The following is a 92004-nucleotide window of genomic DNA, read 5'->3' as shown; positions in this document are numbered from 1 at the left end:
AGATGTGTATAAGAGACAGGGGGTGGCGGCGCAGGCGGCGCCGCCGGCGCCTCGGGTGCCGGATTGGCCGGCGGGGCCCCGTTGTCCGCCGGCGGCGGTGCCTGCTGGGCGGGCGCCTGCTGGGCGGGCGCCTGCTGGGCGGGTGCCTGCTGGGGTTGCTGAGCCGGCTGCTGTCCGGGCAGGTGCTGGTTGTTGGGCGGGATCTCCGGGGCCGAGCCCGTGCCGGCACTCGAGCCGGACTGGCTGGACGGCGACTGCGCCGGGGCCTGCAGGGGGATCGGCGGCATGGTGAGCCGCTCTTCGGGAATGTCGGGCGGCGCCACCGGCGGCTGGCCGTTGATCAGCAGCTGACCCTTGGCGCTGTTCAGCAGGGTGGCCCAGCCGCCGTTGCCCAGCGTCGCGCCGATGCTGCAGGCCACCTCACGGCTGCCCGCGGTCCAACTGGCCAGCGGCACCGTCGGGTAGATCAGCGTCAGGGTGGTGGTGCGCAGCTTGACCGGCGCCAGGTACGCGTCGGTCATCTTGGTGCACGAGTCCTTGATGAAGCCGTCCTGGTCGGGCTCGGCGGGCAGGGCGCCGGGGAACTTCTCGGCAAGGTTGACCGTGCCGGTGACCTCCATCGCGTGCGGCGCCGCGCAGTCGACCGGCGCATCGGTCGGCTGGTTGGTCGCCGGATCGATGCCCAGGCACGTGCCGGCCGGCCACACCTTGGACTGGTCGACGTCGGCGACCTTGCCCTTGAACGCCTGCTGCTGGTTGTTCATGCCGGGCAGCTGCAGGCCGCACAGCATGCGGCGATCGCCGGACTGGCGCCAGGCCCGGTCACCGGGCCACAACAGGCTGACGGTGAACCGGCTGTTCGGATCGAACTTGGCGCCGAGGTAAGTGCGGACGGCGGCCTCGCACTGCTCCTGGGTGATTTGTTGAATGCGCGCGGGGGTCGGGGGTGCGGCGTTGGGCCCGTACTCCGAGCCCGGGAACGTCCGCATGTCAATGGATTCGGCGACCTCGAACTTGTGCTCGTCGCCGCAGTTGACGATCCTGGCCGACTCCGGGGTGGTGTCCGGCCACATCAGGCACTCGCCGGGGGAGGCGCGGTTGAAGGCCGCGTCGCTCTTGGTGCCGGTGCTACGCACCGGGCTGCTGTCGAGGAACCGCCCCGACCCGGCACCACCGACCGGGATCGCGGTGACCAGCCCGGCGATCAACAGTCCGCCGAGCGCGGTCAGCAGCAGCGCGCGCCGGGTCGCCCGGGCCTGCAGGCTGCGCGGCCAACCGAAGGCGGACGGCTGCTGGCCGGACGACTCATCGGTCGAGGCGGCGGACGACTCGACCACCCGGCCTTCCCGGGCTTCCGAAAGTTCCTTCTCGGGCGCGTGCGACATCCGCTCCATTCTGACAGCAGCACCTGAGACGCGTGACAAAAGTTACTGATGTGAGTCCTGCGGTCAGCGGGGGCGGGTGCTCCGCCAGCCGGCCGGAACCGGTGAAAGTAGTCTCAGGGCCGTGATCGACCTGAAGCAGCTCCGGGAAAACCCCGACGTCGTGCGCCGCTCCCAACTCAGTCGCGGCGAGGACCCGTCGTTGGTGGACGCCCTGCTGACCGCCGACGCCGCCCGCCGGGCCGCGATTTCGTCGGCCGACTCCCTGCGGGCCGAGCAGAAGGCCGCCAGCAAGAGCGTGGGGGCGGCGTCCCCCGAGGAGCGCCCGGCCAAGCTGGCACGCGCGAAGGAACTGGCCGAGCAGGTGAAGGCCGCCGAAATCGCCCAGGCCGACGCGGCGACGGCGTTCACCGCGGCGCACATGGCCATCTCCAACGTTGTCATCGACGGGGTGCCCGCCGGTGGCGAGGACGACTTCGCCGTCCTCGACATGGTCGGCGAGCCCGCGGCGATCGACAACCCGAAGGACCACCTGGAGCTCGGCGAATCGCTCGGGCTCATCGACATGCAGCGTGGGGCGAAGGTGTCCGGGTCGCGGTTCTACTTCCTGACCGGCAAGGGTGCGCTGCTCCAGCTGGGCCTGTTGCAGCTGGCGTTGCGGCTGGCCGTCGAGAACGGCTTCATCCCGATGATTCCGCCGGTGCTGGTGCGCCCGGAGGTGATGGCCGGCACCGGATTCCTGGGCGCGCACACCGAGGAGGTCTACCGGGTGGAGGCCGACGACCTGTACCTGGTGGGCACCTCGGAGGTGCCGCTGGCCGGCTATCACTCCGACGAGATCCTGGACCTGTCCGGCGGGCCGCTGCGATACGCGGGATGGTCGTCATGCTTCCGCCGCGAGGCCGGCAGCTACGGCAAGGACACCCGGGGCATCATCCGGGTGCATCAGTTCGACAAGGTCGAGGGCTTCGTCTACTGCACACCCGCCGACGCCGAGGCGGAACACCAGCGGCTGCTGGGTTGGCAACGGGAGATGCTGGCCCGCATCGAGGTGCCGTACCGGGTGATCGACGTCGCCGCGGGCGATCTCGGCTCGTCGGCCGCGCGCAAATTCGATTGTGAGGCTTGGGTTCCCACCCAGGGGGCCTATCGCGAGCTGACGTCGACGTCGAACTGCACCACGTTCCAGGCCCGCCGGCTGGCCACCCGGTATCGCGACGAGGCCGGCAAACCGCAGACCGCCGCGACGCTGAACGGCACGCTGGGCACCACGCGGTGGCTGGTGGCGATCCTGGAGAACCACCAGCAGCCCGACGGCAGCGTGCGGGTGCCCGAGGCGCTGGTGCCGTTCGTCGGCGCCGAAGTGCTGGAGCCCACCGGCTAGCGCCTAGAACGCCTTACCGGCCAGCTGGCCGGGAGTGTGCCCGAACGCTCGCCGGTAGCTGTCGATGAAGGCACTCGGTGTGGCCCAACCGCATTCGGCCGCCACCGAGGTGACATCGCGCCGTTCGGCGAGCAGCACCAGGGCGTGTTGCAGCCGGACCTGGGTGCGCCACTGCGGGAACGTCATGGCCAGCTCGTCGCTGAACAGGCGGCTCAGCGTGCGCTGGCCGACGCCGACCCGGTCGCCAATCTGCTGCAGCGTCAACGGCTCTCGCAGGTTGTCGGCGATCAACGCGCAGGCTTGACGCAGCCGGCTGTCGACGGGGGTGGGGATCCACAGCGGCTCTCCGACGCTGGTCGCCGGTAACTGATCGTGCAGCACGGCCAGCATCCGGTGATGCTCGTCGGTGTCGGTGCCATCGGTTTGCGAACACGCGATGATCAGTTCGCGCATCAATGGAGTGACCGCCAGCACGGCGGGCGCCGCGGGGCCGTGATAGCGGCCGGGGTCCAGCGCCACGCCGTGAAATTGCGTGGTGCCGTGGAACTTGTGTTCGTGCCAGCAACCCGCCGGTATCCAGATGGCACGATTCGCCGGCGTGATCCACGTGCCCGCCGGGGTGGTCACCGAGACCGCGCCCGACGACGGGTAGACGATCTGGTGCAGGGCATGCCGGTGCCGTTCGATCTGCGCTCCCGGCGGCAACGTCTGCGTCGACGTCGCCGGGCCGTGGTGGCTGAATTCCGACATATCCAGGCAGGATATCGGAAGCCCGCAGCACGGGTGATCACATAGCGTTCGGGTTGACCGACAGAAAGGGGATCACGATGGCGATGAATCTCCTGCACCGACGCCGGTGCAGCTCAGCGGGCTGGGAAAAGGCGGTGGCCGATCAGCTGTTGCCCTGGGCGCTGCGGGGCGTCGAATTGGGCACGCGCACTTTGGAAATCGGCCCCGGGTACGGGGCGACGCTGCGCGCACTGCTCGAGCGCGCGGCGTCGCTCACCGCGGTCGAAGTGGACTCCGCGATGGCCGATCGCCTGCAGCGCCTTTATGGCGACCGGGCGCGCGTCATCCACGGCGACGGCGGCGAGACCGGATTGCCCGCAGACCATTTCACCTCGGTGGTGTGCTTCACGATGCTGCACCACGTTCCGCGCCCCGAGTTGCAGGACCGCCTGTTCGCCGAGGCGTTCCGGGTGCTACAACCCGGAGGCGTCTTCGCCGGCACCGATGGCGTTCCGTCGTGGGCGTTCCGTTTGATTCACGTCGCCGACACCTACAACCCGATCGCGCCGAGCGAGTTGCCCGGCCGGCTTCGAGCCGCGGGATTCAGCGACGTCCACACCGACGTCAAGGGTGGCCGGCAGAAGTGGCGGACTACCAAACCGGTCGGCTAGGCGTCGACCGTCGCGCGGTCCTGTTCGTGCCGGCGCTGGCGTTCCATGGTCGCGAAGTAGAACGCGAATGCGAACGCGAAGCTGGTGAACAGGCTGGACACGAAGTACAGCCACGGGTGGCGCAGGCCGCGGCGGTAGCCGTCCACGATCGTAAAGATCGGCAGCAGAACAACATTGGCGATCGTGTAGTCCTGGCTGGCCGAGCTGGCGGCCGGGTTGGTGAACATCAGCTTGATGTATTCGACCCAGCTGCCGTGTTCGCCCCAGAGCGGGTTGGTGGATCCGTGCGCGTACTGGTGCACGAAGGTGATGTTGAAATACCAGCCGAGGGCGACCGATGCGATGCCGACGACGTAGTACACGACTTCCATCGGCGAGAAGAGCGGGCCGTTGGCCGGCCGGGCGAAAACCTTCGAGTTGGCCGTGACGATCCAGCTGATGACCGCCAGGCCGAGTACCGCGTGAGTGAGTAGCGAGACCATGGGCGCAGTCTCACCCCCGCCGCAAAGTTTTGTCAATATTGACACAACAAACGCGATGGCAACTCCGCCGGCTTGGTACCTTCTTCCCATGGTCAGGCCCGCGCAGACGGCACGCAGCGAGCGCACTCGCGAAGCGTTGCGGCAGGCCGCCCTGGTGCGATTCCTGGCCCAAGGGGTGGAGGACACGTCGGCCGAGCAGATCGCCGCCGACGCCGGGGTGTCGCTGCGGACGTTCTACCGCCACTTCAGCTCCAAGCACGATCTGCTGTTCGCCGACTACACCGGTCTGCACTGGTTTCGCTCCGCCCTGGATGCCAGGCCGGCCGAGGAACCCATCATCGACTCGGTGCAGGCGGCCATCTTCTCGTTCCCGTATGACGTCGACGCCGTCACCAAGATCGCCGCCCTGCGGCAAGACGAGCTGGACCCCGGCCGCATCGTCCGCCACATCCGGGAGGTCCAGGCCGACTTCGCCGATGCCATTGGCGCGCAGCTGCAACGGCGCAGCCGCGGGGCCAACGGCGCCGCGGATCCGACGGCGGACCGACGGGTGCGTACAGCGGTCACCGCGAGATGCATTGCGGCCGCGGTGTTCGGCGCGATGGAGGTTTGGATGGACAGCGACGAGCGGTCGCTTGGCGAACTCGCGCGGCTGTGCCACGCGGCGCTGGAGGCGCTGCGGGCGGGGATCACCGACACCTGGGTCACGGCGACCGCCCGCCAAGTTTCGTCATAATTGACAAAACTTTGGCGTCGTGCGAGCCTCCATTCCGGAGGGCAGGACATGACTGATTACGACGCGATAGTTATCGGCGCGGGCCACAACGGGCTGACCGCGGCCGCGCTGCTGCAGAAGGCCGGGCTGCGGACCGTGTGCCTGGATCCCAAGCTCTACGCGGGCGGCATGGCCTCCACCGTCGAGCTCTTCGACGGGTACCAGTTCGAGATCGCCGGCTCGGTGCAATTCCCGACGTCCCAGGTGGTGGTCGACGAGCTGGGCCTGGACACCATTCCGACGATCGACCTGGACGTGATGTCGGTGGCCGTGCGCGGCGTCGGCGACGATCCGCTGGTGCAGTACAGCGACCCCATCAAGCTGTTCACCCATCTCAATGAGGTGCACGGCGCGGACGCCGTCAACGGCATGGCGGGGCTGATGGCCTGGAGTCAGGGGCCGACCCGCGCGCTGGGCCGGTTCGAAGCCGGCACACCACCCAAGAGCATCGACGAGATGTATGCCTGTGCGACAAACGAATTCGAGCGCTCGGCGATCGACGACATGTTGTTCGGCTCGGTCACCGACGTGTTGGACCGCTACCTGCCGGACCGCGAGAAGTTCGGCGCGATCCGCGGCTCGATGACCGTGCTGGCCGTCAACACGCTCTACCGGGGGCCGTCCACGCCCGGCAGCGCCGCCGCGCTCGCCTTCGGCCTCGGCGTGCCCGACGGCGACACCATGCAGATGAAGAAGCTGCGCGGTGGCATCGGCGCACTGACCTCGCACCTGTGCGACGTGCTGCAAAGCCGTGGCGGCGAACTCCGGTTGCGCACCAAGGTGACCGAGATCCTGGTCGCCGACGGACGGGTGAGCGGGGTGCGTACCGAGGCGGGCGAGACGTTGAACGCCCCGATCGTGGTCTCTGGCATCGCCCCGGACGTCACGCTCAACGAGATGATCGAACACGGTGAGCTGCCCGCCGACATCCGGGAACGCTATGCGCGCATCGATCACCGCGGCAGCTACCTGCAGATGCATTTCGCGCTCGAGGAGGCGCCCGTCTTCGCCGCGCCCTACGAGGCCCTCAACGAGCCGGCCATGCAGGCCTCGATCGGCCTGTTCTGCACGCCGGAGGAAGTCCAGCAGCAATGGGAGGACGCGCGGCGCGGAATCGTTCCGGCCGATCCGACCGTCGTGTTGCAGATCCCGTCGCAGAACGACCCGGGCCTGGCGCCGAAGGGAAAGCACGCCGCGTCGGCGTTCGCGCTGTTCTTCCCGATCGAGGGCGACGTGGATTACGGGCAGGCCAAGGTCGAAATGGGCCAGCGGGTGATCGACAAGATCACCCGGCTCGCCCCGAATTTCGAACGCAGCATCATCCGCCACACCACCTTCACGCCCAAGCACATGGGCGTGATGTTCGGCGCGCCCGGCGGCGACTACTGCCATGGGCTGTTGAACGCCAACCAGATCGGGCCCAACCGGCCCGGCCCGCGGGGATTCCTCGGCCAGCCGATCCCGATCGAGGGCCTGTATCTGGGCAGCGCGGGCTGTCACGGCGGCCCGGGGATCACCTTCATCCCCGGCTACAACGCGGCGCGCCAAGCGCTCACCGACCGGGGCCGGTAGAGCGCGCGTCCTAGCCGCGCCGGGGGAGCAGCTCGTCCAACAGCGCGGTGAACTCGTCGGGACGCGCCGGCGTGAACGCGGGGGCGGGCCGCGTGCCCGGCACGTCCAGCGTGATCAGCTTCGACCTGAAGGGCCTGCTGATGTCCAGCGGCAGCCAGCGGCGAAAGTCCGAGCTGCCCCATATCCGAAACCGGTGGGTGAAGAGCCCCAGGTCTTCGGTTTTGTACCCGCGGATCGTATCGAGGGTGATCACCTTCGCCGTGCCCGAAGGAAAGTGGTAGCGGCGCAACGTGATCGCCGCACGGTCCAGCTGGACCAGGCCATCATCGTAGGAGTCGTTCACGCCCGTGAACTCCGCAGCTGGTGCCCTTTCGCGGTCAGGCAGCGCCCGTCGTCCAGTCGCCACTGCCAGCCATGCAGGTTGCAGGTCAACGTGTTTCCCTCGACCACACCGAATTTCGACAGGTCGGCCTTGAGGTGCGGGCAGCGGCGCTGAATCTCCCAGCCGTCCAGCGTGACCGAGGCCGAGTCGTCGTGGGTCTCGGCGAACCAGCCGTCGGCGTAGGCGATCCGCTCGTCGGTCAGGCACTTGAAGAACGTGTAGAGGTACTCGTTGTAGCCGCCGACTCGCCAGGCCCTGAACCGGGTCGACAGGAAGATGGTGTTGACCCAGTCCGGCTCGCCGTCACGCAGCACGGTGCGGACCAACTCCGGTGCAATCGCGAACCCGTAGCGAACCTTCTCATCCGGAATCCGTTCCCGCACGGCCCGTTTCGGGAAGTCCAGGATCACGGTCTCCGGTCCGAGCGCAAGCTCGACGGGATAGCCGATCCCGTCGCAGATCTCGTCGCTTTGCGACATGATCGGCTCGAACAGGGCGCGCAGCGGTTCCAGCAGCGGCTCCCCGGCGGCCGGCGCCCAGCTGGCCCGCTGCGCGGCGACGACCGGTGCCATGCGTTCGGCGTACTCGGCGATGTAGTCGGCCTTGCCCGTGGTGAAGATGGCCTCGACCTCGTCCGTGGGCAGCGGATGTGTCAGCGAATTCAGGGTGGAGCCGGTGAAGTCGGCGGTCGACCCGGGGATCATCAGCAGCCCGCCGTCGTTACCGTGCCTGCGCATCTGGTCCAGGAAGACCATCTGGTCGGGGAAGATGTTGGCCGGATCCGCGTGGTCGTCGTTGAGGTCGCGCAGCTCCGGGTCCAGGAAGCAGGGCGGGCCCGCGGACGGGACCACCCACGTCGCGCCCACCTGGGCGAGATACTGGCGGGCGCGGTCCATCTGGCGTTGCCGCTTCTGGACGCCGAAGGACTCCTTGGCGCGGTCCGGCATGTCATAGACCATCGGGTACCAGATGGCCCCCGAGTACTGCAGCATGTGCACGTCGATGTGCCCGAACTCGGACGCCAGCACGTCCAGGTCCACGGGCCGTGCGTCGTTCATGTTGAAAACCGTTGTCGCGCCGTCGGAAACCAACAGCGCCGAATCACCGATCGGGCCGTCGGCCGGTGCCCGCAAGGCGATGATCATGACGTCGAGGTCGCCCTTGGGGCCGCTGATCCGGTGCTTGACCGAGTTGCTGGTCTCGAAGAACCGGTGAAAACCCAGCTTCTCCAACTCATTTCGCAGATCGGGCACCGGGAAGTCCGGCAGCAACACCACCGCGTCCTTGTTGACGTGCTCGGCCAGATTCTTCGCGTCGAAGTGATCCTTGTGCAGGTGCGACACATACAGGTAGTCGCAGTCACCCAGGTCGTCCCAGTCCAGCGTGCTGTTGTCCGGGAACGGGAACCACGAGGCGAAGTAGGCGGGATTGACCCATGGGTCGCAAAGGATGCTGCCCGCTTGGGTCTGGATCAGAAATCCGGCGTGGCCGACGCTGGTGACCTGCACTGATACCTTCCTGGGGCCGGTTTGAAAGCTGCTGCGGCCTCGGCCGGGGATGACGGCTTTTCAGCCCCCGAGCTTAGCGCGAGCCGGCACCATCGGCCTGCCACCGCCGTCGGGTGACGGCGCCCCCGCACCCGGTCCGTCCACCTGGGGTTTCCGGCTGTTAGGGCGGCCCGGGGGCGGGAGCATTAGGCTGAACTGCTGTGGAACCGGTTTACGGGACTGTCATTCAGGTCGCCCGCCTGGTGTGGCGCGCCCAAGGTCTGAAGATCACCATCACGGGTGTCGAGAACCTGCCGAAAAGCGGCGGTGCGGTGATCGCGATCAACCACACCGGCTACCTGGACTTCACCTTCGCGGGACTGCCGGCCTACAAGCAGGGCCTGGGTCGCAAGGTGCGGTTCATGGCCAAGCAGGAGGTTTTCGACCACAAGGTCACCGGGCCGATCATGCGCAGCCTGCGGCACATCTCGGTGAATCGCCAAGACGGCGCCGCCTCCTTCGAGGCCGCCGTCCGGCATCTGAAGGACGGCGAGCTGGTCGGCGTCTACCCTGAGGCCACGATCAGCCGCAGCTTCGAGATCAAGGAATTCAAATCGGGGGCCGCGCGCATGGCCGTCGAGGCCGGGGTGCCGATCGTTCCGCACATCGTGTGGGGTGCCCAGCGGATCTGGACCAAGGACCACCCGAAGAAGCTGTGGCGTCCGAAGGTTCCGATCACGGTACTGGTCGGCGAACCGATCGAGCCGACGCTGGGCATCGAGGAACTGAGGGGGCTGCTGCATTCGCGCATGCAGCATCTGCTGGAGCGCGCTCAGGAGATGTACGGGCCGCACCCGGCCGGCGAGTTCTGGGTGCCCCACCGGTTGGGCGGAGGCGCTCCGTCGCTGGCGCAAGCGGCCCAGTTGGAGGCCGAGGAGGCGGCCGCCCGGGCGGCCCGCCGGGGCCGGTCCGCAGGGGCGTCGGAGTAGTGATCGACGGTGGAGCCGACCTTCCGCGCCTTGGAGCTTCTGGCTCAACTGGCGGTCAAGGCCACCGGCACCGAGATCACCTACCGGGGTGAGGAGCACGTCCCCGAGCGGGGCGGCGCCGTGGTCGCGATCAACCACACCAGCTATGTCGACTTCCTCCCCGCCGCGCTCGCCGTACATCGCCGGGGACGTCGGCTGAGGTTCATGATCAAAGCCGAGATGCAGCAGGTCAAGCCGGTCAATTTCCTGATCAAGCACACCCGGACCATCCCGGTGGACCGCGGCTCCGGGGCGGGCGCCTATGCCATCGCGGTGCAGCGGCTGCGCGAAGGCGAACTGGTCGGGGTGTATCCGGAAGCCACGATCAGCCGCAGCTTCGAGCTCAAGGAGTTCAAGACCGGCGCGACCCGGATGGCCATCGAAGCGGGCGTCCCGATCGTGCCGGTGATCGTCTGGGGAGCGCAGCGAATTTGGACCAAGGATCACCCGCGGAATGTGGGCCGCGCCAAAATACCTATTACTGTGCAGGTAGGCGCGCCGCTATGGGCGCGCGAAGACATCGCGCAGACCGACGCTGCCCTGCGCGATTCGATGACCACCTTGCTGCACCGGGCGCAACAGCACTATCCGGGCGAGCCCGGGGCGTACTGGATGCCGCACCGGCTGGGCGGCGGAGCGCCAACCCTGGCGGAAGCCGCTCGCATTGAGGCCACCGAGGCCGCGGCCCGCGCGGCCAAAAGGACCGAGCGTCCGTCGCAGTAGGCGAAGGAGATGACATGCCCGAGGGGTTCTACCGGTTGGCGGAGTGGATCGTCCCGCCGATGGTCGCGATGCAGGGGACCAAGTTCACCTACCACGGCCTGGAGAACATTCCGGCACGCGGCGGCGCCCTGCTGGCCCAGAACCACACCAGCTACCTGGACTGGCTCCCGACGCTGATGGCCGTCCGCGAGCGCAAGCGGCGTGCGTACTTCATGATCAAGGCCGAGATGGCCGACGTGAAGGCGGTCAACTACGTCATCAACCACGCCCGGCTCATCCCGGTGGATCGCAGGTCGGGACACGACGCCCTCGATATGGCCGTGCAGCGCATGCGCGAGGGCGAGCTGATCGGGATGCACCCAGAGGCCACCATCAGCCGCAGTTTCGAACTGCGCGAGTTCAAGACCGGGGCGGCGCGCATGGCGCTGGACGCCCAGGTGCCGATCGTCCCGATCGTCGTGTGGGGCGCTCACCGGATCTGGCCCAAGGACCATCCGAAGAAGGTGTTTCGCAATAAGGTTCCGATCACCGTGGCGGCCGGGCAGCCGTTGCCCCCGCGGGGCACGCCCGAGGAACTCAACCTGCTGTTGCGTTCGGCGATGAACGACCTGCTGTATTCGGTGCAGGAGGAATATCCGCACCCGAAAGACGAATACTGGGTGCCGCGCCGGCTGGGTGGCAGCGCGCCCACCCAGGAGGATTCCCGGGCGCTCCGGTTGTCGGAGTTGCAGGAGCGGTTGCAGAAGTACGGAACCGACGGCGTGACGCGACCCGGGCAGAGTCAGAGCGGGCGGCATTGAGCGGTCCGGCCAGCCGCCGCGGCGGGCGGTTCCGATGACCCTGCCGGCGCTCATCGCCTGCGACGTCGACGGCACCCTGTTCGACGACGACGAGAAGGTCTCTCCCCGCACCCGCGACGCGATCCGCGCCGCGGTGGCCGCCGGTGCGCAGTTCGTGGTGGCGACCGGCCGTCCGCCGCGCTGGATCCGGCCGGTCGTCGATGCGCTGGGTTTCGCGCCAATCTCGGTGTGCGCCAACGGCGCCGTCATCTATGACGCCGCGACCGACCGGGTGTTGTCGACCCGCACCCTGGCCGTCGACACCCTGGCCGAGCTGGCCGAGCTGGCGACCCGCGTCATCCCCGGCTCGGGCCTGGCCGTCGAGCGCATCGGCGAAAGCGCCCATGACACGGCGACTCCCCAGTTCGTCAGCTCGCCGGGTTACGAGCATGCCTGGCTCAACCCGGACAACACCGAGGTGTCGATCCAGGATCTGCTCAGCGCCCCGGCCATCAAGCTGCTCATCCGCCGATCCGGAGCCCGCAGCGCCGACATGGCGGCTGAACTGGCCAAGCACGTCGGCATCGAGGGCGACATCACCTACTCCACCAACAACGGCCTGATCGAGATCGTGCCGCTGGGCACCAGCAAGGCCACCGGCATCGACGAGATCGCCCGGCCGCTGGAGATCGCCCGCGAGGAGGTGGTGGCGTTCGGCGACATGCCCAACGACCTGCCGATGCTGCGCTGGGCGGGGTACGGCGTGGCGATGGGCAACGCCCATCCGGACGTGCAGGCGGCCGCCGACGAGGTCACCACCGCCAACAACGACGACGGGGTGGGCCGGGTGCTGGAACGCTGGTGGCTCTAGCGGTCGGTCACGTGGGCGTGGGGTGCGACGGCAGCGAGAAGTGCTCGGCCGGAACCGTTGGGCCGCTTGGGGCTTCGGTCGTCAGCGGAACGGTGATCCCGTCCACGACCTCGGTGACGTTTCCGGTCAGCCGCTCGTAGTTCAGCGTGCCGTGCTGAAAGTTCTGCGTAATCTGCAGCGGCTCTTGGATTTCCGCGCTGGTCGGTAGGCCGAGCGGGCCGCGCTCGTAGCTCTCCGAACCCCAGGCGTCGTAGATGGCGCCGGTGACCGGCTGGGCGCCGGTCTCGGGTGACCAGTACATCGCGCCCCGGGCGAACGTGACGAAGCGGGCGTCGCCTTCCGCGCTGTCCTCCGGGGAGGTCGGGGAGCCCAGCACGCTGTTCGTCCCGCCGATCGCCTGCCAGTGGTCATAGATCGCACCGCCCTGCAACGCCCTGAGCAATTCTTCCGGCGGATCGTTGACATGCGATGCAATGTCCCGCATTTCGTCCATCAGCGCGTAGGCGGCGTTGCCCGGGCAATCGGTGTTCCCGACGTCGCGGTGGGTGAAGATGGTCGGCAGCGTCGCGATGGAGCCGGCCGGAAAGGTGGTGTAGTGGCTGCCGGCCGACTCCAGTTGCACCGTGCCCTTGGGGTCGACGTTGTCCAGGCCCAGCCGCCAGCCGAGCAGCCGTCCCATGGTTCGGAGCTGGATCGGCGTGGGGGGCACGTCGTCGAAGTTGCCGATCATCGCCACACCCCAGGTGTTGCGGTTGAACCCGCCGGTGTGGAAGGCCTCGACCGCCTTCGTGAGACCGCCTGCGCTGCCCTCGAATACCTGGCCGTACTTGTCGACCAGCGCGTTGTAGGCGATGTCGCACCAGCCCAGCGTCTTGCTGTGGTAGGTGTAAATGGCCTTGACGATGCCGGCCGATTCCAGCGGCGAATAGTCATTGCTGCCCGCGGTGTGGTGCACGACCGCCGCGCGAATCCCGTTGTCGTACTGCGGGCTACCGCAGCGCAGCGACTCGTCGGCGCCCCACTGCGCGCGGCCGATGATGGGCGGAGCCTGGCCGGGCATCAGCACCCCGGCCGGTGGAGTCCAATGCGTTTCGACGGGCGCTTGCGGTGGGGAGATGAGGATGGCCGAGATGTTCTGGCCGAAGGGCTGTTCCCTGGACGCCGGCTTGTAGCCCAGGTCGGCCTTCTCGCTCGGCGGCGCCGGCGGCGGTTGGGTCACCGCCGCGTCGAGCGGGCGGGTGACCGCGATCTGGACGGTCGTGGTGGTGCCGACGAACACCGGATCGGTGCCGCGTGGCCCCTCCGTCGCCGCGCCGGGATGGTCGGGCCCCGAGGACTCTTCGCCGCCGGCTCGGGCCGGATCGGGTGCCGCGGTTTCGTACTCGGTCTGATACCAGGGGCCCCACGAGCCGTCGGGGCGCTTCGCGCGCACGCGGGTCGACGTGCCGGCCAGGTCGCCGGTCAGGGCGACCAGAGAAAACGGGGTGGCCTGACTGATTTCGCGAACCGTGACGCCCGCGCCCAGCCCGACCAGCGGCTGCTCGACGAGTTGGGTGCCGCGTGACGGCGGCGCGCCGGCGGCGCCGCGGTCGCGTGTCGTGCCCGCCACCCAGGAGACGAGGACGACGGTCGCCGCCATGGCGGTGAGCAACATCGTCGGCGCACGGCTGCGAGACACCAGCTGATGTTACGTGTGTTTCTAATGTTATCTATGGGACGACACGAACTCAGCGTCGGCGAATCTGCACAAAATCGACGGCACCGCAGATGATTCTGCGGTGCCGTCTTGTGGAGGGTTTGTAAAGGACTAGACCGGGGGCAGTGCCGGCAACGCGCCGGCGGCCGCCGGCAACGCACCGGCCGCACCCGCGGCGGCGGGAAGAGCGCCCGCGGCGGCACCCGGGAGGGCACCAGCGGCACCCGGCAGGGCACCGGCGGCACCCGGCAGCGCGCCGGCGGCACCTGGCAGGGCACCGGCCGCACCCGGCAGGGCGCCCGCGGCACCGGCGCCGCCATGCATGCCCTGCGTGATGGCCGGCATGACCAGGCCCTTGAGCAGGTCGATCGCCTGGCCCGCACCCAGCTGGTTGGCGGCTTGCATCACGTCGTTGACCAGACCGCCACTGGCACCACCGGTGCCCGAACCGCCGCCCAGGCCGGTACCGCCGCCGCCGATCGGCGAAGCGTTACCGAAGGTCGACGGGTCGCCCAGGATCGGGTAGGTGCCACCGGCGCCCGGGTCCAACCCGGCTCCGGAGTCGATCGGCACCTCACTCGGCGACATCGCCGGACCACCCAGGCCCGGAGTGACCCCGGCCGGGCTGGTCAGCCCGGGGTTGGACAGCGCCGGGTTGAGCCCGGCCCCCGGGGTCGCGACACCGCCACCAGGGGTGGTCGGCAACGCGCCGGGTGCGGTGAGCCCGGGCGTCATCGGCGCCATACCGGGGCTCGTCAGGCCCGGGCTCGTCAAGCCGGGACTGGCCACGCCTGGCGTCAAACCGGGGCTGGTCAGACCGGGGCTGGTCATGCCCGGATTGGTCAGGCCCGTCGTCCCCAGTCCGGGGGTTCCGAGGCCCGGAGTGCCCAGGCCGGGGCTGGCGAGACCCGGCGTGCCGGCCGTACCCCCGCTCAAGGCGGGCACCGGGGGCATGTTGATCCCGAACTGCGACAACCCCTGCGACAGCGCGCCCATCAGCTCACCGGGCAGGTCGCTCATCAGCGCGGCCTGCTTGAACTCGTGATGCTCGGGCGCTTTGTCGCCGGCAGTCGATTCGTAGACAAGGAAGTACGCGCAAGGACTCGCCACTGCCAGGGCGGCAACCGCGCTCATGGCTGTTGAGAGCTTGCGTCGGCGTCGGTTCGGCACGGAAGTCTCCTCTATCTGACTATGTGTTGTGTCGGCGCGTCCCACCGGTCCTATCTGGTGGGAATCACACAAAGTCGATGGTACGAGTGGTGAGCCTGTTACTAGAGTGGTGATATTGAATCGTGAGGCAATTGCGACCTCGACTGTGATCGCGGATTCCCGGGCGCCGTAACAGCCGTTGTCACATGGCGAACGCCGCCGCATGGCCTCGCCAAATGGGTTAGGGCCACGCGGTCGGATACCCTAAGCAACCGATGACCGCTCGTTTCGATCTTTTCGTCGTCGGCTCTGGATTCTTCGGACTGACCATTGCCGAGCGCGTGGCTACCCAGCTCGGGAAGCGCGTCCTCGTCGTGGACCGCCGACCGCACATCGGTGGCAACGCCTACTCAGAAGCCGAGCCGCACACCGGCATCGAGGTGCACAAGTACGGCGCCCACCTGTTCCACACCTCCAACAAGAGGGTCTGGGACTACGTGCAGCAGTTCACCGACTTCACCGACTACCGGCACCGCGTCTTCGCGATGCACAACGGGCAGGCCTACCAGTTCCCGATGGGGCTGGGCCTGGTGTCGCAGTTCTTCGGCAGGTACTTCACCCCGGACGAAGCCCGCAAGCTCATCGCCGAGCAGGCCGCCGAGATCGACACGGCCGACGCGCAGAACCTCGAGGAGAAGGCGATCTCGCTGATCGGCCGGCCGCTCTACGAGGCCTTCGTCAAGGGATACACGGCCAAGCAGTGGCAGACCGACCCCAAGGAGCTGCCGGCCGCGAACATCACCCGGCTGCCGGTGCGCTACACCTTTGACAACCGCTACTTCAGCGACACCTACGAGGGCCTGCCCGTCGACGGCTACACGGCCTGGCTGCGCAACATGGCCGCCGACGAACGCATCGAGGTCAGGCTGGACACGGACTGGTTCGACGTGCGGGACCAACTGCGCGCGGACAGCCCCGACGCGCCGGTCGTCTACACCGGGCCGCTGGACCGCTACTTCGACTACGCCGAGGGCCGGCTGGGCTGGCGCACCCTCGATTTCGAGCTGGAAGTGCTGCCCACCGGCGACTTCCAGGGCACTCCGGTGATGAACTACAACGACCCCGATGTGCCCTACACCCGCATCCACGAGTTCCGTCACTTCCACACCGAGCGCGACTATCCCGCCGACAAGACCGTGATCATGCGGGAGTACTCGCGGTTCGCCGAAGACGACGACGAGCCCTACTATCCGATCAACACCGAAGCCGACCGCGCCCTGTTGGCCGCCTACCGGGCCAGGGCGAAGTCCGAGACGGCGTCGTCGAAGGTACTGTTCGGCGGCCGGCTGGGCACCTACCAATACCTGGATATGCACATGGCCATCGCCAGCGCCCTGAACATGTACGACAACGTGCTCGCGCCGCACCTGCGGGACGGCGCATCCCTGATAGAAGCCCAGAACAAAGAGGAAGGCGCGCGCAAGTGACTGCCGTGAGCCTGCTGTCCCGGATCATCCTGCCGCGTCCCGGCGAACCGCTCGACGTCCGCAAGCTTTATCTCGAGGAGTCGACGACCAACGCGCGGCGTGCCCACGCCACCAGCCGCACCTCGCTGGAGATCGGCAAAGAGTCCGAGGTGTCGTTCGCCACCTACTTCAACGCGTTCCCGGCCAGCTACTGGCGGCGCTGGTCCATCTGTCAGTCGGTGGCTCTGCGGGTCGAGCTGACCGGAACCGGGCGCGTCGACGTGTACCGGACCAAGGCGACCGGGGTGCGAATCTCGGTGGAGGGCCGCCAATTCGTCGGCACCGACGACCAGCCGGCCGTCGTCGAGATCGAGGTACCGCTCAAGCCGTTCGAGGACGGCGGCTGGATCTGGTTCGACATCACCACCGACACCGCGGTCAACCTCATCAGCGGCGGCTGGTACGCCACCGAGCCCGCCCCGGGCACGGCCAACATCGCGGTCGGCATCCCCACGTTCAACCGCCCCGCCGACTGCGTCAACGCGCTGGCCGACCTCACCGCGGATCCGTTGGTGGACAAGGTGATCGGTGCGGTCATCGTGCCGGACCAGGGTGTGCGCAAGGTGCGCGACCACCCGGACTTCGCGGCGGCGGCCGCGGGGCTGGGCAGCCGGCTGTCCATCCATGACCAGCCCAACCTCGGCGGTTCCGGCGGCTACAGCCGGGTGATGTATGAAGCGCTGAAAAACACCGACTGCCAACAGATCCTGTTCATGGACGACGACATCCGCATCGAGCCGGACACGATCCTGCGGGTGCTGGCGCTCAACCGCTTCGCCAAGAAGCCGACGCTCATCGGCGGGCAGATGCTCAACCTGCAGGAGCCGTCGCACCTGCACATCATGGGCGAGGTCGTCAACCAGGCGAACTTCATGTGGACCGCCGCACCGCACGCCGAGTACGACCACAACTTCGCCGAATTCCCGTTGAACGACAAGAGCGATCGGAGCGCACTGCTGCACCGGCGCATCGACGTCGACTTCAACGGCTGGTGGACGTGCATGATCCCGCGGCAGGTCGCCGAGGAACTGGGTCAACCGCTGCCGCTGTTCATCAAATGGGACGACGCCGAATACGGCCTGCGCGCCGGCGAACACGGCTATCCGACGGTCACGCTGCCCGGCGCCGCGATCTGGCACATGGCCTGGAGCGACAAGGACGACGCCATCGACTGGCAGGCCTACTTCCACCTGCGCAACCGCTTAGTGGTGGCGGCACTGCACTGGGACGGCGACATCACCGGACTGGTCCGTAGCCACCTCAAGGCGACACTGAAACACCTTGCCTGCCTTGAGTATTCGACGGTAGCGATTCAGAACCGGGCCATCGACGACTTCCTCGCCGGCCCGGAGCACATCTTCTCGATCCTGGAATCGGGTCTGCCAGAAGTGCACCGGCTGCGCAAGGAATACCCGGACGCCGTCGTGCTGCCGGCGGCCAGCGAGCTGCCGGCGCCGCGAAACAAGACCAAGGCGATGAAGCCGCCGGTGAACCCGGTGTCGATCAGCTACCGGCTGGCCCGCGGCATCCTGCACAACATGACCAAGGCCGACACCGAATCCCACACCCGGCCCGAGTTCAACGTGCCGACCCAGGACGCGCGCTGGTTCCGGCTGTGCACGGTCGACGGCGTGACGGTCACCACCGCCGACGGTTGCGGCGTGGTCTACCGGCAGCGCGACCGGCGAAAGATGTTCTCCCTGTTGTTCGCATCGCTGCGCCGTCAGCGCCAGCTGCTCAGCCGGTTCGACGAGATGCGCCGGGTGTATCGCGATGCGCTGCCCGTGTTGTCCAGCAAGCAGAAGTGGGAGACGGCATTGCTGCCCGCTGCAGAACATGCATGAGGCCGCCGCTGCACAGGCGCCCCGCGGGGAGGTGGCCGCGCTGGTCGCCGTCCAGGCGGCACTGAGCGATCGTCCCGGGGCGCTGCCGGTGGCACGCGCCCTGTCCCACTTCGGCGAGCACAGTATCGGCTGGGTCGCCATCGCCGCGCTGGGCGCGGTGCTGTCGCCCAAGCACCGCCGGGAGTGGCTGGTGGCCGGGGCCGGTGCGTTCGCCGCGCACGCCGCCGCCGTCATCGTCAAGCGGATCGTGCGCCGCAAAAGGCCGCACGATCCCGCCGTCGCGGTCAACGTGGGCACGCCCAGTCAACTGAGTTTCCCGTCGGCACATGCCACTTCGACCACCGCCGCGGCGATGCTGATGGGCCGGACCACGGGTTTGCCGCTGCCCGCTGTCCTGGTGCCCCCAATGGCGTTGTCGCGGATGCTGCTGGGAGTGCACTACCCCAGCGACGTGGCCTTCGGCATCGCCCTGGGTGCCGTCGTCGCGGCGATCGCGCGCCGCGCAGGAGAGGTCGCAAGAGGTGAAGCCGCATGAGTGAGGACGTCGTGACCCGCCCGCCCGCCAACCTGGTCTCCGGGGTGATCAAGGCGATCCGCCCCCGGCAGTGGGTGAAGAACGTACTGGTGCTGGCCGCGCCGGTGGCCGGGCTGGGCAGCGGTATCCGCTATGACTACGCGCAGATGCTCACGCAGGTGGGCTTGGCGTTCGTGGTGTTCAGCCTCGCGGCGTCGTCGGTCTATCTGGTCAATGACGTGCGCGATGTCGAGGCCGACCGCGAGCACCCGACCAAACGGTTCCGGCCGATCGCGGCGGGCATCGTCCCCGAGTGGCTGGCGTACTTCTTGGCGCTGCTGCTGGGACTGGCCTCGCTGGGCATCGCGTGGGCGGTGACGCCCAACCTGACGCTGGTGATGGCCGTCTACCTCGTCATGCAGCTGGCGTACTGCTTCGGCCTCAAACATCAAGCCGTGCTTGACATCTGCATCGTGTCGTCGGCGTATCTGCTGCGGGCCATCGCCGGTGGTGTGGCCGCCGATATCCCGCTGTCGCAGTGGTTCCTGCTGTCGGCCGCGTTCGCTTCGCTGTTCATGGTGGCCGGCAAGCGCTACGCCGAGCTGCAGCTGGCCGAGCGCACCGGCGCGGCGATCCGCAAGTCGCTGGAGAGTTACACCAGCACCTACCTGCGATTCGTCTGGACGCTGTCGGCCACCGCGGTGGTGATCTGCTACGGCCTGTGGGCGTTCGAGCGCGACCGCCATTCGGGGTCCTGGTTCGCGGTGTCCATGGTTCCGTTCACCATCGCGATCCTGCGCTATGCGGTCGACGTGGACGGCGGGCTGGCCGGCGAACCCGAAGACATCGCGCTGCGGGACCGGGTACTGCAGCTGCTGTTCCTGGCGTGGATCGCGACAGTCGGAGCCGCCGTTGCCTTCGGTTAGCCCCGAACTGCAGGCTCTCAAAGCGCGCATGATGCGGAGCCGGCCGGTGATCAGGCGGCCCGGCTGGCCGGTGTTTCCGTACACCACGATGGTGCGGGTCAGCCTGTGGATCAGCGTGGCGCTGGTCGCCATCCTGTTCGGCTGGGGGAGTTGGCAGCGGCGGTGGATCGCCGACGACGGGCTGATCGTGCTGCGCACCGTGCGCAATCTGCTCGCCGGCAACGGACCGGTGTTCAACCAGGGTGAACGGGTGGAGGCCAACACCTCCACGGCCTGGACCTACCTCATGTACGTCGGCAGCTGGGTCGGCGGCCCGCTGCGCATGGAATATGTCGCGCTCGCGCTCGCGCTGGTGCTCTCGGTGGTGGGGGTGGCGCTGCTGATGCTGGGCGCCGCGCGGCTGTACGCCCCGAGCTTGCGGGGCCGCAGGGCGATCATGTTGCCCGCCGGCGCACTGGTCTACATCGCGCTGCCGCCGGCGCGGGACTTTGCCACCTCCGGGCTGGAAAGCGGTTTGGCGCTGGCCTATCTCGGGCTGCTGTGGTGGATGATGGTCTGCTGGGCGCAGCCGGTGCGCAACCGCACCGATAACAAGGTGTTCGCCGGCCTGCTGGCGTTCGTCGCCGGGTTCAGCGTGCTGGTCCGGCCGGAGCTGGCGCTCATGGGCGGGCTGGCGCTGATCATGATGCTGGTCGCGGCCCGGACCTGGCGCCGCCGGGTGCTGATCGTGGTGGCCGGGGGTTTCCTGCCGGTCGCCTACGAGATTTTCCGGATGGGCTACTACGGCCTGCTGGTGCCGGGCACCGCCCTGGCCAAGGACGCGGCCGGGGACAAGTGGTCCCAGGGCATGATCTACCTCTCCAACTTCAACGCGCCGTATGCGGTGTGGATCCCGCTGGTGCTCCTCGTGCCGCTGGGCGTGCTGCTGTTCGCCGCCCGCCGGCGGCCGTCGTTCCTGCGCCCCTTGCTGGCGCCCAACTACGGGCGGGTGGCCCGCGCCGTGCACAGCCCGCCGGCGGTGGTGGCGTGGGTGCTGATCAGCGGCCTGTTGCAGGCCCTCTACTGGACCCGGCAAGGCGGCGACTTCATGCACGCCCGGGTGCTGCTGGCCCCGCTGTTCTGCTTGCTCGCTCCGGTCGCCGTCATCCCGATCGCCATCCCCGACGGCCAGGACTATTCGCGGGAGACCGGTAACTGGGTCGCCGGCGCGGCCGGTGCGTTGTGGCTGGGGTTGGCCGGATGGGCACTGTGGGCGGCGAATTCACCCGGGATGGGCGACGACGCCACCCACGTCACCTACTCCGGGATCGTGGACGAACGCCGGTTCTACTCCCAGGCCACCGGCAATGCGCATCCGGTGACCGCCGCGGACTACCTGGGCTATCCGCGGATGGCGGCCATCCTGACCGCCCTCAACAACACTCCCGAAGGCGCGCTGCTGCTGCCGTCGGGCAATTACATCCAGTGGGACCTGGTGCCGCAGGCCCAGCCGGCGCCGGGCGACAAGTCCGCGCAAAAACCCCAGCATGCAGTGTTTTTCACCAACCTCGGCATGGTCGGCATGAACGTCGGGCTCGATGTCAGGGTGATCGATCAGATCGGTTTGGCGAATCCGCTTGCGCAACACACCGAACGGCTCAAGCACGGCCGCATCGGGCACGACAAGAACCTCTTTCCGGACTGGGTGATCGCCGATGGTCCCTGGGTGAAGCTGCCCCCGGGGATACCGGGCTACCTGGATGCGCAGTGGGTTGCAGAGGCCGTCGCGGCGCTGCAATGTCCTGAGACGAAGGCGATGCTCAGCTCGGTGCGCGCGCCGATGACCCCGCATCGATTCGTGTCCAACCTGGTGAACTCCTTCCAGTTCACTGGGTACCGGATCGACCGGGTGCCGCGCTACGAACTGGCCCGGTGTGGGCTGCCGATGCCTCCGGAGCTACCGCCCCCACCTCGCGAGTAAGCGTCGCGCAGAAGAATTTTCGGCACGCGCCGAACAAATCACAGTGCGTCGGTCTCGAAAAAATGGCAGCAACATCACGATTGGCCTCTCACCAGCTCGCAATGACCGTCAGGCACACGTGAAAATGGCGCCTTTTAGACACATGTTTAAATTGAAATGCGCTGGGTAGGAGGGCTGCTCGACTGTTGGCGGCCGCGCCTCGATGCGACCGAATGGCACAACGTGTGGTTGACTACACGAGCACTGCCGCGCCCGCGCGCAGGCAGTTCGACCCAATCAAGAAAGTGGCCGGTCGGTGAAATGCGCCGAGGGCTGCAAGAAGGATGAGGAAGCAAGGATGACGCTTGTCGACAGATTGCGCGGCGCCGTGGCGGGTATGCCGCGTCGGCTCGTGGTGGCGGCCGCTGGTGCGGCATTGCTCTCGGGCCTGATTGGTGCCGTCGGAGGCTCGGCAACCGCCGGGGCCTTCTCGCGCCCGGGTCTGCCGGTGGAGTACCTGCAGGTTCCTTCCGCCGGAATGGGCCGCGACATCAAGGTCCAGTTCCAAAGCGGTGGCGCCAACTCGCCCGCGTTGTACCTGCTCGACGGTATGCGCGCGCAAGATGACTTCAACGGCTGGGACATCAACACCCCGGCGTTCGAGTGGTACAACCAGTCCGGCATCTCGGTTGCCATGCCGGTCGGTGGCCAGTCCAGCTTCTACTCCGACTGGTACAAGCCCGCCTGCGGTAAGGCCGGCTGCACCACGTACAAGTGGGAGACCTTCCTGACCAGCGAGCTGCCGGCGTACCTGCAGAGCGAGAAGCAGGTCAAACCGACCGGCAGCGCTGTCGTCGGTCTGTCGATGGCCGGTTCGTCGGCGCTGATCCTGGCTGCCTACCACCCCCAACAGTTCGTCTACGCCGGCTCGCTGTCGGCGCTGCTGGACCCGTCGCAGGGCATGGGGCCGTCGTTGCTCGGCCTGTCCATGGGCGACGCGGGCGGCTACAAGCCCGCCGACATGTGGGGACCCAAGGAGGACCCGGCGTGGGCGCGCAACGACCCGTCGCTGCAGGTCGGCAAGCTGGTCGCCAACAACACCCGCATCTGGGTGTACTGCGGTAACGGCAAGCCGTCGGACCTCGGTGGCGACAACCTGCCCGCGAAGTTCCTCGAGGGCTTCGTGCGGACCAGCAACCTGAAGTTCCAGGACGCTTACAAGGCCGCGGGCGGCCAGAACGCCGTGTTCAACTTCGACGCCAACGGCACCCACGACTGGCCCTACTGGGGCGCACAGCTGCAGGCGATGAAGCCTGAGCTGCAGTCGGTGCTGGGCGCCACCCCGGGTGCGGGTCCGGCCACGGCCGCCACCACCAACGCCGGTAACGGTCAGGGCACCTAAACACGCCAAGCATTACGACGAGCGGCGGGAACCCTTCGGGGTTTCCGCCGCTCGTCGTTTGCGGTGTGTGTGACTTGTTTCACTACCCGGCGCGCGGGGGAACTATGGCCCTGGCTAATGTGCTTTCAGCGACTACACGATGGAGGGTGCACATGACGGTCGTGCGGGGTATGTCGGCGCTTTTCCGGGTGTTCTGCGTAACCGTGCTGGCCGTCGGGTTGGCCTTCGCGCTGCAGACCGCCGCAACCGTTGGCAAAGCCAGGGCGGCGGGCTACGAAAGCCTGATGGTTCCGTCGGCGGCGATGGGCCGCGACATCCCGGTGGCCTTCATGGCCGGTGGTCCGCACGCGGTCTATCTGCTCGACGCCTTCAACGCGGCCCCCGACGTGAGCAACTGGGTCACCGCCGGTAACGCGATGAACACGCTCGGCGGCAAGGGCGTCTCGGTGGTGGCCCCGGCCGGCGGCGCGTGGAGCATGTACACCAACTGGGAGCAGGACGGCAGCAAGCAGTGGGACACCTTCCTGTCCAGCGAGCTGCCCGACTGGCTGGCCGCCAACAAGGGCCTGGCGCCCGGCGGCCACGCCGCCGTCGGTGCCTCGCAGGGTGGCTACGGCGCGATGGCGCTGGCCGCCTTCCACCCCGACCGCTTCGGTTTCGCCGGATCGCTGTCCGGCTTCCTCTACCCGTCGAGCACGAACTACAACGGCGCGATCCTGGCCGGCCTGCAGCAGTTCGGCGGCGTCGACGGCAACGGGATGTGGGGAGCCCCGCAGCTGGGCCGGTGGAAGTGGCACGACCCCTACGTGCACGCCTCGCTGCTGGCGCAGAACAACACCCGCGTCTGGGTCTACAGCCCGACCAACATGGGTGGCGACGACGCCGCGATGATCGGGCAGGCCGGCGCGGCGATGGGCAGTTCGCGCGAGTTCTATCAGCAGTACCGCAGCAACGGCGGACACAACGGTCACTTCGACTTCCCCGGCGGCGGCGACAACGGCTGGGGCTCGTGGTCGGGGCAGCTCGGCGCGATGTCGGGCGACATCGTCGGCGCCATTCGCTAGCGGCGATCGCAAGCGCGGCGCAGCCGGGCGCCGCGGGTCGGCGCCATTCGCTGGCGGGCCGCTGCCCGACTGGCCCGCTCGGCCGAGCCGGTACCGTGTAGGGGGTGCAGCAGGGGTCGGGAGGACCGCGTAGCTGCGATCCACCGACTCTGCTGGCAGGAGAACATGGCTAAAAGCGCGCGGCGTAAGCGCCAACGCACCCTCGCGTGGATCGCCGCATTGTCGGTCGCCGCCGTCGTCTTTCTGGGCATCCTGGCCGCGGTGACATTGCTGCGCGGCCACCAGTCGGAGCCCAGCGCGGTGCCGCCCGGGGTCCTGCCGCCGCCGTCGACGTCGACGCACCCGCACAAGCCGCGACCCGCCTCGCAGGACGCGTCGTGCCCCGACGTGTTCCTGGTCAACGTTCCCGGGACGTGGGAGTCCGCCGTGCAGGACGACCCCGCCAGCCCCCTCCAATTCCCCAACGCGCTGCTGCACAAGGCGACCGCGACCCTCACCCAGCAGTTCCCGTCGTCGCGGGTGCAGGCGTACACCACCCCATACACCGCGCAGTTCCACAATCCGCTGAGCGGCGACACGCAGATGTCCTACAACGCCAGCCGGGCCGAGGGCACCCGCGCGACGGTGCAGGCGATGACCGACATGAACACCAAGTGCCCGCTGACCAGTTACGTGCTGATGGGCTTCTCGCAGGGCGCGGTGATCGCGGGCGACATCGCCAGCGATATCGGTAACGGCCGCGGACCCGTCGACGACGACCTGGTGCTCGGTGTGACATTGATCGCGGACGGTCGTCGCCAGACGGGGGTCGGCAACGACATCGGACCCAACCCGCCGGGGCAGGGCGCCGAGGTCACATTGCACGAGGTGCCCATCCTGTCCGGGATGGGTCTGACCATGACCGGCGCGCGCCCCGGCGGCTTCGGGGACCTCAACGGCAAGACCAACGAGATCTGCGCGCCGGGCGACCTGATCTGCGCCGCTCCGGAGGAGGCGTTCAGCATCGCCAACCTGCCGGCCACGCTGAACACCTTGGCCAGCGGCGCCGGCCAGCCGGTCCACGCGCTGTACGCCACGACGCAGTGCTGGAGCATCGACGGGGCACCCGCGACCGACTGGACGCTCAACTGGGCTCACGGTCTGATCGCAAATGCGCCACAACCGAAACACGGATGACCGGGGCGGTGGGACACAAGGGTTAGGTGGCGGTTGCCGATGGCGATCAGCGGTACCTTGTGATTTGGTCTGCCGTAGGCAGCCCCGTAACATTAAGAGGAATTTAAGAGCTATCGGGCCTTTGTCGCACACCCGGTCGGGGTCGATGCCGGCTGGCGCTGGCACGTCACCGGCGTTCCCAACCGGGTGCGGTGCGAGGTTCGGTGTGCGCGTAGACATGTAACCGTCGGCCGAGCCGACTTGCAGGACGAAGCCGTCGGCGGAGCCGACCTAGGAACAATGTGTCGGCCGAGCCGACCGAAAACAGGTGCGACAGGAGAGCGGCATGGTGTACCACAACCCGTTCATCGTGAATGGAAAGATCAAGTTCCCGGACAACACGAACTTGGTCAAGCACGTTGAGAAATGGGCGAAGGTTCGCGGCGACAAGCTCGCCTATCGGTTCCTGGACTTCTCCACCGAGCGCGACGGCGTCGCCTGCGACATCTCCTGGTCGGAGTTCAGCGCCCGCAACCGCGCCGTGGGCGCCCGGCTGCAGCAAGTCACGCAGCCCGAAGACCGCATCGCCGTGCTCTGCCCGCAGAACCTGAACTACCTCGTCGCCCTCTTCGGCGCGCTGTACGCCGGCCGGATCGCGGTGCCGCTGTTCGACCCGAGCGAGCCGGGCCACGTCGGCCGCCTGCACGCCGTGCTCGACGACTGCACCCCGTCGACGATCCTGACCACCACCGAGGCCGCCGAGGGCGTCCGCAAGTTCATCCGCGCCCGTTCCGCCAAGGAGCGCCCCCGCGTCATCGCCGTCGACGCGGTACCCAACGAGGTCGCATCGACCTGGGAGCCGCCGGAGGCCACCGAGAACACCATCGCCTACCTGCAGTACACCTCCGGCTCCACCCGCACCCCGACCGGTGTGGCGATCACCCACCTGAACCTGCCCACCAATGTGCTGCAGGTGCTCAACGGCCTGGAAGGCAAGGAGGCCGACCGCGGACTGTCCTGGCTGCCGTTCTTCCACGACATGGGGCTGATCACCGCGCTGCTGTCGCCGGTGATCGGTCACAACTTCACCTTCATGACCCCGGCCGCCTTCGTGCGCCGGCCCGGCCGGTGGATCCGCGAGATGGCGCGCAAGCCGGAGGACGCCCCGGACTGCGAGGTAATCACCGTCGCGCCGAACTTCGCGTTCGAGCACGCCGCCGTGCGCGGGGTGCCCAAGGACGGCGAGCCGCCGCTGGACCTGAGCAACGTCAAGGCGATCCTGAACGGCAGCGAGCCGGTGTCCCCGGCGTCGATGCGCAAGTTCTACGACGCGTTCTCGCCCTACGGTCTGCGCGAGACCGCGATCAAGCCGTCCTACGGACTGGCCGAGGCGACGCTGTTCGTCTCCACCACGCCGATGGACGAGGCGCCCAGGGTCATCCACGTCGATCGTGACGAGCTGAACAAGCAGCGCTTCGTCGAGGTGCCCGCCGATTCGCCGAAGGCCGTTCCGCAGGTTTCCGCCGGCATCATCGGCGTGGACGAGTGGGCGGTCATCGTCGACCCGGAGACCGCCAGCGAGCTGCCCGACGGTCAGATCGGCGAGATCTGGCTGCACGGCAACAACCTGGGCATCGGCTACTGGGGCAAGGAAGAAGAGACCAACGAGACCTTCCGCAACATCCTCAAGTCGCGGATCAGCCAGTCCCACGCCGAGGGCGCGCCCGACGACGGCATGTGGGTCAAGACCGGCGACTACGGCACCTACCACAACGGCCACCTCTACATCGCGGGCCGCATCAAGGACCTGGTCATCATCGACGGCCGCAACCACTACCCGCAGGACCTCGAATACTCGGCGCAGGAAGCCAGCAAGGCGCTGCGCACCGGTTACGTCGCCGCCTTCTCGGTGCCGGCCAACCAGCTGCCGCAAGAAGTGTTCGACAACCCGCACGCCGGCATCAAGTACGACCCGGACGACGGGTCCGAGCAGCTGGTGATCGTGGCCGAGCGCGCCGCCGGCTCGCACAAGCTGGACTACCAGCCCATCGCCGACGACATCCGGGCCGCGATCGCCGTGCGCCACGGCGTCACGGTCCGCGACCTGCTGCTGGTGCAGTCGGGAACGATCCCGCGTACCTCCAGCGGCAAGATCGGGCACCGCGCCTGCCGCGCGGCTTACCTCGACGGCAGTCTGCGAAGCGGCGTCGGTTCTCCGACGGCCTTCGCCAGCTCCACTGACTGAATCCCTTAGGACCATGGCTGACACTGAGCACCCCGAAAACCACACCCCGGGCCCTGGCGGGGAGGTGCCCGCCACACCGCCCGCCAAAAAAGCCGACATGACCGTCCCCGAGATGCGCCAGTGGCTGCGCAATTGGGTGGGCCGCGCCGTCGGGAAGTCACCCGACGACATCGACGAGTCGGTCCCGATGGTCGAGCTGGGCCTGGCGTCGCGCGATGCCGTGGCGATGGCCGCCGACATCGAGGACATGACCGGTGTCACCCTGTCCGTCGCGGTGGCCTTCCAGCATCCGACGATTGAATCGCTGGCCACCCGCATCATCGAGGGTGAGCCCGAGGTCTCCGACGACGAGCTGGACGGCGCCGACTGGACCCGCACCGGCCCGGCCGAGCGCGTCGACATCGCGATCGTGGGCTTGTCGACCCGGCTGCCCGGCGACATGAACTCCCCGGACGAGACCTGGGCGGCGCTCATGGAGGGCCGCGACGCCATCACCGATCTGCCCGAGGGTCGCTGGTCGGAGTTCCTGGAAGAGCCGCGCATTGCGGCGCGCGTCGCCACCGCCCGCACCCGGGGCGGCTACCTCAAGGACGTCAAGGGTTTCGACTCCGAATTCTTCGCGGTCGCCAAGACCGAGGCCGACAACATCGACCCGCAGCAGCGGATGGCGCTGGAGCTCACCTGGGAGGCGCTCGAGCACGCCCGGATTCCGGCGTCGAGCCTGCGCGGTGAGGCCGTCGGCGTGTACGTCGGCTTCTCGAACAACGACTACCAATTCCTGGCGGTGTCCGATCCGACGGTCGCGCACCCCTACGCGATCACCGGAACCGCCAGCTCGATCATCGCCAACCGGGTGTCCTACTTCTACGACTTCCGCGGCCCCTCGGTGGCGCTGGACACCGCCTGCTCGAGCTCGCTGGTGGCGACACATCAGGCGGTGCAGGCGCTGCGCAACGGTGAATGCGACGTCGCGGTCGCCGGCGGCGTCAACGCGCTGCTCACGCCGCTGGTGACGCTCGGTTTCGACGAGATCGGCGCGGTGCTGGCCCCCGACGGCCGGATCAAGTCGTTCTCGTCGGACGCCGACGGCTACACCCGTTCCGAGGGCGGCGGCATGTTCGTGCTGAAGCGGGTCGACGACGCCCGCCGCGACGGCGACCAGATCCTGGCCGTCATCGCCGGCAGTGCGGTCAACCACGACGGCCGGTCCAACGGCCTGATCGCCCCCAACCAGGACGCCCAGGCCGAGGTGCTGCGCCGGGCCTACAAGGACGCGGGCATCGATCCGCGCACCGTCGACTACATCGAGGCGCACGGCACCGGGACCGTCCTGGGTGACCCGATCGAGGCCGAGGCGCTGGGCCGCATCGTCGGGCGGGGCCGCCCCGCCGACCGTCCGGCGCTGCTGGGCGCGGTGAAAACCAATGTGGGACACCTGGAGTCGGCCGCCGGCGCGGCGAGCCTGGCCAAGGTAGTGCTGGCGTTGCAGCACGACAAGCTGCCGCCGTCGATCAACTTCGCCGGCCCCAGCCCCTACATCGACTTCGACGGCATGCACCTGAAAGTCATTGACAACGCCAGTGATTGGCCGCGCTACGGCGGCTACGCGCTGGCCGGGGTGTCCAGCTTCGGCTTCGGTGGCGCCAATGCGCACCTGGTGGTGCGCGAGGTGCTGCCCCGCGACGTCATCGAGCGCGAAGCCGAGCCGCAGCCCGTCGCCGCTGCGCCGGCCGCCGACGCGGCCGAGGCGCCCACGCTGGAGAGCCACTCGCTGCGGTTCGACGACTTCGGCAACATCATCCCCGACGCCTCCGAGGCCGAAGAGCCGGAGTACGAGCTTCCGGGTGTGACCGACGAGGCACTGCGTCTCAAAGAGATTGCGCTGGAAGAGCTTGCCGCACAAGAGGAGTCGGAGCCGACCAAGCCGCTGATCCCGCTCGCGGTGTCAGCGTTTCTGACGTCGCGCAAGAAGTCCGCGGCCACCGAGCTCGCGGACTGGATGGAAAGCCCGGAGGGGCAGGCGTCGTCGCTGGAAGCCATCGGCCGGGCGCTGTCGCGGCGCAACCACGGTCGCTCCCGTGCGGTGGTGCTGGCCCACGACCACGAGGAGGCCATCAAGGGCCTGCGCGCGGTCGCCGAGGGCAAGCAACGGCCCAACGTGTTCAGCACCGACGGGCCGGTGACCAGCGGCCCGGTGTGGGCGATGGCCGGTTTCGGTGCGCAGCACCGCAAGATGGGCAAGAGCCTGTACCTGCGCAACGAGGTCTTCGCCGAGTGGATCGAGAAGGTCGACGCGCTGATCCAGGACGAGCGCGGCTACTCGGTGCTCGAGATGATCCTCGACGACTCGGTCGACTACGGCATCGAAACCAGCAACGTCGTCATCTTCGCGATCCAGATCGCGCTGGGCGAGTTGCTCAAGCACCACGGCGCCAAACCCGCTGCGGTGGTGGGCCAGTCGCTCGGCGAGCCCGCGTCGGCGTACTTCGCCGGCGGCCTGTCGCTGGCGGACGCCGCGCGCGTGATCGCGTCGCGCTCGCACCTGATGGGCGAGGGCGAGTCGATGCTGTTCGGCGAGTACATCCGGTTCATGGCGCTCGTCGAGTACTCCGCCGACGAGCTCAAGACGGTGTTCGGCGACTTCCCCGGCCTGGAGGTGTGTGTCTACGCCGCGCCCAGCCAGACCGTGATCGGTGGCCCGCCGGACCAGATCGACGCGATCGTCGCCCGCGCGGAGACCGAGGGCCGCTTCGCCCGCAAGCTGCAGACCAAGGGCGCGGGCCACACCTCGCAGATGGACCCGCTGCTCGGTGAGTTCTCCGCCGAGCTGCAGGGGATTCACCCGCTGAGCCCGACGGTCGGGATCTTCTCGACGGTGCACGAGGGCAGCTACATCAAGCCCGGCGGCGAGCCGGTGCACGATGTCGACTACTGGGTCAAGGGCATGCGGCACTCGGTGTACTTCACCCACGGCGTGCGCAACGCCGTCGACAGCGGCCACACCACCTTCCTGGAGCTCGCACCCAACCCGGTGGCGCTGATGCAGATCGGCCTGACCACCGCTGCCGCGGGTCTGCATGACGCCCAACTGATTCCGACGCTGGCCCGCAAGCAGGACGACGTCGAGTCGATGATCTCGGCCATGGCCCAGCTCTACGTTCACGGCCACGACCTGGACATCCGCACGCTGTTCAGCCGCGCGCAGGGACCCGAGGATTACGCGAATATCCCGCCGACCCGGTTCAAGCGCAAAGAGCACTGGCTCGACGTGCACTTCTCCGGCGACGGCTCGGTGATCATGCCGGGGACCCACGTCGCGCTGCCGGACGGCCGCCACGTCTGGGAGTACGCGCCCCGCAACGGCGAGACGGATCTGGCCGCGCTGGTGAGATCGGCTGCGACACAGGTCCTTTCGGATGCGCAGTTGGTGGCCTCCGAGCAGCGCGCGGTGCCCGGCGCGGGCGCCCGGCTGGTGACGACGATGACCCGGCACCCCGGCGGCGCCGCTGTGCAGGTGCACGCCCGCATCGACGAGTCCTTCACGCTGGTCTACGACGCGCTGGTGTCGCGGGCCGGTCAGAGCGTGGCCGCATTGCCCACCGCGGCGGGCGCCGGCGCGGCCATCGCCGCGCCGACCACGACCGCCGCGGACGAGGCGCCCGCCGCGCCCGCCGAGGAGCCCGACGCCGAGACGCTGTCGGACAGCCTGACCAACCGCTACCTGCCGGCCGGCGTGGGCCGGTGGACGCCGGATTCCGGCGAGACCATCGGCGAGCGGCTGGGCCTGATCGTCTCGGCGGCCATGGGTTACGAGCCCGAGGACCTGCCCTGGGAGGTGCCGCTGATCGAGCTCGGCCTGGACTCGCTGATGGCGGTGCGGATCAAGAACCGCGTCGAATACGACTTCGACCTGCCGCCAATCCAATTGACGGCCGTGCGCGACGCCAACCTCTATGCCATCGAGAAGCTGATCGAGTACGCGGTCGAGCACCGCGACGAGGTCGAGCAGCTACACGAGCACCAGAAGACGCTTACGCCCGAGGAGATCGCCAAAGAGCAGGCCCAGCTCCTCAGCGGGGCAACGCCGGCGTCGGCCGGCGCACCCGCACCGGATCCGCAGGCGGAGCCCGAGACTCAGCCGGCACCGCCGGCGCCGGACGCGACGATCCCGCCGCCGCCGACGGATCCGTCCGGCCCGAAGGGCGCGGCGACCAACGGCGCGAAGCCGGATCTCGCGGGGGCGCTCAGCCAGGAGGCGGTGTCCAAAGCGCTGAATTCCGATGTGCCGCCGCGTGATGCCGCCGAGCGGGTCACCTTCGCCACCTGGGCGATCGTCACGGGCAAGTCGCCGGGCGGCATCTTCAACCCGCTGCCCAAGCTCGACGAGGACACCGCGGCCAAGATGGCGCAGCGCCTCTCGGAGCGCGCCGAGGGCGCCATCACCGCCGAGGACGTCCTGACGTCGGACACCATCGAGGCGCTGGCCGAGAAGGTCCGCCAGTACCTGGAGGCCGGGCAGATCGACGGCTTCGTCCGCACCTTGCGGGCGCGCCCCGAGGGCAGCTCGAAACCCCCGGTGTTCGTGTTCCATCCGGCCGGCGGTTCGACCGTGGTCTATGAGCCGCTGCTGAACCGGTTGCCCGCGGACACGCCGATGTACGGGTTCGAGCGTGTGGAGGGCACCGTTCAGGAACGGGCCGCCCAGTACGTGCCGAAACTGTTGGAGATGAACGCTGGCAAGCCGTTCATCCTGGCCGGGTGGTCGCTCGGCGGCGCGCTGGCGTACGCCTGCGCGATCGGTTTGAAGCGCGCGGGCGAGGATGTGCGCTTCGTCGGAATGATCGACACGGTGCGCGCCGGCGAGGAGATCCCCCAGACGCAGGAGGAGACCCGCAAGCGCTGGGACCGGTACGCGAAGTTCGCCGAGCGCACCTTCAACGTCGAGATCCCCGCGATCCCCTACGAGCAGCTCGAAGAGCTCGACGACGAGGGCCAGGTCAAGTTCGTGCTGGACATCGTCCAGCAGAGCGGCGTGCAGATCCCGGGCGGCATCGTCGAACACCAGCGGACGTCCTACCTGGACAACCGGGCGCTCGAGACCGTCCAGATCGAGCCGTACGAAGGCCACGTGACCCTGTACATGGCCGATCGCTACCACGACGACGTCATCGAGTTCGAGCCGCGCTATGCGGTCCGCAAGCCCGACGGCGGCTGGGGCGAGTACGTGGCCGACCTCGAGGTGGTGCCGATCGGCGGCGAGCACATCCAGGCCATCGACGAACCGACCATCGGCAAGGTCGGTGCTCACCTCTCCGACGTCCTGAATAAGGTGGAGGCCGAAACCAGTCAGACGAGTGAGGTGGGCAAGTAATGACGGAGATGGCGCCGGCTCCCATTCAGCACACCACCGCCGAGAAGCTGGCCGAGCTCTACGCTCGCCTGGAACTGGCCAAAGAGCCCGGCGGTGAGAAGGCCGTCGCCAAGCGCGACAAGAAGGGCATCCCCAGCGCCCGCGCCCGCATCCACGCGCTGGTGGACCCGGGCACCTTCCTGGAGACCGGCGCGCTGGCCAAGACGCCGAACGACCCGAACGCGCTCTACGGCGACGGCTGCGTCACCGGGCACGCCATGATCGACGGCCGGCCGGTCGGGGTGTTCTCCCACGACCAGACGGTGTTCCAGGGCACGGTGGGCGAGATGTTCGGCCGCAAGGTGGCCAGGCTGATGGAGTGGTGCGCGATGGTCGGCTGCCCGATCGTCGGCATCCAGGACTCGGGCGGCGCGCGTATTCAGGACGCCGTCACCTCGCTGGCGTGGTACGCCGAGCTGGGCCGCCGCCACGAGGCGCTGTCCGGGCTGGTGCCGCAGATCTCCCTAATCTTCGGCAAATGCGCTGGGGGAGCGGTGTATTCGCCGATCCAGGACGACCTGCTGGTGTCGGTGCGCGACCAGGGCTACTTCTTCGTCACCGGGCCGGATGTGATCCGGGAGGTCACCGGCGAAGACGTCACGCTCGACGAGCTCGGTGGCTCCGACGCGCAGGCCCGCAACGGCAACATCCACCAGGTGGTGGACTCCGAGGAAGCCGCATTCCAGTACGTGCGCGACTTCCTGTCCTTCCTGCCGTCGAGCGCCGTCAGCGAGCCGCCGATCGTCAACCCCGGCCTGGAGCCGGAGACGACCCCGACCGATCTGGAGCTCGACTCGATCGTGCCGGACTCGGACAACATGGCCTATGACATGCACGAGATCCTGCTGCGGATCTTCGATGACGGTGACTTCCTCGACGTGGCCGCGCAGCACGGGCCGGCCATCATCACCGGCTTCGCCCGCGTCGACGGGCATCCGGTGGGCGTGATCGCCAACCAGCCCATGTACCTGTCCGGGTCGATCGACAACGAGGCCTCCGACAAGGCGGCGCGATTCATCCGGTTCTGCGACGCGTTCAACGTCCCGCTGGTGTTCGTGGTGGACACGCCGGGCTTCCTGCCGGGCGCCGAGCAGGAGAAGAACGGCATCATCAAGCGCGGCGGCCGGTTCCTGTACTCGGTCGTCGAGGCCGACGTGCCGAAGGTGACCATCACGGTCCGCAAGTCCTACGGCGGCGCCTACGCCGTGATGGGGTCCAGGCAGCTGACCGCGGACTTCAACTTCGCCTGGCCGACCGCGCGCATCGCGGTGATCGGCGCCGAGGGGGCCGCGCAGCTGCTGATGAAGCGCTTCCCCGACCCCACCACGCCCGAGGCGCAGCAGATCAAGAAAGACTTCATCGAGGGCTACAACCTCAACATGGCGATCCCGTGGACCGCCGCCGAGCGCGGCTTCATCGACGCGGTCATCGACCCGCACGAGACCAGGCTGCTGCTGCGCAAGTCGATGAAGCTGCTGCGGGAGAAGCAACTGTGGTTCCGCACGGCGCGTAAGCACGGGCTCATTCCGATCTAGTCCGCCCTTCGATGCCGCGATCGCGCCTGTCTGGGCAAATGGGCGATTGCGGAATGTGCTAGCGCATCCGCTATCGCTTTCGGGGACACCACATTTGCCTAGAGCCGCAGCGCGCCGTCGAGCAGTTCGTCGAAGCGCTCCAGCGCCTCGTCGGAGTCGGCGTCGATACCGCGCAGCGTCCCGCGATCGGCGAGATAGCGCTGCGCGTGGAGCCCCGCGACAAGCGCCTTGCGCTCACCGCCGCGGGCGGCCCGCTCCCAGGCGGCCTGCTCGATGAGCAACGCACCGGCGTAGACGTCGCCCATGAATTGGGCCAGCGGGAACAGCCTCGCCTCGGCCGTCTGCCTGTCGAGCTTGGTCCACGCGGTGATCGCCGCGTCGAGATCCTCGATCCGGCCGGCGACCAGTCGGGTGGTTTCGCCGTCGTCGGCGACCGACACCGCATCGCGCAGCCGCGCCAGCAGCGTCTCATGCGCGCGGGTCTGCTCTATCCCGCGACGCACATCCAGACACAGAATGTTGTCCGGCCCCTCCCAGATGGTGTTCACCTGCGCGTCGCGCAGCAGCCGCGCCACCGGCCAGGTCTCGATATAGCCGTTGCCGCCGTGGATTTCGATCGCATCCGAGGCCGCGGTGATCCCCAGCCGGCACACCCGCAGCTTGGTGACCGGCACGGCGATCCGTTGCCGCATGCTGCGGGGCTGACGATGGTTGGTGGCGCCGGTGCAGTCGAACACCAGCGCCTGCGCGGCCTCGACGTCGACGATCAGCTCGGCGAGTTTGCGCCGCATGAGCGGCTTGTCGATGAGCGCGCCGCCGAACGCCCGGCGTTGCCGGGCATAGCACAGCGATTCGACCAGGGCGCGCCGCGCGTTACCGAGCGCGAACGAGGCGATGCCCAGGCGCGCGGCGTTGGTCAGCTCCATCATGCGTCCCAGCCCCTTGCCGTCCGACGGCCCCGCGACGCCGTCGCCGGGCTCGCCGGACAGCAAAAAGGCTTCGGCATCAACGAATTCGACCTCACCCGAGGCCACCGAGCGGGTGCCTAGCTTGTCCTTCAGCCGCCGCACCCGCACGCCGTTGCGCGAGCCGTCGCGGCGGTTGCGCAGCACCAGGAAGTTGGCGACGCCGCGCGAAGAGTCCGGTGCGCCTTCGGGTTTCGCCATTACGACGAACGCCTCCCCGGCGCAGTTGGACGCAAACCACTTGAAGCCGTTCAACAACCACGCGTCACCGTGTCGGGTGGCGGTGGTCTCCAGCGCCCCCAGATCGGAGCCGCCGGTGCGTTCGGTCAGCAGCTGCGCCGTCTCGCCGGCCCACTCTCCGGAGGCGAATCTGGCCAGGACGTGCTCGGCCACGTCGGGCGGAGCGTAGGCGGCCACCAGCGACTGGACCATGCCGCCGCCGGTGCCCAACGCGCAGCCCATGCCGATGTCGGCCTGGTTGAGCAGATAATTCGACGCGAACATGGTGAACGACGAGCTCGTCTTCGCCTCGCGGGCTTCGGTTCGCAGCGCCTGCTGGGCGTCCAGGACTGCCCGCTTGGACTGTGTGAAGGAGGTCGGCATGACCACCTCGCTGATGTCGTGGCCCCACCGGTCGTAGCGCTGCAGCTGCGGGGGGTTGCGATCCGTCTCTTCGGCCCACTGCGCCACCGGGCCGCCCATCAGTTCACCGATGCGCGTCAGGTGGCGTTCGGCCAGCGTCAGTTCTTCGGGCTCGAGGTAGTAGGCCATGGTGAACTGCAGCGTGGGGTCGGTGAGGTACCAATTGAGGCCCACGGCCCCGCGGTAGTTTTCCGTCGCGTAGCGCTGCGACTTCTCGTCGGTGGAAAACGGCAGCCGGTCCACAGCCTCTACGGCGTAGTCGCTCATGGCTCAGACGCTACGCGCCGAGCCGTTCGTCAGGCAGTAGCGCGTAGCGGGCGGCGCCGGCGATTCGGGTCCGGGCCGGAGCTGTCACCCGTGTCGGCGCGGCGAGCCAGCGATTCGGGCTTGACGATCACAACGGCCTTGCCGTCCAACAGGATCCAGCCGCGCGTCGTGAAATTGCGCAACGCCTTGTTCACCGAAACCCGGTCGGCGCCGACCAGTTGGGCTATCTCGTCCTGGTTGAGTTCGTGGGCGAGCCGCAGCGCGTCGCCCTCGGGGGTGCCGAAACGCTTGCCCAACAACAGCAGCTGGCGGGCCACCCGCGCGGTGACGTCGCTGGAAACCATTTCGACGAGTTGCCGTTCGCTGTGCCGCAGCCGCCGGGTCAGCGCACGCAGCAACTGCTCGGCGATCGCGGGCTGTTCGGCCATCCAGGCGCGCAGCGTGGCGCGGTCCATCCAGATCGCGCGCACGTCGGTGATCGCCGTGGCGGTGCAGGCGCGCGGGCCGGGGTCGAACACCGCCAGCTCGCCGAAGATGTCCGCGGGGCCGATGATCGCCCGGACGCTGCTGCGGTCGCCGGTGCCACGAAAGTTGATCTTCACCGTGCCCTCGACGATCAGATAGACACGATCACCGGGGTCCCCCTGAACGAAAATCGTTTGGCCGGGCCCGAATTCGGAGGTGTGGACCTGAATATGGTCCGGATTGTGGCCGGGTGCTGTGGTCACGAATATCCCCTCGTCGGTGTCAGCCCGTCTGGGCGGTCAGGAAAACCAGCCGGAAATTGCCGATCTGGAGCACGTCGCCGTTGGTCAGCACCGCAGAGTCGACGGCGCCGCGGTTGAGATAGGTCCCGTTGAGGCTGCCGAGATCGACGACGCGGAATTCGCCGTTCTCACTGCGGAATTCGGCATGCCTACGGCTGACCGTGATGTCATCGAGAAAGATGTCGCTGGCGGGGTGCCGCCCGGCGTTCATCACCGGCTCGTTCAACACAAACTTCGCCCCGACGTTGGGGCCCCGCTTCACCACGAGCATGGCCGAGCCGCGGGCCAGCGTCGCCGCCGCTTCGGCGACGGCCGACGATGTCTCGACCTCGTCGGGGACGTCGGCACGCAGCACCGAACCGATGTCGCCGGTCGCTTCTTCCGGCGCGATTGGTTGGTGGCTTGTTTCCTCGTATGACGCCGACACCGCTCCCTTTCACCAGGTTCTCGTCGATACCTCCATCGCAGCATTTGACGTGAGCGTCAAGATAGGGACCGAAGTCCCTGTTTTCTTCCGGGTAGCTGTCTGAGGCGGTCGTCTCGGGCGTGTGGGGGCCTGCTACGACCCTACCGGCACCACGAACTCGGACGTATAGAATTCGGCCGGGTTGTGCGAGTTTGCGTTCGCCCGCTCGACGATCACCCATACGCCGGTCGTGCCCGGCCGAATGGTGTCGGCAACGGTGGCCGTTCCATTTCCCGCGCCGTCGAGATCCATGCCGGTAAAGGCGGTGCCCGGGTCTCCCGGCCCACAGGTGGACGAGGACGGTCGGGGTTCTTCGATAAGGCCGACGTCGAAATGCATGCCCGGCTCGGGCCCGTCGACCAGGTGGACTTCGGCGACGGCCCGGGACCCGCTGGCCCGGACGATGGCCGAACCGGTGCCGAGCATCGGGCTGGGCACCTTGGGGGCGATGCTGACCTTGCTGAAGTCGCAACGCCGCAGATAGTTGTCGAAAACGACCGTCGTGCCACCGCCCTCGGCGGCCGCCGTTCCGCTGGCCGAACTCGCGGCCGGCGCGATCAGCAGCGTGACCGCGGCCGTGCAGGTTCCCAGGCGTGTCAGCGTGTGCATCGGCCACCCTTTTCCATCGTATGAAATGGATCACAGCGGAATTAGTATTGACCAGGAAATGGCGGAATTAAACCCTTGACCAGTAATTACTCCGCCGTTAATTCAGCGGGTTATTAGACCGGTGAATAACGACCGCGCAAAGCCATTTGCAAACTTTCGTCGCTCGCTACGGCTTGATGCGGATCGGCCCGGGCGACCACCATCCGGTCCGGGTGGCGGTGCCCAGGTCGAGCTGCGCCGGGTGCGCGTCGGCGATCGTGTCGAACTTGCGTAGCGATCCCCAGTCGCGGCCCCAGTCATGGGACAGGTACGTCGACATGACGTGGGCCCGCAGCAACAGGTCGGTGATGCCCAGCAGGCCGCCGTTGACGCCGTCCTGCCAGGTGTCGGTGTCCTGCTTCTTGGCGTTGTAGTCCGGGGTGATGCGGAACTCCGGGATCTCGGTGACGCCGTTGGAATGCAGCATCGGATGCTGGCACGGGAACGCCAGCCCGACCGCCCAGTCCATCAGCACCGGCCGCTTCGAACCGATGTACTCCTGCAACGAACGCAGCTCCGGTACCCGCGGCGGGGTCAGCGCGATCCAGTCATCCGGCGTCAGGGACAGGTCCTCGGCGACCACTCGCACCGCGACCGTGTCGGCGGGCATCTGGGAGCGCGCGAAGCGCAGGTTCCGCCACACCTTCGGCTGCTCGCCGTACAGGTCGTAGGGCACCAGCCGGCCGGCGGGCTGCACCGCGCCGCCGGGGCCGGGCCTGCCGAATTCCAGCTCCACGGCCTGCCCGTTGGTGTGGTGGTGCAGGATGCTGTTGCCGGCGATCGTGCCCGCGGCGGTCACCACCACCAGCGGGTGCCCGTCATCGAGTTTCGGCAGTTGATACCACGCCGAGGTCAGCCTGCTCTGCTGTTGCGCGCCGGTGGTGTAGCTACCCGCCAGCGGAACTCGTGCGGGATCGAGGCCGTAGGGCAGCGGCACCGTCGACCCGTTGATGCCCGGCGTCGTCAGCTTGAGCGGCGCATCCCAGTCGTAGTCGGTGCCGGGCTGCGGTACCGACGTTTCCTTGACCGACTCGGCCAGGGTGCGGTCCGGTACCCCGTTGGGCGTGAATCCCGTTGGGTTGACGCCACCCAAGGGGCCCAAGGGGCCCCAAGGACCCGCGTTGTCGGGCAGCGGCGCCATGAAGCCGGCATTGCTGTCCGGCTCGACGAGCACGTCGTCGGCCAAACCGCAGCCGCCGCTGAACTCGCGCAGGTTGTCCCACGCATTGGAGTAGGTGGGGTACTGACGAACGATGCCGGCCACCATCGATGCGAAGAACACCAGCGCCATGAACCCGGCCGCGACGGGGATGGGCGCGGCGGTCAGCGCCCGCGCCAGCCGTCCTTCGCCGCGGTCCCGGGGGGCGAAGTGCAGGTACGCCGCCCACAGCGCGGTGATCACGAAGAATGCGAAAAAGATTGTGCTGATCGTGATTCCGCCGACTTTCGGCATCGCGCTGTTGAACGGAACGCCGTAGCTGGAGACGTACCACCAACCGTTCGTGGTGGCGAAACACAGCGCCAGCACGAAGAACAGCGCCGCCAGGAACGCCATGCGGTTGCGCGACCAGCGCAAGCTCTCGTGCGACACCAGCACCGTCGCCAGCGCGGCCATCGCCGCTCCCACCGCGGCGAACAGCCCGAAGTGGTGCACCCACTTGGTCGGGGTGAACATCAGGAAGAACATGGTGCCGAAGATGACACCCATCAGCCGCCAGGCCGGCCCCCGCGCGACACCGGGAATCCGCTTGCGCCGCAACATGATAAAGACGGTCGTGAAGAGACACAGGGCGGCGACCAGGAACCCGAAGCGGCGCGACAGCGACCCGTCGACGGTGGGCAGAATCAGGTAGTAGTAGCGCAGGTTCTCGGTGTACCAGGCCTGGCTGGGGCCGATCGAGGTGCGAATCCTGGTGGCTTCCAACACCGTTGACAGCGTCTGATCGGCGAACACTACGGTCAGGATGACCGTGCCGGCGGCCAGCATCGGCGCCACCAGCGGCCACGTGCCGACCACGCGGTGACGGCGAACCAGAATGCGCAGGATCGGGCGGCCGCCGGCGACCAGCGCGGCCACCGCGATCAATCCGGTGGGCTGCACTCCGAGGGTGAACGCCGCGGTGATGACCGCCAGCGCCGCGGGCGTCAGCCGGCTGTAGCGCATGGAGCGCTCGATCAGCACATAGGTGATCAGCGACCCGACGGCGATGATCGGCTCGGGGCGCAGGCCGTTGTCGAACGGCATCCAGGCCGTCAACAGCACCATGCCCGCCGCCCAATTCGCCGCCTTGCTGGCGGCCACCGCGGGCCCCAGCCGGGGCAGCACCTCACGCGAGAGCAGCAGCCAGCACACGATCCCGGCGATCAAGTCCGGCAACCGCATCCACAGGCTGGCGTCGGTGACATGGGTCATCAGCGCCAGCAGGTTGTAGTACCAGCCGAAGGGGTCCTCGGGGCTACCGAACCAGCGGAAGTAGTTCGACATGTAGCCGGCGCGGTCGGCGACCCGGGCCATGCCCAGGATGTAGCCGTCGTCCGACGAGTTCGCCCCGATCACATGCCACAGCACGAAGCCGGAGATCACCGTGACATCGGCCAGGGTGAACGTGCGCCAGTTCGCCGGAATGAGCCGGCGCATCCGGTGACCGTCCAGCTGATCGAGCCGCCACAAGGCGATCAGCGCGACGATGGTGGACACGATAGCCAGCACCATCGCGGCCAGCTTCAAAGTCGTTGGGGTGGTGGAGAACCGGGTGTCGATGGTCGCCGACAGCTTCAAACCCGCCGGGGCCGGCCCGCTGAGGTCGGTGAACACCCCCACGATCTGCGGCCGCAGGTTCGGGTCGGGGAAACCGCCGCTGATCGGTTTGCCCGCAGGATCATTCAGTCCGACGAAGGTGGCGAAGGCGCCCGCCTTGGTCGAGGTGATCTCGATGCGCTGACATTGCGGGGACGTGACCTGATCCCGTGCCGCGCTGGCGATCACCACGTTGCGGTCGGTGACGTCGACGCGCTTGCCGTTGACGACCACGAACAGCGCGTTGAGCGCGGCGTCCTTGCCCTTCTTGGGTGCCGTGCTGAGCACCACCCCGCCCTCCGGCGGCAGGGCGCGCACCACCGAGCACGGCACGGTCACGTTCACGTCGACCGGTGTCAGCGAAATCAGCGGCGCCGTAACGCTGTTCAGCTGGCCGTTCTGCGGCCAGTTCAGCTGCGCGGTGGTCTGCACGACGGGCAGCAGCGGCGTCGCGACCGACAGGATGAAGCCGATCAGCCCGGCGATCGTCGCGACCCAGCGGGTCACCCGCACGTTCTGCCGGGGGGCCGCCTTGTCTTCGCGGTTGTCGACGGTCGTGACGCTCATGGCAGTGCCCGAATCGGTCCCTGCCGGCTCCAGCCGTGCACTGTCATCACACCCTGTTCGATTACGGCGTCCGGCGCCTGATCAGCCGGCACCAACCGGAAGTACTGCTCCACGGATCCCCAGTCGCGATACCAGTCGCCACGCAGATACGTCGAGATCGTCGAGGTGCGCAGCATTGTCTGCAGGAACAGGAACGGCCCGCCGGTCTCGCTGGCCTGCCACCCGTTCGACGACGATGCCGTCTGCTTGTGGTCGGGCAGGATGCGGTACCGCGGAAGTTCCGCCACGCCAAGGTGTTCGGAGAACGGCCGCTGGCAGGGGAAGTTCGCGGCGGTCGCGATGTCCATCAGCACGGGCGTTTGCGATCCCATCATTTGCTGCAGCGTCTGCAAGACCGGCACCCGCGGCGGCGTGAAGGCGAACCACTGGTCCGAGCTCAGGTTCGGGTCGTAGGCGACGATGCGCGCCACGTTCGCCTCGGGCGGCGCCCAGGTCAGCGGGAACCGCAGGTTGCGCCACGCCGGCTCGGGCCCGATGTCGATGGGCTGGACTTCACCGAGCGGCTGGGTGGTGCCGTCGGGGCGGGTGACACCCCACTGCAGTTTCAGCGACTGCCCGTAGGTGAAGGTGCCGTCCTCCTTGTAGGACCAGATGGCGCCGGACGCCGACACCACGACGATCGGCCGGTCGCCGGTGCGTGGGGGCAGCTGGTACCAGGCCGAGGTGGCGGTGGCGGCCAGCGAGTTCTCACCGTAGCTGCCCATCACCGGGGTGCGGGCCGGGTCGAGGCCGAACGGCAGCGCGATGTTCGACCCGTTCACCCCGACCGGGCCCTTTCCGCCGGCCGTGCCCGCGGAGTCGCTCATGGCCGCGTTGGGCTTGTTCGGTGACGCGTCGGAATTCACCACGCCCGGTTTGGTGACCACCGGGTACGACCTCAGGTCGTCGCCGACGCCGTCGGGTTTGAAGCCGACCGGGTTGCTGCCGCCCAGCGGGCCGTCCGGGCCGAAGGTCTGCCCGGGCGCCGCCTGCAGCATGCCCGCATTGGGGTCCGGCTCGGTCAGCACGTCGTCGGCCATGGCGCAGCTGGCGGGGGACAGCCCCGAACTGATCGCGGCGAGGTTGGCCTTGCCGGTGGTGTAGAGCGGATAGCGGAACACCGCGCCCTTGGTCAGTGAGGCGACTTCGCCGACGACCATGATGGTCGCGACCACCAGCAGCGGGGTCGACGCCAGCACCCGGTTGCGCCGGTTGTCCTTGACCTCGGTGTGCCCGGCGTAATCCATCCGGAAGTGCTGCCAGGCGGCCAGCAGGCCGGTCGCGATCGACAGCGCCAGGAACATCGACGTCACCGGGTGGCTGGCGATGACCGGCTGGATGTCGTACCACGGCACCCCGTAGTTGCCGACGTAGAACCAGCCGTTGACGCCCGAGGTCGCCACGGCCAGCACGAACAGCAGCGCCGTGACGTACAGCGTCAGGTTGCGGCGGTTGTGCAGGCCGATCCGGGCCAGAGCGAAGGCGGTGACCGCACCCAGCGCCCCGGCCAGCCCGGCGAACGCACCGAACTGGACCGCCCACTTGGTCGGCGTGAACGTCAACAGCAGCAGGCCGAACGCGGTGGTGCCGATCAACCGCCACGCCGGGCCGCTGGCCACGCCCGGAATCCGGCCCCGGCGCAGCAGGGTGACCAGCATCCCGAACATGCACAGCAGCAGGACCAAGACGGCGAATCGCCGCGCCATCGATCCGTCGGGGTTGGATTCCACGGTGAGGAAGTAGTAGCGCAGCCAGTCCTGGTACCAGGCGATGGTCGGGCCGACCTTGTACTTGATGCGGGCCGATTCGCCGACCGTGGCCAGCGTCTGGCTGCGGAACACCACCACGAGGATCAGCGACAGCGAGGCCGCCAGCACCGCCAGCGGTGCCAGCAGTCCGTCGGTCGCCCGGCGGCGCCGGATCGTCTGGGCGACGGCCCGTGCCCCGGTCAGCAGCGCGGCGACGGCGATCAGGCCCTGCGGCGCCAGCGTCGCGCTCAGCAGCGCCACGATGACGGCCACCGCCGCGGGTGCCAACCGCCGCAGCGCGATCGCGCGTTCCACCAGCATCCAGGTGACCAGCACGCCGAGGGCGATCAGCGGTTCGGGCCGCAGGCCGTTGTTGAACGGCAGCCACGCCGCCACGAACACCGCGCCCGCGGTGAAGACCGCCACCCGGTTGGCCGCCAGGCCGCCGCGGCCGGGTCCGAGCCGACGCAGCACCCAATGGCTGATGATCAGCCAGCAGCCGATCGCGGCCGCCGTGGCGGGCAGCCGCATCCAGACGCCGGCCGTGCTCACCGAGGCCATCTTGGCCAGCACCCCGAGATACCAGTCGAAGGGTGCGTCCGTGGTGCCGAAGTAGCGGTAGTAGTCGGCGATGTAGCCGGCGCCGGGGGCGACGCGCGCGATGGTCAGGTTGTAGCCGTCATCCGACGAGGTCGCGCCGATGATGTGCCACAGCAGCAGGGTTGCGATCACGCCGGCGTCGGCGATCCATGTCGCGATTCCCACCCGCCGCCAGTTCGCCAGGCGCGTGCCGGGGCGATACCGGGACAGCCAGGCGATCGGGGAGCGCCAGTTGTGTATCAAGCTCCCGCCCCGGCTGCGGCGGTCCAGCACCGCGAGGGCGATGATGGCCGTCAGCACGGCCAGGGCGCCCAGGATCATCACGATTTCCTTGATGACGGTGGGCGCGGTGATGAAGCGGGTGTCGATGTCGATGCGGGCCGACAGTCCCGGTCCTGCGGGCACTTTCATGTCGGTGAAGACGCCGCCGACCTGGGGCTTCTTCTCGGGTGGCAGCACCCCGGTGGCGCCGGGGATGCCGACGAAGTCAGCGCCGGTTTCGCCGGCGTTGGCCCAGACGTGCAGCACGCTGCAGGCCCCGGCGGCGACGGCCGAGCGTTGCGCGAACGCGGCCACGGTGTCCCGGAACGCGACGACGACCACGTCGGTGTTGGCGCGCACGAACAACCCGTTCTTCCCGGCGTCCATGCCGCCGGGCGGCAGGGTCGAGACCACCAGGCCGCCGCCGCGGGGCAGGGTGGCGATGTCCGGGCAGGGAATGGAGATGTCCAGCGCGCGGGGTGCCCCCGACACCAGGGGCGCGGTGATCTGGCTGACATGCCCGTCGATGTTGCCCTGCGGCCAGAGGACCGTTGCGGTGGTCTGTTTGACCGGGAGCAGCGGGACGGACAGGCACAGCAGCAGCCCTACGATGCCCGCGATGGCGGCCACCGACCGGGGGATCCGCTGCGATCGCTCTTTACCGTCGTGGGGCACGAGGCTCGATCGTAAGCGACGCGGCTTTGTCCGATGAGGACGCGTGGCCGCGCAGCGCCTCGGGAACGAGTTGGACCGTCGCTGTTGAGCGCCCCGGGGACGAGCCGGGACACGGGGCTGTGCGCGCCTTGGACGTCGGACATCGGAGTCGGCACCACCGCGTGCCGCCACGCTGCAATACGGGTGCGAATCACAGCAAAACCCGCCCGCCAATTCAGCATTCGTTGCGTGTATGCGTTCAAAATAGGGGGCTGAGGCCTCGAGTGCGGCCGCCGAACCCCCGGGAGGCTGACAGCGCGTGACGAACGCAGGTCTGGGATTTGGCGTCTTGGGACCGTTGTCGATGACGGCCAACGGCACCCAGTTGTCGCTGGGCGCCCCGAAACAGCGCGCGGTGCTGGCCATGCTCCTGGTCCACCGCAACCGGCCGGTGTCCGTCGACGCCTTGATCGACGCCGTCTGGGGCGAGGCTCCGGTGCCGGCGGCGCGCACCAGCATCCAGTCCTACATCTCGACGCTGCGGCGGCTGTTGCGCGGCGCGGTGGCCAACCCGAACGGGGTGCTGGCCAGCGCCCCGCCGGGCTATCAGCTCAGCGTCGCCGACGCCGATTGCGATCTGGGACGGTTCCGCGCCCACAAGACCGCGGGAGTCCAGGCCGCCAGCCTGGGCCGCTTCGAGGAAGCCAGCAGCCACCTGTCGACGGCGCTGGGCGAATGGCGCGGACCGGTGCTCGACGACCTGCACAATTTCGCCTTCGTCGACGCGTTCGCCAGCATGCTGCTCGAAGAGCGGGTGGCAAGCTACACCGCACGCGCCGAAGCCGAGATCGCGTGTGGGCGCGCCGATGGCGTCATCGGCGAGCTGGAAGCGCTCGTCGCACGGCATCCCTATCGCGAACCACTGTGGGCGCAACTGATCGCCGCCTACTACGTCACCGAGCGGCAGTCGGATGCGCTCGGCGCGTATCGGCGGCTGAAGACGGCGTTGGCCGACGGGCTGGGCATCGATCCCGGACCGACGGTGAACGCCCTGCAGCAGCGCATCCTGCGCCAGGAGCCGCTGGGCCCCGAGCAACCCAAGCGGGCGGGCAAGCGGGCGGTGATGACCACCCACAAGCAGAGCACCGTGCGCTCGGAGTCGACGGCGGCGCTGGTCGACGATCCCGTCGTCGCCCGGTTGCGTGACAAGGCCGGCCGGCACTATCAGCTCAACGGTGTGACCACCCGGATCGGACGTCTCGACGACAACGAGATCGTCCTGGACGACACCGAGGTCAGCCGCCACCATGCCGTGATCATCGACACCGGAACGGACTTCCTGATCACCGACATGAAATCCACCAATGGCGTGCAGGTGCGGGGCCGGCGCGTGCGGCGCAGCACCACCCTGGAGGACGGCGATCACATCCGCATCGGCAACTCGGAGTTCGTCTTCGAAATCCGCCCCGCCTGAACGCTATCCGCGGACCCGGTCCGTCAGCGTGGCAAGCCCGGGACCCTCGAGGTCGGCCAGGGCGGCCGGCCGGCCCGTCATCGCCAGCAGCAGTGCCTCGCCGGGGCCGGTCACCTCGGGCCCGTCGCCGTGCGTCCACGAGACATCGGTGGCGCGCAGTCCCAGGCCCCTGATTCGGCGTCCCGCACCGAGCCGGGGGTTGCCGGGCACCAAGGGGAGAATCCGCTCGAGTCGATCGGGCGGAACCACGCGTGGCCGGCCCAGCGAGCGGCGGATGTCCTGGTGGTGGACGGTGCCGTCGACGAGCGCGATCATTCCGCCGAAACCCGCTGGCAGACCGCGTGGTTGGAGATGGCTGCGCAGGAATTCCAGTAACTGTTGCGGCGTGAGGGACGCAAATTCGTCGACGCCCACCTGGTTGGCCCGCACGATCCAACCCTTGGCGAACCGTCGCAGCAGCCCCAGCGTGCCCAGTTCGTCATAGCTGATCACATGGGCGACAACGTCTTTGACTTTCCAGCGGGTGCACAGGGTCGGCGCCTCCCACTCCTGCGGCGTCAAAGTGGCGAGGAATTCCGCGAGGTCTGCGCGCTCGGCGCGCGCCATGGTCATCAGATCGGACGTCATCGCGGGTCACCATCGCTCAACAGGTCCAGGTAGCGCCCCAGGTACAGCGGCCAGCCGGCGTCTCCGTCGACACCATCCGCGACGGATTGCCAGCCCGGTCCGTGGCGATCCAGGTGGCGGTGTTCGAGGTCCACCCGGGTGCGCCGGTCACCCTCGGCGGCGAAGCGCACTTCGACCTCGCTGGTCTTGGACGGGTCGGTTTCCAGCTGCCACGTCGGCCCGATGTCCCAGCTGAACATCACCCGGTGCGGTGGCTCGTACACCAGGATGCGCGCCCATCGGCAAACGCTGCCGTCGACGCCCCGGTCGTAAATGTGGCCGCCCACTTGGGGTTCGAACACCGTCTCGGCGATCGGGACCGCCAACAGATTGTGCTCGCGCGGCTTGAAAGCGCCGAACTGTTCGGTGAAGACGGCGAACGCGCGCTCGAGGGGGGCGTTGACGACGACGTGGTGGGTAACGGTGCGAGTCGGCTCCGGCGTCATGGTGCTCCTTCGTTCATCGCGTCGATGGTTTGCGCATACCCGGCAAGCGCCTGGGTCCAGAACCGGTCGAGATCGTCGCGCAGTGCCTGCAGACCGGCGGGGTCGAGCTGATAGACGCGGCGGGTGCCCGCGGCGCGGTCGCGCACCAGCCCGGCGGACTTGAGCACCTTGAGGTGTTGGGAAACCGCCGGCCGGCTGACCGGCAGGTCGCGGGCCAACTCGCCGACCGCCGATGGGCCGTGCGCGAGGCGTTCCACGATGGCCCGCCGCGTTCCGTCCGCCAGGGCCAGCCACGCGTTACCGGTTTGGTAAGCGACCACGAACCGTAAGCATAGACTTACCGATAGTCATTCTCAAGGGTTTCGCCGCAGGTCAACCCGGCAGCGCAAGAATTTCGCAAGAATCTCGCGACCGTATGGCAAGCCGTCTGCCGCAACCTGGTGTTGCCGGTCATCAAGATCGGCACCAGGGAAAAGTACGCAAATACGCAAAGTACGGCAGATAGGAATCACCACCATGAAGGACAACATCGCCGGCGCAGACACCCAGACCGACGTCAAGAAGGTCTCCAAGCTCCGCATCGCCGCGGGTGTCGGGTTGGGCGCCATCGGTTTGTCGATCGCCGGGTCGCTGATGCCGGCCGTCGCCTCCGCAAGCCCCGACGTCCCGCACAGCGGGCACCTGCACCCGGTGCGCCACTACGCCGCCAACTTCCTGAACCCGGGCTGGACCCTGACGCACCCGTTCAACGCCGCCCTGCCATGATCTGACATCGATCCCGCACAGTCTGCCCCGCTTCCATGCCTTTCAGCCGGAAGCGGGGCAGAACTCGTTGTGCGCCTTAGTGTCTCAGCGGGGCTGGGCCCCACAGGCCGCTTCGCGTGGCCGTCCCGAGCAGCAGGTGGGCGGGCTCGGCGTCGGGGTAGTAGGGCGACAGCCGTTGCAGCGAGCCCCAGTCGCGAGACCAGTCGTCCTTGAGGTAGGTGGCCACGGTGGTCGCCTTGGCCAACAGCTCGGTGACGCCCAGCGGGCCGCCGCCGTTGTTGTCCATCACCGGCGAGTTGGCCTCGGCGCCGAATCGGTCGGGCAGGATGCGCCATCTCGGGGCCTCGTCGACGCCGTTCTGATGGCCGAAGGGTCGCTGACAGGGGAAGGCCAGCCCGACGAGCCAGTCCAAGAACACCGGGTCGACGGAACCCACCACGTCCTGCAGCGTGCGCAGCTGCGGGGTTCTCGGCGCGGTCAGCGCGATCCAGTGCTGCGGGGCCAGGTCTTCGTCGTCGGCGACCAACCGAATCTGGGTGGCGGAACTCGGAATTGCCGACATCGGCAGGCGCAGGTTGCGCCAGGCCGGAGACGCGCCCACGTCCGAGAATTGGAACGACCCGCCGGGGTGTCCGCCGGCCGCCTGGTCGTCGGTGGCCCACTGCACCTGGACCTCGCGGGGGTCGAAGCGCCCGGCGGCACTCACCACCAGCAGCGGCCCGGCCTTGTCGCGGGCGGGCAGCCGGTACCAGCTGGACCGCAGGTGCGCGGGCACCTGGATGCCCGAGCGCCAGCTGCCCAGCACCGGTGTGCGCGCCGGGTCGAGGTTGAAGGGCAGCTGAGCCGACGAACCGTTGATCCCCGGCGCGGGGGTGGTGCCGCCCTCGGTGCCGGCCTGGTTGCTGCCGGTCTTCTCCTCGTCGTTGACGAAGCTGCGGTCACCCGGGCGTTCCATCACCGGGTCGGCGCGCACGTCGGCGGGAATTCCGTTGGGCGTGAAGGCTTCCGACAGACCCGCCCCCAGCGCGTCGGCGACCGACGTGTTCACCGGCGTCAGCATGCCCGCGTTCGGGTCCTGCTCCACCAGCACGTCCTCGGCCAATCCGCACGACTTCCCGGTCAGAGCCTGCAGGTTGGAGCGACCGACCGACCACGCCGGGTATTGGTCGGTCATCGCCAGAGTCAGCGATGCCACCTCGAACACCACCAGCATCCAGGTCGCAATTGCCAAGGGGGACTGAACAATTCCGGCTACCCGGGCGCCCAGGCGGGTCTTGGGCGGCCCATTGTCCGGGGCGACGAAGTGGAACCACGCCGCCAGCAGCAGCACCACCACGGTCAACCCGAGCAGCGCGGTCGCGAAGGCGTAGTGCCAGGCCGGGAACTCATTCGACCAGGGCACACCGAAATTCGAGACGTACCACCAGCCGTTGACGCTGGCGAACGACAACGCGACCAGGAACAGCACCACGGCCGCGTACACGGTGCGGTTGCGCCGGGATCGCATCGCCACGGAGGTCACCGCGACCGCGGCCAGCGCGCCCAGCGGCCCGGCCAGCCCGGCGAACACCCCGAAGTGGTGGGTCCACTTGGTGGGCGTGAACATCATCGCGACGAAGGAGATGATGGTGATCCCGACGATGCGGCGGCTCGGGCCGACGGCGGTGCCGGGAATCCGGCCCTTGCGCAACGACATTGCCACCGTGATCCCGAGCGCGAGGATCAGCGCCAGCACGGCGAAGCGGCGGGCGACCGAGCCGTCGGGGCTGGCCATGAACAGCCGCTCGTAGCGGAGGTGTTCGTCGAACCAACTCAGGCTGGGTCCGACCGCGCGCTTGAGCATGGTGGCCTGGATCTCACCGGTCAGGGTCTGGTCCCGGAAGATCAAAATCACGGTGACGGTGACCGCGGCCAGCAGCGGCGCGATCAGCGGTAGCGCACCGAATCGTTTGAAGCGGCGGTGCAGAATGGTCCGCAGCGGCCCGATCGCGACCAGCAGGGCACCGATCGAGGCGATGCCCGTCGGTCCGGAAAAGAGCGTCAGCGCACCGATGATGCAGGCGATCGCCACCGGCAGCAGCCGACTGGTGGCCACCGCGCGTTCCACCGAGCACCACGTCAGCAGAATGCCCAGGGCGATGATCGGCTCGGGCCGCAGGCCGTTGTCCAGCGGCAGCCAGACCGCCAGGAACGTGCCCGCCGCGGTCCAGGCCGCGGTCCGGTTCTGCTTGACGGCGTGGCCCAGGCGGGGCATGACTTCGCGGCTGATCACCCACCAGCACGTCAGCGCCATCACCAGAGTGGGCAGCCGCATCCAGACGCTGGTGGTGCTGACATGGGCCCACAGCGCGAGCAGGTCGTAGTACCAGCCGAACGGAGCCTCGGGCGTGCCCAACCAGCGGTAGTAGTTGGCCATGTAGCCGGCGTGCTCGGACACCCGGGCCATGGTCAGGATGTAGCCGTCGTCGGAGGTGTTGGCGCCGACGAAATGCCACCACACCAGCGCCGCCGTGACCAGGGCGTCCAGAGGGCCGATCGACCACCAGCGAGCGGGCAGGAAGCGGCGGTGCCGGATTCCGTCGGCGGTATCGAGGATGTGCAGCGCGATCAGGGACGCGGCCGTCAGCACCAGCCCGAGGATCATCGCGGCCATCTTCAGCGGGGTGGGGCTGCTGCTGTAGCGGGTGTCGATGGTCGCCGAGAAGTGCAGGCCGGACGGCGCCGGCCCACTCAGATCGGTGAAGACGCCGACGATCTGGGGGCGGAAGTCGTAGCCGCTCTTCTCACCGCGCAGCGGCGAGCCAGGATGCTCGGCGTTGGGTCCCTGGGTCAGGCCGACGAACTCGGCGGTGACCCGGTCGGCGTGGGCGGTGAAGGTCAGCCGCTGGCAGGCCGGGCCGAGCACCTGGCTCAGCGGGGCGGTCACCACCGGGACGTTGCGCACCACCAGCACCAGGTCGTTGTTGGCGCGCACGATCAGCAGTCCCCGGTCGACGGCCTTCGGCGCCTGCTTGGGCACCGTCGACAGCAACACCGTCTTGCCCCCATTGCCCGGTCCGGCCAGTCCGGCGGCGGCCTCGCACGGCACGGTGATGGTCAAATCGGTGGCGACGTAGCCGATCAGCGGCGCGTCGACGCTGCCAAAGGTGCCGTTCTGCGGCCAGTTCAGTTGGGCGGTGGTCTGGTCGACCGGAAGCAGCGGGGTGGCGATCGCGAGCAGCACTCCGAGCAGCCCGGCGACGGAAGCAACCAGCCGGGCGATCCGGTGATTCGCTTCCGTGTCGTGCACGGAGCTAGATGCTAGTTCTTCGGCTGTTTGGGCCGAGGTGTCGGTGCTCATCATCAGTTACGTCCCGGGCTTGCGGATGGCCAGCACAAATGGGCCGACGCTTTGGACGACGAAACGCGGGTTGTCGAACAGGGCTCCGCGCAGATCGACGGTATACCGCCGCACGTTGGGCTGGTTGGGGTAGACGTCCTCGGCCAGCCGCAGCGTGTAGTTGCCTCCTGCGCCGCGGCGCATCAGGAAAACCGTCGGCGGGGGCCACGGGCACGTGTCCAGGGCATGGATCAACTCGTCGGCGGTCTTGAGGTCGGACCACTTGTTGATCTGTGCGGCCCGCAGGTCGAATTGTGCGAGGGGGTTGGCGTAGTGCGAGGTGAGACCCTGGAATCCCCAGTAGGGGTAGAAGGACAGGAAGCTGTAGTCGGCGGTCATCACGACGGTCTGGTCGCGTGGCTTGCCGGTCACCTGCGTGATGGCGTGATCGATGGTGGCGTAGAACTTCTCGGCGCTGGGCGGCCGGCGGTCGCCGCGCTGCCCGTGACCGTCGGTGTCGGTGTAGGCGATGGTGAGGTCGGGCCGCAGCACGTCGGGGATGTCCTGGCTGAATGCGATGGCGGCGGCCAGGCCGATGGCGCCGGCCACCGGTGCGATGGCGCGGCCCCAGTGGCGGTCGCGGCCCGCGGCGGCGAGCGCCTGGGCGAGTTCGAGGAAGCCGAACGCGCCGGCGGCGACCAGCAGCACGCTCAGGGTCGGCTGCAGCCGGAACGACAACAGGGTGGTGCGGGCCAGCGTGGTGAGCATGGACAGCAGCGACCACAGATAGATCGCCAGCACGCCCACGGCCAGGGCGCCCGCCCGCACCGACGATCGGGCCCGCAGCACCAGCCATAGGGTGCCGATCAGGCAGACGACGCCCAGCAGCGTGAACTGCAGCATGGGGAAGGTCAACTCGGCGCCGTCGGCCGGCAGGTAGTGCATGGCGCTGCCGGAGTTGCTGATCGGGCTGCGCATCGCTCGCAACACGAACGGCAACCACGTCGTGCAGGCGATCGCCACGGCGATGCCGGCGATGACGGCCAACCGGCGCAGCGGATCGAGGGCGGCTTTGAGCCCGCCGGTCTTGCGGTTCCGCCACCAGCGCACGCCGGCCAGCCAGAGGGCCATCAACCCGACGGTGAACGCGCTGAACCCGAACAGCAGCGTGTACCAGGTGGCCGTCCAGCCCAGAAACAGCCCGGCGGCGATCACCGCGGCCCAGCCCGCACGGCCGGGCGCGTCCGGCCGGTCACCGGCGCGCAAGCCCGACCAGGTCAGCACCAGCATCGGCGGCAACAACACGGTGATCATCGCCGAGTAGGGCTCGGGAGAGCCGTAGGCCAGCGTCACCGCGGCCGTCGCGGTGGTGACGATCAGCGCGTATTCGAACCGGACCATCCGCCACCACAGCACCAGCGCGAGCGCGACGGCGATGGTGATCGAGGTGATGGCCCACGGCTTGAAGATCTCCCAGGCCGGCGACCCGCCGAGCGCCGCGGCGCGCCCGCCGATCCAGAACCAGCCCGGCGGGTAGTACGGCGGCAGCCCGAGATAGGTCATGTCGCGCAGGGCGGGGCTGTCCGCCAGGCGGGTCAGGTATTCGGTGCGGAACTGCTGGTCGACGGAGATGCCGAACAGGTACAGCTTGGTCGCCCCCAGCGGCATGCCCAGCGTCACGACGGTGAACGCGGAGACGAAGACCAGCCCGGCCAATTGGGTGAGCAGCCGGCCGCGGGGGCGCGCGCAGCGCCGCCACACCCAGCCGACGGCGACCAGCCCGGCCAGGCAGCCGACCTGCCCGACGGTGGTCAGGGCGTGCAGTTGATTGGAGGACGGGAACGCCGGCCACTGCACCCGGGAGATGGCGACCAGCGAGACCACCGCGACGACAACCGCGACCAGCACCGCCAAAGCCATCTGGCCGAGGGTGGCCAGCGCGTTACGCATGGTCAGATGGGAAGCTTGCGGAAGATGGGACGCGGGACGTGTCGCAACACCATCATCACATAACGGAATGCTGCTGGTGCCCAAACCAATTCCTTACCTTTGGCGGCCGCAGTCACCGCGAGGTTGGCGACGTACTCCTTGTCGACGGTCAGCGGCGCTTCCTTGACGTGCGCACTCATCCGGGTGCGTACCTGGCCGGGCCGGATCACCAGGACGCGAACCCCGTACTCGCGCAACGCCTCTCCGAGGCCCAGGTAGAAGCCGTCCAGTCCGGCCTTGGTGGAGCCGTAGACGAAGTTGGACCGCCGCACCCGCTCGCCGGCCGCCGAGCTCATGGCGATGATCTGGCCGAAGCCCTGGGCGCGCATCTTCTCGCCCAGCAGAACTCCCACCGAAACCGCTGCGGTGTAGTTGATTTCGACGGCCTGCACCGCCTTGTGCTGGTTCTGCCACAGCTCCTCGGCGTCCCCCAGGATGCCGAACGCCACAATGGCCACGTCTATATCTCCGCCGGCGAAGGCCGCCTCGATCATCTTGGGATGGGTCTCGGGGTCGGTGGCTTCGAAATCGATCAGCTCGACCGAACGCGCGCCTGCGGCCTGCATCTGCGCCACCGCGGCGTCGCGGCCGGGGTCACTGGGCATGGCGGCCAACACAATCCGCGCGTGCGCATTCTGCAGGTAGCGTTCGCAGATGGCCAGGCCGATCTCGGAGGTACCGCCGAGCAGCAAGATGGTCTGCGGATTACCTACGGCATCGAGCACCATTTAGAGCAGCTCCAAACGTCGGGCCATGTCGGAGGCAAACACCCCTGTCGGATCTACCTTGCGTCGCACGGCGATCCATTCGTCGATGCGCGGGTACATGGCGTGGAAGGTTTCGGCGCTCACGCGAGAATCCTTGGCGGTGTAGACCCTTCCGCCGAATTCCAGCACGCGCCTGTCGAGTTCGTTGAGGAACTCGTTGATCCCCGGCTTGTTGGGGAAGTCCATGGCGACATTCCAGCCCGCCATCGGGAAACTCAGCGGCCCGCGGTTGCCCGGCCCGAAAAGCTTGAAGACGTTCAGCGCCGAGTAATGGCCGGTGGTCTGGATCCAGCGGATGATGGCCTTGAACTCGTGCATCGCGTCCGGCGGAACCAGGAACTGGTGTTGCGCGAAACCCCTTGGGCCGTAAGCGTTATTCCAGCCACTGACCAGGTCGAGCATGTGATAGAACTGCGACAGATTCTGAATCTTGCCGCTGTAGGTCCCGCCCAGCCGGTAGTACACCTCGCCGATCGCCATGAACGACAGTTTGTTCATCGCACTGATCGGGAACACGTCCGGCACCGTCAACAGCTGCGGCGCATCGAATTTCAGCGGGTTCTTGGCCAGCTTCTTGGGCAGCTGATCGAGCTTCGCCAGGCTGCCCCGGCTGACCGAGGCCCGGCCCAGCTTCGGTGGCGGGCTGATCAGGTCGAACCACGCGCTGGAGTAGGTGTAGTTGGCCTCGCTGCCGTCGAGGTGAACGGCGACCGTTTCATCGAGGTCGTGGGTGGCAACACCGTCGGCGATAAAGTACGCCGTCTCCGTCGGCGTCATGGCGATGGTGGCCCGCAGCACGATCCCGGTCAGGCCGTTGCCGCCGACGGTCGCCCAGAACAGTTCGGCATCGTCCCCTTCGGGGGTGATGGTGCGGACGGTGCCGTCGGCCATGAGCAGGTCCATCGACCGGACGTGGTTACCGAAGCTGCCCGCGCTGTGGTGGTTCTTGCCGTGGATGTCGCAGGCGATCGCGCCGCCGACGGTGACCTGGCGTGTGCCCGGCAGCACCGGCACCCACAGCCCGAACGGCAGCGCCGCCTTCATCAACTGGTCCAGGCTGACGCCGGCGTCGACGTCGACCAACCGGGTGTCGGCGCTGATCGAGTGGATGCGGTTGAGCCCGGTCATGTCGATCACCAGGCCGCCACCGTTTTGGGCGTTGTCGCCGTAGGACCGGCCCAGACCACGGGCGATCACGCCCCGGCCCTTCGGATCGCCCGACTCGGCCACCCGGGCCACCGCCTTTGCGATCACCTCGGGATCGCGGGTAGAGAGCACCTGGGCCACCGACGGTGCGGTGCGCCCGAAGCCCATCAGCTGGGTGGGCTTGGTCAGGGGATCGGTGCTCGACATCGTCAAAGAGGGTACCGCTTGCCGAGGGCGGCTCAGCGGATGCGGAAGATTACGGCCCGCTGCACGACGAAGTTGATCACCGTCGCGGTGCCCTGCGCGATCACGAACGCGACGAGCGGCGCCCAGCCGCGGTAGTGGAGAAGCGCCAGGCACACGTGGTTGAGCCCGACCTGCACGGCGAACGTGATGGCGTAGAGGACCATGACCGCGACGAACCGGGCGGTGCTGGGAGACGCCTGGAAGGTCCAGCGGCGGTTGATCAGGTAGGCCGTGATGGTGCCGACGATGAAGCTGGTGGCCTTGGACAGGTCAACCTGGACGCCCACGACCTTCCACAGCAGCAGGTAGAGCCCGAAGTCCACGATCCCCGCCAGGCCGCCGGTGACGACGAATCGGGTGACCTGCGTCGTCAGGCTCAAGTGCGGGCGCACGTCTTCGGACGCGGAATCGGGCAGCGGGGCAACCATCGAGGGGAGTCTAACGGGGCCGGTGGGTGCTCCCCGGCCAGCGTTAACGGGGCAGCTTGACCGAGATCAGCTCGACCTGGTTCTCGCCCTGCGGCGTCGAGTAGGTCACCGTGTCGCCGGGTTTGCGCCCGGCCAGCGCCTGAGCCAGGGGGCTGCGCGCGGTCAACGTCTCGGCCTCCCGGCCCACGGGTGTCTCCTCGACGATGGAGATCACGTGCATCGTGACCACTTCACCGTCGGCGAACCGCAGCGTCACCTCGGTGCCGCCGGGCAGCGTCTCGGACGCGTCGGTTGCCGACGGACCGGTCCGCAGGCGACGGTCCAGCTCGCTGATCCGGTCGGTGAGCACCACCAGTTCCTCGGCGCGCTGGATCGCCTCGGCCGCATCCCCGTGATCGCCCACCATCCCGCGGTCGTTCTTGACCTCGGCCTCGAGCCGCTCACGCCGTTGCCGTAGCCGGTCCAGCTCCGCTTCGAGATTGTTCCGCGCGGCGTCCGCTGCTGATGGGGCCTTTTTGCTCACGTCGGTGGACCTTTCGCCCAGTTGCTCAGATGGCGTTCCAGTGTGACACCACGACGAGGCGCCCCGCCACCGTTCTGCGTGGCCGTCGGAGTCGCACGTCACTGGCGCGTCGGCGCATGCATCGCGTCGAGCCCGTCCCCGGCCGTCGCGGCAATCGTGCTCCGCACCATGTGGCGCGGCTCCCGCGCCGGCCACGGCCGGCCGCGGTGCATGATCGCCCGGTTGTCCCACATCACCACGTCGCCCTCGCGCCACGCGTGCAGATAGCTCGCGCCGGGGACGGTCGCCGCCTGGGTCAGCTCGGCAAGCAACTCTTGCGCCGCGGTCCGCTCCATGCCCTCGATCGCGAAGGTGTGCGAGGCCATGTACAACGCCTTGCGGCCATTGACCGGGTTCTTCCAAACGAGACGCCAACATTGCGGCGGCAGCGCCGCGCGCTCAACCGGGCCGACCAGGTCGGGCGCGACCTTGGCGCGCGAAAAGGCGTATTCGTGCCAGGCGAAGGAATTCTCCAACTGCCGCTGCAGCGCCGGATCGAGACGCTCGAACGCAAGCCGCGTCGAGACGTACTCGGTCTCGCCTCCCCGTGCCGGAACGATGCGCGACGACAGCACCGAAGCGAGCGCCGGCACCCGCTTGAACGAACTGTCGGTGTGCCACAGTTGGTTCGCCTTGTTCTCCAGGGCGAGCCGGTGATCCTCGGGCACCACTTTGCCCTCCTCGTTTAGGGTCTTGAGGACCACGAGGTTGCTGCCGGCGCCCACCGACCCCGCCTTGGTGACCTCGAGCGGGCCGAACCGGCGCGTGAAGGCAAGTTGTGCTTCGTCGGTGATGTCCTGGCCACGAAAGACCAGAACAGAATGCTCCTCGAAGGCCGCGCGCACCGCCGCGTACACGGCGTCGGCCGCCGCAACCTCGTGGATGGTCACGCCGCGCAATTCCGCGGCAAAGCCAGGGCCCACCGGCACAATGTCCATCGGGCGCCCTCCGTCGCATTCGAGGTCTGAGCACGACTGTCCACCCAAAGCGCGTCCCCGGCAACCAAGCCGGCGCGGGGCCCCGAGCAACCGCCCGCCGGGCTACACCCAGTAGGGCACGCGGGCGCGGTATTGGCGCATCGCAAACGCGGCCAGGATCCAGCCGACGGTCGTCAGCACCAGCACCACGGCCCAGTGCCGCAGTTCCTGATGCGACCCGAGCAGCGGGGCGCGAACGATATCCAGATAGTGCAGCAGCGGGTTGAGTTCGACGATCTTCGACCACCGTCCGGCCCCCTGCTGCCGCAGGGTGTCGTCGTTCCAGATGATCGGCGTCATGAAGAACAGCAACTGCACGATCGAAAACAGCAACGGGCCGATGTCGCGATAGCGGGTCGCCAGGATGCCGAAACACAGTGACACCCAGATGCAGTTGAGCACGATCAGCGCCAGCGCCGGGATCACTGAAAGATCGGCCCACGACCATGGTTTGGGGAAGATCATCGCGATGACGACGTAGATGACGATGTTGTGCGCGAACAGGATCATCTGCCGCCACACCAGCCGGTAGACGTGCACGCTCAGCGGCGTCGGCAACTGCTTGATCAGTCCCTCGTTGGCGACGAAGACGTCGGCGCCCTCCAGGATGGCGGCGTTGATCAGGTTCCAGATGATCAGCCCCAGCGTCACATACGGCAGATGCAGCGACAGCTCGAGATGAAACAGCTTGGAGTACAAGCCGCCCATCGCGACGGCCGTGGTTCCGGTCGCGATGGTGATCCAGAACGGCCCCAGCACCGAGCGACGGTAGCGCTGCTTGATGTCCTGCCAGCCCAGGTGCAGCCAGAGCTCGCGGCGACGGAAGCCGTCGACGAGATCGCTTCGGGCGCGGGTGAAGGTCCGCGACTGTGCTGCAGCATCGAGGAACGTCATCGGGATCCTCCCGCATCGTGCTTGCCGAACTGTTCACGACGTCCCAAGCGCCGCAACCGGATCCATTCCAGCAGACCGCGCGGGTCGCGCCGGGTCACCAGGAAGAACCAACCGAACCGCACCCATTCCTGCACCAGCAGCTTGCGCAGGCCGGGCTGCGACAGCAGGTAGCCGCGGTTGCGGTAGGTGTAGAACCGCTTGGTGTCGTTGTCGGGGTATTGGGTGTGCATGCGGCCACCCAGAATCGGCCGGAATTCATCGGATCCGCAGGGGTGCAAGTAGATCGTGTCCAGGCACGTCCCGAACGGCAGGCCGGAGCGCACCAGCCGGCGGTGCATCTCCACCTCGTCGCCGCGGATGAACAGCCGCAGATCCGGGACGCCGACCGCGTCCAGGGTGGCGGCCCGGAACAGGGCGCCGTTGAACAGCGAGGCGATCCCGGGCAGCAGGTCTTGGCCCGCCTCGGTGCGCAATTCGCTTGCGCGCCTGCGCCATACCAGGCCCCGCCGCAGCGGGAACGCCAGCCGCTGCGGGTCGTCCATATTGCAGACCATCGGTGACACCTCGGCCAGGCCGTGCTTCGCGGCGCAGGTCAGCAGGGTGGCCAGCACGTTCGAGTCCTGCGGGCGCCCGTCGTCGTCGGCCAGCCAAACCCAATCGGCGCCCTGAGCCAACGCGTGCAGCATGCCCAGCGCGAAACCTCCCGCGCCGCCGAGGTTTCGGTGCGATCCCAGGTAGGTGGTCGGGATCGGTTGGCCGGCAACCAGATCGCGGATCCGGCCGGAGCCCGGTCCTTCGCCGGAAAAATCGTTGTCCACCACGATGAGGTGATCGGGCAGCCGGGTCTGCGTGCTCAGCACATCCAGCGACTTGGCCAGCTCGTCGGGGCGCCGGTGGGTGACGACGACGGCGAAGACGGTCTCACTCATCCACGGATGCTCTTTGGGCCAGGGGTGTCTCGACCCGCCTCGCGTGCTGGTCCTCTTCCAGCACCTCGCGGACGGTCCGGGCCGCGTCCTCCCCTTCGTACGCGCGCACCACGTCTTCGATCCCGCCGGACATGCGGATGACGCCGTGGTCGATCCACATCGCCGTCTTGCACAACCGGGCCAGGAATTCGTTGGAATGGCTGGCGAACACCAGGATTCCGGAGCGTTCCACCAGACTCTGCAACCGCGACTGCGCCTTCTTCAGGAAGTCGGCGTCCACTGCGCCGATGCCCTCGTCGAGCAGCAGGATCTCGGGATCGATGCTGGTGACCACACCCATCGCCAGCCGCACCCGCATGCCGGTGGAATAGGTGCGCAGCGGCATCGACAGGTAGTCGCCCAGCTCGGTGAATTCGGCGATCTCATCGACCTTGGACAGCATCTGCTTTCGCGTCTGGCCCAGGAACAGGCCGCGAATGATGATGTTCTCGTAGCCGGAGATCTCGGGGTCCATGCCGACGCCGAGATCGAAGACCGGCGCCACCCGGCCGGTGACCGTCGCCCAGCCCCGGGTGGGTTCGTAGATGCCCGAAAGTAGGCGCAGCAGAGTCGATTTGCCCGCCCCGTTGTGGCCGACCAGTCCGACCCGGTCGCCCAGCTCGAGGGACATGGTGATGTCGCGCAACGCTTCGACCACCACCACGTTGGAGCTGTTGCGGCCGATCGTGCCGCCGGCCTTGCCCAAGAAGGCCTTCTTCAACGAGCGCGACTTGGCGTCGAAGATGGGAAACTCCACCCACGCGTTGTGCGTCTCGATGTGAGGACCAGACACCATCAGCTACTTGAGTTCGCTCACAGGTACTGACCGTGTCCGGGCGCGCCGCCCGGCTTACCCATGCCCGGGGGGAGGGCGCTCTGGCGCATGTTTTCCAGCTGCGCGCGAGCGGCCATCTGCTGGGCGAACAGCGCGGTCTGGATGCCGTGGAACAGTCCTTCCAGCCACCCGACCAACTGCGCTTGGGCGATGCGCAATTCGGCGTCGGACGGCGCGGCGTCTTCGTTGAAGGGCAGGGTGAGGCGGTCGAGCTCCTCACGCAGTTCGGGTGCCAGGCCCTCTTCCAGTTCCCGGATGCTGGTCGCGTGGATCTCGCGCAGCCGGTTGCGGCTGGCCTCGTCCAGCGGTGCGGCGCGCACCTCCTCGAGCAGCTGCTTGATCATGGTCCCGATGCGCATCACCTTCGCCGGCTGCTCGACAAGGTCGGTCAGGGACCGCTCGTCCTCGTCGTCGGCCACTGCCATCACGCGCGGGTCGACGCCGCCGATGATTTCGACGTCGTCGTCATCGTTGCGGGTACTCAATGCTTCACCATCCTCTGTGGACTATGAGTGTGGCGTCGTGCCGTTTCCGCGCCATTCATAAATTCGGGCACCGCCGTTGTCGTAGATCAACGCCCACGACTTCGACTTATCCAGTGACACTAGTCCTTCGGGTATTGCGAACCCCCGGACAGTCGGCGTGCTGGTGTAGATGTACCGGATATTGAGCGCTTTAATCGCCTCGAGGACCCGCGGATCGGAATCGCCTTTGCGGGCCGAGGTCCAGAAGATGTATCGGTAGTAGCCCGGGCCGGTTTGCTGCGGGAAGTCGTAGTGCGTCCACAGCGGATGCAGGTCGGCGACGGCATACATCCACGCGGTGCCGTCGACGTTGGAGTCGCCGATCAGGGTGTTGTGCGCGCCGGGCAGTTTGGCCAGGTAGGCCATGGCCATCAGGTCGCGCTGGTCGATCATCACCGAGTCGTATTTGTCGCCGAGCAGCACCTTGTGCGGCAGGAAGTAGTGCCGGGCGGTGTAGACGCAGGCCGCCGCCAGCACCACCGCCGTGGCCGCGATCCACACGGGGCCGGGCAACTGCCGGAATCGCCCGGCCAGCCGTTTGGCGGCGGCCATCACCAGCACGACCAGCGCGAACAACCCGATGCCCGCCATGGGCGCCAGTAGCATCGCCACCACACCGGAGAGCCTGCGGGGGTCGTTGTAGAAGAACTGGCTGAACTCCCCGATCGTGTTGCCGATCGGCCCGCGAAACCGTGCCGGCGCCCCCGAGTAGACGATGGCCACGATCAGCAGCAGCCACACCGCCGTCGGCCACCAGACCTTTTTGTACAGCAGGATCGCCATTCCGATCGCCGCCAGCGCGAGCAGCTTGTACTGCGTCGGAAAGTCGTTGAGGTGGCGGGTGTGCTGCAGCACGGCGTCGATGAGGCCCTGCCTGGCGCCCTTGAAGCTGGGGAAGGAGTGCCCGGCGATGATGTCGGCCTGCCTGAGCACCCCCAGGAACTGCGGCGCCAGGATCAGCACGGTCGGCACCGCCACGCAGAGCAGCGTCAGCGCGTCGGCGAGCCGGCCCCGCACCGGATGCCAGACCGCGTCCAGCAGCCACCAGCCCAACAGGAACAAGATCGCGACGAACCCGCCGGTGAGGTGCACCGACAGCAGGCCCACCAGCGCCAGCACGGCCAGCGGGACCCGGTCGCGGTGCCGCAATGTGGACACGATCAGGACGAACGTCGGCACCGCTACCCCGTAGGCCGCCAGGTTGGGCATCGCCGCGACGCCGAACTCGACGTAGGGCAGCGAGGTGAACGACGCCGACAACGCCGCCGCGGTGGCCGCCACCCCCGCACTGCGCCATTCGGTGGTGCGCGGCCGGGCCAGATGCCAGGTCAGCATCGCCGCGCTGGCGGGAAACAGCCACACCGACGCCGCGACCGAACTCAGCGTGTAGCCGGTGGTGGGCGCCGCCCCGGTCAACTGGCAGAACACCGCGATCAGGGCGTGGAACACCGACGGGTAGTAGAGCGCCTGGTGCGTCTCGACGTTGCGCAGCTCGCCCATGTGGGTGGACGACGCCTGGCCGGTGTCCAGGATGAACCGCACCTCGTTGGCGTGCCAGACCGCGTCCCAGGTGCTGGGGATGGACTCCCAATGGGGGATGCCGCGGTAGGCCGCCCACATGATGAGCAGGGCGCCCAGCAGCACGCCCCCCGCCACCGTGAGGGCCGGCCAGCGGCTCACTTCGAGGGCTTCGGCATCGCGGTCGCGGTAGCGGGCGAGCAGTAGTTGGAGCCCGATCATCAGCACGCACACCACGGCCAGCGCCGCCAGCGCAGTCCAGCCGTTCCACGGAATTCCAATGGCACCAAACGGAATAATGGCCAGCGCGACCACGCCGTAGGTCAGCGCCGGGCCGACCGCGACAGCCACCGGCCAAGACAACTGACTGATGCGTGCGATGATCGCCCCGGGCGCTATCAGCAAAAACAATGCAATGAGCGTTCCGAACCAGAGCCCCACTCGACTAGTATGGCTGGCCGGGTGCCCTGGCTCGGAAAGCCACCAACTGGCCGGAACGTGTGTGGTACCCGCTACCGTCACAGTTTCGCAAAAAGCGGAAGCTCTAAGGTGGCCCACATGGCATATGACGTCGCCCGGGTGCGCGGACTGCATCCGTCGCTGGGTGACGGTTGGGTACACTTCGACGCTCCGAGCGGGATGCTGGTCCCCGATTCCGTCGCGACCACGGTGTCGACGGCCTTCCGCAGGTCCGGTCCCACCACCGTGGGCGCACACCCGTCCGCGCAGCGCAGCGCCGCCGTTCTGGAGGCGGCGCGGGCGGCGGTGGCCGATCTGTTCAACGTCGAACCCGCGGGTGTGGTGCTGGGCGCCGACCGGGCGATCTTGCTGTCGGCGCTGGCCGAGGCGTCGTCGTCGCGGGCCGGCCTGGGCTACGAGGTCGTCGTCAGCCGCCTGGACGACGAGGCCAACATCGCACCGTGGCTGCGCGCCGCGCACCGGTACGGCGCCAAGGTCAAATGGGCCGAGATCGACATCGAGACCGGAGAGCTCCCGACGTGGCAGTGGGAGGGCCTGATCGGGAAGTCGACCAGGCTGGTCGCCGTCGCCTCGGCCTCCGGGACGCTGGGCACGGTCACCGACCTGCGGGCGATGACCAAGCTGGTGCACGACGTCGGCGGCCTGGTGGTCGTCGACCATTCCGCCGCGGCGCCCTACCGGCTGCTCGACGTGAAGGAAACCGACGCCGACGTTGTGGCGGTGAACGCCGCGGCCTGGGGCGGCCCCCCGATCGGGGCGATCGTGTTGCGCGACCCGTCGCTGCTCAACTCGTTCAGTTCCATCTCACCGGACCCCAAGGCCGTCGGGCCGGCGCGCCTCGAGATCGGCGCGCACCAGTTCGGTCTGCTGGCCGGGGTGGTGGCCAGCGTCGAGTACCTGGCGTCGCTCGACGAATCCGCCCGCGGCACCCGGCGCGAACGGCTGGCCGTCTCGATGCAATCCGCCACGTCGTATCTGAACCGGATCTATGACTACCTGATGGTTTCGCTGCGCTCGCTGCCGTTGGTGATGGTGATCGGCCGCCCGGAGGTGCGGATCCCGGTGGTCAGTTTCGCCCTGAACGGCGTGCCCGCCGAGCGGGTCGTGCAGCGGTTGGCGGACAACGGGATTCTGGCTGTCACCAACGAAAGTTCCCGCGCGCTCGATGTATTGGGCGTCAACGATGTCGGCGGCGCGGTCACCGTCGGGCTGGCGCACTACTCGACTACGGCCGAAGTCGACCAGTTGGTGCGCGCGCTGGCGTCCCTGGGTTAGACGCCGGGCCTAGGCCGGCAGCGTCAGCACGACCTTGCCGTGCACCTCACCCGCCGCCAGCTTCTGGTGGGCGGTGCTTGCCTGCTGGATGGGGATCCGTTCGCCGATGATGGGCCGAACCCGGCCGTCGGCGAACATCGGCCACACCTTGTCCGTCACGGCCTGCACGATCTCGCTCTTGCTGTTCGGTCCGCTCACCGGACGGCCCCGCAGCGTGGTGCCGATGACATGGGCCCGCTTGGCGAGCAGCTTGCCGACGTTGAGCTCACCCTTGATGCCGCCCTGCATGCCGATGATGACGAGCTGGCCGTCGGTGGCCAGGGCGTCGATGTTGCGGTCCAGATAGGAGGCGCCCATGATGTCGAAGATCACGTCGGCACCGCCGAACTCCTGCACCCGCGCGACGAAGTCGTCGTCGCGATAGTTGATGGTGATCTCGGCGCCCAGGTCGCGGCAGGTTTGCAGCTTTTCCTCCGACCCGGCGGTGACCGCCACCCGGGCACCCAGCGCCCGGGCGATTTGGATGGCGTGGGTGCCGATGCCGCTGGCCCCGCCGTGCATCAGCAGCAGCTGTCCTTCGCTCAGGTGGGCGGTCAGCACCAGGTTCGACCACACGGTGCAGGCCACTTCGGGCAGCCCGGCCGCGTCGAGCAGGTCGACATCTGAGGGAATCGGCAGCAGCTGGCCGGCGGGAACGGCGACGTACTCGGCGTATCCACCCCCGGCGAGCAACGCGCAAACCTCTTGTCCTACAGACCAATTCGTGACACCGGAGTCGGTATCGGCGATGACGCCGGACACTTCCATGCCGATGATCTCGCTCGCGCCGGGCGGCGGCGGGTACTTGCCGGCCGCCTGCAGCAGGTCGGCGCGGTTCACGCCCGCGGCGGTGACCTTGACCAGGACCTCGCCCGCCCCGGCGGAGACGTCCGGCACTTCCTGCCAGGAGAGTTGCTCGGCGGATTCGGCGACGATGGCGCGCATGGTGGCCACGCTACCGAGTCCCGCTACCCTAATCAGCGGTGGCGTGGCAGAGCGGCCTAATGCACTCGCCTTGAAAGCGAGAGACGGCTAAAACCGTCCGGGGGTTCAAATCCCTCCGCCACCGCTCTTATCGCTCGGCGCTCTGGTGCAGCGTCGGCGCGTAGCGCAGCACCGCGCCCACGCCGTCGGCCGGGGAGATCCGCTCGTCGGTACGCACCAGGGCGGCGCCGACCGAGATCGCCGACACTGGTAGCGCCTCGTCGGCCCGCAGCGTCTTGGCGGGAGCGGCGCCCTGTTCGGACAACACGTTCTCGTCCGGGGCGATCGTCGTCAAACCCTCGTCCGCGACGACGGTCGCATCGCCGATGTCGCCGATGATCAGTGTCTCCACCGCGCCTTGACGCAGCGCCGAGCAGACCGCGCCGAGTCCCTCGGCCGCGAGCCCCGACGGCCGCCCGATCTCGGCGGTAAAGCGTTGCGCGGCATCGTCAATCGTGCGCAGCTGGCGCTTGATGAATTCGTCCTCGATGGCGTGTTCGATCTCGCCGAAGTCGTGACCGCTGTGCCGTGCCCCGATCTCGAGTGCCACCGTGCGCTCCTGCAAGCGTTCGGGCAGCGCGGCGAGCAGATCGGAGCGCGAGCGCACCTCGCCCACCACGAAGATCACCTCGATCGCCTTGTCGTCGGCCAGTTCAGCGACGCGGTCGGCGACGGCGCGCACGTTCTTGCGGCCCGCCTCCTCGGTGCGCAACTGGGGGTCGCCGTAGCCGGCCGTCTCAGCACCGGCGGATTTGTGCACCGGATAGCCGCCGCCGTCGACGGTCTCGGTGCGCAGTGTCCCGCCGATGTGGGTGCTGATGTCGGCCCCGCTGTGGTCGACGACCACCAGCACGTAGTCCGGGTGATCGAAGCTCTGTTCGAGAATCGGCACCAGATAAGGCAATTCGGAGACGCGAACGATGTCGGTGGCAGCGGGCCGGGCCAGGTGCTCGTTGATCACCACGCCGTCGGCGCCGGCGATCACGGCGCGTCCGCTGCGGCCGATCGGCGGACGCAGGTTCATGATCGCGTCCTCGATCTGGCCGATCACCGTCGCGCCGGCGCGCTGTCGCTCCAGCTCTTCTTTGACCGCCCGCCACTTCAGCTCGAGCTGAGCCTCGGCGTCATGGGTGTCGTGTGAGTCATCGAAATACACCGAAGCGAACGGCCCCGGTGCGTCCAGCAGTTTGCGGAAGCGTTGCGAGTCCATGTTTGTTGGTTGCCCCACGAGCCGGGGGACAAACCCCTAGCTTCGATCGCCCTCGCTGTCGTCGAAGAAGTGCCACTCGCCGTCGTGCTGGACTTCCATGCGCCAGCCGAGCTCGCTGTTGTCGGCCTTGTTGTCGACGAACCATGCGTGTGCGTCGTCGGCGCTTTCGATGTCTTTGGTCGCGACGACGTCGCCCTTCGGGTCGAGCACTCGATAGGTAGCCATGACTGGCAGTGTTCCCACTGCCGTCGTGATCAACCGGTCGGAATTTCGGCGGTGATGGTGTCCAGCAGGGCGGTGTACCGGCGGGCTTCGGGGTCCCGTCCGGGTTTGCCGCTGCTCACCACGCCGGCCGACAGTCCGCGCGCCGGGTCGGCCCAGATCGCGATGTTCACCAGGCCCAGGTTGCCGAACGCGTGCGGCGCGTTGCGCCCGAACGGACCCCACCGGTTGGTGCCCAGGATGTAGCCGGTGCCCCAGCGGGCCGGTTGCAGGCCCACCGCGAAATCCGGTCGCAGCCTTCGGCATTCGGTCACCGCGGCGTACATGGTCTCCGGACTGATCACCCGGACGCCGTCGAGTTCGCCCCCGCGGCGCCATATCTCGGCGAACCGCGACATCTCCTGCGCGGTCGACACCGTGTTGGACGACGGAATGATGGTGGTCAGGAACGCCGGGGAATTCGTGTACGGGATCATCTCGTGCACGGTTCCGCCGATCGCCTTGCGGAAGATCTGGGCGACCACCGGCGGCAGTGTTCGCCCGGTGGCGTGGCTGGGCGCGACCAACGGGACGTCCTTCTTCGCGACGCCGAAGTTGGTCCAGCGGAAGTCGAGTGGGTCGAGGATCTCGGTGGCCAGGATCTCGCGAATCTCCTTGCCGGTGGCCGCGTATACGATCTCGCGGACCAGCGGACCCCAGGTCAACGCGTGGTACATGTGGAACAGCCCTGGACGGTAGAGGGGCCGCAACTCGCCCAGCTTCTGCTGCGCGTATTCGTGGTCGTCGGCGCGGGCGACGTCCGGCCTGGGGCCGGTCGGGAAGGGCAGCCCCGCACTGTGTGTCATCACGTGCCGGATGGTGATCCGATGCTTGCCGTGACTGGTGAAGGTGGGGATGTATTCGCACACCCGGTCGTCGAGCGAGAAGACGCCGCGCTCGACGAGCATGTGCACCACGGTCGCCGCCATGCCCTTGGCCGCCGAGTACACGCAGAACGGTGTGTCCGGCGTGACCGCGATCTTCTCCGCGTCGGGCGGATCGCTCGGGGCGTTGCCCCAGCCGTGCCCGATCGCGCGGTTGAGCACGACGCGGCCGTGCCGGCGGATGCAGAGCTGGATGGCGGGATGGAAGCCGGCCCGGTACCAATGTCGGGCGGCCTGCCAGATCCGGTCGGCGGCGGCGCCGTCGATTTCGGTGTGGTCTTCCGCGCCGATCGCCGTCACGGAGTCCAGGTCTGCCGGGAGGCGGATCTTGCCGTCGGGTGTCGTCACCTCAGCGAGGGTACGTGCCGCCGGATTATTCCCCGGTGAACTGCGGCGGGCGCTTCTCGAACGTCGCCGAGATGCCCTCGGTCAGGTCCTTGGACGGCAGGAAGGCCGCGTTCCAGGCCGCCACGTACCGCAGGCTCTCCGAGACCGCCGCGGTGCGCTGCTGGTCGAGAACGTCCTTGACGCCGTGCACCGTCAGCGGGGGATTGGCGGCGATCTCCGCGGCGGTGGCGTGCGCCGCGGCCAGGGTGGCGTCGGCGTCGGCGTACACGTCGTTGACCAGACCGATCTTCTCGGCGCGGGCAGCGTCGATGTCCTTGCCCGTCAGCGCCAGCTCGCGCAGGTGACCGTCGTTCAGGATCATCGGCAGGCGGGCCAGGCTGCCGACGTCGGCGACGATGGCGAGCTTGACCTCACGCACCGAGAACTTGGCGTCGGCACTGGCGTAGCGGATGTCCACGGCCGAGATCAGGTCGACGCCGCCGCCGATGCACCAGCCGTGCACCGCGGCGATGGTGGGGGTCCGGCAGTCGGCGACCGCGGTGATCGCGCTCTGCATGCGCTTGACCTCGCGGTGGAACACCGCGCGCGGGCCGGCCAGCGCGTCGCCGGACAGCAGCGGGGTGAATGAGCCGCCCATCGCCGGCACGTCCAGGCCGTAGCTGAAATTCTTGCCCGAGCCGGTCAGCACGATGGCCCGCACCTCGGGGTCGGCGTCCAGCGCCGCGAACAGCTCCGGCATCTCCGACCAGAAGGCCGGTCCCATCGCATTGCCCTTGCCCGGTCCGATCAGCGTCACCTGGGCGACGTGGTCTTTCGTCTCGACCGTGACGGATTCGTATGCTTGCGCCATATCGAGACCGTAGCGTGGCGAATATGGCTCCTGACTTGCGGCCCGGGCCGCATTCCCAGCCCACCGACGAGTTGCACAGCGCCGAGGACACCTTGGGCGTGCTGCAGCGGGTCCTGCACACCATCGCCGCAGGCGACCTGTCGCGGCAGACGCCGTGCGCGGAATTCGATGTGTCGGCGCTCACCGGGCATCTGCTGAACTCGATCACGGCGCTCGGCGGCATGGTGGGCGCGCAGATCCCGGAGCGCGCGGAAGGCGATTCGGTAGAGCGCCAGGTGATCGCCGCGGCTCGGCCCGCGTTGGACGCCTGGCACCGCCACGGCCTGGACGGATCGGTGCCGTTCGGCAAGGGCGAGCTGCCCGCGAACAGCGCGTGCGGCATCCTGTCCATCGAATTCCTGGTCCACGCTTGGGATTACGCCGCCGCGGTGGGACACGACATCCATGCGCCCGAGCCGCTGTCCGAATACGTGCTGGGGCTGGCGCGGCAGATCATCAGGCCGGAGTTACGCGGTCAGGCCGGATTCGACGACCCGGTCGACGTCCCGGCCGACGCGGGCGCGCTCGAGCAGCTGGTCGCGTTCACCGGCCGCAACCCGGCGGGATAGCTCGGCGCTGCCTATCCCGCCTCAGCCGCCGAGTGTGCAGCCACCCCCTGAACCCACCCGGCATGTCGCCGCCCTGGACGCATACTCAAAGCCGTCAATGCACGCTCGACGAGCGCCTACCGCTCACGTTCGAGATAGAAGTAGTAGTACTTGCCGTTGTCCCGGACACCCTTGCCGTTCATGATGCCCATGACGGCGTCGTCGTCGATCTTCTTGAAGTGATCGTGCACCGGCTGGCCGTCGTAAACCATGGTGGCGGTGACCTCGCCGCGGAAGTCCTCCAGCCACAGGCTGGCCTCGCCCTTGCCCATCTCCACATTGGAGAATTTGTTGCCGCCGGCGTCGAGGCAGACGAGCGGCTGCACATCGCGGACGGACTTAAAGGTCTTGCCGTACCAGCCGGCCTTTTCCAATTGGCCGTTCATCTTGTGGCCGGTCTGGAACTCGCCGCCCTTCCACTCGCCGAGCATCCCGTCGATCGTCGCGGGCTGAAGTTCGGCCCAGAATTCGTCGAGCTCGGAATCCGCGATGTCGCCGCTGCGCTCTTTGAACTCGGTGAACTTCTTGCGCGCGAGGTCCACGGGCGACTCCCTTACGATTCGGTGCGGGCAATCCAGTCGCAGGCAAAACGCAGCAGGGCGTCGTTTTCCTCCGGCGCACCAATGGTGACACGGATGCCTTCGGAAGCGAACGGCCGAACCACCAGGCGCGCGTCGGCGGCCTGCTCGGTGAAGTCCATGGTGCGCTCGCCCAGCGGCAGCCAGACGAAGTTGGCCTGCGACGGGGGAAGTTCGAATCCGGCCTCGCGCAGGGCGTCACTCACTCGGGTGCGCTCGATCACCAGCGCGTCGGTACGGGCCATCAGCTCGTCGGACGCCTCCAGCGACGCGATGGCCGCCGCCTGGGCGACGTTCGTCACCGCGAACGGCATGACGACCTTGTCCAGCGCGGTGATCAGGTCCGGATGGCCCACCGCGTAACCGCAGCGCAGCCCCGCCAGCCCGTAGGCCTTCGAAAAGGTCCGCAGCACAACGACGTTGCTGTGCGTCAGGGCCAGCTCCAGGCTGTTGGGCAGCATGCCGTCGCGGATGTATTCGACGTAGGCCTCGTCGATGGCGATCAGGACGTGCGGCGGCACGGCCTCGACGAACCGCGTCAGCGCGTCCGGGTCGACGACGGTGGACGTCGGATTGTTCGGGTTGCACACGAAGATCAGCCGGGTGCGGTCGGTGATCGCGGCGAGCATCGCGTCGAGGTCGTGCGTGTGGTCGGTCAGCGGCACCTTGACGGTGGTCGCACCCGACACCTGGATGATCGGCAGGTAGCACTCGAAGCTGCGCCAGCCGATCATCACCTCGTCGCCGGCCGCGGCGGTGATCTGAACCAGCTGCTGGCACAAGGTGACCGAACCGCTACCCACCGCGATCTGCTCGGGAGCCACGTCGGAACCCAGGTGCATGGCCAGCGCGGCCTTGAGGTCCACGCTGGCGTTGTCCGGGTAGCGATTGACGACGGCAACGGCACGCTCGATCGCCGCATGCACGCTGGGCAGCGGGCCGTACACCGTCTCGTTGCTGGCCAGTTTGATGGAGCCCGGGACGTTCTTGCCGGGGACATACACTGGCAATCCGGCCAGTTCGTTGCGAAGGCGAGCGGTCACTTCGACAGTTTATGTCTCGACTGTGTACAGTATGGCCGGTTCCGCGAGACCGGAAAGGGGTCGGTACCCTCAGAAAGTCCAAGGGAGGCGTGCCAGAGCGGCCGAATGGGGCTCACTGCTAATGAGTTGTCCCCCTCAAAGGGGACCGGAGGTTCAAATCCTCTCGCCTCCGCTGTTTCCTCTAGCGGAACCACGGAACACTGAACGACAACTGCAGAACAGGCGCCCGTAGCTCAACGGATAGAGCATCTGACTACGGATCAGAAGGTTAGGGGTTCGAATCCCTTCGGGCGCGCCCACCACCAAGGACGGTTCCCTCGGGACGAGCTACACACCTGGGAGTTGCTACTTGCCTGAACCAGTGTGTCCGCAAATTGGTTCACTGCTGGCCGTATACGAGGAGTTGGGCGATGAGCAGTTCGTTCAAGGCCAAGGCCATGAAATACACGGCTCGAATGCAAGTGCGCGTTTTCAAGTTGACCAATGGTCGACTCGGCAGCCGCTGGCGTGTCGGCGCGGCACGTCGGAATCCGGTGCCGACGCTGTTGCTAGAGCATCGAGGCCGTAAATCTGGACGGGTATTCACCACGCCCGTGCTCTATATGCCCGACGGCGACCGCCTGGTCGTCGTGGCGTCGCAAGGCGGCCTCCCCAAAAATCCACAATGGTTCGCCAATCTCGTCGCAGAACCCCAGACCGTCGTTCATTTACGAGGCCAGCGCGACGTTCGTGTTGCAGCTCAGGTGGCATCGCCACAGCAGCGCGCCGAGCTGTGGCCACGGCTAGTGAGCCTGTACCCGGATTTCGACAAGTATGCGGCGGCGAAGGACACTGAGATACCTGTTGTCATCCTGACTCCCCGCTAGGGCGGTATTTCGATCGGGGTTCGGGCGCGCTAACCAGCCCGGGCGTGGCCACCCAAAATGATTCGAATCGTTCAGACCCAGTTTCTTGTCGGCGCGGTGTCTCGCCGATACCGTCCGCCCATGACTAACAGCATTGAGCAAATCGGTGGTGGCGCCGGCGGCGGCTTCCTGGGTGGTGGCGCCGGTGGCGGGTTCGTCGGCGGTGGCGCCGGCGGGGGCTTCCTGGGTGGTGGCGCCGGCGGCGGCTAAGCCCCGGACTCGCGCACCCGGCCCGGCTGAATGATCGGGCCGGGTGCCCCATCCGGCTCGGCAGCGGCCAGGTCGAGCTGCATCCACGCGACGTCGTGCCAGCCGTCGTGTTTCCACTCGACGCGCCGGTACAGGCCCACCTGGGTGAACCCGAAAGACCGGTGGAAGCCGTTGCTGGCCTCATTGGGTTGGGTGATGCCGGCGAACGCCTGCCGGTAGCCCCGCTCGGTGAGCCTGCGCAGCAGCTCCGTGTAGAGCGCGCGGCCGCCACCGGTGCGGAGATGACCGGCGTCGAGGTAGATCCCGGTCTCGATCGACCACTGGTACGTGGCAAGGCGATTGAGGGCGTGCCCGTAGGCGAAGCCGATCACCCGGCGATCGCGTTCCAGGACAAGCCATTCGTGGCTCACCTGCGCGGCGGCGATCCGTGCGGCCATCTCGTTTTCGGTCGGGACGTCGGATTCCCAACTGATGACCGTGCGCTCGACGTACGGCCGGTAAATCGCAACGCACGCAGCCGCATCCGCTGCCGATGCCGGGCGGATCAGGCCGCCGCTCGCCTGCACGTCGTCCGCGCTACGGGCGCGGCTGGAACGGCTGGAACGGCCCCCGGCGGGGAGGTTCGGTCACGGTCTGCGTGACGGTGCTGGTTTCTGTGCTCGGTGCGGCCGTGCTGGGCGGCTCCGTCGTCGTGGGAGTGTCGGTGCTCGGCGGCGGGGCTGTCTCGGTCACCGTCTCGGTCGGCGCGCCACCGCCCCCGTGATGCCGCGGTGCCCGCTCCGTGGTGGTCACCGGCGCGGTGGTGGACGGGACGGGCGTGGTCGTGGCGGGGCTGGGCGCCGGCGAGCCGGTGGTGAGCTTGACCACCGCGTACACCAGCGCGGCCAGCAGGATGACCCCGATGGCGCCGGCCGCGACCAGCGCCGCCGGACGGCGGTACCACGGCGTCGGGGGCTCCGGCGGCTGTGGCCCGGGTTCGTAATACCCGCCGTACCGCGCGGCGGCGGTGGGCTCGGAGTAGTAATCCGGTTCCTCGGGATAGGGCGGCACGAGAGGAGATGTTAGTAGGTCAGCCCTTGTCGGAGATGAGGCCCAGCGCCCGCTCGAACAGATGCACCGTGGCCGCGTGTAGCTGGTCGCCGACCTCCTTCTCCGCCTTGCCGGCGCAGGCCCGGGCCAGCGTCCCCTCGATCACGATCCCGAGCTTGAAGCAGGCCAGCACGGTGTACCAGGTGATGTGGGACAGGTCGCGGGTGGTGTTGGCGGCGTAGCGCTCGAAGAGCTCGTCGGTGCTGGCCAATCCGTCCTGCCCGCCCAGCGCGTGGCTGAAGACACTGGAACCGTCGGACTGGCGCCAGGTGGCAAGCAACCAACCCAGATCCAGCAGCGGGTCGCCGATGGTGCACATCTCCCAGTCGACGATCGCGACCACGTCCGGTCCTGTGCGGGAGAACATCACGTTGGCGGCGTGGTAGTCGCCGTGCATGATCCCCGGCGTCCAGGTGGCCGGGCGGTGCCGGTCCAGCCAGGTCGACACCTCCTCGATGCCGGGGATGTCGGGACCGGGGTAGCCGTCGTACTCGTTGTAGGACTCCAGCTCCGAGAGCCAGCGCGGCACCTGCCGTTCCAGGAAGCCCTCGGGCTTTCCGAAATCCGCGAGGCCCACCGCGATGTGGTCGACCGCGCCCAGCTTGGCCAGCGCGTCGGCCATCGACAGGCCCATGCCGTGGCGCACCTTGGCGTCGCCGGCGTGCAGCGGTGGCAGGCCTTCGCCCGCGTTGAAGCCGTCGACCGGGTCCATCAGGTAGAAGACGGCGTCGCCCAGCACACTCGGGTCCTCGCAGGCGGCGATCAGGTGGGGATGGGGAACGTCGGAACCGGCCAGTGCGGCAAGGACTTTCGTCTCCCGCAAAATCACGCTGTTGCTGCGCGCGCGCAGGTGTCGTGGCCCGCGCCGCAGCACGTACGGCCGGCCGGCCCGGGTGAATCGCAGCATGACGTTCTGGGTTCCGCCGGTGACATTGGAGACGTCCTGTAGCGGCCCCTCGCCGAGCCCCTGCCCGGACATCCACTCCGCTACGGCTTCCAGATTGACGTAATCCACTGCTCAGCCCTTCGGGTGCGGGGTGTATCGGACGGTCTGCGCTCGGATCATGCCGTCACGGAACACGAAGGTGTCAACACCGTCGTCAACCCGGTTGACAGCCGAATCGGCGGCCCACTGTAGGAACAGCACGTCCTCGTGGAAAATCTGAGTTCGCAAGTCCCACTTCGCATCCGGCAGATCGGCGAGCAATGTCGCGAAGACGGTCCGGATGGCATCCTTGCCGCGGGCGATGCCGGCGGGGCTCAGCACCACCGAATCCTCGGCGTAGTCGACGACGATCTCGTCGAGGTCGCCCGCGGCCAGTGCGGTGCCGTGGTGGGCGAACACCTCCTGCGGCGTACGCGGGCCGGGCGTCATGGCACTCCCTTGCAACCTGTGGACCGTCTGAGAAAAAGACTAGGGCAGGGGTGACGGGCGGCCCCGGGCGGCGGCGGCTGGAAGAATAGTGTGCGTAACTTACTTTCTGGGGAAGGGAACTGGCGATGCCGCGGACCGACAATGATTCCTGGGAGATCACTCAGAGCGTGGGCGCCACGGCGCTGGGTGTCGCCGCAGCTCGCGCGGCCGAAACCGAGAGCGAGAACCCACTGATCAACGATCCGTTCGCGCGCGTGTTCGTGGACGCCGCGGGCGAGGGCATGTGGAGCATCTACGCCGATCCGGCGCTGCTGGCCAAGGCGGGCGACATCGAGCCGGATCTGCGCGATCGCCTTCAGCTGATGGTCGACTTCATGGCCACCCGGACGGCGTTCTTCGACGAGTTCTTCCTCGGCGCCGTGGACGCCGGCGTTCGGCAGGTGGTGATCCTGGCGGCCGGCCTGGACGCACGCAGCTGGCGGCTCCCGTGGCCCGACGGCACCGTCGTCTACGAGCTCGACCAGCCCAAGGTGCTGGAGTTCAAATCCAAGACGCTGCGTGAGCACGGGGCGGAGCCCAAGGCGCAGCTGGTCAACGTTCCGATCGATCTGCGCCAGGATTGGCCGAAAGCGTTGCAGGAGGCGGGGTTTGACGCCTCCGAGCCGGCGGTTTGGTCGGCCGAGGGACTGGTTCGCTACCTGCCCGCCCAGGCCCAGGATCTGCTGTTCGAGCGGATCGATTCGCTGAGCGCTGCGGGCAGTTGGCTGGCGTCCAACGTGCCCGACGCGGGCTTCACCGACCCCGGCCGGGTGCAGCGCCAGCGCGACGACATGCGGCGGATGCGGGCCGCGGCCGCCGAACTGGTCAACGCCGAGATCACCGACTTAGACGATCTCTGGTACGCGGAGGAGCGCACGCCCGTCGACGGCTGGCTGCGCGACCGCGGCTGGGACGTCACGACGGCGTCGTTCGCGGAGTTGATGGCGCGCTACGGCCGCAGCGTTCCGCAGGGCGCGGAGGACTCGATGCCACCCACCCTCTACGTGTCCGCGCAGCGGACGACGGGCTGATCGCCCTGGGGTTGAAACCTGCAGCACCGCAAGGCTTCTCGCCGCGCCGATGAGCGGGACCACGAGCGGTCGGTACGCTCGCGGATATGCCTGCTCGACGCGCCCGACTCGGCGACGTGCATGAGATCGCCGCCGCGATGCCGCACGTTCAGCGCCTGGAGGGTCCCAAGGGCAACGCCATCTACCAGGTCGGCGGCAAGTCGTTCGTCTTCTTCCGCACGCCGCGGCCGGACGCGACCGATCCGGACACCGGCGAACGCTATGCCGACGTGATCATGCTCTGGGTGGAGTCGGAGAGCGACAAGTTGGCGTTGGTCTCCGATCCCACGTCGCCGTTTTTCACCACGGAGCATTTCGACGGGCATCCTTCGGTCCTGGTGCGGGCGAGTCGGCTGGCCGAAATCAGCAGAACCGAATTAGCTGAGCTGATTCAGGACGCCTGGTTGTCGCGGGCGTCGAAGAAGCGGGCCGCCACCTGGCTCGCCGACCATATCTAGCTCGGCGAGCTGGGCCGACAAGCACTGCCGCATAACCCATTGCATGTTTAGACATAAGTCGAACGGGTAACTTCACGTCCACGAGAAAACTTCTTCTCGACCACATTGGAGGTCACAATGCGTGGCAGCGGGATCATCGGAACGGTTGCTTTGGTGTGGTTGCTGATCGGAGTCTTCGCGGCGTGGCAGCGCGACTACTTCAAAAACGACAACACATCTTGCGCCTCGGCGGGCACGGTTGCGGTGACCGTAATCGCTGGACCCTTGAATTATTTCGGTGTCAATCCAAAAGTCACGGATTGCCATCTGCCGCAACCAAGTTCAATGCAATCAATCAACCTCTAACCGCTCACTCAAAGGAATCGACATGGTTATCTTAGGAATTGTCCTGCTCATTCTCGGTTATTTCTTCCACGTACCCGTCCTGACCACTCTGGGTATCGTGCTGTTGGTCATCGGCGCGATCCTGTGGATTCTGGGCTCGATCGGTCGCCCGGTCGCCGGTCGCCGCTACTGGTATTAACAACTTCGACTCGAGATCGAATCGCGCGGCTGCTCAGCAGTCGCGCGATTCGTTTCACAGGCCACGCATAGGTTTGGCATAGCGTTGCCTCAGTCCGCGGCGGATACTGGAACTTGTGACGCAGCCCCGAGCCTCAGTAGAGCGGGTTGTTATGTGTCGTGCAGACGGCAACCCCATCAACGTTTTGGTCGTAGACGACGAATCCGTTCTGGCCGACATGGTGTCGATGGCACTGCGGTATGAGGGCTGGAACATCTCCACCGCCGGTGACGGGGCATCGGCCATCGCGAGCGCCCGCTCGCAGCGGCCCGATGTGGTTGTGCTGGACGTGATGCTGCCCGACATGAGCGGCCTCGACGTCTTGCACAAACTTCGCGAAGAGAATCCGCAACTGCCCGTGCTGCTGCTGACCGCCAAGGATGCCGTGGAAGACCGCATCGCCGGTCTGACGGCGGGCGGCGACGACTATGTCACCAAACCGTTCAGCATCGAAGAGGTCGTGCTGCGCCTGCGCGCGCTGTTGCGCCGCACCGGTGTGACGACGGTGGATAGTGGCGCGCAACTGGTGGTCGGCGACCTGGTGCTCGACGAGGACAGCCATGAGGTCACCCGGGCGGGTGAGCCAATCTCGTTGACCTCCACCGAGTTCGAGCTGTTGCGGTTCATGATGCGCAACTCCAAGCGGGTGCTGAGCAAAGCCCAAATCCTGGACCGGGTCTGGAGTTACGATTTCGGCGGCCGGTCCAACATCGTCGAGCTCTACATTTCGTACCTGCGCAAGAAGATCGACAACGGCCGGGAACCGATGATCCACACGCTGCGCGGCGCGGGTTATGTCCTCAAGCCGGCCCGCTGACACGCGAAGGGCCTGGTCCCTTCGGCTGCGGCTGCTGGTCGGTCAGATCGTCGTGCTGGCGATCGTCTGCGTGGGCATCACCGCGGCGACCGAACTGGCGCTGCTGCACCACCTGGTGGCCCAGCTCGACGGGCAGCTCGCCGGCACCTCCTACCGCTCGTCGCTCATGTATCCCGAGCCGCCGCACTCGGGCTGGCGGCATCAGCACGTCTATCCGAGGCCGGGCCCCGGCCCGCGATTCCTGGACGCCCCGGGCCAGCCGGCGGGCATGGTGGCGGCGATCGTCAGCCACGGAAACACGGTGGACGCCGGCTACACGACGAGCAGCGGCGACCGGGCCGAGCTGACCCCGACGGCCCAGCTACAGCTGTCCGGGATCGCAGGCAGCCGCAAGCCGGTGACCCTGAACCTCGACGGGCTGGGCCGCTACCGGGTGGTCGCGGCCCCGAGCCGCAACGGCGGCGACGTCATCGTCACCGGCCTGTCGATGGCCAACATCGACGCCACCCTGATGCGGATGCTGGTCATCTTCGGGATCGTCACCGTCATCGCGCTGGTCGCCGCGACCACGGCCGGTGTGATCATCATCAGGCGGGCGCTGGCGCCGCTGCGCCGCGTCGCGCAGACCGCGAGCGAGGTGGCCGGTTTGCCGTTGGCGCGCGGCGAGGTCGAACTCCCGGTGCGGGTGCGCGAATCCGACGCGAACCCCTCCACCGAGGTGGGGCAACTCGGCGCGGCCCTCAACCAGATGCTGGATCACATCGCGGCCGCGCTGTCGGCGCGGCAGGCCAGCGAGACGCGGGTTCGCCAATTCGTCGCCGACGCCAGCCACGAGCTGCGCACGCCGCTGGCGGCGATCCGCGGCTACACCGAACTGACCCAACGGATGGGCGACGACCGCGAGGCGGTGGCGCAGGCGCTGAGCCGGGTGGCCTCCGAGACCGAGCGGATGACGCGCCTTGTCGAGGACCTGCTGCTGCTGGCCCGGCTGGACTCCGGCCGGCCGCTGGAACGCGAACCGGTGGATCTGTCTCGGTTGGCGGTGGACGCGGTGAACGACGCTCACGTCGCCGGGCCCGATCATCAATGGGAACTCGACCTTCCCGAAGAGCCGGTGGTCGTCACCGGGGACGCGGCGCGGCTACACCAGGTGCTGGCCAATCTGCTTGCCAATGCCCGGGTCCACACCGGGGCGGGCACCGTCGTGACGACGCGGTTGTGCGCCGAGCCGTCGCACACCGTGCTGCAGGTCATCGACAACGGGCCCGGCATCCCGGCGGCGCTGCAATCCGAGGTTTTCGAACGGTTCGCGCGCGGCGACTCATCGCGTTCTCGCAAGGGCGGCAGCACCGGGCTGGGCCTGGCGATCGTCTCCGCGGTTGTCAAGGCGCACAACGGAACTATCGCGGTGGACAGCGCGCCGGGTCGTACCGAGTTCACGGTGCGGTTGCCACCCAATGGATGGCAACCGCCCGCGTCGAACTCCGAAGGCGCGCAAGGCGCCTGACCTGACTAGCTGTTGCAGGTCACGTTGATTTCGAAGGGTTTGTCGACCGGCTGCATCGGGTTGGCCATGTCCACCCCGGTGGCGGTGCCGCTGATCTTGTAGGTGTTGCCGTCCTTGCTGGCGGAGGCATTGCCCTGGCCGGTACCCGAGGTGTAGCCCAGGGTCACGCCGTTGACGTTGCCCAGCCCAACCGATTTCACCTGCGGCGGACTGCCATCGCTGAGCACGGCGGCGATGCCGGTTGCCGCGCCACCGATCGCGATGTTGACGGTGCCGCCAGCATTCGTGCACACGACCGAGCCGGTGACGTTCTGGTCTTTGCCGTCGATGGTGACCTTCGTACCGGAGGCTGCACCAGAGCTCGCCGACGCGCTGGTACCCGAGCTACTCGAGGAACTGCCTGTGCCCGACTTGTTACCCGAACACCCGGTAATGCCCGCGGCCAGAATTGCCGCACCGGCCACCGCGACCGTCAGTTGACGCTTCACCTGTTCTCCTTTTGCCCCGATAGTTGCGGCCCTCTGCATTGAGGGTCGTCTGGGGCAGTATGCGGGTTAACTGGGCCGCGATCCAGCGCCCGCAGACATTGTTGCTGTGTTCATTAATTGGACGACGAAAAGCCGCCCGAACCGCTTTTGGGTGATGGCGCATTAGTGACAAGGTATGACCGTGGACCATAAGCCGCCCAGCGCTGTCATCGAGTCGGCCCATCGCGACCACTCCCTGCCGTTTCATGATGAATCGGATTTCGCCGACGCCGACCGGGGATTCATTGCCGCGCAGTCGCCGTGCGTGATCAAAGCGGCCGACGGGCAGGTGGTCTGGGACAACGACGCCTACTCGTTCCTGAGTGGTCCCGCCCCGACGTCGGTTCACCCCAGCCTCTGGCGACAGTCGACCCTGGCCGCCAAGCAAGGCCTCTACGAAGTGGTGCCCGGCATCTATCAGGTCCGCGGCTTCGACATCTCGAATATCACCTTCGTGGAATCCGACAACGGCATCATCGTCATCGACCCCCTGGTGTCCACGGAGGTGGCCGCGGCGGCAATGGCCTTGTATCGCACCCACCGAGGGGGCGAGCGCCCCGTCGTCGCGGTGATCTACACCCACAGCCACGTCGACCATTTCGGCGGCGTATTGGGCGTCACCTCGCAGCAGGATGTGGATGCCGGTGCGGTGGCCGTCCTGGCGCCTGAGGGTTTCATCGAGCACGCGGTGCAGGAAAACGTCTATGCCGGACCGGCAATGACGCGACGGGCGACCTACATGTACGGCGCCCTGCTGCCCCGTGGACCGATGGATCAGGTCGGCTGCGGGCTGGGGCAGGTGCCGTCCACCGGCGAGGTCGCCGTCATCGTGCCCACCATCGACATCCGCACCACAGGTGAAACACACACCATCGACGGCGTGGAGATCGAATTCCAGATGGCGCCGGGCACCGAAGCGCCCGCCGAAATGCATTTCTATTTCCCAGGTTTCCGCGCTTTGTGCATGGCCGAGAACGCCACGCACAATCTGCACAATCTGTTGACCCTACGCGGCGCGTTGGTGCGTGACCCGCACGCCTGGTCCGGTTATCTCACCGAAGCGATTGACACGTTTGCCGATCGCGCCGACGTCGTGTTCGCCTCCCATCATTGGCCGACCTGGGGGCGGGACAGCATCGTCGCGTTCCTGTCGCTGCAGCGCGACATGTATGCGTACCTGCACGACCAGACGCTGCGATTGCTCAACCAGGGCTACACCGGTGTCGAAATAGCCGAAATGTTCCAGATGCCACCGGCTCTCGAGCAAGCCTGGCATACGCACGGGTACTACGGATCGGTGAGCCACAACGTCAAGGCGATCTATCAGCGCTACATGGGCTGGTTCGACGGCAACCCCGGCCGGCTGTGGCCCCATCCGCCCGAGGCCCTGGCCCCCCGGTATGTCGAGGCGATGGGCGGGCTCGACCGCGTCGTCGGTCTCGCCAGGGATGCCTTCGACGCCGGCGACTTCCGTTGGGCCGCGACACTGCTGGACCACGCGGTCTTCACCGACAGCGAGCACGCGGCCGCCCGCGAGTTGTACTCGGACACGCTCGAGCAGCTAGCGTACGGGGCCGAAAACGCCACCTGGCGCAACTTCTTCCTCAGCGGCGCAACGGAATTGCGCGACGGCAACTTCGGGACCGCGACCCAGGTCGCCTCTCCCACCATGATGGCCCAGCTGACACCGGAGCAGATCTTCGACGGTTTGGCGATCCGGGTCAACGGCCCACGCAGCTGGGATCTGGACATCGCCATCGATATCGCTATCGCCGACACCGCGACCAACTACCGACTGACCCTGCGCAACGGGGTGCTCGTTCGCAGAACGGTGGCGCCCGATCCCTCGACGGCGACCGTGACGATCAAGCTGGCCAACAAGATTCGGCTCCTCGCCGTGGTGATGGGCGACTTCAGCTCGCCCGGCCTGGAGCTCACCGGTGATCAGAGCGCGCTGCAGGCCCTGCTGAGTGTGCTCGACGGGCCAGACCCGAATTTCAACATCGTCACGCCGTGACGCCGCGTCACGCGACGTCGATCACCACCTTGCCCAACACCTTGCGGTCGGCCACATGCCGTAAGGCCGCGGCCGTCTCCGACAGCGGGAATCGCGCACCGATGTAGGGCCGCACCGTGCCGGCGGCGAACATCTGCGCCAACTCCCTGAGGTCGCGCACGGCGTCGTCGGGCCGGTCGGTCATGAACGTGCGGATCTCCATGCCACGCACGCAGATGTCTTTGAGCAGAATGAGATTCAGCGGGATCGCCGGGATGGTGCCGGCGGCATAGCCCAGCGTGACGAACGCGCCGCCGCGCGCGAGCCCGCGCAGCGCCGGCTCCGAATACGATCCGCCCACCGGGTCCAGCACCACGCGGGCGCTGTCGCCGGTGAGCTCACGGATCCGCGTCTTCAGGTCCTCGCGGTCATAGTCCACGGTCGCCTCGGCGCCGCGCTGCCGGCACAGCTCGAGCTTCTCCGGGCTCGACGCCGCCGCCAGCACCCGGGCTCCCATCGCGACCGCCAGGTCGACCGCGGCCAGCCCCACGCCGCCCGCGGCGCCGAGCACGACCACCCAATCTCCTGGTGTGACCGCGGCCGTCGAGCGCAGTGCGTGATAGGCGGTGCGGTAGGTGACGCCGAACGCCGCGGCTGAGGCGAAGTCGGCATCGTCGGGCACCAGCTCGGCCTGACTCGCGTCGAGCAACGCCTGCTCGGCGAACGCCCCGAATGTGGTTCCGGAAACCCGTTGTCCGGCACGGAACGGCGCGCCGTCACCGGCGGCAATGACCTCCCCGGCGATCTCATTGCCGGGGATGAACGGCGGCGGAATCTTGACCTGGTACTTGCCGGCGATGAACAGCACGTCGGGGAAGTTGACCGCGGCCGCGCGGACCCGCACCAGCAACTGGCCCGGGCCCGCAACGGGATCGGGCACGTCGTCGATCACCAGGTCCTCGGGAGCGCCGTAGGAACGACAGATCACCGCGCGCATCAACTGGCCTCCAGACCGCGTAAACAGAACCGCACCACGTGTGCGATGTCGTCGGGGCCGGGCCGGTCGGCCGAGCCCACATAGCGGCGCATGGTTGCCGCGGTGCAGCTGAACACCGCCTGGACGTCGCGGTCGACGTCGCTACTGCCCAGCGCCGCAACGGGTTCGACGAGAAGCTCGCGAAGCGGCCGCATCATCTCCTGGTCGGCCGCGCGCCAGCTGGTGCCGGCCGACATCTGGCCGGCCGCCGCGCGGGTCATGCTGATCAGGTGCGGGTCGGCCACCTGGGCCAGCGTGCCCTCGATCCACCGCGCAACCTTCTCGCGCGGCTCGGATTCCTTGGCCATCTGATGCTCGAGGTAGGACACCACGATGCCCACCCCGCGTTCCATGACGGCCAGGATCAGATCGTCCTTGCCGGCGAAATAGCGGTAGAACGCCTTGTTCGACGAACCCGCCTCGGCGACGATGTCGCTGACCCGCGGCGGTTCCGGTGCGACGCGTTCCATGACGCGCACCGCGGCGGCCAGGATGCGTTCCACCTCCTCGGTGGCCTCCCGCTGCCGATCATCCAGTGCCCGCTCGACCGCGGCGGTCACCCGGTTAGAGGTCAACGAGCTCACCGTATTTGGCGCGCGCGGCCGCGCGCCGCACGTCGAGCATCTCGCTGGGCCAGTCGCCCTTCTCGGCCTCGTAACCCTTGAGCAGCATCCGGGCCAGGTTGACCTTGTGCGCCTCGGTCGGCCCGTCGGCCAGGCCCAGCGCGATGCCGCCCAGCAGGACATTGACCAGCGGCAGCTGGTCGGTGAGCCCTAGCGCCCCGTGCACCTGAATGGCCCGCAGGGCAATCGATTTGAGCACCTGCGATGCCAGGATTTTGCAGGCGGCGATTTCCGCGCGTGCGGCACGCTCGTCGCCGTTGTCGATCAGCCACGCGGCGTGCAGCACGGTCAGGCGGAACGGGATCAGCTCGGTGTACGAGTCGGCGACGAACTCCTGGACCAGTTGCTTGTCGGCCAGCAGACTGCCCTGGGTGAAGCGGCTTTTCGCCCGCCGCGACATCATCTCGACGGCGCGTTGCGCCATCCCGATGGAACGCATCGCGTGATGCAGCCGCCCGCCGGCCAGCCGGGTCTGCAATATCAAAAAGCCCTGGCCGGGTTCGCCGAGCAGCGCGTCGGCGGGCACCCGCACGTCGTTGTAATGCACCAGCGAGTGGCCCGGTTCGTGCGGGTCCGCCCCGACGAGGTGATGATTGGCTTCCAGGACCAGCCCCTCGGTGCCGGCGGGGATCAGGAACGTCGAGGCGCCGGTGTGCACCGGCACGTCGGGATCGGTGATCGCGACGACGATGAAGAACGAGGCGACAGAGGCGTTGGAGGAGAAGTACTTTCGCCCGGAGATCACCCAGTCGGCATCATCTTCCGGCGCGGCACGCCGGGCCGTGGTGGTGAAGACCCGTGGATCCGCGCCGCCCTGCGGCTCGGTCATCGAGAAGCACGAGAAGATCTCCCCGGACAGCAGGCCCGCCAGGTAGCGGTCCTTCTGTTCCTGGGTTCCGAAGCGGGCGATGATCTCGGCGTTGCCGGTGTCAGGCGCTTGCGTTCCGAACACGATCGGCGCCCACGGGCTGCGGCCCAGGATCTCGTTGATCAGCGTCAGCTTGACCGCACCGAATCCTTGCCCGCCCAGTTCCGGCCCCAGATGTGGTGCCCACAAACCCTTGTCGCGCACCTGTTGCTTGAGCGGGTCGACAATGCGGCGCCGCTCGTCGTTCAGCGGCAGAAACTCGCAGCCCGGAAACAGCACCTCGAGCGGTTCCACCTCGTCGCGAACGAAGCCGCGGATCCACTCGAGGTTCTCCTCGAACTCCGGCTCGGTAGAAAAGTCCCAGGACATCCGAACACTCCTTTCGTTGGTGGCGACCTGAGATCGCCACCTCAGGGGATGCCGCCGTCGGCCCGCAGGATCGAGCCGGTGGTGAAACTGGACGCGTCGGAGGCCAGGAACAATGCCGCGCCGACGATTTCGCGCGGGTCGCCCGCGCGCTGCAACGAAAGGTGCTTGAACGGATTCTGTTCGGCCGCACCCAGATTCCAGGCCTTGCTCACGTCGGTGAGAAACGGCCCGGCCATCAGCGTGTTGACCCGCACCGCGGGACCGAACGCCTTCGCCAGCGCCTCGGTCATGGCGTTGAGTCCGGCCTTGGACGCGGCGTAGGGGATGATGTCGGGCGTCGGCCGCAGTGAGCCGGCCGTGCTCACGTTGATGATCGAGCCCCGGCCGGCCGCCACCATGCGCTCACCCACCAACGCCGACAAGCGGAATGGGCCCTTGAGGTTGAGGTTGACCACGGCGTCGAACAGCTTCTCGGTTACATCGGTCAGCTTGTCGTACAGCGGGGACATGCCCGCGTTGTTGATCAGCGTGTCGACCTTGCCGAACCGTTCGTAGGTCGCCTCGACCAGGCCGTCGAGCTGATCCCAGCGCCCCACGTGGACCTGATACGGCAGGGCCGACCGGCCGGTGTCGGCCTCGATCTCCTTGGCGGTGGAGACGCAGTTGTCCATGTTGCGGCTCGCGATCACCACGTCGGCACCGCAGCGGGCCGCGCCGAATGCCATCTCGCGCCCCAGGCCGCGGCTGCCCCCGGTGATCAGGATGACGCGGTCGGTGAGATCGAAAAGCTCTTCGACATAACCCATTTCAGGATCCCTTGGTAGATCGGGCGAGTTCGGCCGCCGTGGCGATGAGCTGAAGAATCATCGGGCCGAACGCGTCGGTGATCTTGGGGTCGACTCCTCCTTTTTGGGAGCCGGTCCGCACCCCCGCCGCGTACGTCTTCTCCAGCACGATGCCCAGCTTCCAGTTGGCCAGCACCAGGTAATAGTCGATGTTCTCGGTCGACAATCCGCTGACGGTTTCGTAATGCTCCAACAGCTCGCTGCGCGTCGGCATGCCGCGCATGTCGAGATAAAACCCGTCCTCGCGCGGCTTTTCGCCGTCGTAGCCCAGCAGGCACCACGCCAAGTCGAGCAGCGGATCGCCGACCGTGGTCATCTCCCAGTCCACGATCGCGGCCAGGCGCGCGGGGGCGTCGTGCTCGAACATCACGTTGGCGAACTGATAGTCGCCGTGCATGATGCCCGCCCGGTAGTGCGCCGGACGGTTGCGGCGCAGCCAGTCGGAAGCCTCGTCCAGCCCCGGCAGCTCGCGGACCTTGTAGGCGTCCAGAAACGCCAGCCAGCGATCGACCTGCCGCTCGTGGAATCCGTCCGGGCGGCCGAAGCCTTCGAGTCCTTGCTTGCGCCAGTCCACTCGGCCCAACTTGGCCGCGCCGTCAACCAATTGGAAAGCCAGGCCGCGCCGCGCCTCGAGGTCGGCGTCGAACGGCGGTTGCCAGCCACCGTCCATCGGGCTCCACCCGTCGATCGCCCGCATGACGTAGAACGGCATCCCCAGCACGGCGCCGGTGTCGTCGGCCGCGATCAGCTCCGCGTGCGGGACGTCGGTGCCGGACAGCGCGCGCACCAGGCGGATCTCCCGCAGCAGCCCGTCGAGGCGGGCGGCGTCGGCCCGGGCGCCGGGCATCCGCAACACCATCCGCTGGCCACCGCGCTCGATCAGATACAGGGTGTTCTGCGAACCGCCCTTCAGCTGGGTCAGCCGCGGCTGCTCGCCACCGCCCGGTGCGTCGTTCCCATCCAGCCAGCGAGCGAGGACGCCCGCGTCGAGTCCCGATTCACCAGTCACTGGCCAACCCTCTCTGCACACCTCGATCTCTGTCCGGAGAATAGCATTCTCCGCTCTCGAGCAAGTGCGGCTGTCAGCCCGGTTTGTGCGCGCTCAGCAGGAACCCGGGCGCCATGAAGTGGCCCTCGTCGTCGTGGTCCAGGTGCGCCAGCGGACCGTCGGGCGACCCGGCCGCGTCGTCCGTGCCGTACACCTTGGCCGCGCGAACGTCGTCCACCCGCCACCGCGTCGCGACGGCGTCGTGCAATTCGGCTTCGGTGAAGCCGGGCGGCCCCGGCCGGCCCGAATGGGCGTCGTCCAATGCGCCGGCGGCGAAGGCCAGGATGTATAGCGCGGCGCCCGGGGCGGCGGCCCGAAAGATGGTCTGCACGTAGTCCTGGCGGCGATCGGGCGGCAGCGCGTGGAACAGCCCGCTGTCCAGAATCGTGGAGAAGCGACCGTCATAGCCGCCGAAGTTGGTGACGTCGGCCTGGGCGAATGTCGCCGTCGTGAGCCCTCGCTCGGCGGCGGCGGCGGTGGCCGCCTGAATCGCGGTTGCGCTGGCGTCCAGGCCGACCACGGTGTAGCCGAGCGCGGCGAGGGTCAGCGACAAAGCGGCGTGGCCGCAACCGGAGTCCAGCACCTCGCCGCGGATCTTGCCCTGCTCGATGAGCGCCGCCAGCTCCGGTTGGGGCCGGCCGATGCTCCAGGGGGGAGGGGCGGCTTGTCGGTAGGCGGCGTCCCAATCCCTGTCCGGTTCTGTCATCCGTCCTCCTCGGCGCTGAGGGCATGAAGCTAGTGCAGCGATGTCATTGTGCACGCCCTGAGCGACGGGCAAGCGGCGATGAGAGACTTCGGACCGGCACAACCTTTCGACAAGACGGGAAGAAACATGCAAGTGCTTCTGGTCCGGCACGCGCTGCCGCTGCGCAGCGAACACGGCCAAGGTTCCGATCCGGACCTGTCGGAGGAAGGGTTGGCCCAGATCGAGCGACTCCCCAAGGCGCTCGCCAGGTTTCCCATCGCGCGGGTGGTGAGCAGCCCGCAGCGCCGGGCCATCCAGACCGCCGAACCGGTCGCGGCGGATCGCGGCCTGACCGTCGAGATCGACGATCGCTTCGCCGAGTACGACCGCGACCTTCCCGTGTACATCCCCGTCGAGCAGATACGGGCGGAGATGCCCGAAGAATGGGCGCGCCTGGCTCAGGGGCATCTGCCCAGCGCGGTTGACGAGGACGCTTTTCGTGCCCGGGTGCGCGCCGCGGTCGACGACCTGGTCGCCACCGGCGACCCCGACGACACGGTCGCGGTCTTCAGCCACGGCGGGGTCATCAACGTCCTCCTGCACGAAATCCTCGGCACCGCCCGGCTGCTGTCCTTTCCGGTCGACTACGCGTCGGTCACTCGGCTGTTGTTCTCCCGGTCCGGGCAGGCGACGGTGGCGGCGGTCAACACCACCGAACACGTCTGGGACCTGTTGCCGCGAAACCAGAGGCTGCTCGACGACGACGCGAGCCGTGGCAAGGCCTGAGCAGGGGACCGGCAAATCGCAGGTGGTGCGCCGCGTCGAGCCCGGCGATGGTAGACAAGTTCGGTGACTTCAGCTGACCAACTCGAGGGGCTCGACCTGGCCTCGCTGGACGCCTACCTGCGTTCGCTAGGGGTAGGGCGCGACGGCGAGTTGCGCGCGGACTTCATTTCCGGTGGTCGCTCCAATCTGACGTTCCGTGTCTACGACGACAGCACCAGTTGGCTGGTGCGGCGACCGCCGCTGCATGGGTTGACGCCGTCGGCGCACGACATGGCCCGCGAGTACCGCGTCGTCGAGGCGCTGCAGGACACACCCGTTCCGGTGGCGCGCACGATCGGGCTGTGCGAGGACGATTCGGTGCTGGGCGCCCCCTTCCAGATCGTCGAATTCGTCGCCGGACAGGTGGTGCGCCGCCGCGCTCAACTCGAATCGTTCAGCCACACGGTCATCGGCGGCTGCGTCGACTCGTTGATCCGGGTGCTCGTCGACCTCCACACTGTCGACCCCAACGCCGTCGGCCTGGCCGACTTCGGCAAGCCCAGCGGCTATCTGGAGCGTCAGGTGCGGCGATGGGGCTCGCAATGGTCGCTGGTGCGGTTGCCCGAGGACCGCCGCGATGCCGATGTGGAACGGCTGCATTCCGGTCTGGGCGAGGCGATTCCGCAGCAGAGCCGCACATCGATCGTGCACGGCGACTACCGGATCGATAACACGATTCTGGACGCCGACGATCCGACCAAGGTTCGTGCGGTCGTCGACTGGGAGCTCTCCACGCTGGGGGATCCGCTGTCCGACGCGGCCCTGATGTGCGTGTACCGCGACCCCGCGCTGGATTTGATTGTCAATGCGCAGGCCGCGTGGACGTCACCATTGTTGCCGACGGCCGACGAACTGGCCGACCGCTATTCGCTGGTGGCCGGTACACCGCTGGCGCATTGGGAGTTCTACATGGCGCTGGCCTACTTCAAGCTCGCCATCATCGCTGCGGGCATCGACTTCCGCCGGCGGATGTCGGATCAGGCCCGCGGCACGGGCGACGCGTCCGAGCACACACCGGAGGTCGTGGCGCCGCTGATTTCCCGCGGTCTGGCCGAACTCGCGAAGCTGCCCGGCTAGCGCGAGGCGGCCGCGTGCTGCCGTTTGGCCGCGCGGCGCAGCTGCAAGATCCGGGCGGTGCCGACCGCAACCGTGATCAGTCCCCCGACCACGGCCGCCAGCAAGATCGCCACTCCCTTGGGCTGGCTCCAGTGCCAGCCCAAGAACTGAAACTCTGCGGGTGTCGTGTTCTGGGTGATGAAAATCAGCAGCAGGATCAGGATCACGAAGCCGGCGATCAGCGACGACCACAGAGCGCCGGCGCGGGTGAACCCGATAGCCGGTTCCTTGGTGGGTGCGCCGGTCTTGGCGGCGGGGTTGGGCTTGGGGGGCGGCTGCCCGGGCGAGGCAGGGGTGTGGCTGCTCATACTGCCATCTTTGCCCTATCGGACGCCGATTGAAACCGATTCGGACAACCGAACCTTGCGGGCCAGCGTTTGCGCCGTTCGGGCGTTAGGGTCGGCGGTATGACGGCACTGCCGCACGTGCGGGGCGCGATCACGCGCGCGGCGGTCTTGGTGATGGCGATGTCCGTCGTTGCGGCGTGCAGCAATTCCGATCCGTTGGGGGCGCAGATTCGAAGCCCCAACTCCATTGTCATTGGTTCCGGCGACTTCCCGGAATCGCAGATCATCGCCGAGATCTATGCACAAGCACTGCAGGCCAACGGTTTCGAAGTGGGTAAGCGAATGGGCATCGGGAGCCGGGAGACGTATATTCCTGCGCTCAAAGACCATTCCATCGATCTGGTGCCGGAGTACATCGGCAATCTGCTGCTTTATATTTCGCCGCAGTCCGACGCCACCACGTTGGATGCCGTCGAGCGGGAGCTGGACCAGCGCCTGCCCGATGACCTCTCGATTCTGACGCCCGCCCCGGCCACGGACACCGACACGGTGAGCGTTACCGGACAAACGGCGAATTCCTGGAACCTGAGGACAATCGCCGATCTGGCCGTCCATTCGGCCGACGTGCGATTCGGGGCGCCCTCGGCGTTCGCCACCCGGCCGGCCGGGCTACCGGGGTTGCGGCAGAAGTACGGACTCGAGATCAAGCCGGGCAACTTCGTCGCCATCGACGACGGCGGCGGTGCGGTCACCGTGCGCGCATTGGTCGAGGGCAGGGTGAACGCCGCCAACGTCTTCACCACGTCACCGGCCATCCCGCAGAACCACTTGGTGGTCCTCGATGACCCCGAACATAATTTCGTGGCCGGAAATATTGTGCCGCTACTTAATTCGCAGAAACGATCTCCGCGGCTCAAGGAGGTGCTGGATGCGGTCTCGGCGAATCTGACCACGTCCGGCGTCGCCGGACTCAATGCCGCGGTGTCGGGGAACTCGGGCATCGATCCCGACCAGGCGGCGCGAAACTGGATACGTGACAACGGCTTCGACCATCCGATCGGAGGATGACTTGATCATCTTCGACAACGTCAGCAAGGCCTTCGCCGACGGAACCACCGCCGTGAACCAGCTCAGCCTGAGCGTCCCCACCGGCAAGCTGACCGTGTTCGTCGGATCCTCCGGCAGCGGCAAGACCACGGCGCTGCGCATGATCAACCGGATGATCGAGCCCACCTCGGGCACCATCACGATCGACGGCGTCGACGTCTCCACCCGGGACCCGGTGAAGCTGCGCCTCGGCATCGGATACGTCATCCAGCACGCCGGCCTGATGCCCCACCAACGCGTAATCGACAATGTGGCAACAGTTCCCGTCTTACGGGGCCGGCCCCGCCGGACCGCTCGCAAGGAAGCCTACGCGGTGCTCGAACGGGTCGGGCTGGACGCCAAGCTCGCGACCCGCTACCCCGCACAGCTTTCCGGCGGCGAACAACAACGGGTCGGCGTGGCCCGAGCGCTGGCCGCCGACCCGCCGATCCTGTTGATGGATGAGCCGTTCTCCGCCGTCGACCCGGTGGTCCGCCACGATCTGCAGAACGAAATACTGCGCCTGCAAGGCGAATTGCACAAAACGATCGTCTTCGTCACCCACGACATCGATGAGGCGCTGCGGCTCGGTGAACGGGTCGCGGTGTTCAAGGGCGGTTCGCTACAGCAGTACGACGAGCCCGCCCGGCTGCTATCGCGGCCGGCCAATGACTTCGTGTCGCGGTTCATCGGCCTGGGCCGCGGCTACCGATGGCTGCAACTCCTCGACGCGACCGCGCTGCCGCTGCACGACGTCGAACGGATCGCAGCCGACAAGCTCTCCGCCACAGAGCTTTCCGACGGCTGGGCCGTGGTCGTTGACGACGCCGGAGTTCCGCTCGGCTGGATCGACGGCGAGGGGCTGCGACGGCACCGCGACGGTGTGTCGTTGCCCGATAGCATGAGCGGGGTCGGATCGCTGTTTCGGCCGCGGGGCAATCTGAGCCAGGCGCTGGACGCGGCGCTGTCGTCGCCGTCGGGCATCGGTGTCGCCGTCGACGATCGCGGCAGGGTGATCGGCGGTGTGCTGGCCGCCGACGTGCTGGCCGCGGTGGACTCCCGACGGCTGGGTTCGGCGGAACTGCGGGAGACCTAGCCGATGCACTATCTACTCACCCATCTCGACGACGCCTGGGGGCTGACCGTCGTGCACCTGCGGTTGGCGTTGGTGCCGGTGCTGATCGGGCTGGCGATCGCGCTGCCGCTGGGCATGCTGGTGCAGCGCACCCGGATCGCCCGCCGGCTCACGACGGCGGCCGCCAGCGTCGTGTTCACCATCCCGTCGCTGGCGCTGTTCGTGGTGTTGCCGATGCTCATCGGGACCCGCATCCTCGATGAGGCCAACGTGATGGTTGCGTTGACGGCCTACACGGCCGCGCTGCTGGTGCGGGCGGTGCTCGAGGCGTTGGACGCGGTGCCCACCCAGGTCCGCGACGCGGCCACCGCG

At 67.8% G+C, this 92004-nt stretch carries 84 protein-coding genes and 3 tRNA genes (1 of these 87 cut by a window edge); 40 read left to right on the top strand and 47 right to left on the bottom strand.

All coding sequences use genetic code 11. The features are described from left to right. On the bottom strand, positions 1-1394 hold a 1394-nt coding region (locus tag A5760_RS10390), incomplete at its 3' end, for a septum formation family protein (protein ID WP_064880302.1). 112 nt (positions 1395-1506) lie between these two features. Between A5760_RS10390 and serS the strand changes: the two genes are divergently transcribed. Then, a complete protein-coding gene (gene serS / locus A5760_RS10385; protein ID WP_064880300.1) occupies positions 1507-2766 on the top strand; it encodes a serine--tRNA ligase in 1260 nt (419 codons plus the stop codon). A gap of 3 nt (positions 2767-2769) precedes the next feature. Here serS and A5760_RS10380 read toward each other — a convergent pair whose 3' ends face one another. Next, the gene (locus A5760_RS10380; protein ID WP_064880297.1) at positions 2770-3516 is read right to left on the bottom strand and encodes an AraC family transcriptional regulator; all 747 of its coding nucleotides are present in this window, start codon (positions 3514-3516) and stop codon (positions 2770-2772) included. A gap of 77 nt (positions 3517-3593) precedes the next feature. On the opposite strand from A5760_RS10380, the gene A5760_RS10375 reads away from it, so the two are divergent. Continuing rightward, positions 3594-4166 carry a class I SAM-dependent methyltransferase gene (locus A5760_RS10375; protein WP_064880295.1) on the top strand — a complete coding sequence of 191 codons (573 nt, stop codon included), beginning with the start codon at positions 3594-3596 and terminating at the stop codon, positions 4164-4166. Here the strand turns inward: A5760_RS10375 and A5760_RS10370 are convergent. Beyond that, positions 4163-4648: a DUF2834 domain-containing protein gene (locus A5760_RS10370; protein ID WP_064880294.1), complete on the bottom strand. Its 486-nt coding sequence runs from the start codon at positions 4646-4648 to the stop codon at positions 4163-4165. The two genes, A5760_RS10375 and A5760_RS10370, sit on opposite strands and share 4 nt — an antisense overlap. An 88-nt stretch (positions 4649-4736) precedes the next feature. Here A5760_RS10370 and A5760_RS10365 point away from each other — a divergent pair, with 88 nt between their 5' ends. Beyond that, on the top strand, positions 4737-5384 hold the full coding sequence (locus A5760_RS10365) for a TetR/AcrR family transcriptional regulator (RefSeq protein WP_064880293.1): 648 nt from the start codon (positions 4737-4739) through the stop codon (positions 5382-5384). A 48-nt stretch (positions 5385-5432) separates the two neighbouring features. Further along, positions 5433-6995 carry a phytoene desaturase family protein gene (locus A5760_RS10360; protein WP_064880292.1) on the top strand — a complete coding sequence of 521 codons (1563 nt, stop codon included), beginning with the start codon at positions 5433-5435 and terminating at the stop codon, positions 6993-6995. A 10-nt stretch (positions 6996-7005) separates the two neighbouring features. Here the strand turns inward: A5760_RS10360 and A5760_RS10355 are convergent, their stop codons facing one another. Together A5760_RS10355 and A5760_RS10350 are read right to left on the bottom strand one after the other, a co-directional pair. Continuing rightward, positions 7006-7338, bottom strand: coding sequence for a hypothetical protein (locus A5760_RS10355; protein WP_064880291.1), 333 nt, complete (start codon positions 7336-7338; stop codon positions 7006-7008). Continuing rightward, entirely contained in the window at positions 7335-8885 is a 1551-nt protein-coding gene (locus A5760_RS10350; protein ID WP_064880290.1) for an MBL fold metallo-hydrolase, read from the bottom strand. Before A5760_RS10350 ends, A5760_RS10355 begins: the two co-directional genes overlap by 4 nt. A 200-nt stretch (positions 8886-9085) precedes the next feature. Between A5760_RS10350 and A5760_RS10345 the strand changes: the two genes are divergently transcribed. Genes A5760_RS10345 through A5760_RS10330 form a run of 4 tightly spaced genes read left to right on the top strand, consistent with a single transcriptional unit; the run spans position 9086 to position 12265 of the window. Continuing rightward, positions 9086-9853 carry a lysophospholipid acyltransferase family protein gene (locus A5760_RS10345; RefSeq protein WP_064880289.1) on the top strand — a complete coding sequence of 256 codons (768 nt, stop codon included), beginning with the start codon at positions 9086-9088 and terminating at the stop codon, positions 9851-9853. Between the two features lie 9 nt (positions 9854-9862). Beyond that, positions 9863-10615 carry a lysophospholipid acyltransferase family protein gene (locus A5760_RS10340; RefSeq protein ID WP_064880288.1) on the top strand — a complete coding sequence of 251 codons (753 nt, stop codon included), beginning with the start codon at positions 9863-9865 and terminating at the stop codon, positions 10613-10615. A gap of 14 nt (positions 10616-10629) precedes the next feature. After that, complete coding sequence (locus tag A5760_RS10335) at positions 10630-11415, top strand: lysophospholipid acyltransferase family protein (protein ID WP_064880287.1); 786 nt, start codon at positions 10630-10632, stop codon at positions 11413-11415. A gap of 34 nt (positions 11416-11449) precedes the next feature. Further along, positions 11450-12265: a Cof-type HAD-IIB family hydrolase gene (locus tag A5760_RS10330; protein WP_064880286.1), complete on the top strand. Its 816-nt coding sequence runs from the start codon at positions 11450-11452 to the stop codon at positions 12263-12265. Between the two features lie 7 nt (positions 12266-12272). Here the strand turns inward: A5760_RS10330 and A5760_RS10325 are convergent, their stop codons facing one another. Both A5760_RS10325 and A5760_RS10320 read right to left on the bottom strand, forming a co-directional pair. Continuing rightward, positions 12273-13943 carry an N-acetylmuramoyl-L-alanine amidase gene (locus tag A5760_RS10325; RefSeq protein ID WP_419538233.1) on the bottom strand — a complete coding sequence of 557 codons (1671 nt, stop codon included), beginning with the start codon at positions 13941-13943 and terminating at the stop codon, positions 12273-12275. A 129-nt stretch (positions 13944-14072) separates the two neighbouring features. Then, positions 14073-15131: a PirG gene (locus A5760_RS10320; RefSeq protein ID WP_196772049.1), complete on the bottom strand. Its 1059-nt coding sequence runs from the start codon at positions 15129-15131 to the stop codon at positions 14073-14075. A 254-nt stretch (positions 15132-15385) separates the two neighbouring features. On the opposite strand from A5760_RS10320, the gene glf reads away from it, so the two are divergent. The 11 genes from glf (at position 15386) to A5760_RS10265 (ending at position 34670) form a co-directional block, all read left to right on the top strand. Beyond that, a complete protein-coding gene (gene glf, locus A5760_RS10315) occupies positions 15386-16597 on the top strand; it encodes a UDP-galactopyranose mutase (RefSeq protein WP_064880280.1) in 1212 nt (403 codons plus the stop codon). Next, positions 16594-18480 carry a glycosyltransferase gene (locus tag A5760_RS10310; protein WP_064880278.1) on the top strand — a complete coding sequence of 629 codons (1887 nt, stop codon included), beginning with the start codon at positions 16594-16596 and terminating at the stop codon, positions 18478-18480. The genes glf and A5760_RS10310 overlap by 4 nt, the downstream gene beginning before the upstream one ends. After that, complete coding sequence (locus A5760_RS10305; RefSeq protein ID WP_196772048.1) at positions 18473-19015, top strand: phosphatase PAP2 family protein; 543 nt, start codon at positions 18473-18475, stop codon at positions 19013-19015. Before A5760_RS10310 ends, A5760_RS10305 begins: the two co-directional genes overlap by 8 nt. Continuing rightward, complete coding sequence (locus tag A5760_RS10300) at positions 19012-19920, top strand: decaprenyl-phosphate phosphoribosyltransferase (protein ID WP_064880276.1); 909 nt, start codon at positions 19012-19014, stop codon at positions 19918-19920. The genes A5760_RS10305 and A5760_RS10300 overlap by 4 nt, the downstream gene beginning before the upstream one ends. Then, on the top strand, positions 19907-21880 hold the full coding sequence (aftB, locus tag A5760_RS10295; protein ID WP_269199114.1) for a terminal beta-(1->2)-arabinofuranosyltransferase: 1974 nt from the start codon (positions 19907-19909) through the stop codon (positions 21878-21880). The genes A5760_RS10300 and aftB overlap by 14 nt, the downstream gene beginning before the upstream one ends. Before the next feature lie 337 nt (positions 21881-22217). Beyond that, entirely contained in the window at positions 22218-23261 is a 1044-nt protein-coding gene (gene ag85A / locus A5760_RS10290; protein ID WP_064880336.1) for a diacylglycerol acyltransferase/mycolyltransferase Ag85A, read from the top strand. A gap of 161 nt (positions 23262-23422) precedes the next feature. After that, positions 23423-24325, top strand: a complete 903-nt coding sequence (locus tag A5760_RS10285; RefSeq protein WP_064880334.1) for an esterase family protein — start codon at positions 23423-23425, stop codon at positions 24323-24325. A 165-nt stretch (positions 24326-24490) separates the two neighbouring features. Continuing rightward, a complete protein-coding gene (locus tag A5760_RS10280; RefSeq protein ID WP_064880272.1) occupies positions 24491-25501 on the top strand; it encodes a cutinase family protein in 1011 nt (336 codons plus the stop codon). A 325-nt stretch (positions 25502-25826) separates the two neighbouring features. After that, entirely contained in the window at positions 25827-27725 is a 1899-nt protein-coding gene (gene fadD32 / locus A5760_RS10275; protein WP_064880270.1) for a long-chain-fatty-acid--AMP ligase FadD32, read from the top strand. 97 nt (positions 27726-27822) lie between these two features. Next, positions 27823-33096, top strand: coding sequence for a polyketide synthase Pks13 (gene pks13, locus A5760_RS10270; RefSeq protein ID WP_196772053.1), 5274 nt, complete (start codon positions 27823-27825; stop codon positions 33094-33096). After that, positions 33096-34670 carry an acyl-CoA carboxylase subunit beta gene (locus tag A5760_RS10265; RefSeq protein WP_064880266.1) on the top strand — a complete coding sequence of 525 codons (1575 nt, stop codon included), beginning with the start codon at positions 33096-33098 and terminating at the stop codon, positions 34668-34670. The genes pks13 and A5760_RS10265 overlap by 1 nt, the downstream gene beginning before the upstream one ends. A 98-nt stretch (positions 34671-34768) precedes the next feature. Here the strand turns inward: A5760_RS10265 and A5760_RS10260 are convergent, their stop codons facing one another. From A5760_RS10260 to A5760_RS10235, 6 genes are all read right to left on the bottom strand, one after another. Next, the gene (locus A5760_RS10260; RefSeq protein WP_064880264.1) at positions 34769-36544 is read right to left on the bottom strand and encodes an acyl-CoA dehydrogenase family protein; all 1776 of its coding nucleotides are present in this window, start codon (positions 36542-36544) and stop codon (positions 34769-34771) included. A gap of 29 nt (positions 36545-36573) precedes the next feature. After that, positions 36574-37272, bottom strand: coding sequence for a Crp/Fnr family transcriptional regulator (locus A5760_RS10255; protein ID WP_231122594.1), 699 nt, complete (start codon positions 37270-37272; stop codon positions 36574-36576). A 19-nt stretch (positions 37273-37291) separates the two neighbouring features. Then, the gene (locus tag A5760_RS10250; RefSeq protein ID WP_082279416.1) at positions 37292-37738 is read right to left on the bottom strand and encodes an FHA domain-containing protein; all 447 of its coding nucleotides are present in this window, start codon (positions 37736-37738) and stop codon (positions 37292-37294) included. Positions 37739-37870: 132 nt separating this feature from the next. Continuing rightward, the gene (locus A5760_RS10245) at positions 37871-38386 is read right to left on the bottom strand and encodes a hypothetical protein (protein ID WP_064880262.1); all 516 of its coding nucleotides are present in this window, start codon (positions 38384-38386) and stop codon (positions 37871-37873) included. A gap of 166 nt (positions 38387-38552) precedes the next feature. After that, positions 38553-41789: an arabinosyltransferase domain-containing protein gene (locus A5760_RS10240; protein ID WP_064880260.1), complete on the bottom strand. Its 3237-nt coding sequence runs from the start codon at positions 41787-41789 to the stop codon at positions 38553-38555. Then, a complete protein-coding gene (locus tag A5760_RS10235) occupies positions 41786-45112 on the bottom strand; it encodes an arabinosyltransferase domain-containing protein (RefSeq protein WP_064880258.1) in 3327 nt (1108 codons plus the stop codon). Before A5760_RS10235 ends, A5760_RS10240 begins: the two co-directional genes overlap by 4 nt. 298 nt (positions 45113-45410) lie before the next feature. Here A5760_RS10235 and A5760_RS10230 point away from each other — a divergent pair, with 298 nt between their 5' ends. Next, positions 45411-46565, top strand: a complete 1155-nt coding sequence (locus A5760_RS10230; protein ID WP_064880256.1) for a BTAD domain-containing putative transcriptional regulator — start codon at positions 45411-45413, stop codon at positions 46563-46565. A gap of 3 nt (positions 46566-46568) precedes the next feature. On the opposite strand, the gene A5760_RS10225 is transcribed toward A5760_RS10230, so the two are convergent. From A5760_RS10225 to A5760_RS10215, 3 genes are read right to left on the bottom strand one after another with little or no spacing between them, the layout of a single operon-like run. Continuing rightward, positions 46569-47192, bottom strand: coding sequence for a maleylpyruvate isomerase family mycothiol-dependent enzyme (locus A5760_RS10225; RefSeq protein ID WP_064880254.1), 624 nt, complete (start codon positions 47190-47192; stop codon positions 46569-46571). Then, on the bottom strand, positions 47189-47677 hold the full coding sequence (locus A5760_RS10220) for an SRPBCC family protein (RefSeq protein WP_064880252.1): 489 nt from the start codon (positions 47675-47677) through the stop codon (positions 47189-47191). Before A5760_RS10220 ends, A5760_RS10225 begins: the two co-directional genes overlap by 4 nt. Next, positions 47674-47997, bottom strand: coding sequence for an ArsR/SmtB family transcription factor (locus A5760_RS10215; protein ID WP_064880250.1), 324 nt, complete (start codon positions 47995-47997; stop codon positions 47674-47676). Before A5760_RS10215 ends, A5760_RS10220 begins: the two co-directional genes overlap by 4 nt. 196 nt (positions 47998-48193) lie before the next feature. Here A5760_RS10215 and A5760_RS10210 point away from each other — a divergent pair, with 196 nt between their 5' ends. Next, positions 48194-48442, top strand: a complete 249-nt coding sequence (locus A5760_RS10210) for a hypothetical protein (protein ID WP_064880248.1) — start codon at positions 48194-48196, stop codon at positions 48440-48442. Between the two features lie 76 nt (positions 48443-48518). On the opposite strand, the gene A5760_RS10205 is transcribed toward A5760_RS10210, so the two are convergent. From A5760_RS10205 to A5760_RS10150, 12 genes are all read right to left on the bottom strand, one after another. Next, positions 48519-51785 (bottom strand): arabinosyltransferase domain-containing protein, encoded by a 3267-nt coding sequence (locus tag A5760_RS10205; protein WP_419538232.1) that lies wholly within the window; start codon positions 51783-51785, stop codon positions 48519-48521. 3 nt (positions 51786-51788) lie between these two features. Next, a complete protein-coding gene (locus A5760_RS10200; protein WP_064880246.1) occupies positions 51789-53711 on the bottom strand; it encodes a galactan 5-O-arabinofuranosyltransferase in 1923 nt (640 codons plus the stop codon). Between the two features lie 2 nt (positions 53712-53713). Beyond that, on the bottom strand, positions 53714-54478 hold the full coding sequence (locus A5760_RS10195) for a decaprenylphospho-beta-D-erythro-pentofuranosid-2-ulose 2-reductase (RefSeq protein ID WP_064880244.1): 765 nt from the start codon (positions 54476-54478) through the stop codon (positions 53714-53716). Then, a complete protein-coding gene (locus A5760_RS10190) occupies positions 54479-55870 on the bottom strand; it encodes an FAD-binding oxidoreductase (RefSeq protein ID WP_064880242.1) in 1392 nt (463 codons plus the stop codon). A 32-nt stretch (positions 55871-55902) separates the two neighbouring features. Next, positions 55903-56337 carry a GtrA family protein gene (locus A5760_RS10185; protein ID WP_064880240.1) on the bottom strand — a complete coding sequence of 145 codons (435 nt, stop codon included), beginning with the start codon at positions 56335-56337 and terminating at the stop codon, positions 55903-55905. A gap of 43 nt (positions 56338-56380) precedes the next feature. Then, positions 56381-56860, bottom strand: coding sequence for a GreA/GreB family elongation factor (locus A5760_RS10180; RefSeq protein WP_064880238.1), 480 nt, complete (start codon positions 56858-56860; stop codon positions 56381-56383). A 98-nt stretch (positions 56861-56958) separates the two neighbouring features. Continuing rightward, the gene (locus tag A5760_RS10175; protein WP_064880236.1) at positions 56959-57837 is read right to left on the bottom strand and encodes a TauD/TfdA dioxygenase family protein; all 879 of its coding nucleotides are present in this window, start codon (positions 57835-57837) and stop codon (positions 56959-56961) included. A gap of 102 nt (positions 57838-57939) precedes the next feature. Beyond that, complete coding sequence (locus A5760_RS10170; RefSeq protein ID WP_064880234.1) at positions 57940-58770, bottom strand: ABC transporter permease; 831 nt, start codon at positions 58768-58770, stop codon at positions 57940-57942. Beyond that, positions 58767-59699: a glycosyltransferase gene (locus tag A5760_RS10165; protein WP_064880232.1), complete on the bottom strand. Its 933-nt coding sequence runs from the start codon at positions 59697-59699 to the stop codon at positions 58767-58769. The genes A5760_RS10170 and A5760_RS10165 overlap by 4 nt, the downstream gene beginning before the upstream one ends. Further along, complete coding sequence (locus A5760_RS10160; RefSeq protein WP_064880231.1) at positions 59692-60534, bottom strand: ABC transporter ATP-binding protein; 843 nt, start codon at positions 60532-60534, stop codon at positions 59692-59694. Before A5760_RS10160 ends, A5760_RS10165 begins: the two co-directional genes overlap by 8 nt. Before the next feature lie 17 nt (positions 60535-60551). Further along, positions 60552-60998, bottom strand: coding sequence for a bacterial proteasome activator family protein (locus A5760_RS10155; RefSeq protein ID WP_231122597.1), 447 nt, complete (start codon positions 60996-60998; stop codon positions 60552-60554). 81 nt (positions 60999-61079) lie between these two features. Next, a complete protein-coding gene (locus A5760_RS10150; RefSeq protein WP_064880227.1) occupies positions 61080-63056 on the bottom strand; it encodes a DUF6541 family protein in 1977 nt (658 codons plus the stop codon). 117 nt (positions 63057-63173) lie between these two features. On the opposite strand from A5760_RS10150, the gene A5760_RS10145 reads away from it, so the two are divergent. Next, on the top strand, positions 63174-64370 hold the full coding sequence (locus A5760_RS10145; RefSeq protein WP_064880225.1) for a cysteine desulfurase-like protein: 1197 nt from the start codon (positions 63174-63176) through the stop codon (positions 64368-64370). A gap of 9 nt (positions 64371-64379) precedes the next feature. On the opposite strand, the gene A5760_RS10140 is transcribed toward A5760_RS10145, so the two are convergent. After that, on the bottom strand, positions 64380-65354 hold the full coding sequence (locus tag A5760_RS10140) for an NAD(P)H-quinone oxidoreductase (RefSeq protein WP_064880328.1): 975 nt from the start codon (positions 65352-65354) through the stop codon (positions 64380-64382). A gap of 37 nt (positions 65355-65391) precedes the next feature. Here A5760_RS10140 and A5760_RS10135 point away from each other — a divergent pair. Beyond that, a tRNA-Ser gene (locus A5760_RS10135) sits at positions 65392-65478 on the top strand. Positions 65479-65481: 3 nt separating this feature from the next. On the opposite strand, the gene A5760_RS10130 is transcribed toward A5760_RS10135, so the two are convergent. Genes A5760_RS10130 through A5760_RS10115 form a run of 4 tightly spaced genes read right to left on the bottom strand, consistent with a single transcriptional unit; the run spans position 65482 to position 68946 of the window. Beyond that, complete coding sequence (locus tag A5760_RS10130) at positions 65482-66603, bottom strand: hypothetical protein (protein ID WP_064880223.1); 1122 nt, start codon at positions 66601-66603, stop codon at positions 65482-65484. A 36-nt stretch (positions 66604-66639) separates the two neighbouring features. Continuing rightward, a complete protein-coding gene (locus A5760_RS10125) occupies positions 66640-66828 on the bottom strand; it encodes a hypothetical protein (protein ID WP_064880221.1) in 189 nt (62 codons plus the stop codon). A gap of 29 nt (positions 66829-66857) precedes the next feature. Further along, positions 66858-68096, bottom strand: coding sequence for a lipase LipE (lipE, locus tag A5760_RS10120; protein WP_064880219.1), 1239 nt, complete (start codon positions 68094-68096; stop codon positions 66858-66860). A 25-nt stretch (positions 68097-68121) separates the two neighbouring features. Continuing rightward, positions 68122-68946: a crotonase/enoyl-CoA hydratase family protein gene (locus A5760_RS10115; RefSeq protein ID WP_064880216.1), complete on the bottom strand. Its 825-nt coding sequence runs from the start codon at positions 68944-68946 to the stop codon at positions 68122-68124. Between the two features lie 23 nt (positions 68947-68969). Between A5760_RS10115 and A5760_RS10110 the strand changes: the two genes are divergently transcribed. Next, positions 68970-69554: a TIGR03086 family metal-binding protein gene (locus tag A5760_RS10110; RefSeq protein ID WP_196772047.1), complete on the top strand. Its 585-nt coding sequence runs from the start codon at positions 68970-68972 to the stop codon at positions 69552-69554. A 116-nt stretch (positions 69555-69670) separates the two neighbouring features. On the opposite strand, the gene A5760_RS10105 is transcribed toward A5760_RS10110, so the two are convergent. After that, positions 69671-70135: a DUF4334 domain-containing protein gene (locus A5760_RS10105; RefSeq protein ID WP_064880213.1), complete on the bottom strand. Its 465-nt coding sequence runs from the start codon at positions 70133-70135 to the stop codon at positions 69671-69673. An 11-nt stretch (positions 70136-70146) separates the two neighbouring features. Further along, positions 70147-71214 (bottom strand): histidinol-phosphate transaminase, encoded by a 1068-nt coding sequence (gene hisC, locus A5760_RS10100; protein ID WP_064880211.1) that lies wholly within the window; start codon positions 71212-71214, stop codon positions 70147-70149. 83 nt (positions 71215-71297) lie between these two features. On the opposite strand from hisC, the gene A5760_RS10095 reads away from it, so the two are divergent. The 4 genes from A5760_RS10095 (at position 71298) to A5760_RS27560 (ending at position 72329) form a co-directional block, all read left to right on the top strand. Beyond that, positions 71298-71386, top strand: a tRNA-Ser gene (locus tag A5760_RS10095). A gap of 50 nt (positions 71387-71436) precedes the next feature. Next, positions 71437-71509 (top strand) — tRNA-Arg (locus A5760_RS10090). A gap of 115 nt (positions 71510-71624) precedes the next feature. Further along, entirely contained in the window at positions 71625-72080 is a 456-nt protein-coding gene (locus tag A5760_RS10085) for a nitroreductase family deazaflavin-dependent oxidoreductase (protein ID WP_064880209.1), read from the top strand. Positions 72081-72200: 120 nt separating this feature from the next. Beyond that, complete coding sequence (locus tag A5760_RS27560; protein WP_269199091.1) at positions 72201-72329, top strand: hypothetical protein; 129 nt, start codon at positions 72201-72203, stop codon at positions 72327-72329. Here A5760_RS27560 and A5760_RS10080 read toward each other — a convergent pair. The 4 genes from A5760_RS10080 to A5760_RS10065 are packed head-to-tail and all read right to left on the bottom strand — an operon-like array spanning position 72326 to position 74793. Next, a complete protein-coding gene (locus tag A5760_RS10080) occupies positions 72326-72895 on the bottom strand; it encodes a GNAT family N-acetyltransferase (protein ID WP_064880207.1) in 570 nt (189 codons plus the stop codon). The genes A5760_RS27560 and A5760_RS10080 overlap by 4 nt on opposite strands. A 10-nt stretch (positions 72896-72905) precedes the next feature. Next, complete coding sequence (locus A5760_RS10075) at positions 72906-73379, bottom strand: hypothetical protein (protein WP_064880205.1); 474 nt, start codon at positions 73377-73379, stop codon at positions 72906-72908. A gap of 19 nt (positions 73380-73398) precedes the next feature. Next, positions 73399-74397, bottom strand: coding sequence for a phosphotransferase family protein (locus A5760_RS10070; protein ID WP_064880326.1), 999 nt, complete (start codon positions 74395-74397; stop codon positions 73399-73401). Between the two features lie 39 nt (positions 74398-74436). Continuing rightward, a complete protein-coding gene (locus A5760_RS10065) occupies positions 74437-74793 on the bottom strand; it encodes a nuclear transport factor 2 family protein (RefSeq protein WP_064880203.1) in 357 nt (118 codons plus the stop codon). Between the two features lie 125 nt (positions 74794-74918). On the opposite strand from A5760_RS10065, the gene A5760_RS10060 reads away from it, so the two are divergent. The 6 genes from A5760_RS10060 to A5760_RS10040 all read left to right on the top strand — a co-directional run bounded on the left by A5760_RS10060 (position 74919) and on the right by A5760_RS10040 (position 79246). Next, complete coding sequence (locus A5760_RS10060) at positions 74919-75863, top strand: class I SAM-dependent methyltransferase (RefSeq protein ID WP_064880201.1); 945 nt, start codon at positions 74919-74921, stop codon at positions 75861-75863. A gap of 86 nt (positions 75864-75949) precedes the next feature. Next, positions 75950-76360: an MmcQ/YjbR family DNA-binding protein gene (locus tag A5760_RS10055; RefSeq protein WP_064880199.1), complete on the top strand. Its 411-nt coding sequence runs from the start codon at positions 75950-75952 to the stop codon at positions 76358-76360. Between the two features lie 105 nt (positions 76361-76465). Next, entirely contained in the window at positions 76466-76705 is a 240-nt protein-coding gene (locus A5760_RS10050) for a hypothetical protein (protein WP_064880197.1), read from the top strand. A gap of 22 nt (positions 76706-76727) precedes the next feature. Then, a complete protein-coding gene (locus A5760_RS26970) occupies positions 76728-76883 on the top strand; it encodes a DUF6131 family protein (RefSeq protein ID WP_169926037.1) in 156 nt (51 codons plus the stop codon). A gap of 151 nt (positions 76884-77034) precedes the next feature. Next, positions 77035-77739, top strand: coding sequence for a response regulator transcription factor (locus A5760_RS10045; RefSeq protein WP_064880192.1), 705 nt, complete (start codon positions 77035-77037; stop codon positions 77737-77739). Beyond that, on the top strand, positions 77717-79246 hold the full coding sequence (locus A5760_RS10040) for a sensor histidine kinase (RefSeq protein WP_064880187.1): 1530 nt from the start codon (positions 77717-77719) through the stop codon (positions 79244-79246). Before A5760_RS10045 ends, A5760_RS10040 begins: the two co-directional genes overlap by 23 nt. 5 nt (positions 79247-79251) lie before the next feature. Here A5760_RS10040 and A5760_RS10035 read toward each other — a convergent pair whose 3' ends face one another. After that, positions 79252-79734, bottom strand: coding sequence for a lipoprotein LpqH (locus tag A5760_RS10035; protein WP_064880186.1), 483 nt, complete (start codon positions 79732-79734; stop codon positions 79252-79254). Between the two features lie 175 nt (positions 79735-79909). Between A5760_RS10035 and A5760_RS10030 the strand changes: the two genes are divergently transcribed. Beyond that, a complete protein-coding gene (locus A5760_RS10030; protein ID WP_064880184.1) occupies positions 79910-81790 on the top strand; it encodes an alkyl/aryl-sulfatase in 1881 nt (626 codons plus the stop codon). 7 nt (positions 81791-81797) lie between these two features. On the opposite strand, the gene A5760_RS10025 is transcribed toward A5760_RS10030, so the two are convergent. The 6 genes from A5760_RS10025 to A5760_RS10000 all read right to left on the bottom strand — a co-directional run bounded on the left by A5760_RS10025 (position 81798) and on the right by A5760_RS10000 (position 87264). Next, positions 81798-82766 (bottom strand): NADPH:quinone oxidoreductase family protein, encoded by a 969-nt coding sequence (locus A5760_RS10025; protein ID WP_064880183.1) that lies wholly within the window; start codon positions 82764-82766, stop codon positions 81798-81800. Then, positions 82766-83389 carry a TetR/AcrR family transcriptional regulator gene (locus A5760_RS10020; RefSeq protein WP_064880181.1) on the bottom strand — a complete coding sequence of 208 codons (624 nt, stop codon included), beginning with the start codon at positions 83387-83389 and terminating at the stop codon, positions 82766-82768. The genes A5760_RS10025 and A5760_RS10020 overlap by 1 nt, the downstream gene beginning before the upstream one ends. Continuing rightward, positions 83370-84665, bottom strand: coding sequence for an acyl-CoA dehydrogenase family protein (locus A5760_RS10015; RefSeq protein ID WP_064880179.1), 1296 nt, complete (start codon positions 84663-84665; stop codon positions 83370-83372). The genes A5760_RS10020 and A5760_RS10015 overlap by 20 nt, the downstream gene beginning before the upstream one ends. Positions 84666-84706: 41 nt before the next feature. Further along, complete coding sequence (locus A5760_RS10010) at positions 84707-85471, bottom strand: SDR family NAD(P)-dependent oxidoreductase (protein WP_064880177.1); 765 nt, start codon at positions 85469-85471, stop codon at positions 84707-84709. A gap of 1 nt (position 85472) precedes the next feature. Further along, entirely contained in the window at positions 85473-86519 is a 1047-nt protein-coding gene (locus A5760_RS10005; RefSeq protein WP_064880175.1) for a phosphotransferase family protein, read from the bottom strand. A 73-nt stretch (positions 86520-86592) separates the two neighbouring features. Continuing rightward, the gene (locus tag A5760_RS10000) at positions 86593-87264 is read right to left on the bottom strand and encodes a class I SAM-dependent methyltransferase (RefSeq protein ID WP_064880173.1); all 672 of its coding nucleotides are present in this window, start codon (positions 87262-87264) and stop codon (positions 86593-86595) included. 126 nt (positions 87265-87390) lie between these two features. Between A5760_RS10000 and A5760_RS09995 the strand changes: the two genes are divergently transcribed. Beyond that, positions 87391-88029, top strand: coding sequence for a histidine phosphatase family protein (locus tag A5760_RS09995; protein ID WP_064880171.1), 639 nt, complete (start codon positions 87391-87393; stop codon positions 88027-88029). A 63-nt stretch (positions 88030-88092) separates the two neighbouring features. Beyond that, positions 88093-89145, top strand: a complete 1053-nt coding sequence (locus A5760_RS09990) for a phosphotransferase family protein (protein WP_064880168.1) — start codon at positions 88093-88095, stop codon at positions 89143-89145. On the opposite strand, the gene A5760_RS09985 is transcribed toward A5760_RS09990, so the two are convergent. Continuing rightward, complete coding sequence (locus A5760_RS09985; RefSeq protein ID WP_064880166.1) at positions 89142-89492, bottom strand: LapA family protein; 351 nt, start codon at positions 89490-89492, stop codon at positions 89142-89144. The two genes, A5760_RS09990 and A5760_RS09985, sit on opposite strands and share 4 nt — an antisense overlap. A 99-nt stretch (positions 89493-89591) precedes the next feature. On the opposite strand from A5760_RS09985, the gene A5760_RS09980 reads away from it, so the two are divergent. The 3 genes in view from A5760_RS09980 to A5760_RS09970 are tightly spaced (at most 3 nt apart) and all read left to right on the top strand, a layout consistent with a single transcriptional unit that may run on beyond the window. Continuing rightward, the gene (locus A5760_RS09980) at positions 89592-90539 is read left to right on the top strand and encodes an ABC transporter substrate-binding protein (RefSeq protein WP_064880164.1); all 948 of its coding nucleotides are present in this window, start codon (positions 89592-89594) and stop codon (positions 90537-90539) included. Position 90540: 1 nt separating this feature from the next. Then, complete coding sequence (locus tag A5760_RS09975; protein ID WP_064880163.1) at positions 90541-91653, top strand: ABC transporter ATP-binding protein; 1113 nt, start codon at positions 90541-90543, stop codon at positions 91651-91653. Between the two features lie 3 nt (positions 91654-91656). Next, positions 91657-92004 carry the 5' portion of an ABC transporter permease gene (locus tag A5760_RS09970; RefSeq protein WP_064880161.1) on the top strand. It continues 339 nt past the right edge of the window, so the window shows 348 of its 687 coding nt (coding positions 1-348); its start codon is at positions 91657-91659; the stop codon falls past the right edge of the window.

The sequence above is a fragment of the Mycobacterium colombiense genome, assembly GCF_001665835.1.
GTDB lineage: Bacteria > Actinomycetota > Actinomycetes > Mycobacteriales > Mycobacteriaceae > Mycobacterium > Mycobacterium colombiense_A.
The sequence above is the reverse complement of the archived record's forward strand: the minus strand, read 5'-3'. Positions and strand labels throughout refer to the sequence as shown.

Coding starts and splice junctions, on each gene's coding strand:
- A5760_RS10125 (WP_064880221.1), bottom strand. CDS start 66,828: ATGGCTACCTATCGAGTGCTCGACCCGAAGGGCGACGTCGTCGCGACC.
- A5760_RS09980 (WP_064880164.1), top strand. CDS start 89,592: ATGACGGCACTGCCGCACGTGCGGGGCGCGATCACGCGCGCGGCGGTC.
- A5760_RS09995 (WP_064880171.1), top strand. CDS start 87,391: ATGCAAGTGCTTCTGGTCCGGCACGCGCTGCCGCTGCGCAGCGAACAC.
- A5760_RS10205 (WP_419538232.1), bottom strand. CDS start 51,785: ATGATGAGCACCGACACCTCGGCCCAAACAGCCGAAGAACTAGCATCT.
- A5760_RS10195 (WP_064880244.1), bottom strand. CDS start 54,478: ATGGTGCTCGATGCCGTAGGTAATCCGCAGACCATCTTGCTGCTCGGC.
- fadD32 (WP_064880270.1), top strand. CDS start 25,827: ATGGTGTACCACAACCCGTTCATCGTGAATGGAAAGATCAAGTTCCCG.
- A5760_RS10225 (WP_064880254.1), bottom strand. CDS start 47,192: ATGACGTCCGATCTGATGACCATGGCGCGCGCCGAGCGCGCAGACCTC.
- A5760_RS10010 (WP_064880177.1), bottom strand. CDS start 85,471: ATGGGTTATGTCGAAGAGCTTTTCGATCTCACCGACCGCGTCATCCTG.
- A5760_RS10060 (WP_064880201.1), top strand. CDS start 74,919: ATGCCGCGGACCGACAATGATTCCTGGGAGATCACTCAGAGCGTGGGC.
- A5760_RS10185 (WP_064880240.1), bottom strand. CDS start 56,337: ATGGTTGCCCCGCTGCCCGATTCCGCGTCCGAAGACGTGCGCCCGCAC.
- A5760_RS10260 (WP_064880264.1), bottom strand. CDS start 36,544: ATGAGCGACTACGCCGTAGAGGCTGTGGACCGGCTGCCGTTTTCCACC.
- A5760_RS10085 (WP_064880209.1), top strand. CDS start 71,625: ATGAGCAGTTCGTTCAAGGCCAAGGCCATGAAATACACGGCTCGAATG.
- A5760_RS10030 (WP_064880184.1), top strand. CDS start 79,910: ATGACCGTGGACCATAAGCCGCCCAGCGCTGTCATCGAGTCGGCCCAT.
- A5760_RS10360 (WP_064880292.1), top strand. CDS start 5,433: ATGACTGATTACGACGCGATAGTTATCGGCGCGGGCCACAACGGGCTG.
- A5760_RS09985 (WP_064880166.1), bottom strand. CDS start 89,492: ATGAGCAGCCACACCCCTGCCTCGCCCGGGCAGCCGCCCCCCAAGCCC.
- A5760_RS10175 (WP_064880236.1), bottom strand. CDS start 57,837: ATGGACATTGTGCCGGTGGGCCCTGGCTTTGCCGCGGAATTGCGCGGC.
- glf (WP_064880280.1), top strand. CDS start 15,386: ATGACCGCTCGTTTCGATCTTTTCGTCGTCGGCTCTGGATTCTTCGGA.
- A5760_RS10130 (WP_064880223.1), bottom strand. CDS start 66,603: ATGGACTCGCAACGCTTCCGCAAACTGCTGGACGCACCGGGGCCGTTC.
- A5760_RS10365 (WP_064880293.1), top strand. CDS start 4,737: ATGGTCAGGCCCGCGCAGACGGCACGCAGCGAGCGCACTCGCGAAGCG.
- A5760_RS26970 (WP_169926037.1), top strand. CDS start 76,728: ATGGTTATCTTAGGAATTGTCCTGCTCATTCTCGGTTATTTCTTCCAC.
- A5760_RS10015 (WP_064880179.1), bottom strand. CDS start 84,665: ATGTCCTGGGACTTTTCTACCGAGCCGGAGTTCGAGGAGAACCTCGAG.
- A5760_RS10045 (WP_064880192.1), top strand. CDS start 77,035: ATGTGTCGTGCAGACGGCAACCCCATCAACGTTTTGGTCGTAGACGAC.
- A5760_RS10335 (WP_064880287.1), top strand. CDS start 10,630: ATGCCCGAGGGGTTCTACCGGTTGGCGGAGTGGATCGTCCCGCCGATG.
- A5760_RS10245 (WP_064880262.1), bottom strand. CDS start 38,386: ATGCACACGCTGACACGCCTGGGAACCTGCACGGCCGCGGTCACGCTG.
- A5760_RS10220 (WP_064880252.1), bottom strand. CDS start 47,677: ATGACGCCGGAGCCGACTCGCACCGTTACCCACCACGTCGTCGTCAAC.
- A5760_RS10375 (WP_064880295.1), top strand. CDS start 3,594: ATGGCGATGAATCTCCTGCACCGACGCCGGTGCAGCTCAGCGGGCTGG.
- A5760_RS10210 (WP_064880248.1), top strand. CDS start 48,194: ATGAAGGACAACATCGCCGGCGCAGACACCCAGACCGACGTCAAGAAG.
- A5760_RS10240 (WP_064880260.1), bottom strand. CDS start 41,789: ATGAGCGTCACGACCGTCGACAACCGCGAAGACAAGGCGGCCCCCCGG.
- A5760_RS10025 (WP_064880183.1), bottom strand. CDS start 82,766: ATGCGCGCGGTGATCTGTCGTTCCTACGGCGCTCCCGAGGACCTGGTG.
- A5760_RS10140 (WP_064880328.1), bottom strand. CDS start 65,354: ATGCGCGCCATCGTCGCCGAATCCGCCGAGCAACTCTCCTGGCAGGAA.
- A5760_RS10110 (WP_196772047.1), top strand. CDS start 68,970: ATGGCTCCTGACTTGCGGCCCGGGCCGCATTCCCAGCCCACCGACGAG.
- A5760_RS10305 (WP_196772048.1), top strand. CDS start 18,473: ATGCATGAGGCCGCCGCTGCACAGGCGCCCCGCGGGGAGGTGGCCGCG.
- A5760_RS10065 (WP_064880203.1), bottom strand. CDS start 74,793: ATGACGCCCGGCCCGCGTACGCCGCAGGAGGTGTTCGCCCACCACGGC.
- A5760_RS10380 (WP_064880297.1), bottom strand. CDS start 3,516: ATGTCGGAATTCAGCCACCACGGCCCGGCGACGTCGACGCAGACGTTG.
- A5760_RS10055 (WP_064880199.1), top strand. CDS start 75,950: ATGCCTGCTCGACGCGCCCGACTCGGCGACGTGCATGAGATCGCCGCC.
- A5760_RS10370 (WP_064880294.1), bottom strand. CDS start 4,648: ATGGTCTCGCTACTCACTCACGCGGTACTCGGCCTGGCGGTCATCAGC.
- pks13 (WP_196772053.1), top strand. CDS start 27,823: ATGACCGTCCCCGAGATGCGCCAGTGGCTGCGCAATTGGGTGGGCCGC.
- A5760_RS10040 (WP_064880187.1), top strand. CDS start 77,717: ATGTCCTCAAGCCGGCCCGCTGACACGCGAAGGGCCTGGTCCCTTCGG.
- A5760_RS10265 (WP_064880266.1), top strand. CDS start 33,096: ATGACGGAGATGGCGCCGGCTCCCATTCAGCACACCACCGCCGAGAAG.
- A5760_RS10000 (WP_064880173.1), bottom strand. CDS start 87,264: ATGACAGAACCGGACAGGGATTGGGACGCCGCCTACCGACAAGCCGCC.
- A5760_RS10115 (WP_064880216.1), bottom strand. CDS start 68,946: ATGGCGCAAGCATACGAATCCGTCACGGTCGAGACGAAAGACCACGTC.
- A5760_RS10190 (WP_064880242.1), bottom strand. CDS start 55,870: ATGTCGAGCACCGATCCCCTGACCAAGCCCACCCAGCTGATGGGCTTC.
- A5760_RS10070 (WP_064880326.1), bottom strand. CDS start 74,397: ATGTCCGGGCAGGGGCTCGGCGAGGGGCCGCTACAGGACGTCTCCAAT.
- A5760_RS10200 (WP_064880246.1), bottom strand. CDS start 53,711: ATGCGTAACGCGCTGGCCACCCTCGGCCAGATGGCTTTGGCGGTGCTG.
- A5760_RS10155 (WP_231122597.1), bottom strand. CDS start 60,998: ATGGCAGTGGCCGACGACGAGGACGAGCGGTCCCTGACCGACCTTGTC.
- A5760_RS10145 (WP_064880225.1), top strand. CDS start 63,174: ATGGCATATGACGTCGCCCGGGTGCGCGGACTGCATCCGTCGCTGGGT.
- A5760_RS27560 (WP_269199091.1), top strand. CDS start 72,201: ATGACTAACAGCATTGAGCAAATCGGTGGTGGCGCCGGCGGCGGCTTC.
- A5760_RS10170 (WP_064880234.1), bottom strand. CDS start 58,770: ATGACGTTCCTCGATGCTGCAGCACAGTCGCGGACCTTCACCCGCGCC.
- ag85A (WP_064880336.1), top strand. CDS start 22,218: ATGACGCTTGTCGACAGATTGCGCGGCGCCGTGGCGGGTATGCCGCGT.
- A5760_RS10300 (WP_064880276.1), top strand. CDS start 19,012: ATGAGTGAGGACGTCGTGACCCGCCCGCCCGCCAACCTGGTCTCCGGG.
- A5760_RS10160 (WP_064880231.1), bottom strand. CDS start 60,534: ATGGTGTCTGGTCCTCACATCGAGACGCACAACGCGTGGGTGGAGTTT.
- A5760_RS10165 (WP_064880232.1), bottom strand. CDS start 59,699: ATGAGTGAGACCGTCTTCGCCGTCGTCGTCACCCACCGGCGCCCCGAC.
- A5760_RS10280 (WP_064880272.1), top strand. CDS start 24,491: ATGGCTAAAAGCGCGCGGCGTAAGCGCCAACGCACCCTCGCGTGGATC.
- A5760_RS10330 (WP_064880286.1), top strand. CDS start 11,450: ATGACCCTGCCGGCGCTCATCGCCTGCGACGTCGACGGCACCCTGTTC.